Annotated in this window: 106 protein-coding genes, 1 tRNA gene and 3 pseudogenes (2 of these 110 running past the window's edge); 42 read left to right on the forward strand and 68 right to left on the reverse strand. The window is 45.7% G+C overall.

Annotation, left to right across the window (positions count from 1 at the left end; all coding sequences use genetic code 11):
* Positions 1-235: the 3' portion of an arginase family protein gene (locus BBC0122_RS12180; protein WP_077994159.1), read on the forward strand. Its footprint begins 635 nt before the window's first position; the window shows 235 of its 870 coding nt (coding positions 636-870); its start codon lies off the left edge, out of view; its stop codon occupies positions 233-235.
* 117 nt (positions 236-352) lie between these two features.
* Here BBC0122_RS12180 and BBC0122_RS12185 read toward each other — a convergent pair whose 3' ends face one another.
* The gene (locus BBC0122_RS12185) at positions 353-634 is read right to left on the reverse strand and encodes a BolA family protein (protein ID WP_077994714.1); all 282 of its coding nucleotides are present in this window, start codon (positions 632-634) and stop codon (positions 353-355) included.
* A gap of 139 nt (positions 635-773) precedes the next feature.
* On the opposite strand from BBC0122_RS12185, the gene BBC0122_RS12190 reads away from it, so the two are divergent.
* The 3 genes from BBC0122_RS12190 (at position 774) to cobT (ending at position 4,428) form a co-directional block, all read left to right on the forward strand.
* Complete coding sequence (locus tag BBC0122_RS12190; RefSeq protein WP_077994160.1) at positions 774-1,391, forward strand: J domain-containing protein; 618 nt, start codon at positions 774-776, stop codon at positions 1,389-1,391.
* Between the two features lie 168 nt (positions 1,392-1,559).
* A complete protein-coding gene (gene cobS, locus BBC0122_RS12195; RefSeq protein WP_077994163.1) occupies positions 1,560-2,546 on the forward strand; it encodes a cobaltochelatase subunit CobS in 987 nt (328 codons plus the stop codon).
* A 13-nt stretch (positions 2,547-2,559) separates the two neighbouring features.
* Entirely contained in the window at positions 2,560-4,428 is a 1,869-nt protein-coding gene (gene cobT, locus BBC0122_RS12200; protein ID WP_077994164.1) for a cobaltochelatase subunit CobT, read from the forward strand.
* Between the two features lie 616 nt (positions 4,429-5,044).
* Here cobT and BBC0122_RS12210 read toward each other — a convergent pair.
* Positions 5,045-5,695, reverse strand: coding sequence for a queuosine precursor transporter (locus tag BBC0122_RS12210; protein ID WP_077994167.1), 651 nt, complete (start codon positions 5,693-5,695; stop codon positions 5,045-5,047).
* Between the two features lie 76 nt (positions 5,696-5,771).
* Positions 5,772-6,065: a 50S ribosomal protein L28 gene (gene rpmB / locus BBC0122_RS12215; protein WP_077994169.1), complete on the reverse strand. Its 294-nt coding sequence runs from the start codon at positions 6,063-6,065 to the stop codon at positions 5,772-5,774.
* A gap of 210 nt (positions 6,066-6,275) precedes the next feature.
* On the opposite strand from rpmB, the gene BBC0122_RS12220 reads away from it, so the two are divergent.
* The 4 genes from BBC0122_RS12220 to BBC0122_RS12235 all read left to right on the forward strand — a co-directional run bounded on the left by BBC0122_RS12220 (position 6,276) and on the right by BBC0122_RS12235 (position 9,923).
* Positions 6,276-7,049 (forward strand): SURF1 family protein, encoded by a 774-nt coding sequence (locus BBC0122_RS12220; RefSeq protein WP_077994170.1) that lies wholly within the window; start codon positions 6,276-6,278, stop codon positions 7,047-7,049.
* Positions 7,042-7,929 carry an aromatic amino acid exporter YddG gene (gene yddG, locus BBC0122_RS12225; RefSeq protein WP_077994171.1) on the forward strand — a complete coding sequence of 296 codons (888 nt, stop codon included), beginning with the start codon at positions 7,042-7,044 and terminating at the stop codon, positions 7,927-7,929. Before BBC0122_RS12220 ends, yddG begins: the two co-directional genes overlap by 8 nt.
* 489 nt (positions 7,930-8,418) lie before the next feature.
* A complete protein-coding gene (locus BBC0122_RS12230; RefSeq protein ID WP_077994172.1) occupies positions 8,419-9,288 on the forward strand; it encodes a DMT family transporter in 870 nt (289 codons plus the stop codon).
* Positions 9,289-9,716: 428 nt separating this feature from the next.
* Entirely contained in the window at positions 9,717-9,923 is a 207-nt protein-coding gene (locus tag BBC0122_RS12235) for a hypothetical protein (protein ID WP_077994173.1), read from the forward strand.
* 170 nt (positions 9,924-10,093) lie between these two features.
* On the opposite strand, the gene BBC0122_RS12240 is transcribed toward BBC0122_RS12235, so the two are convergent.
* From BBC0122_RS12240 to htpX, 5 genes are all read right to left on the reverse strand, one after another.
* The gene (locus tag BBC0122_RS12240; RefSeq protein WP_077994175.1) at positions 10,094-10,237 is read right to left on the reverse strand and encodes a DUF1127 domain-containing protein; all 144 of its coding nucleotides are present in this window, start codon (positions 10,235-10,237) and stop codon (positions 10,094-10,096) included.
* Positions 10,238-11,055: 818 nt separating this feature from the next.
* The gene (gene purH / locus BBC0122_RS12245; protein ID WP_077994176.1) at positions 11,056-12,672 is read right to left on the reverse strand and encodes a bifunctional phosphoribosylaminoimidazolecarboxamide formyltransferase/IMP cyclohydrolase; all 1,617 of its coding nucleotides are present in this window, start codon (positions 12,670-12,672) and stop codon (positions 11,056-11,058) included.
* A 155-nt stretch (positions 12,673-12,827) separates the two neighbouring features.
* Entirely contained in the window at positions 12,828-14,465 is a 1,638-nt protein-coding gene (locus BBC0122_RS12250) for a heparinase II/III family protein (protein WP_077994716.1), read from the reverse strand.
* A 480-nt stretch (positions 14,466-14,945) separates the two neighbouring features.
* Positions 14,946-16,298 (reverse strand): RsmB/NOP family class I SAM-dependent RNA methyltransferase, encoded by a 1,353-nt coding sequence (locus BBC0122_RS12255; protein WP_418214887.1) that lies wholly within the window; start codon positions 16,296-16,298, stop codon positions 14,946-14,948.
* Positions 16,299-16,326: 28 nt separating this feature from the next.
* On the reverse strand, positions 16,327-17,283 hold the full coding sequence (gene htpX, locus BBC0122_RS12260) for a zinc metalloprotease HtpX (protein ID WP_077994177.1): 957 nt from the start codon (positions 17,281-17,283) through the stop codon (positions 16,327-16,329).
* An 82-nt stretch (positions 17,284-17,365) separates the two neighbouring features.
* On the opposite strand from htpX, the gene BBC0122_RS12265 reads away from it, so the two are divergent.
* On the forward strand, positions 17,366-17,578 hold the full coding sequence (locus tag BBC0122_RS12265) for a DUF1674 domain-containing protein (protein ID WP_077994178.1): 213 nt from the start codon (positions 17,366-17,368) through the stop codon (positions 17,576-17,578).
* A gap of 272 nt (positions 17,579-17,850) precedes the next feature.
* On the opposite strand, the gene BBC0122_RS12920 is transcribed toward BBC0122_RS12265, so the two are convergent.
* The 4 genes from BBC0122_RS12920 to ffh all read right to left on the reverse strand — a co-directional run bounded on the left by BBC0122_RS12920 (position 17,851) and on the right by ffh (position 20,469).
* Positions 17,851-18,207, reverse strand: a complete 357-nt coding sequence (locus BBC0122_RS12920; protein ID WP_149866706.1) for a hypothetical protein — start codon at positions 18,205-18,207, stop codon at positions 17,851-17,853.
* The gene (rpsP, locus tag BBC0122_RS12275; RefSeq protein ID WP_077994181.1) at positions 18,125-18,514 is read right to left on the reverse strand and encodes a 30S ribosomal protein S16; all 390 of its coding nucleotides are present in this window, start codon (positions 18,512-18,514) and stop codon (positions 18,125-18,127) included. The genes BBC0122_RS12920 and rpsP overlap by 83 nt, the downstream gene beginning before the upstream one ends.
* An 81-nt stretch (positions 18,515-18,595) precedes the next feature.
* Positions 18,596-18,901: a chorismate mutase gene (locus BBC0122_RS12280; RefSeq protein WP_077994720.1), complete on the reverse strand. Its 306-nt coding sequence runs from the start codon at positions 18,899-18,901 to the stop codon at positions 18,596-18,598.
* 23 nt (positions 18,902-18,924) lie between these two features.
* Positions 18,925-20,469 carry a signal recognition particle protein gene (gene ffh, locus BBC0122_RS12285; protein ID WP_077994182.1) on the reverse strand — a complete coding sequence of 515 codons (1,545 nt, stop codon included), beginning with the start codon at positions 20,467-20,469 and terminating at the stop codon, positions 18,925-18,927.
* A 319-nt stretch (positions 20,470-20,788) separates the two neighbouring features.
* Between ffh and BBC0122_RS12290 the strand changes: the two genes are divergently transcribed.
* Complete coding sequence (locus tag BBC0122_RS12290; protein WP_077994184.1) at positions 20,789-21,607, forward strand: lytic murein transglycosylase; 819 nt, start codon at positions 20,789-20,791, stop codon at positions 21,605-21,607.
* A 180-nt stretch (positions 21,608-21,787) separates the two neighbouring features.
* Here BBC0122_RS12290 and BBC0122_RS12295 read toward each other — a convergent pair whose 3' ends face one another.
* The 3 genes from BBC0122_RS12295 to BBC0122_RS12305 form a co-directional block, all read right to left on the reverse strand.
* Positions 21,788-22,429: a carbonic anhydrase gene (locus BBC0122_RS12295; RefSeq protein ID WP_077994185.1), complete on the reverse strand. Its 642-nt coding sequence runs from the start codon at positions 22,427-22,429 to the stop codon at positions 21,788-21,790.
* A 101-nt stretch (positions 22,430-22,530) separates the two neighbouring features.
* On the reverse strand, positions 22,531-23,406 hold the full coding sequence (pdxY, locus tag BBC0122_RS12300; protein ID WP_188318052.1) for a pyridoxal kinase: 876 nt from the start codon (positions 23,404-23,406) through the stop codon (positions 22,531-22,533).
* Positions 23,407-23,791: 385 nt separating this feature from the next.
* Complete coding sequence (locus tag BBC0122_RS12305) at positions 23,792-24,829, reverse strand: DUF2125 domain-containing protein (RefSeq protein ID WP_077994191.1); 1,038 nt, start codon at positions 24,827-24,829, stop codon at positions 23,792-23,794.
* Positions 24,830-24,970: 141 nt separating this feature from the next.
* On the opposite strand from BBC0122_RS12305, the gene BBC0122_RS12310 reads away from it, so the two are divergent.
* Complete coding sequence (locus BBC0122_RS12310; protein ID WP_077994195.1) at positions 24,971-25,489, forward strand: gamma-glutamylcyclotransferase; 519 nt, start codon at positions 24,971-24,973, stop codon at positions 25,487-25,489.
* Positions 25,490-25,537: 48 nt separating this feature from the next.
* On the opposite strand, the gene BBC0122_RS12315 is transcribed toward BBC0122_RS12310, so the two are convergent.
* The 5 genes from BBC0122_RS12315 to BBC0122_RS12335 form a co-directional block, all read right to left on the reverse strand.
* Positions 25,538-26,284, reverse strand: a complete 747-nt coding sequence (locus BBC0122_RS12315) for a glutamine amidotransferase (protein ID WP_077994197.1) — start codon at positions 26,282-26,284, stop codon at positions 25,538-25,540.
* 14 nt (positions 26,285-26,298) lie between these two features.
* The gene (locus BBC0122_RS12320) at positions 26,299-26,787 is read right to left on the reverse strand and encodes a tellurite resistance TerB family protein (protein WP_077994198.1); all 489 of its coding nucleotides are present in this window, start codon (positions 26,785-26,787) and stop codon (positions 26,299-26,301) included.
* Positions 26,788-27,040: 253 nt separating this feature from the next.
* Positions 27,041-28,606: a heme biosynthesis protein HemY gene (locus BBC0122_RS12325; RefSeq protein ID WP_077994204.1), complete on the reverse strand. Its 1,566-nt coding sequence runs from the start codon at positions 28,604-28,606 to the stop codon at positions 27,041-27,043.
* A 16-nt stretch (positions 28,607-28,622) separates the two neighbouring features.
* Positions 28,623-30,092, reverse strand: a complete 1,470-nt coding sequence (locus BBC0122_RS12330; RefSeq protein WP_077994205.1) for a COG4223 family protein — start codon at positions 30,090-30,092, stop codon at positions 28,623-28,625.
* A gap of 90 nt (positions 30,093-30,182) precedes the next feature.
* Positions 30,183-30,869, reverse strand: coding sequence for a uroporphyrinogen-III synthase (locus BBC0122_RS12335; protein WP_077994207.1), 687 nt, complete (start codon positions 30,867-30,869; stop codon positions 30,183-30,185).
* Positions 30,870-31,142: 273 nt separating this feature from the next.
* Here BBC0122_RS12335 and tsaD point away from each other — a divergent pair, with 273 nt between their 5' ends.
* From tsaD to BBC0122_RS12360, 5 genes are all read left to right on the forward strand, one after another.
* Positions 31,143-32,219, forward strand: a complete 1,077-nt coding sequence (gene tsaD, locus BBC0122_RS12340; protein WP_077994721.1) for a tRNA (adenosine(37)-N6)-threonylcarbamoyltransferase complex transferase subunit TsaD — start codon at positions 31,143-31,145, stop codon at positions 32,217-32,219.
* On the forward strand, positions 32,216-33,205 hold the full coding sequence (locus tag BBC0122_RS12345) for an NAD(P)H-dependent glycerol-3-phosphate dehydrogenase (RefSeq protein WP_077994208.1): 990 nt from the start codon (positions 32,216-32,218) through the stop codon (positions 33,203-33,205). The genes tsaD and BBC0122_RS12345 overlap by 4 nt, the downstream gene beginning before the upstream one ends.
* Positions 33,206-33,208: 3 nt before the next feature.
* On the forward strand, positions 33,209-33,499 hold the full coding sequence (locus BBC0122_RS12350) for a YciI-like protein (RefSeq protein ID WP_077994210.1): 291 nt from the start codon (positions 33,209-33,211) through the stop codon (positions 33,497-33,499).
* Positions 33,500-33,925, forward strand: coding sequence for an EVE domain-containing protein (locus BBC0122_RS12355; RefSeq protein ID WP_077994211.1), 426 nt, complete (start codon positions 33,500-33,502; stop codon positions 33,923-33,925).
* 75 nt (positions 33,926-34,000) lie between these two features.
* Positions 34,001-34,657 carry a class I SAM-dependent methyltransferase gene (locus tag BBC0122_RS12360; RefSeq protein WP_225868123.1) on the forward strand — a complete coding sequence of 219 codons (657 nt, stop codon included), beginning with the start codon at positions 34,001-34,003 and terminating at the stop codon, positions 34,655-34,657.
* A gap of 301 nt (positions 34,658-34,958) precedes the next feature.
* On the opposite strand, the gene BBC0122_RS12925 is transcribed toward BBC0122_RS12360, so the two are convergent.
* Positions 34,959-35,225: a hypothetical protein gene (locus tag BBC0122_RS12925; protein WP_149866707.1), complete on the reverse strand. Its 267-nt coding sequence runs from the start codon at positions 35,223-35,225 to the stop codon at positions 34,959-34,961.
* Positions 35,226-35,482: 257 nt separating this feature from the next.
* Here BBC0122_RS12925 and BBC0122_RS12370 point away from each other — a divergent pair, with 257 nt between their 5' ends.
* Positions 35,483-36,676 (forward strand): L,D-transpeptidase family protein, encoded by a 1,194-nt coding sequence (locus BBC0122_RS12370; protein WP_077994233.1) that lies wholly within the window; start codon positions 35,483-35,485, stop codon positions 36,674-36,676.
* On the forward strand, positions 36,669-36,905 hold the full coding sequence (locus tag BBC0122_RS13080; protein ID WP_188318053.1) for a sulfurtransferase TusA family protein: 237 nt from the start codon (positions 36,669-36,671) through the stop codon (positions 36,903-36,905). The genes BBC0122_RS12370 and BBC0122_RS13080 overlap by 8 nt, the downstream gene beginning before the upstream one ends.
* 483 nt (positions 36,906-37,388) lie before the next feature.
* Here the strand turns inward: BBC0122_RS13080 and BBC0122_RS12380 are convergent, their stop codons facing one another.
* Both BBC0122_RS12380 and BBC0122_RS12385 read right to left on the reverse strand, forming a co-directional pair.
* Positions 37,389-38,483, reverse strand: a complete 1,095-nt coding sequence (locus BBC0122_RS12380) for a CobW family GTP-binding protein (protein ID WP_077994239.1) — start codon at positions 38,481-38,483, stop codon at positions 37,389-37,391.
* A complete protein-coding gene (locus BBC0122_RS12385) occupies positions 38,480-39,565 on the reverse strand; it encodes a D-alanyl-D-alanine carboxypeptidase family protein (protein WP_077994723.1) in 1,086 nt (361 codons plus the stop codon). Before BBC0122_RS12385 ends, BBC0122_RS12380 begins: the two co-directional genes overlap by 4 nt.
* Before the next feature lie 378 nt (positions 39,566-39,943).
* On the opposite strand from BBC0122_RS12385, the gene BBC0122_RS12390 reads away from it, so the two are divergent.
* Complete coding sequence (locus tag BBC0122_RS12390; RefSeq protein WP_077994243.1) at positions 39,944-40,393, forward strand: universal stress protein; 450 nt, start codon at positions 39,944-39,946, stop codon at positions 40,391-40,393.
* 127 nt (positions 40,394-40,520) lie between these two features.
* Here BBC0122_RS12390 and BBC0122_RS12395 read toward each other — a convergent pair whose 3' ends face one another.
* From BBC0122_RS12395 to BBC0122_RS12425, 7 genes are all read right to left on the reverse strand, one after another.
* Positions 40,521-41,072 (reverse strand): biotin transporter BioY, encoded by a 552-nt coding sequence (locus BBC0122_RS12395; RefSeq protein WP_077994245.1) that lies wholly within the window; start codon positions 41,070-41,072, stop codon positions 40,521-40,523.
* A 12-nt stretch (positions 41,073-41,084) separates the two neighbouring features.
* Positions 41,085-41,705: an energy-coupling factor transporter transmembrane component T family protein gene (locus tag BBC0122_RS12400; protein WP_225868124.1), complete on the reverse strand. Its 621-nt coding sequence runs from the start codon at positions 41,703-41,705 to the stop codon at positions 41,085-41,087.
* Entirely contained in the window at positions 41,702-42,376 is a 675-nt protein-coding gene (locus BBC0122_RS12405) for an energy-coupling factor ABC transporter ATP-binding protein (protein ID WP_077994247.1), read from the reverse strand. Before BBC0122_RS12405 ends, BBC0122_RS12400 begins: the two co-directional genes overlap by 4 nt.
* Positions 42,377-42,436: 60 nt before the next feature.
* Positions 42,437-43,243: a lysophospholipid acyltransferase family protein gene (locus tag BBC0122_RS12410; protein WP_077994249.1), complete on the reverse strand. Its 807-nt coding sequence runs from the start codon at positions 43,241-43,243 to the stop codon at positions 42,437-42,439.
* Between the two features lie 123 nt (positions 43,244-43,366).
* On the reverse strand, positions 43,367-44,662 hold the full coding sequence (locus tag BBC0122_RS12415) for a c-type cytochrome (RefSeq protein WP_077994250.1): 1,296 nt from the start codon (positions 44,660-44,662) through the stop codon (positions 43,367-43,369).
* Between the two features lie 12 nt (positions 44,663-44,674).
* A complete protein-coding gene (locus tag BBC0122_RS12420) occupies positions 44,675-46,444 on the reverse strand; it encodes a GMC family oxidoreductase (protein WP_077994260.1) in 1,770 nt (589 codons plus the stop codon).
* Positions 46,445-46,447: 3 nt separating this feature from the next.
* On the reverse strand, positions 46,448-47,164 hold the full coding sequence (locus tag BBC0122_RS12425) for a gluconate 2-dehydrogenase subunit 3 family protein (RefSeq protein ID WP_077994262.1): 717 nt from the start codon (positions 47,162-47,164) through the stop codon (positions 46,448-46,450).
* Positions 47,165-47,398: 234 nt separating this feature from the next.
* Between BBC0122_RS12425 and BBC0122_RS12430 the strand changes: the two genes are divergently transcribed.
* A complete protein-coding gene (locus BBC0122_RS12430; protein WP_149866708.1) occupies positions 47,399-47,758 on the forward strand; it encodes a hypothetical protein in 360 nt (119 codons plus the stop codon).
* A complete protein-coding gene (gene thiD / locus BBC0122_RS12435; RefSeq protein WP_149866709.1) occupies positions 47,742-48,587 on the forward strand; it encodes a bifunctional hydroxymethylpyrimidine kinase/phosphomethylpyrimidine kinase in 846 nt (281 codons plus the stop codon). The genes BBC0122_RS12430 and thiD overlap by 17 nt, the downstream gene beginning before the upstream one ends.
* A gap of 4 nt (positions 48,588-48,591) precedes the next feature.
* Here the strand turns inward: thiD and BBC0122_RS12440 are convergent, their stop codons facing one another.
* Entirely contained in the window at positions 48,592-49,647 is a 1,056-nt protein-coding gene (locus BBC0122_RS12440; protein WP_077994269.1) for a GlxA family transcriptional regulator, read from the reverse strand.
* A 61-nt stretch (positions 49,648-49,708) separates the two neighbouring features.
* Between BBC0122_RS12440 and BBC0122_RS12445 the strand changes: the two genes are divergently transcribed.
* A complete protein-coding gene (locus BBC0122_RS12445; RefSeq protein ID WP_077994271.1) occupies positions 49,709-50,386 on the forward strand; it encodes a DJ-1/PfpI family protein in 678 nt (225 codons plus the stop codon).
* Between the two features lie 167 nt (positions 50,387-50,553).
* On the opposite strand, the gene BBC0122_RS12450 is transcribed toward BBC0122_RS12445, so the two are convergent.
* The 9 genes and pseudogenes from BBC0122_RS12450 to BBC0122_RS12485 all read right to left on the reverse strand — a co-directional run bounded on the left by BBC0122_RS12450 (position 50,554) and on the right by BBC0122_RS12485 (position 63,449).
* Positions 50,554-52,056: a DASS family sodium-coupled anion symporter gene (locus BBC0122_RS12450; protein ID WP_077994272.1), complete on the reverse strand. Its 1,503-nt coding sequence runs from the start codon at positions 52,054-52,056 to the stop codon at positions 50,554-50,556.
* A gap of 461 nt (positions 52,057-52,517) precedes the next feature.
* A pseudogene (locus BBC0122_RS13235) lies at positions 52,518-53,497 on the reverse strand (type I restriction endonuclease subunit R, EcoR124 family).
* Between the two features lie 84 nt (positions 53,498-53,581).
* Positions 53,582-55,650: pseudogene (locus BBC0122_RS13240) on the reverse strand (type I restriction endonuclease subunit R); the annotation flags it as partial.
* 24 nt (positions 55,651-55,674) lie between these two features.
* On the reverse strand, positions 55,675-56,817 hold the full coding sequence (locus tag BBC0122_RS12460) for a restriction endonuclease subunit S (RefSeq protein WP_077994274.1): 1,143 nt from the start codon (positions 56,815-56,817) through the stop codon (positions 55,675-55,677).
* Complete coding sequence (locus BBC0122_RS12465) at positions 56,814-58,358, reverse strand: type I restriction-modification system subunit M (protein WP_077994278.1); 1,545 nt, start codon at positions 58,356-58,358, stop codon at positions 56,814-56,816. Before BBC0122_RS12465 ends, BBC0122_RS12460 begins: the two co-directional genes overlap by 4 nt.
* A gap of 67 nt (positions 58,359-58,425) precedes the next feature.
* Positions 58,426-60,513, reverse strand: a complete 2,088-nt coding sequence (locus BBC0122_RS12470; RefSeq protein ID WP_077994280.1) for a DUF262 and DUF1524 domain-containing protein — start codon at positions 60,511-60,513, stop codon at positions 58,426-58,428.
* 338 nt (positions 60,514-60,851) lie between these two features.
* Positions 60,852-61,556, reverse strand: coding sequence for an acetolactate decarboxylase (gene budA, locus BBC0122_RS12475; RefSeq protein ID WP_077994284.1), 705 nt, complete (start codon positions 61,554-61,556; stop codon positions 60,852-60,854).
* 224 nt (positions 61,557-61,780) lie between these two features.
* Entirely contained in the window at positions 61,781-62,686 is a 906-nt protein-coding gene (locus BBC0122_RS12480) for an Abi family protein (protein WP_077994286.1), read from the reverse strand.
* Positions 62,687-63,374: 688 nt separating this feature from the next.
* Positions 63,375-63,449: transfer RNA gene (locus BBC0122_RS12485), tRNA-Gly, on the reverse strand.
* Between the two features lie 181 nt (positions 63,450-63,630).
* Here BBC0122_RS12485 and BBC0122_RS12490 point away from each other — a divergent pair.
* The 4 genes from BBC0122_RS12490 to holA are packed head-to-tail and all read left to right on the forward strand — an operon-like array spanning position 63,631 to position 67,372.
* Complete coding sequence (locus BBC0122_RS12490) at positions 63,631-64,590, forward strand: ABC transporter substrate-binding protein (RefSeq protein WP_077994288.1); 960 nt, start codon at positions 63,631-63,633, stop codon at positions 64,588-64,590.
* A 59-nt stretch (positions 64,591-64,649) separates the two neighbouring features.
* On the forward strand, positions 64,650-65,546 hold the full coding sequence (locus tag BBC0122_RS12495; RefSeq protein WP_077994289.1) for an ABC transporter permease: 897 nt from the start codon (positions 64,650-64,652) through the stop codon (positions 65,544-65,546).
* Positions 65,539-66,333: an ABC transporter ATP-binding protein gene (locus tag BBC0122_RS12500; protein ID WP_075869455.1), complete on the forward strand. Its 795-nt coding sequence runs from the start codon at positions 65,539-65,541 to the stop codon at positions 66,331-66,333. The genes BBC0122_RS12495 and BBC0122_RS12500 overlap by 8 nt, the downstream gene beginning before the upstream one ends.
* Before the next feature lies 1 nt (position 66,334).
* Positions 66,335-67,372, forward strand: coding sequence for a DNA polymerase III subunit delta (holA, locus tag BBC0122_RS12505; protein WP_077994291.1), 1,038 nt, complete (start codon positions 66,335-66,337; stop codon positions 67,370-67,372).
* Between the two features lie 22 nt (positions 67,373-67,394).
* Here holA and BBC0122_RS12510 read toward each other — a convergent pair whose 3' ends face one another.
* Complete coding sequence (locus BBC0122_RS12510) at positions 67,395-68,243, reverse strand: D-amino-acid transaminase (RefSeq protein WP_077994292.1); 849 nt, start codon at positions 68,241-68,243, stop codon at positions 67,395-67,397.
* A gap of 238 nt (positions 68,244-68,481) precedes the next feature.
* On the opposite strand from BBC0122_RS12510, the gene BBC0122_RS12515 reads away from it, so the two are divergent.
* The 5 genes from BBC0122_RS12515 to modC all read left to right on the forward strand — a co-directional run bounded on the left by BBC0122_RS12515 (position 68,482) and on the right by modC (position 72,889).
* A complete protein-coding gene (locus BBC0122_RS12515) occupies positions 68,482-69,426 on the forward strand; it encodes a 2-hydroxyacid dehydrogenase (RefSeq protein WP_077994293.1) in 945 nt (314 codons plus the stop codon).
* 132 nt (positions 69,427-69,558) lie between these two features.
* Positions 69,559-70,350 (forward strand): TOBE domain-containing protein, encoded by a 792-nt coding sequence (locus BBC0122_RS12520; RefSeq protein ID WP_077994294.1) that lies wholly within the window; start codon positions 69,559-69,561, stop codon positions 70,348-70,350.
* A 9-nt stretch (positions 70,351-70,359) separates the two neighbouring features.
* Positions 70,360-71,109, forward strand: a complete 750-nt coding sequence (gene modA, locus BBC0122_RS12525) for a molybdate ABC transporter substrate-binding protein (protein ID WP_077994295.1) — start codon at positions 70,360-70,362, stop codon at positions 71,107-71,109.
* Between the two features lie 5 nt (positions 71,110-71,114).
* The gene (gene modB / locus BBC0122_RS12530; RefSeq protein ID WP_077973323.1) at positions 71,115-71,801 is read left to right on the forward strand and encodes a molybdate ABC transporter permease subunit; all 687 of its coding nucleotides are present in this window, start codon (positions 71,115-71,117) and stop codon (positions 71,799-71,801) included.
* Positions 71,798-72,889 (forward strand): molybdenum ABC transporter ATP-binding protein, encoded by a 1,092-nt coding sequence (gene modC / locus BBC0122_RS12535; protein ID WP_077994296.1) that lies wholly within the window; start codon positions 71,798-71,800, stop codon positions 72,887-72,889. The genes modB and modC overlap by 4 nt, the downstream gene beginning before the upstream one ends.
* Here the strand turns inward: modC and BBC0122_RS12540 are convergent.
* Genes BBC0122_RS12540 through metX form a run of 3 tightly spaced genes read right to left on the reverse strand, consistent with a single transcriptional unit; the run spans position 72,852 to position 75,657 of the window.
* On the reverse strand, positions 72,852-73,847 hold the full coding sequence (locus tag BBC0122_RS12540) for a phosphotransferase enzyme family protein (protein WP_077994297.1): 996 nt from the start codon (positions 73,845-73,847) through the stop codon (positions 72,852-72,854). The two genes, modC and BBC0122_RS12540, sit on opposite strands and share 38 nt — an antisense overlap.
* Positions 73,844-74,476, reverse strand: coding sequence for a methionine biosynthesis protein MetW (gene metW, locus BBC0122_RS12545; RefSeq protein WP_077994298.1), 633 nt, complete (start codon positions 74,474-74,476; stop codon positions 73,844-73,846). The genes BBC0122_RS12540 and metW overlap by 4 nt, the downstream gene beginning before the upstream one ends.
* The gene (metX, locus tag BBC0122_RS12550; RefSeq protein WP_077994299.1) at positions 74,473-75,657 is read right to left on the reverse strand and encodes a homoserine O-acetyltransferase MetX; all 1,185 of its coding nucleotides are present in this window, start codon (positions 75,655-75,657) and stop codon (positions 74,473-74,475) included. The genes metW and metX overlap by 4 nt, the downstream gene beginning before the upstream one ends.
* 133 nt (positions 75,658-75,790) lie before the next feature.
* Here metX and hisC point away from each other — a divergent pair, with 133 nt between their 5' ends.
* Positions 75,791-76,891 (forward strand): histidinol-phosphate transaminase, encoded by a 1,101-nt coding sequence (gene hisC / locus BBC0122_RS12555; protein WP_077994300.1) that lies wholly within the window; start codon positions 75,791-75,793, stop codon positions 76,889-76,891.
* A 9-nt stretch (positions 76,892-76,900) separates the two neighbouring features.
* A complete protein-coding gene (locus BBC0122_RS12560) occupies positions 76,901-77,845 on the forward strand; it encodes a prephenate/arogenate dehydrogenase family protein (RefSeq protein WP_077994301.1) in 945 nt (314 codons plus the stop codon).
* A 246-nt stretch (positions 77,846-78,091) separates the two neighbouring features.
* Here the strand turns inward: BBC0122_RS12560 and mnhG are convergent, their stop codons facing one another.
* From mnhG to BBC0122_RS12595, 7 genes are all read right to left on the reverse strand, one after another.
* The gene (mnhG, locus tag BBC0122_RS12565; protein ID WP_077994302.1) at positions 78,092-78,508 is read right to left on the reverse strand and encodes a monovalent cation/H(+) antiporter subunit G; all 417 of its coding nucleotides are present in this window, start codon (positions 78,506-78,508) and stop codon (positions 78,092-78,094) included.
* Complete coding sequence (locus BBC0122_RS12570; protein WP_077994303.1) at positions 78,505-78,786, reverse strand: K+/H+ antiporter subunit F; 282 nt, start codon at positions 78,784-78,786, stop codon at positions 78,505-78,507. The genes mnhG and BBC0122_RS12570 overlap by 4 nt, the downstream gene beginning before the upstream one ends.
* A complete protein-coding gene (locus BBC0122_RS12575) occupies positions 78,783-79,274 on the reverse strand; it encodes a Na+/H+ antiporter subunit E (RefSeq protein WP_077994305.1) in 492 nt (163 codons plus the stop codon). Before BBC0122_RS12575 ends, BBC0122_RS12570 begins: the two co-directional genes overlap by 4 nt.
* Complete coding sequence (locus BBC0122_RS12580; RefSeq protein WP_418214874.1) at positions 79,271-80,950, reverse strand: monovalent cation/H+ antiporter subunit D; 1,680 nt, start codon at positions 80,948-80,950, stop codon at positions 79,271-79,273. The genes BBC0122_RS12575 and BBC0122_RS12580 overlap by 4 nt, the downstream gene beginning before the upstream one ends.
* Positions 80,947-81,288: a Na+/H+ antiporter subunit C gene (locus BBC0122_RS12585; protein ID WP_077994306.1), complete on the reverse strand. Its 342-nt coding sequence runs from the start codon at positions 81,286-81,288 to the stop codon at positions 80,947-80,949. The genes BBC0122_RS12580 and BBC0122_RS12585 overlap by 4 nt, the downstream gene beginning before the upstream one ends.
* Positions 81,288-84,209, reverse strand: a complete 2,922-nt coding sequence (locus tag BBC0122_RS12590; RefSeq protein ID WP_077994307.1) for a monovalent cation/H+ antiporter subunit A — start codon at positions 84,207-84,209, stop codon at positions 81,288-81,290. Before BBC0122_RS12590 ends, BBC0122_RS12585 begins: the two co-directional genes overlap by 1 nt.
* Positions 84,210-84,424: 215 nt before the next feature.
* The gene (locus BBC0122_RS12595) at positions 84,425-84,883 is read right to left on the reverse strand and encodes a BA14K family protein (protein ID WP_077994309.1); all 459 of its coding nucleotides are present in this window, start codon (positions 84,881-84,883) and stop codon (positions 84,425-84,427) included.
* A 176-nt stretch (positions 84,884-85,059) separates the two neighbouring features.
* Here BBC0122_RS12595 and BBC0122_RS12600 point away from each other — a divergent pair, with 176 nt between their 5' ends.
* From BBC0122_RS12600 to BBC0122_RS12610, 3 genes are read left to right on the forward strand one after another with little or no spacing between them, the layout of a single operon-like run.
* Entirely contained in the window at positions 85,060-86,157 is a 1,098-nt protein-coding gene (locus BBC0122_RS12600; protein WP_077994310.1) for a carboxynorspermidine decarboxylase, read from the forward strand.
* 56 nt (positions 86,158-86,213) lie between these two features.
* Positions 86,214-87,452, forward strand: a complete 1,239-nt coding sequence (locus tag BBC0122_RS12605; RefSeq protein WP_077994311.1) for a saccharopine dehydrogenase family protein — start codon at positions 86,214-86,216, stop codon at positions 87,450-87,452.
* 40 nt (positions 87,453-87,492) lie between these two features.
* On the forward strand, positions 87,493-88,617 hold the full coding sequence (locus BBC0122_RS12610) for a TraB/GumN family protein (RefSeq protein WP_077994317.1): 1,125 nt from the start codon (positions 87,493-87,495) through the stop codon (positions 88,615-88,617).
* 393 nt (positions 88,618-89,010) lie between these two features.
* Here the strand turns inward: BBC0122_RS12610 and lpdA are convergent, their stop codons facing one another.
* The 10 genes from lpdA to BBC0122_RS12660 form a co-directional block, all read right to left on the reverse strand.
* Complete coding sequence (gene lpdA / locus BBC0122_RS12615; protein ID WP_077994320.1) at positions 89,011-90,417, reverse strand: dihydrolipoyl dehydrogenase; 1,407 nt, start codon at positions 90,415-90,417, stop codon at positions 89,011-89,013.
* Positions 90,418-90,463: 46 nt separating this feature from the next.
* Positions 90,464-91,102: a LysE family translocator gene (locus tag BBC0122_RS12620; protein ID WP_077994322.1), complete on the reverse strand. Its 639-nt coding sequence runs from the start codon at positions 91,100-91,102 to the stop codon at positions 90,464-90,466.
* A gap of 3 nt (positions 91,103-91,105) precedes the next feature.
* Positions 91,106-91,501, reverse strand: a complete 396-nt coding sequence (locus BBC0122_RS12625) for an MAPEG family protein (protein WP_077994324.1) — start codon at positions 91,499-91,501, stop codon at positions 91,106-91,108.
* Positions 91,502-91,517: 16 nt separating this feature from the next.
* Entirely contained in the window at positions 91,518-92,738 is a 1,221-nt protein-coding gene (odhB, locus tag BBC0122_RS12630; protein WP_077994325.1) for a 2-oxoglutarate dehydrogenase complex dihydrolipoyllysine-residue succinyltransferase, read from the reverse strand.
* Positions 92,739-92,771: 33 nt separating this feature from the next.
* The gene (locus BBC0122_RS12635; RefSeq protein WP_077994326.1) at positions 92,772-95,768 is read right to left on the reverse strand and encodes a 2-oxoglutarate dehydrogenase E1 component; all 2,997 of its coding nucleotides are present in this window, start codon (positions 95,766-95,768) and stop codon (positions 92,772-92,774) included.
* Between the two features lie 133 nt (positions 95,769-95,901).
* Positions 95,902-96,804: a succinate--CoA ligase subunit alpha gene (sucD, locus tag BBC0122_RS12640; protein WP_077994329.1), complete on the reverse strand. Its 903-nt coding sequence runs from the start codon at positions 96,802-96,804 to the stop codon at positions 95,902-95,904.
* Between the two features lie 4 nt (positions 96,805-96,808).
* Entirely contained in the window at positions 96,809-98,005 is a 1,197-nt protein-coding gene (sucC, locus tag BBC0122_RS12645; RefSeq protein WP_077994331.1) for an ADP-forming succinate--CoA ligase subunit beta, read from the reverse strand.
* Between the two features lie 93 nt (positions 98,006-98,098).
* Positions 98,099-99,061: a malate dehydrogenase gene (gene mdh, locus BBC0122_RS12650; RefSeq protein WP_077994333.1), complete on the reverse strand. Its 963-nt coding sequence runs from the start codon at positions 99,059-99,061 to the stop codon at positions 98,099-98,101.
* Positions 99,062-99,395: 334 nt separating this feature from the next.
* Complete coding sequence (gene zapE / locus BBC0122_RS12655) at positions 99,396-100,538, reverse strand: cell division protein ZapE (RefSeq protein WP_077994337.1); 1,143 nt, start codon at positions 100,536-100,538, stop codon at positions 99,396-99,398.
* Between the two features lie 60 nt (positions 100,539-100,598).
* Complete coding sequence (locus BBC0122_RS12660; RefSeq protein WP_077994338.1) at positions 100,599-101,141, reverse strand: AprI/Inh family metalloprotease inhibitor; 543 nt, start codon at positions 101,139-101,141, stop codon at positions 100,599-100,601.
* Between the two features lie 500 nt (positions 101,142-101,641).
* Between BBC0122_RS12660 and dapF the strand changes: the two genes are divergently transcribed.
* From dapF to BBC0122_RS12690, 6 genes and pseudogenes are all read left to right on the forward strand, one after another.
* Entirely contained in the window at positions 101,642-102,487 is an 846-nt protein-coding gene (dapF, locus tag BBC0122_RS12665) for a diaminopimelate epimerase (protein ID WP_077994728.1), read from the forward strand.
* Entirely contained in the window at positions 102,487-103,770 is a 1,284-nt protein-coding gene (gene mtaB, locus BBC0122_RS12670; RefSeq protein WP_077994339.1) for a tRNA (N(6)-L-threonylcarbamoyladenosine(37)-C(2))-methylthiotransferase MtaB, read from the forward strand. Before dapF ends, mtaB begins: the two co-directional genes overlap by 1 nt.
* 432 nt (positions 103,771-104,202) lie before the next feature.
* Positions 104,203-105,132, forward strand: a pseudogene (gene ftsY, locus BBC0122_RS12675) (signal recognition particle-docking protein FtsY); the annotation flags it as partial.
* Positions 105,129-105,803, forward strand: a complete 675-nt coding sequence (locus BBC0122_RS12680; RefSeq protein ID WP_077994341.1) for a septation protein A — start codon at positions 105,129-105,131, stop codon at positions 105,801-105,803. The pseudogene ftsY and the gene BBC0122_RS12680, both read left to right, overlap by 4 nt.
* 34 nt (positions 105,804-105,837) lie before the next feature.
* Entirely contained in the window at positions 105,838-106,599 is a 762-nt protein-coding gene (gene gloB / locus BBC0122_RS12685) for a hydroxyacylglutathione hydrolase (protein WP_077994729.1), read from the forward strand.
* A complete protein-coding gene (locus BBC0122_RS12690) occupies positions 106,600-107,085 on the forward strand; it encodes a hypothetical protein (RefSeq protein WP_077994342.1) in 486 nt (161 codons plus the stop codon).
* Between the two features lie 507 nt (positions 107,086-107,592).
* On the opposite strand, the gene BBC0122_RS12695 is transcribed toward BBC0122_RS12690, so the two are convergent.
* The 7 genes from BBC0122_RS12695 to hemJ all read right to left on the reverse strand — a co-directional run.
* On the reverse strand, positions 107,593-108,468 hold the full coding sequence (locus BBC0122_RS12695; RefSeq protein WP_077994343.1) for a ParB/RepB/Spo0J family partition protein: 876 nt from the start codon (positions 108,466-108,468) through the stop codon (positions 107,593-107,595).
* Positions 108,469-108,503: 35 nt separating this feature from the next.
* Positions 108,504-109,298, reverse strand: a complete 795-nt coding sequence (locus tag BBC0122_RS12700) for a ParA family protein (RefSeq protein ID WP_077994345.1) — start codon at positions 109,296-109,298, stop codon at positions 108,504-108,506.
* A gap of 5 nt (positions 109,299-109,303) precedes the next feature.
* Positions 109,304-109,951, reverse strand: coding sequence for a 16S rRNA (guanine(527)-N(7))-methyltransferase RsmG (rsmG, locus tag BBC0122_RS12705; protein ID WP_077994351.1), 648 nt, complete (start codon positions 109,949-109,951; stop codon positions 109,304-109,306).
* Positions 109,951-111,822 (reverse strand): tRNA uridine-5-carboxymethylaminomethyl(34) synthesis enzyme MnmG, encoded by a 1,872-nt coding sequence (mnmG, locus tag BBC0122_RS12710; RefSeq protein WP_077994352.1) that lies wholly within the window; start codon positions 111,820-111,822, stop codon positions 109,951-109,953. Before mnmG ends, rsmG begins: the two co-directional genes overlap by 1 nt.
* Before the next feature lie 230 nt (positions 111,823-112,052).
* The gene (gene mnmE, locus BBC0122_RS12715) at positions 112,053-113,360 is read right to left on the reverse strand and encodes a tRNA uridine-5-carboxymethylaminomethyl(34) synthesis GTPase MnmE (protein WP_077994353.1); all 1,308 of its coding nucleotides are present in this window, start codon (positions 113,358-113,360) and stop codon (positions 112,053-112,055) included.
* A gap of 363 nt (positions 113,361-113,723) precedes the next feature.
* Positions 113,724-114,989: a transcription termination factor Rho gene (gene rho / locus BBC0122_RS12720; protein WP_077994731.1), complete on the reverse strand. Its 1,266-nt coding sequence runs from the start codon at positions 114,987-114,989 to the stop codon at positions 113,724-113,726.
* A 141-nt stretch (positions 114,990-115,130) separates the two neighbouring features.
* Positions 115,131-115,343: the 3' end of a protoporphyrinogen oxidase HemJ gene (gene hemJ / locus BBC0122_RS12725; protein WP_077994354.1), read on the reverse strand. It continues 333 nt past the right edge of the window; 213 of the gene's 546 nt are visible here — the last part of the coding sequence; its start codon lies off the right edge, out of view; it ends in the stop codon at positions 115,131-115,133.

Raw genomic sequence — 115,343 nt, forward strand, 5'->3', positions numbered from 1 at the left:
TGTCCTCGATTTTCATCTTTTTCATGCATTATTGATGGCCGAACCGGGTGTAAGTGCCGATAAATATGCCGGCATTGCCGAAGGTCGTTTGACAATGGATGACGTTATCAAGCTTGTAAATGATGTTAATGAAGCGACCACAATTGTCGGTATCGGAATTGCCGAACACCTGCCGTGGGATGCGCTTCATCTTAAAAATATGCTCGCCGGATTACCGCTTGTAAACGGAAACTGATTTTGTCTTCGGAGCGGAATATCGTTCAGAGACCTGAAAACCCGCCCTGTCCTTTTGAACCGGACGGTTTTCGGGTTTTATGATTTTTGCAATAAAAACGAACGATCATTTTTTCTTTTATTCGGCCTTGGCTTCGATTGCCAAAGCATGAATGCCACTTTCGAGTTCATGCTTGAGAACGTGGTTTATTGCACGGTGGATGTCGACACGTTTCATGCCTTTGAAAGCTTTAGCGGTAATTTTGACACGAAAATGCGTTTCACCAGTGCCATCAAAGCTGCGGCCATCATCATGCTGATGGCCAGCGTGGAGGTGACTTTCATTAATAATTTCAATAGCGGACGGAGAAAACGCAGCTTGTAGCTTTTTCTCGATTGTTTCCGCGACTGTGCTGGACATTTTCTTTTTTAATCCCATATGTGAGCAGTAAGTTTGAGCCGATTCTGCAATTTTGCGAAACCGGTTATAAACATGTGGGAACAAAAATCCCGAAAGTCAATTCTTGTCAAACATGTATGTTTTACATTAAGTCGGAAACATGACGACCACATCGAAATTATTTGACTCTATCCGCATCAGTTCCAACAGAAAAAAGAAAGTGGAACCTGAGGTTCCACAATGTCAGTGGGAAGGATGCACCAAACCCGGCACACATCGCGCACCGGCAGGGCGCGATCACGAGGGACAATATCTTCATTTCTGTCTTGAACATGTGCGCGAATATAACAAGAATTTCAATTACTTCACCGGTTTGAAGGACGATGAGATTGCGAAATTCCAGAAAGATGCCCTGACCGGCCACCGCCCGACATGGAAATCCGGTGTGAATGCTGCGGCCGCCAAGCCTGCGGCCGATTTTTCCCGCATCCGTTCGGGATCTGCTGCCTATCAGAACCGGGTCAATGACCCGCTCCATATGTTTAGCCAGCAGAGTCGGGCAGCTTCTGCACCCCGAAAACTGAAAACTCTTGAAGCACGCGCTTTCATGACATTGGGGCTTGAAGCCAATGCGACGAGCCGTGACATCAAGGCCAAGTATAAAGCGCTCGTAAAACTTCATCATCCTGATGCAAATGGTGGTGACAGATCTTCGGAAGATCGTTTGCGTGAAGTATTGCAGGCATACAATCTTTTAAAAAATGCGGGTTTTTGCTGACGCTAATTTGAAGACGAAAAGACAATTCTTTTCGATAGATCATTGAAATTCTTGTCCATTAGTCTGATAAGAGAGGGAAGCTTATAGCTCTTCAAAAGAAAACAGATTATAGACGTAGAGTGCGTTAATATTTAATTCGGACAGCGGTTTATCCCGTATGGAGGCATGATGACAAAGGATGATCTGGGTATTGATAATGTGCCGGATATAACGGTTTCGGCACGTGAACTTTTCGGTATTGATACCGATATGCAAGTTCCTGCATTCAGCGAGACAGATCCCAATGTACCTGAACTTGATCCGGATTATCTATTTGATCGGGAAACCACTTTGGCGATTCTCGCCGGTTTTGCCTTCAATCGTCGTGTTATGGTTTCCGGTTATCACGGTACCGGAAAATCCACCCATATCGAGCAAATTGCTGCGCGGTTGAACTGGCCTTGTATCCGTGTCAATCTTGACAGTCATGTCAGTCGTATCGACCTTGTCGGTAAAGATGCAATTGTGATTAAAGACGGAATGCAGGTAACCGAATTTCAGGACGGGATCCTGCCATGGGCCTATCAGCGGAATGTTGCACTGGTTTTTGACGAATATGATGCCGGTCGTCCTGACGTGATGTTCGTTATCCAGCGCGTACTTGAATCATCGGGTCGTCTGACATTGCTTGACCAAAGCCGCGTTATTTCGCCACATCCGGCTTTCCGCCTGTTTGCCACCGCAAACACGATCGGTCTGGGTGATACAACCGGCCTTTACCATGGAACCCAGCAAATCAATCAGGCGCAAATGGACCGCTGGTCGATTGTAACAACTTTGAACTATTTGCCGCATGACAATGAAGTCAACATTGTTCTGGCAAAGGCTAAAAGCTTCCGCACCGAGGAAGGCCGCGAAACTGTTTCCCAAATGGTGCATGTCGCGGATATGACGAGACAGGCTTTTATCAATGGCGATCTTTCGACAGTCATGAGCCCGCGTACCGTTATTACATGGGCTGAAAACACCGAAATTTTCAAAGATCTGGGATTTGCATTCCGCCTTACATTCTTAAACAAGTGCGACGAGTTGGAACGCCCGATTGTTGCCGAATTCTATCAACGGGCTTTTGGCAAGGAATTGCCGGAATCACTCGCAAATTCGGTTCTGTCATAAGGAAAACAGCTTTATGACCGCAAAATCAGGAGACAATATACGCGAACGGCCTTCCGGACTGATTGACAGTGAACCCTTCAAACGGGCAACCACTGTTTGTATGCGTGCTGTCTCCGGCGATCATGAGCTTGAAGTCGCATTTGGTGATGATCGCCCGTCAATTGTCGGCGGTCATGCCAGACTTCCCGACATACCGCGCCATCCGACTTTCAACGATTTTGCTGTTACCCGTGGTCTGGCCGATTCCATGGCGCTGCGTCAGGCCTGGCATGATAGCGAAATCCATTCCAATCTCGCGCCGCAAGTTCCTGAAGCGCGTGCGATATATGATGCAGTCGAGCAAGCCCGTGTCGAAGCAATCGGCACATTGGCTATGGAAGGCATGGCGGAAAATCTTGGTGCCATGCTTGCCGACAAATATAAAAGAGCAAATTATCAGGCAATCACCACAAAGGAAGAAGCACCGCTTGAAGAAGCGCTTGCACTTGTTGTTCGTGAAAAAATTACCGGCCGCAAACCACCTGAAGAAGCCGGTCCCGTCGTTGATTTATGGCGCGACTGGATTGAGGAAAAAGCCGGAAAAGATCTCGATGATTTGGCAAAAAATGTCAATGACCAAGACAAGTTCGCTCGTATTGTCAGAAGCATGTTGGCCTCTATGCAGCTTGCCGACAACCTCGAAGATAACGAAACGGATAGCGAAGGCGAGAGCGAAGACGAAAATAACGAACCTCAGGAAAACGAGGACGGAGAATCAAAAGAACAGGAAGGTTCCGACAAGACAGAAAGCGAACCTTCTGATGACGTTGACGAAAATGCCGAAGACGGAGACATGGAAGCTTCTGATTCGGCCGATGATGATGGCAGCGATTCCGAAGAAATAGATACCGAACAAACACCCGGCCAGACAAAACGCCCGCAGCCGCCATTTTCCGATATGGATCAACTCGGAGATTATAAAGTCTATACGCGAGAATTTGACGAGGAAGTTGAAGCTTCAGAACTCTGCGATATGGACGAGCTTACAAAATTACGTGCATTTCTTGATAAACAGCTCACCAATTTGCAAGGCGCTGTTGGCAAACTGGCCAACCGTTTGCAACGGCGTTTAATGGCACAACAGAACAGATCATGGAATTTCGATCTTGAAGAAGGCTATCTTGATTCGGCAAGGCTGCCACGCGTTGTCATTGATCCGACACAGCCACTTTCTTTCAAACAAGAACGTGATACCGATTTTCGCGATACGGTTGTTTCGCTGGTCATTGATAATTCCGGTTCGATGAGAGGCCGTCCGATCACGGTTGCGGCAACATGTGTCGATATTCTGGCAAGAACATTGGAACGTTGCGGTGTCAAAGTCGAAATTCTGGGCTTTACGACAAAAGCCTGGAAAGGTGGCCAATCACGCGAAAAGTGGCTTGCCAACGGAAAACCTGCCAATCCGGGTCGGCTTAACGATCTCCGCCATATTATTTACAAAAGTGCCGATACGCCTTGGCGGCGCGCCAAACGCAATCTCGGTTTGATGATGCGCGAGGGACTGCTTAAAGAAAATATTGATGGCGAAGCCTTGATATGGGCTCACCAACGGTTACTTGGCCGGCGTGAATATCGGCGCATTCTGATGATGATTTCCGACGGTGCACCCGTTGACGATTCTACGCTTTCCGTCAATCCCGGTAATTATCTGGAAAAACACCTTCGCGCCGTTATTGACGAAATCGAAACACACTCTCCGGTCGAACTCATTGCAATCGGCATTGGCCATGATGTCACCCGCTATTACCAGCGCGCCGTTACAATTGTCGATGCAGAAGAACTTGCCGGTGCCATGACCGAACAATTGGCAAGCCTGTTTGATGATAAAAAAACCGACTGACGAGATAATAAACCGTCATTTATGAAAGTGCCGATTATAAGAAAATTGATCTTTGAAAGAAAATCCGGAACTGTTCTATCAATTCGTTTAAAATATAATGACTTTGTTGCTTGAACTTGATTAGTTTTGATTCGTTTTTTATTTTATTTATTTAGTCTATTAAACGCTTTACCCGATTTTAAAATTATATTTCAATCGTATTATACATGTCTATATTATCATAACTGATAATTCTATATTCAATATTGTTGAAATCTCATTGTATTTTTTATTCTAATGATACGATTTTTATCTGGATAATATGAGCGCTTATGAGTGAAGCTTGAAGATATGCTTATCTTGGTCATTTGCGCCCGTCATGTTTTGCGAACGGGAAAAAATTTCCTTCTGACAATCACGGCAATGTATTGCTTAAATGCGGCAATGTATTGCTTAAATGTAGCGATTGTCAGAAAGAGCAAATAAACACCCCAACGCCTGCCCGACATGATTGCAGGCATAATCGTTGTTAAAGAAGCCGGCGTTGAAAAACAAAACCGGCTTTGTTGAATGCAGCGGGGTAAAAAAGCGAATAATTATAAGATAATATGGAGATTGGAAATAAATAGACCGTTCCTCAGACAGCCTGATCGCCCTTTTCTTGACTTTTGCCATGATAAATATCCGGCATAAATATTGCCAAAATCGCTCCATAGGGCAAAAGCATGAAAACGCCCATAAACAATTTCACGCCGAAATCACCACACGATAATGAAAGCCAAACCGGCACTTCAAGCCCCAAAAGATTTGTCATGGTGGGAATGGAGCTATCGCTATAACCGGTGAGTTTGTCGATAAACGAAAAATGGCTGGAAAAAGCGACAGCGAAAAACCATACGGTATCAAGTGCCGAACCGGTTATCGCAGCCGCAAGCGGTGCAATCCACCATGTTTTACGCCGTAAAGGATTGAATACCAGAATATCCAATAATTGGGCAAACAAAAATGCTGTACCGGATGCGATCGCCAATCGCGGACTGGCCAGAATCCACGAAACCACAAGCCCGGCAACAAAACCGGCATAAACAATGCGCCTTGCGGCATGGGGGCCGTAACGCCGATTTGTAAGGTCGTTGATAAGAAAAGCGAACGGATAGGTAAATGCGCCATAGGTCAGAAGGTGTTCCAATCCGAACCAATGAAACGGATATTGCACCAAAACGTTGGACGCCGTCACCGCGACGCACATTGCAAAAACTGCAAAAATAAGATGCCGGGTCTTTTTCATTTTTTTAACCTGGGTGATGGAACCAGAAAAAAGGGCCGAAGACCGGCCCTCAAGACGAATCGTTTATCGAAAAGAATCAGGCTGCGTTTTCAGCGAGTTTCTTTTCAATCTGGCGCTTCAACAAGCGTGCCCGTTGCGACAATTCTTTGTCACCGGACTTCAAAAGAAATGCATCAAGACCACCACGATGTTCGACAGAGCGCAAAGCATTTGCCGAAATACGCAAACGATAGCTTTGTTCAAGCGCATCGGAGATCAGAGTAACATTGCAGAGATTTGGCAAAAAACGGCGACGCGATTTGTTATTGGCGTGGCTGACATTATTGCCATATTGGACTGATTTTCCAGTCAATTCGCAGGCGCGGGACATAGATTTCACCTTTAAATTCTAATACAGAAGCAATCAATAAGCGTGCTAAAAATCCAATGAACACGCGCATGGATCGGCTTCCCAAAAATTGGTAAGTTGCGTTTCTATAGGGGGCTTAGGCAAAAAGGTCAAGAGTTTTCGTGTGCGGTCAGAAGGTTAAAACGTAAGAAATCTGTTTTTTTAGCCGCAAGCTATGATAAAAGAAATATTATGATGAGTGAAGCTAAAACAGATCCCAAGCCAGCGCATGGCCGTTCCCCGATATTTTTGGGAATTTTCGGTTTTTTATGCCTGTTCTTTTTTTGCGCTTTTTGTTCGTTGGGTGTCTGGCAAGTCGAGCGACTTGGCTGGAAAGAAAATCTGATTAAAAATGCAAATGAACGTGTCCATCTCGCACCGGTTCCGGCACCTGCTAAAAGCGAGTGGAGCAAGGTGAGTTACGACAAAGACGAATATCGCCCCGTCACCCTCAAAGGGCATTTTTTAAATGATAAAGAAGTTCTGATAACGGCTGTTGCAGACGAGACAACCGGTTATTGGGTTCTCACTCCGATGCAAACAGAAGACGGAGCGATCACATTTATCAATCGGGGATTTGTGCCGATGGATAAACGCGACCAGAAAACACGGGCAGCCGGACTTGTCGAAGGTGAAACAACGGTTACCGGTCTTTTGCGTATGAGTGAAGGGGGCGGTTTTTTCCCTCGTAAAAATAATCCCGATAGTAATTTGTGGTATACACGGCAATTGCCTGCTATGGCTAAAAAAGTCGGGCTTGTTGATGTTGCCCCTTATTTCATTGATGCTGACAGAACGCCGAATATAGGTGGATTACCGATCGGTGGTTTAACTATTGTGAGCTTCCCGAATAACCACTTGAGCTATGCAATTACCTGGTTTACTTTGGCCGCCGGCGTATTTGCTGCATCTATATTTTTAATCATTTCCGAAAGACGGCGTCGACGCGGAATTATCTATGAATAAAGCAACAGGAATAGGTTTTCTGGCAATCCTTATGTGGTCGCTATTGGCGACTTTAACGGCATTTTCCGGAAAAGTTCCTTCGCTCCTGTTAACGTCTATGACTTTCCTCATTGGCACGCTTCCGGGCGTAGTGATCTGGATTAAACATCCTGAAACACTCAAAGATCTGAAACAGCCGCTCATTGTGTGGGTTGTGGGCATTGGCGGCCTCTTCGGCTACCACTTCCTTTATTTCACAGCGTTAAGAAATGCCCCGCCTGTTGATGCCGCCCTTATCAATTATTTGTGGCCGTTATTCATCGTTCTCGGTTCCGCACTGATGCCGGGGGAAAAATTGCGCTGGTTCCACGTTCTTGGCGCTTTGTTGGGTTTTTCCGGAATGGTGCTGGTTATCGCCGGTAAAGGCGGATTTGTGATTGATGAAAAAAACAGCTTTGGCTATCTCGTTGCATTGGGCAGTGCTTTTGCATGGGCGGCCTATTCACTTCTTTCCCGCCGATTGGCAAAAGTGCCCACAACTGTTGTCGCAGCGTTTTGCCTTGTAACATCTATTCTTGCATTTCTGTGCCACTTTATTTTTTCCGAACCTTTCATTCTGCCTGAAAACGGCGGACAATGGCTATCGGTTTTATTGCTTGGTCTTTTTCCCGTCGGGCTTGCTTTTTACTGTTGGGATTTCGGTGTTAAACGTGGCAATATCCAGCTTTTGGGTGTCGCCAGTTATAGTGCCCCACTGCTTTCTACCCTTATTATGGTGGCAACCGGTCTTGCAGAACCGTCATGGCGGCTACTGGCAGCATGTCTTCTCATTACAGGCGGTGCTGTTCTCGCTTCCAAAAATCTGATCTTTAAACCAAAACCAGAAGCCGTCCGCGAATAAATAACCGGATACGTTCACCGGCATTTCTTCATCGGCTTGCCGGTAAATTCACTATTTTCACGTGCATCTTCACGAGCGACAGAGCAAAGGCCTGTTGTCCAACTGCTTTAAAAACGAACTATTGTTTGAACAATGCAAGCTTGACTTTAAGAATTGTTGAATTGATGTGGCTGTTAGCAAAAGACTGAAAAAACAGTTTGATTGCCTGGTGTTTCAGCCTTGGTTCACCCCGCCAAATGATATTGATAACTATTTTCTTGTTCCGGAAGCTAATCGTCACCGTCTTGAAGAAATATCAAACGGTTTTATTTAAGCAATAAAATGTTTTGGTTCGCCTGTCTTTTTTTCGTTCTTTTATCATATGGTATTTTTTAAAGGCGCGAAAAAAGGCTTGAGAAAGCAAAATAAATTTATGGCGATGGGCTGAAACTTGCCGTCACATATCTACCGACAATCAAAATCAGGTAAAAGCGGGTTGAAAGGTCAAAAATGTTCTACGGGGTTTTCCTTTCATTTGCTTCTTACGCCGCCTATGCCGTGAGCGATGCGTGTGTCAAATTTATTGATGGCGCATTGCCACCTTATGAAACGGCATTTTTCGGAGCTTTAATCAGCATCATTGTCATTCCATTTTTGAAAAACCGTGACAATAAATGGATAGACATTATCCGCTCGCAGAACTGGCCAATGTGGTTTTTACGGACAGTTTCCGGTGCTTTCGGAGTTATCGGCAGCGTTACTGCTTTTACACATCTCTCAATGGCAGAAGCCTTCACATTGATATTCTTGCAGCCCCTCTTTGTCAGCATTCTTTCTATGGTATTTTTAAAAGAAGCCATCGGATGGCGGCGTTGGTCGGCCATCATCATCGGCTTTATCGGTGTGCTTGTCGTTTTGCGACCGGGTTTCCGTGAACTTAATATCGGACATGTTGGGGCTGTTTTTGCCGGTTTGAGCGGCGCTATTTCTATCATTATTGTACGTCATATGGGCGGTCGCGAAAAACGCATTACACTTTATTCAAGTGGCATTATCGGTTCGATTATTATTTGCGGTTTGTTGAGTTTACCCGGCTATGTCGAACCGCATGGTTTTGAATGGCTCTATCTTTCCGGTTACGGGTTACTTGCAGCTCTTGGTGCACTTTTTCTTATGGCGGCTGCGCGCCGCGTTCCCGCAATTGCTATTGCCACCCCGCAATATAGCCAGATGATCTGGGCGATATTGTTCGGTTATTTCATTTTCAACGATCATCTTGACCTCCCGATGGCCGTTGGCATTATCCTTATCATGGCCTCAAGCCTTTTAACTTTTATGCGCGAAAAGCATCACCGGAACCAAACCACACCACAGAAATAATGAAATTCCCCCTCCCTCGCGTTTTAAGAATTCTTCGCTTGAAAAGAACAGCTCAAGTTGAAAATGCCGAAAATCGAAAGAACGCGCGATATTAAAATAACTGCCTAACCGGCGGAATTGCCGGTTTGTGTTTTTGAAGAAAATTTCTGGCAGTTTTTGGCATTATCGCCAGCGAGAGATCGGAGTGCCAATCTCATAAAAGGAAAGATTTTCCCGCAAAGTCCGAGCGGAAAAACCTCGCGAGCTTTTAGCGTGCGATAATTCAAAACCACTGGATACGGGAATGAAGCAGATTTTTGCCCACATCGCAAAATAAGCGTTTCGATCAAGGAAACGAAATAACAAACGCTTGGCTTACGGGCGGAGGCAGCAGACGTTGCAAAAGAAAACCTCAAGGGAAGGAAATAAAGGGAAGGAAATAAAAACGCGTGGCTCGCGGGAGGGGGCTGCAGACGTTGCAAAGAGGTAAGCCCCAAGGGAAGGAAATAAAAACGCTTGGCTTACGGGAGGGGGCAGCAGACGTTACAAAAGGAAAGCCTCAAGGAAACGAAATAAAAACGCTTGCCTCGCGAGAGGCGGCAGCAGACGTTGAAAAAGAAAAGCCTCAAGAGGAGGAAATAAAAGGAATAAAATAAAAACGCTTGGCTCGCGGGAGGGGGCAGCAGACGTTGCAAAAAGGTAAGCCCAAGGGAAGGAAATAAAAACGCCTGCTGCGGGAGGGGGCAGCAGACGTTACAAAAGGAAAGCCTCAAGGGAAGGAAAGGCTTTCCACCCAGAGCCTGAGGGGAAAAGGCTCTGCGAGCTTTTAGCGCGCTGTACGGCGAGCGATTGCCGCGATCTCTGAACGGGTAATACCGAGATCATTCAATTCATGAGTAGAAAGGCGGCTCAATTCATTATAAGTTGTACGATAACGGCGCCATTTATTAAAACTACGAAGAAGATTCATGACACTCACCTGATTGAATATATTATGTTGGAATTTGTTGAGGCGTATATAGACTTGACCCCCCGCATTGAGGAGTGACAAGATTGCATAGCTGCTGTGCAGCGATTAAGCATTTTGTATATTTTTTAGTCACAATTCATTAAGAATTGGCGATATTTCGCCTCATTTCGTAACATTTGGCCTTATTCAGGAAATAAAACGATATTTTTCGCCATAATTTTTGTGAAAAATCGCGTGGAAATTGTTTTGAAATGATGCAAATTTCAAATTTGAAAGAAAGAAATTCTATTTACCTTTAAAAACAACTTGCAGGATAAGGTTATTTTCTAACACAACTCTTAAATCATGGTTAATTTTTCGTTTAGCGCAACCCGCTTCACGGAGATGAAATATATTGTTGGCGGGGGCAAATAATTTTTTGGCAAGCGCTATTGTTTATTCCCGCTATTCTTTGCTGTCGCGATACTGTCTCAGCCAGAAAAATTCTTATCTGTTTCAATCAATTGCGGCATGTCTATTGCAATTATCCCTTAAGGATTTCCAATGCCATACGCTTCATAGACACCACGCTATTCGAGAAAAGTGTTCAATCTCGTAAAAATCTCCGCTAGATCTATCGAAACAAAGCTCGGCCGGTTTTAAAAATATTTTAGCCCGAACAATCACTATTCTTCTCCGGCGCTTCCATTTTGAAGCTTGCTCAACGTGTCTTCCAATCAATTCCCGCAAGTATCGGAAACTGTAGTAGTATTAAAAAAAGCTGCCGGAATTGATCCAGCAGCTTTTCCTTGTATGAAATCTTTGTTCTTTCCATCCATTCAGTGACGGAAATGGCGCATACCGGTAAAGACCATTGCGATATTGTTTTCGTCGGCTGCTGCAATCACTTCATCATCGCGGATAGAACCGCCAGGCTGGATGACCGCTGTCGCGCCCGCTTCCACCGCTGACAACAACCCATCGGCAAACGGGAAGAAAGCGTCGGATGCGACAACCGAACCTTTGGTCAAAGGCTCGCTAATACCGGCGATTTTAGCTGCATCCAGCGCTTTATGAGCGGCTATACGGGCTGAGTCCACGCGGCTCATCTGACCGGCACCGATACCGACTGTTGCATTATCCTTCACATAGACAATGGCATTCGATTTCACGTGTTTGGCAACCTGAAATGCAAATTTGAGATCACGCATTTCCGCTTCGGTCGGTTGGCGTTTTGTAACCACTTTCAAATCGAGATCGTCAATCACACCATTATCACGCGTCTGAACCAACATGCCGCCCGATACGGTTCTCATTGTCAAACCGGGAGCGCGCGGGTCAGGCAGACCACCGGTAATCAGAAGACGCAGATTTTTCTTCCTGGCAATGATTTCGCGAGCCGTTTCTGTAGCGTCCGGTGCGATAATAACTTCGGTAAAAATTTTGGTAATTTCGGTGGCGCAATCTTCGTCAAGCGGACGGTTCAGCGCAATAATACCACCGAAAGCCGAAACAGAATCGCAAGCCAAAGCTTTAAGATAGGCTTCTTTCAACGTTTTGCCTTTGGCAACCCCGCAAGGATTTGCATGTTTGATAATGGCGACCGCTGCAGTCTTTTCCGGATCGAATTCGGCAACGGTTTCAAAGGCTGCGTCCGTATCATTGATATTATTATAGGAAAGCTGTTTTCCCTGTAAAACCTGTGCGGTTGATACACCGAAACGCTTTTCACCGGTCAGATAAAAACCCGCTTTTTGATGCGGATTTTCGCCATAGCGCATAATCGTTTCAAGTTCGCCGCCAATTGCGCGCCATTTCGGCGTATCAATTTCAAGTGCCTCGGCAAACCAGTTCGATATTGCTGCATCATATGAAGCTGTACGGGCAAAAGCACGGGCAGCCAGCATGCGACGGAAGGAAAGCTTCAGACTGCCTTCATTTTTATCAAGTTCGGCCAATACCAGATTATAATCATCCGCATCTGTCACAACTGTAACATAAGCGTGGTTCTTTGCAGCGGCACGAATCATTGCCGGGCCGCCAATGTCGATATTTTCGACAATGGTTTCATTATCGGCACCGGAAAGTCTTGTTTCCTCGAACGGATAAAGATTGACAGCAACAAGATCAATGCCGACAATTCCGTGTTTTTTCATTGCGGCCTGATGTTCCGGATCATCACGGATTGCAAGTATGCCTCCATGAATTGCCGGATGCAGAGTTTTGACCCGACCATCCATAATTTCCGGAAAACCGGTAACTTCGGAGACATCTTTGACAGGCAAACCGGCTTCAGCCAGAGCCTTTGCAGTACCGCCTGTCGAAATAAGCTCGACGCCATATTCATGAAGGCGCGTTGCAAAGTCGATAAGGCCGGTTTTATCCGATACGGAAATAAGAGCCCGACGCACCCGAAGCAAATCGGGCGCGGGAATGTGTTTCGATGTCACAGTCATAGCATTGTTCCTGAAATTTACGCAGAAGAAATAACCTTAACTGCCATAGCACAGGAAGTTGAAAAAAACACTCTATGAAAAGAAAAGTGAACGGTTTTGACTTGAAACTTTTAGATAAGCTCTTTTCAAAATACCTTCATTTCCAGCTCAATTACTTAGCTTGCTCCGGTAATACGTGTAAAACGCCAACGGATTTTTTCGGTGAGAACCGGCCGAAAATTCAAGACAATCTGACGTGTTCTTCTTGGACCGCTCGGATCTGCAAAGTCGATTGAATCTTCAAGCTGTATATCGGCATCGGGAGAAATAAAATTCCACGCATCTCCCTTCAAAACTTCCAGACGCAAGCTGTTACCATCATGGCTCACCTCGACATGGGGATGAAGATGGAACCGCACCGCTACATTGTCACGACCATCGCTTTTGATGGATTTTCCGGCAGGTGCGAAAAAGGAGTCATAGCCGTCGATAATATTGCCATTGGATGTAAGCAGCAATCCACGCTCGTGAATCATATTGAATGATGCGAGATAGCCGTTATGACTTGCAACAAAACCGACACGGTCCGGTTCTTCAACGCGTTTGATATTGACAATTGTCGGGCCGCTTATGAGTGCGGCGCGGCTATTGCCTTTGCGCTTATGGAATTTACCGGAAGATGTATCGTTCAGTGTTGCCGTCGAATGGGCTGCGGTTGCCCGCGCCATCAAAGCATAATCGTCCGGTCCATAGGGGTCGATTCCCGCATTGATAATGAAACGGTCGGCACCTGAGGACATTTCAAAGGAAAGGCAACCTGCGGCCGCTTGATAGGAAACCTGACGCGGTGGAATTGTTCCGGTATCGGCAATGATGGTTGTATTATTCGCGTAAAGTCTCTGATAGCCGGAATAAGGCGCATGTGAAAAAGGCATACCGGCTGTCTCGTCAAGTTTCAAAACAACTGCCAACCTTTCCGGCAAAACCGGCCCCACTCCGTTAAAATGGGCAAGCGTCTGATCCTGATGAACAAAAAACCGCAAAGCCGGTAACATGCGTTCAACCGAATCAACCAATATTCTGGGTGCAGTCTCTTTGCTATGGGCATAAAGGTGACGCAATGCGATAAGATCGGTCAACAGGGAAAGCAATGTTGCGGGATTGCGCGAAATATGCCCACCATCCGGCAAGATTTGCCGCGCCAAAGACCGCGCAAGCTGCATCTGGGAAGCCTTTTTCATGGAAGGTGATACAGGCAAAGAAACAGAAGCAAAACATAAAGCGATAGCGGCTTGGAGACGGTTTTCATCCTCATCCATATTGCGGATAGCCGTTCTTAGAAACCGTGCATGAAAGCCTAACGCACGCAAAAACCGGCGCTCGAAATTTTCATTTGCGCCATCAAGCAACATTCGTGCATGGCAAAGCCATGAAATCAGCCTGCGCGCTGCAACATCAGGGCGCCATGCCAAACCTTTGACATGTTTTCCGGATTGTTCAAGCCAGTCGTTAAGCAAGGAACGGGCATGGGCATTGGCAAGCGGCGTACGCGCTGCATCAAGATGCCGGAGCCAACTGAAATCGTTAAGCGCTGCTTCCCAAGCAGGCGTTGGTGGCTCGACCGCAAAAGGTGAAATTGAACCGGTTTGCACAATCCTTCCGGCAAGCGCAAAACGGCCATGATAGAATTCATGCGCCATTTCCGGATCGGCCAAATGAAGATCGACAGGTTCAGCCAGAATACGTTGCGGACGAAAACCGGAAAACCGCCAGCGAAATAACGGTCCGACACACACACGCCGCAACAAACGCATCGCAGCATAAAGCGCTGGCGATGTTTTATATTGCTGATCGATTGTGGTGGCCACGATAGGAACTCCATGAAAATGAACTTGAACCTATTTTCATGGATTAAGGTGAATGATTGGTTAATTTTGGTAAAAAACCCGCAATAGAACATCAAGATCAAATGAAGTGGTTGTCATCCATTATACCGGCAAAAAAGGCTTAAAGCTTGATAATGTGCTGGGGCATAAACCGCTATAGTGGCGCTTGAACTTTTAACTTTTTAAAATGCGTTCGGGCTTTTATTTTTAAAACCAAACTTAAATATTCTGCCAATTTTATGCGTCCCGCCTTGAAATATCGGCGTTAAAAATTCCGGATGCTGCCCATCAGCCATTTAAAATTCGCAAAACAAGCATTCAAAAAACTGAAGGTTTCAGTGCCCCTTTTCTCTTTTGTCAGGACAAAGCGGCATGAAAATTGAAAATAATAGCGAGGTTACGAAAGGCTTAAGCAATACGTTTGAATCTCGCTGCAAAAAAGCCGTCCATGCCCGATAATAATGGCGTTTCCCCTTCAAGATCGGCGGGAGTGGTGCGTAAAACACCGTTTGGCAAAAGCTCTTTTCTTCCCCCCACTTCTTCATCACGGATTGGTACGAGCGTGATATCATTGCGGCTTGAAAGAACTTTATCAACAAGCTCTTCGCCCTCCTGTCTTGCAATCGAACAATTTGCAAAGACAATCAAGCCGCCAATTTTGACAAGCGAAATGGAAGCGACAAGAAGTTCAAGCTGTAATTTTGCAAGTTTTTCAACGTCACTAATATCTTTTGTCCATAAAATATCAGGGTGTCTTCTGATTGTTCCGGTCGACGAACAGGGCGCATCAAGCAAAACAGCATCAAAAAGTTCTTCAGGTTTGAAATCTTTAAGGTTGCCCGCCCATGTTGCAACCTTCAAATCGAGCCGTTCCATATTATGTTGTAAACGCTTCAGGCGGTTTGCCGAAAGATCGATTGCCGTTACATGGGCGCCCTGAACGGCAAGCTCTGCCGTTTTTCCGCCCGGTGCTGCACATAAATCTGCTACAGCTTTATCTTTAATATTGCCGAGCAAGCGGGCGGGAAGAGAGGCGGCCACATCTTGCACCCACCATTCCCCTTGTTGATAGCCTTCAAGATCGCTTACCGCCCCTTCGACATGTTCAAGCCGGACTGTGCCATTGAAGAGAACATGACCACCGAGTTTTTCCGCCCATATTTCAGGGTTGCTTTTGACTGAAATATCGATTGGTGGTTCAATTGCCTGTGCGGCCAAAATTTTTGCTGCCTTTTCACGACCATAGGCTTCGATCAACATGTGAGAAAACCATGCCGGAATATTTTCCGTTGCCGAACTTTGCGCCCGTTCCTTATCGGCATTGCGGGCAAGTTTTCGCAAAATTGCATTGACAAGGCCTGAAAAACGTTGATTGCGCGGGTCGCTTTTGGCGGCAGTAACGGCAAGATCAATGGCCGCATGGTCGGGAACATCAAGATAGAGCACTTGCGCTGCCGCCACATGGAGAAGATGTTTTAACGACAGGGCATTTTGCGGCAAAGGCCGATCAAGATAACGCTCAACTATTCTTTCAATATCAGCACGATGGCGAAGGGCTGCCCCCAAAATAGCGCGCACCAGCATACGATCACGCATTTCAAGTGCCAAATATTGGGGATGCCCGTGCTCGTTATCGGTGAGGCCATCAAGCGATGTCTTTTTGTCAATCACTGCCGAAAGAAGACGGGCTGCTGCCAGCCTTGCCGGAAGGCCCGGAACAGGCACGGCGGATTTTCTTTCGGACAAACCGGAATGATGTATTTTATGTTTATTTGCCAATATCGACTCGTTATGACCATGGACCTTTCGGCGTGTTATTGCGCATCCATGACGGACGTTCAACAGTGCGGCGCATATTTTCCCATGGCGAACCGCTTGTTGTCGTAATATTCATTTCCTCGGCCTGTTTACGCAAAGCTTTTATGCGGTTTTCCGTTGAAGGATGGGTCGAAAAAAGACTATCCGCCCCGCTGCCATTCAAAGGATTGATGATAAACAGATGTGCTGTTGCAGGATTATGTTCTGCTTCCTCATTGGGAACATCTGCAACACCACGGGCAATTTTGTTCAAGGCCGAGGCAAGCCATAGCGGATTTCCACATATTTGGCCGCCGCGTTTATCGGCCGCATATTCGCGTGTTCTGCTGATCGCCATTTGCACAAGCATGGCAGCAAAAGGTGCCACGAACATCGCAATAATTGTACCGATAATACCGGATGAATTGGAGTTACCATTGGAATCGCGGTTACTGCTGCCGAAAAACAACGCAAAATTGCCAAGCATCGAAATGGCTCCGGCAATCGAAGCGGTTATTGTCATTGTCAGCGTATCATGGTTTTGTACATGTGACAGCTCGTGCGCCATAACACCGGCCAGTTCTTCCGGACTAAGCGCATTCAACAGGCCGGTTGTGGCAGCAACAGAGGCATGTTCGGGATTGCGTCCGGTTGCAAAAGCATTGGGCTGCGCGTTATCAATCACAAAGACTTTCGGTTGGGGAAGACCGACTTTTTTGGCAAGGTCGCTCACAATCCGGTAATATTGGGGGGCGCTCCGCTCATCGACCTGATGCGCGCCATACATACTCAAAACCATTTTATCCGAATTCCAATAGGAAAACAGATTCATTCCGGCTGAAATGAGAAATGCGATCACTGCACCATTACTGCCGCCAATGAGGTAGCCGACGCCCATCAATAGTGCCGTCATGAAAGCAAGAAGCATGGCGGTACGCATAAAATTCATTGTCAAAAACTCCGATATAAAGCATATTTGCCCTATATGATGGTGAATATTTCCGTTTTCTTCAATGGAAGACCTATGAAAAATGACAGACAAACAAAAAGAACAAAATATAGAAAATAAAAATCCCGAAAAAAAAGAACTTCCCCCTGCAGCACAAAGAGCACTGAAAGAAGCCGAGGAACGGCGTAAAAAAGCCAAGAAAACCGATGCGCCGAAGGAAATCGGCGGTCGTGGCGGAAATGATCCTTCACGCTATGGCGATTGGGAAATAAAGGGAAGGGCTATCGACTTCTGATTTTTGAAAGCTCATTCAAATAAATCCGGTTTTTAAAAATTTAATTCCGGATTTTTTGTGTATTATTATTTTTATATTATTCCGTCTAAATTGTTAAACCGGTTTTTTCTTATATATTTTTTTGTTTTTATTTTGGACTTGCCAATTTTTATAACAAATCGAATGTTCGAGAAAGCGATTTATACAGCGCGCTTCCCTGTTTTTATTTCCATATTTTAACGACAAATACGCAAAGCTTTATATCAGCCTTTAATCAATAGACGCCGGAATGTTTAAAAAAGCTCATAGCCGGAATCGGTGAAAAGCCCGTAAATGAGAAAGTTTAAACTGCCTAATTGATAAATTGCCGCGCTGCCGGTGCGATTATTCATGCTGCAACGCTTCACAACATCAATATAGGGCCTTTGATAAAAATAACGAATGCAAAAAATTCTGTGCGCCGTTGATGGTTCACGCAAAATTCCAACAAAAACGGGCATCAAGTGCCCGTTTTTTTGACTTTTTTCAAGACTTGCCGGAAGTCTTAAAAGCTTTAATTTTAAAAGTTTATTCTGTCGGCTGGGCTGCTGCTTCAGCAGGAGCAGCTGCGGCAGCTTTGGCTTCTTCTTCAGCCTGTTTGGCGGCAGCAATACGTTCCTGAGCTTTTTTGCCGGGCTGTGCTTTATTCGGATTGTTGCGGGGCTTGCGCTTGAAAAGACCGGCAGCATCAAGAAAACGTGCAACACGATCTGTCGGCAAAGCACCGTGACCCAGCCAATATTGGATGCGCTCGTTATCTATCTTTACGCGATCATTCTCGTCGGCAAGCATCGGATTCCAGAAACCGACACGTTCGATAAACCGGCCATCACGCGGGCTGCGGATATCGGCGATAACGATATGGTAGTAAGGGCGCTTTTTTGAACCTGCGCGTGACAGACGAATTTTCAACGACATGTTTTATCTCCTATTGTCGGTTTTGGCTTTTGACCAATCGGGTTGCCGCCGGTCTTTTCGTGTTCCGGCAGAAATGTTTCCTTATTTTGAATGCAGTTTCAAAGCCGTCGCTTCGTGGTGACGAATGACTTCCTTGACGATGAAATTTAAAAATTTTTCCGCAAAATCGGGATCAAGATGGCTTTCTTCAGCAAGCTTGCGCAAACGCTCGACCTGCCGTTTTTCGCGTGATGGATCGGCGGGCGGAAGGCCATATTTTGCCTTTAATACTCCGACAGCTTTGGTGCAGCGGAACCGTTCGGCAAGAATATGCACAAGTGCGGCATCAAAATTGTCGATTGATTCACGAAGTTGCACAAGCTCTTCAGGAATTTTTGTATCACTCATAATCTTCAACGTTTCTTCGTTTTTCAATGCTTTTTCGGCAGGCCGGGAAGACCTGGGAATTTCGTTCCGCTTGACGGCAGTCCGGGTAATGTCCCGCCACCAAGACCGGGAAGTTTGTTTCCAAGGCCTGCACTTTCAGTCTGTTTCTGAATTTTTTCCAATTGCTTGGGATCCATTGACGAAAGATCGGGAAGGCCACCACCCAAACCGCCAAATCCCAATTTGGCGCCAATGCCGCCCATCATCTTCTGCATCAGACCACCTTTGCCTTTGCCGCCCATCATTTTCATCATGTCGGCCATCTGACGATGCATTTTGAGAAGTTTGTTGATGTCAGCCGCATTGGTACCCGACCCTTTGGCAATGCGTTGCTTGCGGCTATGTTTCAAAAGATCGGGATTGGCACGTTCTTCTTTGGTCATGGAAGAAATAATGGCCAATTGGCGGTTAAAAAGATTGTCGTCAAGACCGGCAGCGGCAATCTGGTCTTTCATTTTTCCGATGCCCGGCATCATGCCGAGAATGCCGCCCATGCCACCCAATTTCTTCATTTGCTTGAGCTGTTCGGCCAAATCGCTCAGGTCGAATTTGCCCTTCTGCATTTTTTTGGCAAGTGCAGCGGCTTTTTCCTGATCTATCGTTTCGGCAGCTTTTTCAACGAGCGAAACAATGTCGCCCATGCCCAGAATACGATCGGCAATGCGGCGCGGATGGAATTCTTCCAGCGCTTCCATTTTTTCGCCGGTTGCAATAGCCTTGATCGGCTTGCCGGTTACAGCGCGCATTGAAAGGGCAGCACCACCACGCCCGTCTCCATCCATACGTGTCAATATGATACCGGTAATGCCCACACGCTCGTCAAATGAACGGGCAAGGTTGACAGCATCCTGACCGGTCAAACTATCGGCAACAAGCAAGATTTCATGTGGTGCGGATTTGGCCTTGATGTCGGCCATTTCGACCATAAGCGGCTCGTCGATATGGGTGCGACCGGCCGTGTCGAGAATAACAACATCCTGACCGCCAAGTTTGGCAGCCTGAACAGCACGGGCAGCTATTTCGACAGGTGTCTGTCCGGCAATAATCGGCAATGTCGGCACATGAATCTGTTCACCGAGCTGGCGCAATTGTTCCTGCGCCGCCGGACGGCGCGTATCAAGAGAAGCCATCAAGACTTTCTTGTTCTGTTTTTCAGTGAGGCGTTTGGCAATTTTTGCCGAAGTTGTGGTTTTACCTGAACCTTGCAGGCCGACCATCATGATAACAACCGGTGAAGGTGCATTGAGGTCTATGGAAATGCCTTCCGTGCCAAGCATTTCCACCAACTCGTCATGAACGAGTTTGACAACCATTTGCCCCGGTTTGATTGATTTGAGCAAATTGGCACCAACCGCCTTTTCACGCACACGGTCGGTAAAGGAGCGTACAACATCAAGTGCAACATCGGCTTCAATCAGCGCACGACGGACCTCACGCAGAGCGGTTGCAACATCCTGCTCCGACAAGCTTCCACGCCCTGTCAGATTGTTCAGAATAGTGCCCAGACGTTCCTGTAAGGAATCAAACATTGTCTACCTCTTTAATAAGCCAACAAACCCGAACCAAACAAAACACCCACCCGAGGGCGCATCGCGCTGTCGGATGTTGACCTCCGGGATCTCTTTATACCGTTACGGGTCCCGGTCGGTGGCTCCAAGTCTGATAAGCTTGTCGCAGATTTAAAGCGTCTTAAAACAGCAAAAGGAGCATCTTGTCAAGGTTTAAGCATATTGTATTTGATAAAGTGTAATCCCACTTGGTTTCAGAACCAACTTGTTATAAGCGGTAAAGTACATTTTACCTTACACAAAAGTCAGGTTTTAAGAAGGAACAGCTCTAATGTCTCGAATGTTTTGTAAAAGAGCGATAAAGGCCGGTTTTATCGGCTTGGCATTTGCCGCAACCACAGGAGTTGCCGTCGCGGCTCCGAAATGCGGAAACACTTCGGCCGGTTTTGAAAACTGGGTAGAGGCAACCAAACAGGAAGCAGCCGCAAACGGAATCGGCAAACAGGGCATAGCCGCGTTGAACAATGTGCATTATGCGCAGGCGACCATCAATGCAGACCGTGGCCAGAAAAGTTTCAAACTGAGCCTTGACCAGTTCATGAAAAAACGCGGCTCGTCAACCATTGTTGCCCGTGGCAGAGTGATGAAAAAGCAGAATGCGGCACTGTTTGACCGGCTTGAGAAAAAATACGGTGTTGCATCCGGTCCGGTGATTGCCATTTGGGGAATGGAAACGAGCTTCGGTTCCTATATGGGTAAACAACATACGTTGTCCGCCGTTGCAACATTGGCTTATGATTGTCGGCGCAGCGCATTTTTTACCGACCAACTCTATGCCGCTTTAAAGCTGATTGACCGCGGAGATTTCGACCCGAATTCTATCGGTGCGATGCATGGCGAAATCGGACAAACCCAATTTTTGCCGAAAAATGTTCTGCTTTATGGCGCCGATGGTGATGGCAACGGTCACATTGACATGATTAACTCGAAAGCCGACGCACTTGCTTCGACATTCAATTTCTTGCGTAACCATGGTTGGAAACCGGGACAGGGCTATCAACCGGGAGAACCCAATTTCGCCGCCATTCAGGGTTGGAATGATGCAAGCGTTTACCAGCAGTCAATTGCCATTATGGGTAAACAGATAGACGGCAATTGATGAAGCGCCTTGCCGTTTCATGGCAAATGGTATTTTTCCATTCCGCTATCCGGCAATAACTATAAAGTGGCGATAAAAGTCATATTTGTTAAAGTCTTGAAAGCCTGCCAATCCGGCGGGCTTTTTCTATAAAACTTTTGTTCGACAACGCGACCGGTTTGAAACGGACTGCCGCAAAGATTATTCTTCTGCCCTGATAAAATCACCGGTACGCCTGTCCATAATCCATAATTCGCCTGTCGCAATATCGAACCACGCTCCATGAAGGGCAAGCTTTCCCTGATCTTCCCGTCGTTTTATCCATGGGAACGTACGCAGATTATTGATTGAATAGCGGATGGAAATCCGCTCAAGTGCGGTTTGACGTTCACCCGATGTCATCAATGTATTGGTTGCAACCGCTTCGGCAGCCGGTGTCAATAGCCCCATCCATTTACCGATAAAATCGACCGTTGAAAGGGGTGCTCCATCAAGGTCAAGTGCATTGCGTATGCCGCCACAACGCGCGTGGCCAAGTACAACAATGTTTTTGACTTTTAAAGACTGGACAGCAAATTCCAGTGCCGCCGAAGTTGCATGATATTCCTTGTCAGGGTGAAATGGCGGCACGAGATTGGCAACATTACGCATAACAAATATTTCACCCGGATCGGTATCAAAAACAGTTTCCGGTGCAGCTCGCGAATCGCAGCAGGCTATGACCATGGTCTCGGGCTTTTGCCCTTCATAAGCCAATTGTTTATAGCGCTCGCGCTCATGAGTAAAACGGCTTTTCATAAATATATGATAGCCGTTTAAAAGCTTTTCAGGGAAATCCATCATCAATCAATCAGTCATTTGGCAATCATTTGGCAATCACTGGGCAATCACTGGGCAATCACTTCACTTAACAATCACTGGGCAGCTTTCGCTGTTCCCGCCTTTTATTTGTTTTTTGCCACTTCTGCCGTATCTTTGAGATAGCGCAACGTAACGCGCTCGGCGAGTGTGCCAAGCCGGTGCAACCCGCTTTCAAGCATCAATTCGTAACCATTGTTCCTCGTTGTTTCCATGAGCATGGTATAAACAGAAGCAGTGGCAAAACGGAGAGCATCTTCTTCATTGTCACCATCAAGAATACGGGCAAGGAAAAGTGCCGCTGTGAGATCACCAAGCCCGTTAACCGGATCCTTCACCAACGGGTGTTCGGCAAGCAGGATGGATTTATCGGTCACAAGCAGATTGCCGGTGGCGTTTTTTAAAAGTGGCCATGCAGAAGTAACAAGAGTTGTCTTGCAACCCGTTTTTCGTGCAGCTTCAATAATCTCGTGATTGGTATCAAGTTTTTTCGACACAATCCATTCAAGTTCCGACCGGTTGGGTTTCAGAATATCGGCAAGCGGCAACAGTTTTTCGACAGTTTCTTTGGCGATGTCTTCCCCGACATAAAGCCCGCCTTCGTCCCCCAGAACCGGATCACAAAAATAGACAAGATGCGGATTTTTCTGTTTGAGCGTTTTGATAAGATCGGCGGTAATCTCGATCTGTTCGGCACTTCCGAAATAGCCGGTCATGACTGCTGCAATTTCACCCACCCATTTCGAGCGGATAATATCATCCGCCCAGGCTTTGAAATCGGCTACCGGAACGATCAGCCGGTGGGAAGGACCATGGCGCGGCTGCCATGTCATGCTGACTGTCAACATATCCCAAACAGCATATCCCATTTGTTCGAGAGCATTGACGCTCACACGTGTGCCGACCGAACCGCGAATGACATGACTTGAAATAACAAGAACAGATTTTCCAGAATTGCTCATCAACAATGCCTTTTTCATAAAACAAGCTTTTATTTAAAACCTGTTTCACTTTGCCACAAGTGAGAAATTGGTGACAATCGGCAGCAAAGTTCCAGCAATCAAATGGCGGAACAGGAATGGGCGGAAACGGAATAGTCGGAAACGGAATAGTCGGGAAATCTATAATAGCGCCATTTGGAAATTATCGTCGCTTTAAGTTCCTGAAATTACATATGACCATTTTATAAAGATCATTTTTTTGAAATATAAATTTATAAAAATTTTATACAAAATTCCAATATCATTATTTTATAAAATAAAAAACTTCATATAGCTCCAAAAAGCTATTTATATATTTTAATGATTGAATTTATTTCAAATCGGATATTAAAAATTGTTTCGGTAATTATATCGGATCAATGTGTCCAATTTTAAAAAAGGCCAATCGCACTTCACCGTTTTTCACTGATAGTTGCAGAACCGGATCGCCCTTATCATTCTTTGGCATAGCGCTTAAAGCGAAAAAGATTGTTTTGAGATTGTCGAATTGTGAAGGAAATGTTGAACGGGCCGTTTGCATGAGCTTGTTCTGGTCACTTATTGCAATGTCGAATTTTGCATTGAGGTAACCTTCCTCGTTAAAGGAAAATGGTCCCGAAACAGTTAACGCCCCGCCGGTTGCAAAACGCACTGTCGACGATTTCAAAAAACCTTTGTGACCGCGTAGTCGCTCGATCGGAATATCGTGGTTTTCGTCACTTGTAAAAAGGGATGAAGCTTCATCGAGTGTCCATTGAATATCACCACTCATTTCCGGTACCGTCGTATTTTCATGCGGAACAGTCAAGGGCAACTGCAAATCGACAAATGTCAATCTGGCATCAAGATTGCTATTCAAACCATGAGCATCAAAACGCAGAAATTTTCCTGTCGTTCTGTCTTGTAGCTGGTCGGCATCTGTTCTGGTTCCAATTTCTATGTCATCAGTCCGTAAACTGACAGCATCGGGGATATGATGGCTCATATCTGTTTCAATTTTCATATCACTCCACTTGGCAGAAAGTGGAACAAGGCCCGGAAATTCGAGAGATATTGGGGAATTTAGCGACAATTCCAGCCAGCGGGGTGCATAAACCGGAGCACCGGTAATTATTTTCCCGCCGGAAAAAGCAAATCCTTTGACCAATTGCTGCAAATTGACTGTGTCGCAGGAAACGCCGATTCTGAGCGGATAGCCGGTTTTATGCATATTTTCACATATCGCAACAAAGCCGTTTTCATTATAGCTTGCCAATTGTCCGGAAACTTTTTCCTCGACCTTTGCTGCCAGAAAATACCAGAGAATCGAATAGAGAACGACAATCAGGACAATGGAAAAAATACCCCGTTTCAAATATCTGTGCTTGAGTGATTTACGGTGAGACACAAAGTCGGAGGAGGTCATCTTTCGGTTTTCTCGCAATTTCCATCAATGCCGGTTCGCCGATCATAGAGAATAACAACTTATATCTCCATAGACATTTATGCTTTTTTTAGTGCATATATCGATGTCTATAATGGTGCATGGAATAAGGATCGGCAGCAAATGCACGACTTTTGGGTATTCGGTTATGGTTCTTTGATGTGGAATCCGGGTTTTACCTATGATTTTATGTCGCCTGCCCGCCTTTATGGCTACCACCGCTCTTTATGTATCTATTCCAACCATTATCGCGGAACAGTAGAAAATCCCGGCCTTGTTTTAGGACTTGATCGCGGTGGGTGTTGCGACGGGCTGGCTTTCCACGTTCCGGTAGAGGATACCAAAAAAACCTACGATTATCTGATTGAACGTGAACAGGTAAACAGTGTCTATATCGAAAAGATGAAGCCGATCTATTTGAAAGACGGTCGCGTTGTCAACGGGCTGTTCTTTGTCGCCGATCAATCACATGAGCAATATGCAAAAAAGCTTGATCCGGAAAATATGGCACTCATCATTCGCAAAAGTCACGGGCTTGCCGGTTCCAACGTTGATTACGTGGTTAATACTGCGGCAAGTTTGAGAAAAATGGGCATTCCCGACAAGTCTCTGGAAAAGCTTGCAAAACTTCTTCAGGATTGACGAAATCCAATAATCGACAACCTTTAAAGCCGCTTCGGAAATTACCGGTCAGGATTGGATGGTTTTTTCCGGCTTGCCGAATATCTTGACAAGTGCCTGTTCGATCCAGCGGCGCAAAGCAGGGTCATAGACAAAACGCCCTTCCAGTTGCGATTTTGCACATTGGGCGCCCTTCAACTCCAAACGTTCCGCACCATGCACCACCCAACGCTGCATCATTGCACGTGTCAATTCGGAATGGAATTGCAACCCCCACGCATTTTCACCATAGCGGAAGGCTTGTGTGGGATAAGTGTTGCCCTTGGCCAGAAGTTCGGCACTCTGCGGCAAATCGTAAATGCCTTCGCTATGGAAATGATAAACCATTTTCGGCCAATCCATAACACTTTTGCCCCTTCCGGTTGCTTCGATCGGATACCACCCGATCTCCACCTCGCCATCGCTACGCGGTTTGACCACCCCGCCAAGATTTCTGGCAAGCAATTGCGCCCCAAGGCAAATACCGAGAAACGGTTTATTTTCTTTAAGGGCTACCGAAATCCAGTCCATCTCGCGATTGATAAAAGGCTCATTATCATTGGCACTCATCGGGCCGCCAAAAATAATGGCTCCGGCATAATCTTCCAATGTTGCAGGCAGACAATCCCCTAACACCGGACGATAAATGCTGAGTTCAAACCCGTTTCGTTGCAAGATTTGCCCGATCCGGCCTGTGGTTGAAGAGGCCTGATGTAACACTACCGCTATTTTTTGCTTTTTTTCTTTCGGGTAGAAATTTTCTTCTGCCACTGACATTTTAATAAAACGACCTATTCATTCTCTATGGGGGCTTCCGGTTTTTCGGTAAGTTGTTTTCTTTTCCCCGCCATTTTTTTCAATTCCAGACGATCCTTGCGGTCAACCCCGATCATTTCGGCAATTCGCCAGATCAGTGTGTCTTCCAATTCATAAATATAACCATCGGCATATGCAATTTCCCATAGCAATCCTATAAATTTGATACATTCCTGACGCGTAAGGTGGCGTTTCAATGTCGAGGTAAATTGGAATATATCAAGACTGTCACGATTGGCTGCTTTTCCTGCTTCGATCAATGCCTTCAATTCGGATCCGGCAAGCGCGAACTCATGGGAAATAATATCATAAAGAACTTTTTTCTCTACACCCTGTTCCTGACCATCCGCATCGACAACGTGAAAAGCAAGGGCGACCGCCGCAACGCGTGGATCATCATCGCCAAACACGTGATTGGTATTTGCAAGCGATTGTAAAAAATCTGTCAGATGCTTTAATATCAATCCCTGCCCTCGCCTTTTCGGAATAGGTTGATGTGGCACGCAGCCATTCAACGAGAAAATACAAAACGTTCGACTTTATTCTCTATCCGGATTCTTTATCCCGTTTTAGATTTTTCATCCGGTTTTAGGTTTTTCATCCGGTTTTAGATTTTTTATCCGGTTTGAAACCCGATATTTTTTCAATCGTCCCAACAGGAAACCATCTGCAACCGGTTTTCAAACTTTTGGCCGATTTTTGGTAATTTTTCAAACCTTATTTCTTATGAACACCAGGATCATCGACATTGATGCGCGTAACATCGACAGGTGTCTCCGGTTTTGACGGGTCAACAGCATCGACAATCATTATCGGTTTTGTGTGGAATGCTTGCGTTCCTTCCCCTTCATGGTTTCCGATTTTTTCCGATCCGATTTTCGCTTCCGCTTTGAGCGCTCCGCTCTTTCCGGTATTGGATGCTTTTTTTGCCTCCTTCGGCGATTGTTCAATGGCAGGAGGTATAACTTCATCCGGATTTAAAGTCAGTCCCGGATTGCGTGAAGGGGCTTGCCACCGGAAAACATCCAATTTGCCGCTGATCGGTGAAACCGGTTGCCATTTTTCAAAGATTTTGCCATCCGCCATCCAAACCGGATCATGGTCGGCGCGCACCGCCAAAGATAACCATTGACGTACCCGCCCCTGATCGCCGCTTTGCGCTTCTTCAATATCGGCAAGCAACAGATAGGCACTCTCGCGAGGAGCAATTTTTAACGCTTTTTCCGCCTGATCGCGCGCAAGCTGCAATTCTCCCGCATCAAAAGCCGATCGAGCAACAATATAGAACGATTCATAGGCTTGCGGATTTTTTTGGAAAAGTGTTCTGGATTTTTTCAAGCGGTCGACAGCACGTTCTTCGCCATCGAGATAAAGGCTTGCCAAATCACCATGGGGCGAGGTTTTCCATAAATTTTCTATGAGCCTGTCAGCTTTGCCGATTTCATGTTGGCGATAGAGTATATCGGCAGCGACCAATGTTGCCGGAACAAATGACGGTTCGAGCTTTTGGGCTTTCAATGCTGTTTTACGCGCATCGTCGGGATAATATTCAAACATATCCTTTGCCTGACCGGTCAAAAGGACAACACGTTTATGCGTCAGTTTTTTATCTGCCCGTTTCGAGCGCGGCAGCGATTTCACCTCGCGGTCAAACAGCGCAATGGCTTTATCCCATGCCCCTTCCGAGCATAACCGGTCGAGCATTGCCTGATTGGCCCATGTAACCGAAGGAGCAACGAGACTTGCTTTTTCTGCATATTGACCGGCCGCTTCATAAGCGCCCGATCTCATGGCTTCACGATAAAGCCCGTAAAACCCCGCAAGTTTCGTTTTCGGAGACTTGCTCATTTCCTCGTAAATGCGAAGTGCATTGGGAACATCGTTTTCTGCAAGCAAGGTTCTTGCTTCCAGAAGTTTTACCAGAGGTTCGTTGTCGCTATCGAGATAACGGGCAACCCGTTTGTTCATCTGTTTTGCAGTGTCAATATCACCGGATAGAATTGCCAACAGCCCGTTCGACAATGCGTCACGACCTTTTTTCTGCCGTTGTTCTGCGAAATGACGCGAAAGCCTATGGGGTGCAGAAAAGATAGATTTCAGGAGCCAGAGCAACAACAAGACAATGACCACAAGCAGAACAAAGGCAATCACGGCTGTCAGAACCGACACTGTTACCCGGCTTGAACCAAAATCCATCACCAGATCTCCGGGATTGTTTGCAATCCACGCAAATCCGGCACCAAGAATTGCTACCACAAGAACATAAAAGAGTACGCGAACCATTTTTCTGAATACTCCTCTAATTCAAATCTTGTGCTTTGGAAGGAGACATAAGCTTGCTTAAAATCTCCGATAAAACCGCATCGGCATCACGCCGCATTTTCAATTTTGTTATAAAATCCGATGAAACATCCTTGGCATTTTGGGGCAAATTCTGCCACTCGCTCAAAGCACGTTCATTATCGCCTTTTTTAATTGCGACTTCCATTCTTGCAGCAATTGCCGGTGCATTTTCTCCCTCTACATTTCCGACCGGACGGGAAGCAACCAGACCTTTTGCACTTGCCCATAATTTTTGACCGAAACCTGCGTCACTTGCAGGTTGATTTTCAGTTCGGGCAATTTCATCGGCAACATGGGCAAATTCTTGCGAAAGTTCGGCCTGATTGGGAACACCCTTATCGGCATATTGTTCGAGGTTATCGAGCGAAGTCAAATCGGGCGCAAGATTTTTGAGCATATCAAGCTCGGCTGCATAGGAACCACCGCGATCAATCGCATTTTTAAGTGCATTGGCCGCTGTTATCGACGCAATGTCCTTCCCCTGAACAGGGTTCTTGAATTCGCTTTTTACCGCTTCGATCTCATTCTTCAAATGATCTATATCTTCGGCATTTTTATGAGCCAAATCCAAAGCCTCACCGGATTTTTCCGATATTGCGGAGACTGATTGCAACCGGTTTTGAATATCATCAAATTTCTTTGTCAAAACTCCGGCGGCCTGAGGATTGGCGTTATCACTTCCCAATGAGTTGACAATATTGTTCAATGTTTCAACATTGTCGATAACGCCCGACAATTGCTCGCCCATTGCGTTGGTTTTGCTATCGAGTTCGCCAACAGAAGAAACAACTTTATCAAGTGCTTCGCGGTCTTCGGAAGAAAGTTCGGCGGTAATTGCAGCACCATCTGTCGCATTCTGTTTGAGACTTGAAATCCGGTTTTCAAGTTCAGCCAATCTGGTTTGTGTGGAATTATCCTGACGGGAAAAGGCCGGCAACAAACCGCTCCATTGCAACCCCGCTCCAAGAACGAGGGCAATAACACCACCGGCAACACCTGAAGCAAAATGGCTGAAACCGCCTGTTTTTGCACCGGTGGATTTTTGTTGTCTCGAAGCTGTCGAAGCGCCATTGTTTTTTTCATCGGCACGAGAGGTCTGGTCACTTGCCATTTTTACCTCGTTTTTTTCTCTGTTGGTCACTGGAGTGGTTTTTCTATTGGCGGAGGTTTCCGCACTATATGTGGCAGATGTTTTTGTTTCGGCTTTTGCGACCGATGATGATTTCGCTACAGCAGTTTTCCCGTTTTTCCCCGAAGCTTCCGCCATCGAATTTTTATTGTTTTCATCAAAAGCGACAGGCTCGGCTTCCGGAATACCGTTCTTTCCCGAGTGAATGGCCTTTTCTGCGTGAAGATCGACAACCGGCGGCTTACGGGTTTTCCCCGAATGCCGGGATTTGGCCTTTGGTTTTTGAGGCTCTGCCATTGCTCCTCGCTTTCCTTGTTTAATCTCTCGCCAGAATATGGGCGTGAGATGAAAGAATGGTTTAAATCACCTGAAAATATTGAAAATAGTTTAAGCCAATATTGCCTTCAAGCCTTCTAACATCGCTTTCTCGTTCGGTTCATATGCTATAATCGGTGCATTCAAAAATGTTTTCGGAATAGCATTTGCTATACGCATCGAAAGACATAAAAGTACCGTTGATTGATTAATATAGCCGCCAATTTGTTCAAGACCAGAAGCTGCCATCGCCGAATAGAGCATAACGGCCTCGATTTTTTGCGGAATCTTACGTTTTTGTTTTTCATCAAGCCTTATCGGTACTGTATCATAAATTTCGATCAGCTTTAAAAATTTGTATTTCTGCCGCAAATGGTCTTCAAGATCGGGTCTGCGCACATGGCCGGCAAGATAAAGAAGATGATCGGTCGAGGCTCTTTCTATTCGATGACCAAGAGTTTGTGCATCAGGTGCAACAACCGCAATATTGGTGAAACCTGCTTTTTTGGCCGCTTCTGCCGTTTGTTCCCCGACAAGATAGAGAGGTTTTTGGCGAATTTGGTCCAATAAATCCCTTTTCGCATATAAAAATGCCGATTCACTTGTGGCAATAACAGCATCACATGAAACCTCGCAACGGGTGGCAGGTAACGCGATGGTTTTTGATAAAGGCAAAACATAGGGAAAGAAATTCAAACGACGCAAATGTTCGGCGGTTCGCGTTGCACCGGGTTCAGGACGCGTCACCAGAATGACCATAAAGGAAAACTCCATTTCTTAAAAAAGCCGAAAGATAAATCCGGATTTATCTTTTTGCTTTATAACATGGCAAATTCTATTCGATAGAACTGGTTATTTGATAGAACCGGTTTTAAAATCGTTGTTTTCATGATAGCCAAAAAAGCTAAAACTGACAATTGATTGTCCTGATAACAACTTTGCTAACGATCTTGGTGACAGACAAGATTACGTTCAAAACCATAATGGAAAATATCTTTGAAACGGCTTTCGGAAAGGTGCTTGAGGCGCAAAATGCGTGTTTTAGGAATTGAAACGAGTTGTGATGAAACGGCGGCCGCTATTGTCGAACGTGACGAAGGTGACAAAGCACATATATTGAGCAATATCGTTTGGAGCCAGATTGAAGACCACATTCCTTATGGTGGTGTTGTTCCGGAAATTGCCGCACGCGCGCATGTCGAAATTCTTGACGGGCTTGTCAAACGTGCCCTTGAGGAAGCAAACACCGGACTTCAGGATATTGATGCCATTGCCGCAACAGGTGGCCCCGGACTTATCGGCGGATTGATTGTCGGTTTGATGACGGCAAAAGCACTGGCTCTTGCTGCAAACAAGCCCTTTATTGCAGTCAATCATCTGGAAGGCCATGCGCTGACTGCAAAACTTACCAATAATCTTGACTATCCCTATCTTCTGCTTCTTGTTTCAGGTGGTCACACACAGGTTATTCTGGTCAAAGGATTGGGTGATTATCAACGCCTTGGCACAACTATTGACGATGCATTGGGGGAAGCTTTCGATAAAACCGCAAAGCTTCTTGGCCTTCCTTATCCCGGTGGACCGATTATCGAAAAACTGGCCGCTCAGGGCGATAATCAAAGAATAGAACTGCCAAGACCGTTAAAGGGTGAAAAACGGCTCGATTTTTCATTTTCCGGTCTTAAAACTGCGGTACGACAAATTGCTCTGGAAATGGCACCTTTAAGCGACAAAGATATTGCCGATATTGCAGCCTGTTTTGAACTTGCTGTGACCGATACACTAAGCGACCGTGTCGAACGTTCACTTGCCGTTTTCAAAAACGAATATCCTGATAAAGAGGCTTCTCTTGTGGTTGCCGGTGGCGTTGCATCGAACAAAGATATAAGAAATTGTTTGCAACAATTGTGCGACGCGCACGGGTTCAGATTTATCGCACCACCAATCGGCCTTTGCACCGACAATGCGGCCATGATTGCCTATGCAGGGCTACAACATTTTATTCACGGCGACTATTCATCCTTCGATATTGCCCCGCGTTCGCGCTGGCCACTTGATGAACAGTCATCGCCATTGATCGGTGCCGGACGACGGGGAGCCAAAGCGTGACCAAAACTTCCAAAAAAATCGCCGTGATGGGAAGTGGCGCATGGGGGACAGCGCTTGCTGTTCTGTCTCGTAATCTGGGGCACAATGTCTCGCTTTACGGGCGCAATCCCGAAACCGTCGAAAAAATTAACAGCCAGCACATCAACCCCTATTATCTTCCGGATGTGGTTTTACCCTCCGGCATTTCTGCGACAACAGATGCAGGAAGTGCACTCTCTTCTGCCGATCTTGTCCTTGCGGTTATTCCGGCACAGGTTTTTGCCTCTGCCTTGGCCGGTTTTGCCCGCTTCATTCCCGAAAAGACACCGGTTGTTCTGTGCGCCAAAGGCATAGAACAAAAAACCGGACGTTTTATGTCCGACATTGTCGAGAATATTTTGCCCGATCACAGTTTAGCTGTTCTTTCCGGCCCCAGTTTTGCCGAAGATGTCGCCCGTGGTTTACCGACGGCGGTAACCATTGCTGCAAAAAATATCAACCTTTCCCGCGAGATTGCCAATGTATTTTCGGGACCGGTTTTCCGTTGTTATGCGAGTGATGATATTATGGGCGTAGAAATTGGCGGATCGTTGAAAAATGTTCTTGCTATTGCTGCCGGTGCGGCTGCGGGGCGAGGTTTGGGAGCAAGTGCACAAGCCGCTCTTGTAACCCGCGGTTTTGCCGAGTTGCGCCGTATCGGAAAGGTTATGGGCGCGAAAGCCGAAACCATGACAGGGCTTTCGGTATTGGGCGATCTTATCCTCACCTGTTCATCGTCGAAGTCGCGTAATTTTTCTTATGGTTTTGCACTTGGACAAGGGAAATCGACAGATGGTTTGAAACTGGCGGAAGGCGTTGCTACCGCACCCGGTGCTGCCGATTTATGCAAAAGAAAAAATATCGTTGCACCGGTTATTGATGCTGTCGCCAACCTGCTTGACAGACGTATCACCATCGATCAGGCTGTTACCGCACTTATAACTCGCCCATTGAAATCGGAGGATTAGACAATGCTTTACGCCGTTATCTGCAATGACAAAAAAGACCATTTGCATATTCGTCTTGAAATACGCCCGAAGCATCTCGAATATTTGAAAAGCCTTGGCAAAACTCTCAAATTTGCCGGTCCGTTTCTTGATGCTGATGAAAAACCCGATGGCACTTTGGTTGTTGTGGAGGCAAAATCACCGGAAGAAGCAAAAAGTCTTGCCGAAAACGACCCTTATGCAAAAGCCGGTCTCTTCAGTGATATGAAAATCCGTCCGTGGCGCTGGAGTGTCAATAATCCCGAGGAAGCTTAAATGGCTTATTGGTTATTCAAATCCGAGCCATTCAAATGGTCGTGGGACATGCAAAAAAATAAAGGCGCCGAAGGAGAACAGTGGGACGGTGTGCGCAACTATCAGGCACGCAACAATATGCGTGCCATGAAACTTGGTGACAAAGGCTTTTTTTACCACTCCAATGAAGGGCTGGAAATCGTTGGCATTGTCGAAGTTTGTAAAACCGCCCACCACGATTCGACCACCGATGATCCGCGTTGGGAATGTGTCGATATTCGCGCTGTTTGCGACATGCCGAAACCCGTTACTTTGAAAGCTGTCAAAGCCAATCCGAAACTTGCCAATATGTCTTTGGTGACATCCATGCGCCTTTCGGTGCAGCCGGTACGCGAAGATGAATGGTTGGAAGTCTGTAAAATGGGAGGGCTTTTACCGGCACCTTGACAATTCCTTAGCTGAATTGCCCTTGGTCGAATTGCCCTTAGTCAAATTGCCCCCGGCCGGATCGGTTTTGCCACTGTGATAAACAAAGAAACATTTATCCTTGAAAACACTTCACCACTCCCCTGTCTCAATATACCGGCGATAAAACTGTATCAGGCCGATGAAATCCACGACCTCTGGCATATGACAGAAGCGGAAATAGGAAAAATCGGCTTGGATCCACCCTTTTGGGCTTTTCCATGGGCAGGCGGCGAAGCTTTGGCACTCTATATTCTGGAAAACCCGGAAACAGTAAGGGGGAAAAAAGTGCTCGATTTCGCGTCCGGTTCGGGGCTTGTCGGCATTGCTGCGAAAAAAGCGGGAGCTTCTCTGGTTCTTGCCAATGATATTGATGCTTTTGCATGTGAGGCTATCCGGCTTAATGCCCGCCTCAATCATGTATCAATCGAAATCGACAATAACAATCTTGTCAAAAATGGTAGCCACTTTCAAAACTCTTTCGATGTTATCCTCGCAGGTGATGTTTTTTATGACAAAACAATGAGCGAAACGGTTATAAGCTGGCTAAAACTCTTTGACAGATCAAAAACCGCCATATTCATTGGCGATCCTGCACGCGCCTATCTACCGGTCGAATGGATGGAAGCAAAAACATCTTTCAAGCTACATGTTTCAAAAGCAATAGAAGATAACAGTTTCAAGCATGTAACAATCTGGCAAATGAAACCGTAAAAAATAAAACGGTTTTTTGAAAATCCGGTTCAAACAAACGGGTTTCCCGTGAAACCATGCCTGTTCAAGCAATAGACGGGAAAAAACGACATTCTTCTGATTGGCAAACTTATAACTTCACCAATTTTAAAATTCGCAATTTTTACCCCTTAGAAGTCGTTCCTCAAATCACTATATTATTGATATAGGCAATAATCTTATCTGACCGGCTTTAAGCCGGATCGGGGGTTTTATCTGACCGGCTTCAAGCTGTGTCGAGGGGTTTATCTGACCGGCTTTAAATAAAAGCCGGATTGAAAGATTAAAAGAGCTGGCAAGAGGAAGCCGGTATATGGCTCCTCGAAGAAGGTAGAAGAACAGATATGTGGTTGATGCGCATTATCCGGGCAGTTCTCTCACTGGCAATTGCCTTCATTGTTGTGATTGTGGTGGTAAATAATGCCAGCAGCCGGGTGGCTGATAATATGGCAAAATTTTCTGTTCCATTTGCTGTCATGGACGACCACAATTTCAGGAAAAATCCCGAAAAACCGGCCACCGCTTCAACGGGTTCATATGTCCCGACCATAATTGAATAGCCGTTCAAAACTTGAAAAGATCGGATAAGAAACCGCGGCCGCGAAAACAATAATATTGAAAAAACGGCGGTAAACCGGATTGTTATATTCTCGTGGCTATAGAAATGCGGGCTTTTTAGGGGATGTTTAATTTTTTTGGTGTTATGTTATAGTAAACACAACTGGTCAGGTTTCATCTTTCAAATGGATGAAATCACCTCGATTGAATCTGGTATTGGTGAGGACCTGCTCATCCGGAGCTTTATGAATGAAATTTAGAACTGCGCTTCTTGCTTCTTTCTTTCTTACAGCGACTTTTCTGAGTGGTTGCCAGGAATCATCGAACTTGCCGCAAATCGGTAAAGCGACACAAGAATTACCGAAAAAGCTGCAAGACAAGATGGTTGCCAAGAATATGGAAAAATATTCGCCTATCGTTGTGCGGGTTTTCAAGGAAGAAAGCGTCGTCGAGATATGGAAGCAGACACGCACCGGAAAATATGACCTGATTTCCACCTATAACATATGCAAATGGTCGGGAAAACTTGGACCTAAATATATGGAAGGAGACCGGCAGGCTCCTGAAGGTTTCTATACAATCCGCCCAAGCCAGATGAATCCGAATTCAAACTATTATCTGGCTTTCAATATCGGCTTTCCGAACGCGTACGATCAGGTCAACGGTCGCACCGGCCAACATTTGATGGTTCATGGGGCATGTTCGTCATCCGGCTGCTATTCGATGAGCGATGAAAATATTGCTCAGATTTACGCATTCGGGCGTGACTCGTTCAAAGGTGGACAACGTGAATTCCAGCTTCAAGCTTTTCCATTCCGCATGACTGCCGAAAACATGGCTCGTTACCGCAATGATCCGAATTATAAATTCTGGACAATGCTGAAAGAAGGCTATGACATTTTTGAAGTCACAAAACGCCCGCCGAAGGTTGATGTCTGTGAAAAACGCTATGTTTTCAATCGTAATACCGATGGCAAGGCTTTGACACCGGCAGGCGTATGTCCGGTTGCAACACCCGATGCAGCATTGCAGACGGCTTTTGCATCATATCAAAAGAAATATGATGATGCATTTTCATCTGCCCGCGAAAAGAAAATGAAAGCACCGGCACCGACAATTCAAGGTGTGGAAGAAGCTTCTCTGGTTGCCGATTGGAGCCGTAAACGTGCTTCCGGTGTACAAGTATCGCGCGAGCCACCGTCACTGACGCCGGCATCGAAAGAAACACCTGACGCGCCGGATATAGCAAAGGAAAATGCCGTTGCGTCAAAAGCTGCTGTTTCCAATGAAAAGACAGCAAGCACAGTTGTACCGGCACAAAAACCTGAAGTCGCTGGCCAGTCGCTTGCCGAAGAGGAAGCACAAAATTCCGGTGCGCCGGTTACTCCGGCGGCAGGCGAACCACAAACAAAGAAATCGCTCTGGAAATTATTTGGTGGTTGAAAAAAGTTTTATATATGATTTATGCGGGCTGAAATGCCCGCTTGTTCTTTTGAAGGCAAGAAAAAAGCGGCGTTTACTCCCCGATAATATAACGCTTGTCATATTAAGCGATGACCCGTTGGCACCTTTGGACATTGCCAATTATTGCCAACATAATAATTATGATTTTAAAAAACGTCTGGAAAATCACATTCATCATCTTTTTATCATTCCACGACAGAACACTTGAAAAAGCGGCCGGCACGTAAATCGGCTTTTCCGGCATAATCCTTTAAATTACTCAGTTATGAGAAGATCAATTCTATTTTTAAATTTTATTTATATTCAAAAGTTTATCCATTCAAAATATTTGAATAAGTCATCATATAATTAAACAATTCAATTTCTAATTGCTTATCACGATATTCATGAAAATGATTGCTTAATTAGAATTTTTTAAATTAGGAATTTCAATATTTAATTGATTTTATGTTTATTTTAAAGAATCTTATTTAATAAGATTGTTTTCAGGTTTCTCTATTTGTTACCGATGTTTTCGGCTTATTTTAACTTATTGTTTGAAATGCCGTTTCCGGTTGCAAAAAATTTTGTTGGGCTATTTAACCCGTATTTCACTTGGAATTTTACCCGCAGCCGTAAATCATTCAAACCGGAAAGGAATGAATTTTACGGCCAAAACAAAATGGTATTTGTGCAGATAATTTTCTTCACTTTAAAATTTGAAGCCCGGTATTGCGAGCGGATTATCTGTTATTGCTGCCCGATCAGCCTTATCAAGCACAGGTTTGCCCAAAAAAGCGTCGAACATTTCCCGCACTGTGGTTTCATCCACCCCGTCGGTAATCACAACAAGCCGCGTTTCATGACGGCCTTCCGGCCATGCGGATAACCGAACTGGCGGATGGAACAATGTCTGGACACCATGGATGACAACCGGACGTGACGGGTCTTCCTCCAGCTCGACAATGCCTTTCATACGCAACATTTTTGGCCCGTGATTGGCGCGCAAAAGATCTATAAAAGCTTCCAGCGCAAAATAGGGAATAGGTTTGTCGTGGGTGAGAGAAAAAGCATGAATCGTATCGGAATGGCGATTGACATCATGATGGTGATGATGGTGATCGTGATCGTCTTCCTTACCAAGCCAGTTTCTTATATCCGGCACTTTCTTGTTCAAATCGAAAACGCCGATATTGACGAGTGCCGAAGGCGGGCAATGGGCAGCATCGGAATAAAGAATTTCGGCCATGGGATTAAGTTTGCCAAGCTCGCTCATCAATGGCTCGAGAGCTTTTTTGTCTTCAACAAGATCGGTTTTGGTGAGAACAATCCGATCAGCCAATGCAACCTGATTGCGTGCTTCTTTATGCCTTGCCAGAGTTTCCAATCCGTTTATCGCATCAACAGCGGTGATAACCCCGTCTATGACAAATGCCTGAACCATTGCCGGATGGCCTAACAAAGCTTGCAGAATGGGTGCGGGATCGGCAAGGCCTGTTGTTTCGATAACAACATGGTTCAAGCGTTTGATACGCCCTGTTTGAAGCCTGTCGACAAGACTTGCAAGACTATCGACAAGCTGACCACGCATTGTACAACAAAGACAACCATTGGATAATTCGATAACGCCGTCATCGGCTTGTTCGACAAGAAGGTTATCAATTCCAACCTCGCCAAATTCGTTGACAATAACGGCTGTATCGGTGAGCATCGGGTCTTTCAAAACGCGATTAAGCAAAGTGGTTTTGCCCGCCCCTAAAAAACCGGTAAAAATTGTAACAGCGATACGGTTCATCGAATTCGTCATTGTGCATCCATTGATTGGGGACGAGGTGTCGGAACAGGAATTTTCCACGCCGGTATTTCACCCGGTTTTGCAGGCGCCGGTGCCGAAATCAGCCGAACCTGCATGGGTGTAACATCAAGTGGCCGTGCTGAAATATAGGGAGAATCGAAAACCACTTTCCCCTTTTCATCACGATGCTGCATGCGTGCTTTCCACGCATCATCATTGCAAATCCTGTCTTTAATATCGCTAATTTGCGTTAGTTTCGTTCCATAAGGCTGCAAAGTTGCAAGCGTTGTTTGTGACGAGCCTTGGCTCGAAAAACCGTCGTTCAAAAGTTTGGCGGCGAGCGCTTCACGCTGGTCGATACGATCAGCACCGAGAACTACCGCGATAATTGTGCGTTTGTTGCGGGTGGCAGATGCGACAAGATTAAATCCGGACGCACATATAAAACCGGTTTTCATGCCATCGGCACCGGAAAAACGGCCGATCAGATTGTTTGAATTCTGTTCGACTTTTCGCCCGCCGCCAAAATCAATCGCGGGAATAGAAAAATAATGGGCATATTGGGGAAATTCCCGACGGATCTGTACTGCAAGAACGGCAAGATCACGGGCGGTTGAATAATTGTCGGGATTGGGAAGGCCGTTGGCATTGGCAAAATGTGTTCCGAACATGCCGAGCCTTTGGGCTTCTTCATTCATGCGTACAACAAAAGCCTGTTCGGAGCCGCCAACTGTCTCGGCAATCGCTGTTGCGAGATCATTGGTGGATTTTACCAAGGTGATTGACAAGGCTGTATCAAGGTCAAGAACGGAACCCGGTTTATATCCCGAATGGCTGGGTGGAAGCTTTGCGGCTGCCATGCTTATCGTTACTCTTGTTTCAGGCGTAACCTCGCCATTATGGAGTGCCCGAAAAGTGACATAGGCAGTCATCATCTTTGTCAAGGAAGCAGGATACCAACGGTCGAATGCTTCATTATGGGCAAGAATACGACCGCTTGCGACATCCACCGATATATAAGGGTTGGCATGGGCAACAGCCAAACTTATAAAAAACATTATAAAAAGGACGGGTAGACCCGTTATTTTACACATATTGTAAGATCCGGATTGGTTTTCGGATCCTGATTGGACTTTTGTTTTCATTAGCGATTCTCTTGAAACCGGCTTTTGACCGGAAAAATAGATCTTATCATTTTCAGATGAAGCTTATTAATCCTATAGCTCATAAAATTCAAAACCGCATAAAAATATGGCGATTGGCACGTAAATTGATGCGAATTTACCGGATATAGCCGCCTTCAAGAGCGGCTTAGCTGTGAACAAATGTTTTTTCCTGCCCCGATATGGAAGCGCGAATAAAATATAGTATACTTCGGACAAGTTTAGCTTTAAAATTATTGAAGCGGAGCGAGATAATTCTTATTTGCGTGGTAGGGCATAAGTCCGAATAGAAGAGGGAAGGAAATAAATATGTATGAACGTATTCTTGTGGCAACGGATGGTTCGGAACTTGCTGGCCGTGGCGTTGATGCAGCCGTCGAACTTGCAAAGAAAACCGGCGGTGAACTTTTCGTTGTGACAGTAACAAGTCTGATGCCGTCTTACGGCATTGTCGTCGGCGCAGAATGGGCTTCCAGCCCCGGTGCTTTTGACGAATTCCGTAAAGAGATGGAAGATGGTGCACGCAAGATTCTTGAAGGTGCACTCAATAAGGCTGAAAAACAGGGCGTTAAAGCAAAAGGCGTTCATGCAGAAAACCAGCTTGCTGCTGCCGGCATTGTCGACGCGGCAAACGAACATAATGCCGATCTTATTATCATTGCCTCGCATGGGCGTCGCGGTGTTAACCGGCTCATTCTCGGCAGTCAGGCTTCGGAAGTTCTGGCCATGAGTGAACGTCCGGTTATGGTCATTAAATAATCATTTCATTCAACGAACTGTTAAAAGCGGGCTTTATGCCCGCTTTTTTTATGAAACACACATTTTTCTATTAATTTTTTCCGTTATTTTTTCTGTGAATTTTGCTTTTGTCTATTCAGCCTGCTTTTTATTTATTTGCCCCCATTAAATCCGGCAAAGCTTTGCGCAGACGGGTTGCAATCAAATAGGCCAGAATAATCTTTACCATGTCGCCAGGCACAAAGATAAGGTCACCTAAAAAAGCTTTGGAAAAATCAAGCCCGCTCATCATGGTGAGCCAGACAACGCCAAACAAATGATCGATACAAAAAACTCCCGCCATCATAATCAATATCTGTTTGGCGGGTGTCAGTTGTTTGCGAAAAACATGAAAGAAATAGCCGATAAAGGCCGCAGTAAACGGAAAACTGATAAGATAACCGCTTGTGGGCGCAAAAAATACACCTATGCCACCACGCCCGCCGGATAGAAGCGGGAGTCCTGCTGCAACCAATACAAGAAATAAAAGACAGGCTGCAAAGCCTTTTTTTGCCCCCAAAACCGCACCGGAAAGGATAATTCCTAACAGTTGCGCAGTAATGGGAACAGGAATAACGGGAACCGGAATGGCCGGTAAAAATCCTAAAATTGCAATAAAGGCCGCAAAAAGCGCAACCGCAACAATATCACGAATAGACATTCTCTCCCCCGCTCAATTTTTCCCGTTTTTATTGTTCACATCTTCATCAAAACAACGCGCCTCGATTGCGGCTGCCACATCGGCTTGAACCTTCAAGCTTCTTATCAGAACCGGCATAATGACCGCAAACACATTATTTTCCAACCCTCGTGCTTTTTGTGCTTCGCGTACATCTTTGGCAATATCCGAAAAGATTGCAATAAATCGTAAAGTGAGCGACAGCCCTAACGAGATTTTCGCAGGATTTACGCCAAAGAAGCGCGTAAATGAAAATAATTTCTCGAAACAGGCCATCATTTTTGAAAATGGCGTTGTCAATGTTACGAGTGTGGCAAGCAGTAACAGACTTGAAAGTCGTATGATGACGAGTGCAGCACTTGCCAAATTGTTTGAAAAATATTGAACAATGAAGAGTGCAACAAGAAACCATAAAATTTTCTTTAGCTCGAAAACCGGCTGCAAAAGCGGAAAACCTGCCAGTAAAAAAAGACACCAGATGAAAATGAGAGAACAAACCGCCAATAAAAGTGATGGTAGATAAAACAGCCCGATACTGCAAAAAAAAACGATAGCAAGTTTCAACCCGGCCGGGAGCCGATGAATAAATGTCGTCCCGTAACTCGGATCAATCATGCCATCGCCTCCTCGTAATAGCTAATTGACTTTTCCGGTATATCGTCATGGACAACTCTACCATGGTCGATGACAATAACCCGATCGAAGTTTTTGAGCATATCAAGATCGTGCGAAACGACGATAACTTGCTGGGAAAGACCGAAAATTGTTTCTGTCATTTTTCGTTTGTTGGAAAGATCAAGCTGGGTAGTGGGTTCGTCGAAAACAATGATTTCCGGTTCCATGACGATAACACCGCAAAGTGCAACCAATTGCCTTTGTCCACCACTCAAACTTTGCACAGATTGTAGCCGCGCCGCCTGCAGGTTGAAGCGGTCAAGCACATAATCGATCCGTCTCGCGATTTCGGCTTTTTCAACACCGATATTTTTCAAACCGAATGCAAGGTCTTCTTCAACCACCGGCATGACAATCTGGTTATCGGGATTTTGAAAGACAAACCCCACTTTGCGACGGATGTCTTTGCCATATTTGCGACTGTCGAGTGAATCGACCAGCACTTCACCCGATGTTGGTAATCGCAAACCGTTGAGCAATCGCACAAACGTACTTTTGCCCGAACCATTGGCACCAATAATAGCAATCCGCTTCTCGGAAAGTTTCAAATTCAAATGATCGAGTATCTTCTGGCCGCCCGCCTCGACACAAACATTTTTAAGTTCAATCATGTCAGTGGAATACCCCGATTAATGAAGAATTTTCTGTCGATCCGACCAATAGTTCAAGCGCTAGTCGCGGGTTGGTCCGGTCCAGTCAACGCCCAACTCTTTCAGCCTTTTGACCGCTGTCGGCGGCATAGCAGGCGGGTTCGGATCAAGCGCGGCCTTCACGAGCAGTTCGTCACACGCACTTTCGGTGTCTTTTATCAGACGCGGCAAAAATTCGCGTTTATTAAGGTTGGCTTCAATAGGTGGCAATACGCGCACACGAATTTTACCCGGATAACGGCGGAAATTGCCGCGTGGCCAATAAAGCCCGGCATTGTGGGCAATGGGCACAACCGGCAAACCGAGTTCATTATAAATAGCAACAATACCGGGTTTATAGGCGGGTTCTGCTCCCGGTTGACGGCGCGTACCTTCCGGAAAAATCAGAATCTGGCGACCTTCTGCCGCTTTTTCTTTGGCGCCGGTGAGAACCGCCTTCATGGCTTTCAAAGGTGAACCGCGATCAATGGGAATAATGCCGGTTTTCAACATGTACCAGCCGAAGATCGGTATCCATGTCAATTCACGCTTCATAATGAGCGAGGGGTCGTCAAGAAAAGGAACGAGGCCGAACGTCTCCCATGCCGATTGGTGTTTTGGTGCAATGATGTAGGCACCTTTTGGCAGGTTTTCGAGGCCTTCGATTTCAAAATCCGTTCCGGCAATATGTTTTTGAAGAAATAAATTTACCCGCGCCCATGTTTTGGGAACAATCCATGCTTTTTTGCGCGGAAGAAAAAAGTAGAACGGCGCATAAAGAATCATCTGGACAAAAGTTGTCACATAGAATGCTGCCGTAAACAGGATTGACCGGATTGCAAGAACCATAATGTTTCCATTTCAAGCTATTCAAATCAATCTTGCTTATAGAGCAAAATCTTTCGAGAAAACACCTCAATAAAAAACGGCCCGTAGGCCGTTTTCAAATTTGTTTGCAATTTTCACACTTTATTATTTCGTGCGAACCTTGGCGACATCCGCGGCTGTGACTGCCGGAGCATCATTGGTCCAGCTCGAACGCAAGAAAGTAGCAAGTGCTGCAACTTCGTCGTCATTCATACGCCAGCCAAAGCCCGGCATTGCAAGATCGGCAGGGCGTTTTTCAGTCGACGGCATACGAGAACCGTTAACGATCACGCGTAACAATCCGCTTGCATCCTTTGCATTGACGATTTTTGCACCATCGAGCTCGGGGAAGACACCTTTTGCACCTTTACCGTTTACAAAGTGACAAGCATTGCAATTGTCCATGTAAAGGCGGGCACCAAGTGCCATATCCGGTTTGGCTTCAGTCAACATATCTGTTGTCTTTTTCGGATCACGTACCTGTTTTGATGCGTCACCTGGAAGTGCAATATGTTTGAGATAGGCAACAATCGAATCAAGATCGTCTTCGGTTGCAAATTGCATTGATTCTTCGACAACGAGCGTCATCGGACCGACAACAGCCGAATGACTGTTACGCCCTGTCTGCAAATAGGCCTTCAAATCATCTGCTGTCCAATTTGCAACAGATGAATTCGGGCTACGCAAATTCGGCCCATAGAAACCGTCAATCGTTTCACCGGTCAGGAATTTGTTGCTGTCGCTATTCGTTCCCGATTGGCGGAACATGGAATCACGCGGTGTATGGCAAGCACCACAGTGGCCCAAGCTTTCGACAAGATAGGCACCGCGATCAAGTTTCGCATCGTTGAAGCGTGGCTCGAAACCACCTTTGCCGGAAATCGCAAAGAAGTTCCAAAGCCGGATTCCCCAACGCTGGTTGAACGGAAATGACAGATTGGTTTCTTTGACTTTGGCACTAACCGGTTTCACTTCATGCATGAAATAATCATAAAGTGCAACAATGTCGGGCTCGCTGATCTTGCGATAGTTTTCGTAAGGCATTGCCGGATAAAGAAGCTCGCCATTTTTGCCAATACCGTCACGCAAAGCATCACGGAACTGGTCAAGTGTCATATTCTTTATACCGTTTTCATCCGGTGTGATGTTGGATGAATAGATAATGCCGAACGGACTTTTGACTTCACGACCACCTGCATAAGGTTGGCCACCGGGTGCGGTGTGGCAGGCTGCACAATCGGCCATTCTGGCAAGATATTCACCCCGTCCCTGCTCCGGTTTGAAGTCCGGAGAAAGAGCTTCTGTCGGGCCTGTTCGTTTGATTGGCACAAACATGATTGCCAGAATGACAATAATTGCAAGGATTACCAATCCAATAATAATTTGTATTAAACGTTTCATCGGATGTTTCTCCTATGCCAAAGGCCGCGGGTTTTTGAGGTAATCGGATTTGATATTTTCAAGCATCCAATAGGTCAAAGCGCCGAGCGTTCCTGTAGGATTATGCTGGATATTCTGCGGGAAAGCATTGGCACCCGGAATAAACAGATTGTGGTAATCCCAGTGTTGGAGATAACGGTTCAATGCCGAACGTTTGCGATCTGTACCCATAATCGCACCGCCCACAGTGTGGGTTGTTTGATAAATGCGGGTATCATATTGCTGGCCTTCTTTCATCGCCGGATTTTGACGATATTTATCAGGACCGATTGCCTCGGCAATCTTGTTGATCTTGTCTGTGATGAATTGCGACATCCTGATTTCATTATTGTGCCAGTTGAATGTCATACGCATCAACGGACGGCCGAATTTATCTTTATAAGTCGGGTCAAGATCAAGATAGGCATCACGATAGGACATAACCGAACCGTGTTGGCTGATCGACATGGCATGCCCATACCAATCGCCAATAGCCTTTTTCCATTCTGCACCCCATGCCGGTGTGCCACCCGGCAACGGCATATTGCGAATTGGCTGGCCGTTGGTCTGGCCTGACGAAATACGGCTGCCACCGATAAAGCCTTCTTTTGCCATATCGATCTGGTTGAAGCTGTAATCATCAAGATAGGAACCGTTACAACCGGTACCAACAAATGGATTGAATACCTTATCCTTGAAGAACAATGTGCCACCGCCAATAGCAGTCTGGTAGGCATAGTTACGGCCGATAACGCCTTCACCGGTATTGGGGTCATAAGGTTGACCGAGGCCGGAGAGCAACAACAGGTGAACATTGTTAATCATGAAACCGCCAAGAATAACGAGATCGGCTGGCTGGAAGAATTCTTCATTCTTTTCATTGACATAAGTAACACCGGTTACAGTCTTGCCATCTGCGGATTTTTCAATACGCAAGACTTCCGACTTAACTCTGTATTCAAAATTCTTATAGCGCTTCAAAGCAGCCAGAACACTGACTTGCGGTGAAGCTTTTGAATAATTGAGGCAGCCATAACGTTCGCAGAAACCGCAATAGTTACAAGGCCCCATCTGCATACCATAAGGGTTGGTATAAGCCTCGGAAGCGATAGCCGACGGGCAAGGGAACGGATGAAGGCCGATTTTCTTTGCACCTTCTGCAAAGAGCCGCCCGTTATAAGTATAAGGCAAAGCCGGCATAGGATAAGGATTCTTGCGCGGGCCTTCAAAAGGATCGCCACCTTCCTGGATTTTACCGTTCAGATTGCCGGCAGTACCCGAAACGCCTGCGACCTTTTCAAACATATCGAAATGTTTTTCCAGTTCGTCATAGCTAACGCCCCAGTCCTGAATTGTCATATCTTCAGGAATAATATTGCCGAAGGTTTCCTCGATATAGGAACGGGCTCTGAGTTCTTCCGGCTGTGCACGCCATGTCATGCCGTTCCAGTGGATACCTGCCCCGCCAACACCGATACCGGGAAGAAAAGAACCCAATTGGCGATAGGGGAGAGCAACCTGATCCAGTCCTCTGCGAATCGTTACCGTATGATCGCGCGGACGGACAGCAGTGCCGAGACGGACACCATATTTCAATTCGTCAGCCGGTTTTGGATAAGCAAAACTCGGAACTGTATCGCGGTCTTCACCGCGTTCCAGTGCGACAATTTCCAGACCTTCTTTTGCAAGTTCGATGCCGCTGATTGCACCGGTCCATCCGAGGCCGATAATGACAACGTCTTTCTTCTTCATTGTTTGTGTCATGATTTAAGCCCTTTGACCTGAGAGTGAAACGGGCCCGAGTTTGTAAGGAACATTATCCTTTTCGACCCATTCGAGGAAGCTTGCACGTGCACCGGGGAACCCGATGTAAACCCATGCAGCCATGTCATAATTGCCACCATATTGGGGATCTGCAAAATAACCTTCCTTGGTGTTTTGCAACAGGAACGAGAAGAAATCACCGGAACGCAATTCGGCAATTTCGACTTCATCCTTTTCGACACGCTTTAAAGCTTCATCCTGTTTTTCAGCGGGAAGCTCTGCAAAAATTGCACCATATTGGGCTTTGCACCATTCATTGATCTTCGGAATGGCAATACGATAGGCTTCGGCAGGTGAAGGTTCTGCCTGATAGCCTGTGTAACGGGGCGCATCACGATTGAAAGGCGCTTGTCTATACCAGTGGTCACCTTGCCCCCAAGGATCAGCCAATTGTTTGTCAATGAAAACCGGAACACGTGCTTCCAAAGCACCCGGTCCTTTCCCGTCTGACGGGATAATTCGGGCAGTAGCGGCCATCACAAAGGCCCACTCTTCAGCGTTGAAAAACGACCGCTGATAGTTTTGTAAAGGAACTGGCCCTTGTGGCTGTGCCATTACATGACGGGCCGATAGTGCAGCGGCAGCACATGCTGCTGCCCCCAGTAGAAGCCCACGTCTTGTAATGGACAGGTTGGTTTCGTTCAAATTTTTTCGTGTCATAAATACCTCCACGAGCGAATTACAGTGCCCTCGTTACACGAATTATCGTGATATTTAAGCAACAAGAGTGTGAGCTCCGGAAAAGTGATAAACCTTCAGCTGGTTGTCACATTTTTTGTCATTTTCTATTTTTCCGTTATCGTTTATGTTCGGAAAAAATGTAAAACAGGAATTGCGGTAAAACGGAACTTCATGAAAATCTTGGCCTTTAGCGCTTTTTGGCTGGTGTTTTGGTTGTCCTTCTCATTTGCTGGCGAGCTGCCTGACGGGCCGGAGGGGCGCTATTGCGGTTTTGTCTATAATGCCGGTTATCTGGTTCGCTCCGAAGTTGTGATCGGGAAAACGAAAGACGGTCGCCTGATCGGCAAAATGACTTATCGCGACGGTGACGAGGTAACGGAAGGAACGATTGAGGAAGTCATAAAAAAGCAGGGCCGTGAACGGACAGTCAAATGGAATGATAAATATGGCACGGGACTTGCTATTTTAAAATTTGATGAAAAATTTGATGAATTTGAAGGCCTTTGGGGCACAGATTTAAACATTCCCCAATATGAGTGGACAGGAAAACGCTGCAATGACGTCACCAGTTAAGAAAAACGGAACCGTGATTCCCCGCATTCTTTCAATTGCCGGAACCGACCCTTCCGGAGGCGCGGGAATGCATGCCGATATCAAAACCTTTTCGGCCATGAAAACTTACGCCATGAGTGTTGTCACAGCCGTTGTCGCACAAAATACGCAAGGTGTCCGGGCGTTCAAAGCCATGGATGCCGATTTTGTAGCCGACCAGATTGATGCTGTTTTTGAAGACATCAAAGTGGATGCGGTAAAAATCGGCATGGTAGCCAATGCCGCAATTGCCGAAGTTATTGCAGATAAGCTCATGCATTATGGCGCAAGCAATATTGTTCTTGATCCTGTCATGGTGGCAAAAAGCGGTGACTTGTTGCTTGAAAACGATGCCATAGAAATTATTCGCAATGTGCTTGTTCCGATGTCTGCCATTATCACCCCCAATCTGCCCGAAGCTGCCGTGCTTCTCAAAACAAAACCGGAATGGTCACTTGAAGAAATGAGGAAGTGTGCGCCCGATATTCTGGAGCTTCAATGCCGTTCTGTCCTCCTTAAAGGCGGGCATCTCAAAACCCCGACAAGCCCCGATATTTTTTGTGACCGCCACGGTGTTATCGAACTTGAAGCTCCACGCATTGCAACAAAAAATGATCATGGCACAGGTTGCACGATTTCGGCAGCCATTGCCGCTTTATTACCAACGACACCACTGGTTGATTCGGTCCGTTTTGCCAAACGCTATCTGACCGGTGCACTTGCCGCTTCTAATAAACTCGAAGTCGGGCATGGGCATGGGCCTGTTCACCATTTTTACGAATTATGGCAAGACGGGATGATCGGCGATTGAACCGTCATTCGTCCGGAAGTCGTGAAAACCGGTCGCGATAATTTTGCGGTGAAACATGAAGGTGCCGTTGAAAAACCCGTCTTAAAGTTTCTTCACTACCAAAACCACATTGGCGGGCTGTCTTTTTTATCGACCAGTTCTGTTCAAGATATTGTCTTGCCGCTTCAAGCCGGAAAAGCTCTATGGCTTTGGCCGGCGATGACCCCGTATCACGGGTATAAAGGCGGGAAAAATTCCGTTCGCTCATACCACATTTTTCGGCAAGCATAGCGACCGACAAGGGACGGGAGAGATTTTTCATAATCCATTGATTGAGGAGATTGAATCGTTCGTCCTCGCAATAAAAATCGAGAAGTTCGCTGAACTGGCTTTGACCGCCCGGACGACGCAGATAAACAACCAAGTGACGGGCAACGGATTTTGCCAGATTGAACCCCAAATCTTCTTCCACCATTGCCAAAGCCATATCTACACCGGAGGTGATTCCGGCAGATGTCCAGATCTTTCCGTTGCGAATAAAAATTGCCTCGTTTGTCCATAGAACCGATGGATAATCCCTCCGGAATTCGTCTATCCTGCTCCAATGCGTTGTCGCTTTTTTTCCGTCAAGTAGCCCAAGTTTTGCCAATGCCAGAGAGCCGCTACAGACCGATGCTGTGCGCCGCGTTTTCCGGTTCATCATATCAAGCCATTGAAGTATCGCTTTGTTTCCGGCAAAGCGGTTGATGCCGCGACCACCGCTGATGATAAGCGTATCAAGCTGATCGGGAGCCAAGGACAAAGGTTCAACTGCCAATTCGAGACCACTTGTCGTTTTAATCTTGTCATTTTCGGCAATTGTCAAAAGCCGGTAGGGCTTCACGTCACCTTCATAAAGATCGTTGGCACTCGAAAAAACCTGCATTGGCCCCGTAATGTCAAGCAATTGCGCGTCATCAAAGCAGACAATAGCAACAGTTTTTGGTGCAATAGTTTTTGGCGCAATGCTTGCCGGTCCAATAGTTGTCGAAAAATCGATCGAACATTTCTTACTTGGCTTAAATTGTGGGGACTTTGTCATAACTGCCAATTTAACGTGCTCTATAGTTTTTTAAAACATATTTTTAAAAAAGGGATCGCCTATGACTATAAAAGCCGGATTTTTTATTTTTGACGAAATGCAACTTCTGGACTTTGCCGCGCCCTATGATGAATTTTGTTCAACTCCTGAAATAGAAGTTTCTCTCATCGGAGAAAGCTTGAAGCCAATTACAACGACGAGCGGATTATCCTTTGCGCCCGATCATGACATCAGCACAATCCTTCCACTTGATGTCCTGTGCATTCCCGGAGGAAATGGCGTCAATCAATTTTTGAACAACGAACCGGTTCTCGAGTTTTTCCGTCAAGAAGCAAAAGAGACCCGCTTTCTCACATCGGTTTGCACCGGTTCGCTTATTCTGGGTGCAAGCGGCCTGCTCAAAGGTCGCAAAGCCACAACCCACTGGAGCGCCATGGAATTTCTACCGATTTTCGGAGCCATTCCTGTTGAGGAACGTGTGGTTGTTGACGGTCACATCATAACCGCCGGCGGAATCACTGCAGGCATTGATTTCGGCTTGGTCATCATCGCAAAACTTCTAGGCCAGGAAACGGCCAAAAAAACGCAATTGCTCATGCAATATGACCCCGAACCGCCATTTGATTGTGGAACACCTGAGAAAGCCCCGAAGGCATTGGTAGAACAACTTCAACGGGAAAATAGTACTGACGAACGGAAAAAAATTATCCGTAAATGGCAGGAAAAACACGGATTCTGACGAGCTATTGCTCGCCACAATTTCCGATAGCCGTGAAATTGATGTTTCCGGAAATATTCTGGTCAAAAAAAATGCCGGTATAAACCGGCATTTCAAGCATAATTGAAACTCTCCGCTGTTTTTTAACAGATCGGAGGAAACCATCGATAAACGATGGTTTCAGAGGCTTACCAATAGCCCAATATTTTCCACCAGATTCCGCCAATAATTGCGAAGACCAGAAGATTGACGACGCTCATCACAAAGCCCACGCCCCACCAGCGGCCGAGACTGACATAGCCGGAACCGAAGATGATCGGCGATGTACCGGTGGCATAGTGGGTCAAGCACATCATGATTGCCGAAGCAGCAGCCATCAGCAACATAAAGAGATTGACATAATCAGCGGGAATGAGGTGAACACCAACCATCAGGAAAGCCAGCATCATCGCGCTGATATGGGCTGTCGTACTTGCAAACACGTAGTGTGTATACATGAATGTCAGGATCAATATAGCCATAGCCACAGGCCAACTCATTCCACTTGATTCGATAGCGAAACGAAGACCGTCAGAGAACCAGGCAATAACGCCAAGTTTGTTAAGCTGGCCGGCAAGCATAACCAGCGCACCGAACCAGATAAGTGTATCCCATGCGCTTTTTTCCTTCAGCACATCATCCCAGGTCAGTGTTCCGCACAAAAGCAGGATAACAAGACCGACAAATGCGACTGCTGTCGGATCAACCGCAAAGGACGGGCCGAACAATGCAGCCGGAAGACCTGCCCACAACAGAAGCATAATAATGAATGTGAGCAACATAATAATTTCCGGAGCTTTGACTTTACCCAATTTCTGCAACTCGTCATGGGCAAAAGTGACGGCATTCGGAGTGACTTTCAGTTCTGGCGGAGAAATCAGATAAATGACAAAGGGCATAATCAACATGGCAACAATGCCCGGTACCAACATGCAAAGTGCCCAGGTGCTCCATGAAAGCGTGAAACCTTGATGGGTTGCTTCGGCAATATAATTGACAACCAGCGGATTTGGTGCGGTCGCTGTAATAAACATTGCCGAGCTGATCGGATTTGCATGATAATTGACAAGAGCAAGATAAGTGCCGACTTTGCCTTGCGTTCCTTTCTGGGGAACAGAATCATAGGCAAGGGCAATCGAGCGCATGATCGGGTGGATAATACCGCCGCAGCGTGCTGTATTGCTGGGGGTAAAAGGAGCAAGCAATAATTCGCAAAGTGCAAGTCCGTATCCGATACCGATCGTCCGTTTACCGAGAAGACGGATGAAATAATAGCCAATCCGCGCACCCAAACCTGTTTTAATCAGGCCGCGCGAAACAATGACCGAAATAACAATGAGCCATATAAGTGCATTATCCATCGAGCCAAGCGCATCGGCAACAGCTTTCGGAGAGGTTGGTGATGTCACCTTGGACAACATGACCACGGCAATCGTAATCATCGACATGACGCCAAGAGGCATAACCTTGAGAATGATGCCAAGAATAGCTGCCACAAAAATGGCTACAAAATGCCAAGCTTCTGCGGTCAAACCGGCAGGCTTCGGCGACATGTATAAAGCCCAGTAAATGAGCACACAAATAATACCGGGAATAATACGAAAAGGTACATATTCCGATAGTTTCTGGTTTAATTTGCTTAGGGATTGCATCAATATAATCCTTTATGAAGGCTTCTCCAGTAAGGGGTTTATATAGAAGGTTTCAGTTTATAGACCAGTCAAAAGAAGCCTTGGTCTCATGAAACATCCACATCTTAATATCACTTTGAATGAAACTGGCAATAATATGATTTTTCTTGCCACATTATCCAGATTTGAAACGCACGGCTTATCATTCAAATGATGGAAATAGAATCCTGAGGACGATCATCCAACGAATAAAATCCACGATATTCGCTTTCGCTATGCGATCATTTGCAGGTTTGTTTTGCGATTGATCTATCGGCTTATTATGCATTGGCCGTAGTTTACCCATTTTTCACTTCAGAAATGTTTGATTTGCATAATTTTTTAAAAAATACAGCCCTCACGGAAATTCGTTTGTTTGAAAAGGTGACCGCGAACCAACCAGACTTTTGTCGATGTCATGTCTTTGATCGGATATACGGTCTTCAAATTTTTCCGCCAATGCCTTTGAACTTTTCGACAAAAGCGGAAATTCTATCAAAAACTGTTTTCTTTTTTGACGCATATTGCGGATTAAGCGGACTCATTCTTGGAAGAGCCTCACTCAAGTCAGTGCCGTTTTCATTGGCAAATTCGTGCTTTAAAGAGGTCGCCAAATAGCGTTTTGCGGCATCCTCCCGCAAATTTTCGGAAGCAATCAGTTCTTCGGCTTCCCGTGCCTGTTCTTTTGTGCAAATTGATAGAACTCGTCGATAATGCTTGATTTATCGGGAATTTTATCGAAATCGACGTGATTGATAAAATCGACAATCAGGCTTTCTTTGGCTCTGCTTCCCACGCTTGAGCGGATCAACCGGCGTCCCTCTTCAACAATCGTCGCCTTATCCTTGTTTTTTCTGGTCTCTTCAAAAATAAGTTCGAGAATATAATCAAGGTTGATTTCTTGCGATTTCAACAAATCGACTTCAAAGACGACGTCTTCCCATATATCGGGTATATCGTCCGGCTTTTCACCATCTCTTTCTCGACGAAGCCAATCGCGAATATCGTTGTAGGTTGACCGGTAATCTTGCAAGAGACGAATGTCAGGAACGTCAATCTCTTGCAGTTCTTTCAATTTTTCATCATCAATCTGATATTTTGCTTGTAAAGCGGCAACATCTTCAGGGTTTTCAATGTCTATTTTTTTAAGTTCATGAAGACAGGTAAACTCGTCGTAATTTCGCAATATATTTTCAATGCGCAAATATTCGCCAAAGAGTTTGACAAAGTCCTTTTTGTCTTTTTCCGTATGAATTGCAGTCGGGTTGGGAAACCGGCTCACGAGTTCGTTGACAATCTCGATGTAGCCACGGTGCCGCTCGCCTGTAAGCTCGTCCGTATAGCCCCTGATATAATCCTCGAAACGCCGCTCAAGAGCGATAGCTCCAATGTCGTCATGATTTTTTTGACCAAAAAGTTTCAAGGCGTCGATTGTCGGCTGTTCAAGATCACGAAAGGTTATAATATTGCCGAATGTTTTGGTTGCATTATAAATGCGATTTGTGCGCGAATAGGCCTGAATAAGGCCATGATAGCGAAGATTTTTATCAACAAACAAAGTATTCAATTGTGGTGCATCAAAGCCGGTCAAAAACATGCCGACAACAATCAGAAGATCAACTTCCTGTTTTTTACCCTTAAAGACAGATCACGATAATAATTCTGGAAGCCTTCACTATCGACACTGAACTTGCATTTAAAATATTCGTTATAATCGTTGATCGCTGCTGTTAGAAATTCTTTATCCGACTGTTGAAGCTGTGAGGGATCAAAGCTCTCGTCGGCAATTTCGCCTTTAGCATCGGGTAGTTTTTCGCAAAGTGCATCTTGTTCGCCATTGGCTGCAAAAGAAAAAATCGTTGCAATTTTCAAACTGTGATCGCAGTCTTTTTGCAAGGCTTTCAGGCAATTATAGTAAGCTTTGGCAGCCTCTACGCTTGAAACCGCAAACATAGCATTAAAACCTTTGCCATTTGGTACATTGCGGTGTGTTTTGATAGAAAAATTGTCGAGAATATAACGCGAAATTTCTTTAATCCGATTGGGGTGTAGCAATGCGTCGCTGGTTTCCGCAGCCGAGAGCTTTTCAATGTCCTGTTCACTTTCCACTTTGTTGAAAAGCGGGCGCACATTGTTATAATCAACCTTGAATTTTAAAACCTTTTCATCACGAATAGCATCGGTGATAACATAGCTGTGCAATAATTTGCCGAAAACGCTTTCGGTCGTTTGGGCGCCTAGAGCATTTTTTTCAAAAATTGGAGTTCCCGTAAAACCGAACTGATAAAACTGCTTGAACTTCTTGTTAATGTTCTTTTGTGCTTCCCCGAATTGCGATCGATGCGCTTCATCAAAAATGAAAACGACCTGCTTGTTATAGATTGACAAATCATCTTCACTTTTTATCAGATTGTTGAGTTTCTGAATGGTCGTAACGATGATTTTATTATCATTATTCTCGACATTATACTTCAATCCGGCCGTGTTGTTGGATCCAATAACGCTATCGCGCGAAAAACGCCGGTATTCTTTCATCGTTTGATAATCAAGGTCCTTGCGGTCGACCACAAAGAGAACCTTGTCAATAAAATCGAGCTCGGTCGCCATAAGCGCTGTTTTAAAACTGGTCAGCGTTTTTCCCGAACCTGTTGTATGCCAGATATAACCGCCGCCTTCTGTACTGTGCCACTTTTTAGCGTTATGGGCGGATTTGAGTTTCCATAAAATACGTTCTGTTGCGGCAATCTGATAGGGGCGCATAATCAACAGCGTATTTTCCACGTCAAAAATCGAATAATTTATAAGAATATTGAGCAACGTGTTCCTTGAAAGAAATGTAGCTGTAAAATCTTTCAAATCGGATATAATTGTATTGTCCGAACGCGCCCAATTCATTGTGAAATCGAAGCTATTTTTGTCGCGTTTGGTGGTATTGGCAAAATAACGTGTGTTCGTACCGTTAGAAATGACAAATATCTGCAAAAACTTGAAAAGCGAATTATCTTTATTGAAGCTTTCTTTTGTATAACGATGAATCTGGTTGAATGCTTCACGTATGGCAACGCCACGCTTTTTAAGTTCCACCTGAACCAATGGCAAGCCGTTGACCAGAATGGTTACATCATAACGGTTGGCAAAGGTACCCTCTTGTTCAAACTGGTTGATAACCTGAAGCTGATTGCGAAAAATATTCTTCTTATCAATGAGATAAATATTTTTTATTTCGCCATTATCGAAAGTAAAATCATAAATATGATTGTTCTGGATTTTGCGGGTTTTATCTATAATCGTATCACTTGGGCGATCAAGATATTCGGTTAAAAACCTCTGCCATTCACTATTGGAAAAATGGACGGAATTCAATTTTTCCAATTGCTCGCGCAAATTTACAAGTAATGCTTCGTGTGAGGTGAGCTTAGGCAAATATTCATAGCCTTGCGATGACAGGTCTTTTATAAGCTCATTTTCAAGATCGGCTTCAGTCTGGTAGGTAGCACCTGTTTGATCTATGGTGTCGTAACGATCAAGCACAATAAAACTATTAGTTTCGGCAATCGGTTTTGTTTCAACAGCCATTTTTCCCCGCCTTATGCAGTTAATTTATAGGTTCGTCGGACTTTGTTTTATTGCATCATTTCCCGGTTTAGGAAAATTCAATAACTGGTCGCGATAATATTCATATTGTTTATTTCGCAATTCAATTTCTTTAGGTAGTCCTTCAGAAATATAATTTGTTAAATTATCAAATCTATCAAGAATAGACACGACGCGTTTTTGCGTTTTAATATTAACTATCGGTAATAATGTTTTTTTCGCATCTGACCAATGACGTTTGTAATTTCCTTTTTTATTATAAAAATTCAGAAATGCAAAATAAACATACTTTGCTAAATCGCGTTTTGGTCTCAGAATTTTCAGTCCATCTGCACCTTGAGCGAAAGAAAAATCTACATATTTAATATATTCGGTATGATCTCCGAAAATCACATATTCATCCTCAGGTATAGCAGCATCGGCATTATCGGTGTAACCGGCAATAAAATTTTCTCCCTGGTCAACAATTGGAATATTTCCAGATAATTTATATTTTCCCCGCGGTATTTTTAGAGGAGGTGTTACCGTAGTGATAATTTCTTCAACTGTTTTCCATTCAACTTCGTCATCAGAAAAAGTAAGTAATTTATCACGATAATAGTTGTATTGTTTTTTACGTTGATTAAGCTCTGAGGTGAGCTCTGCGGTATGAGCCGTAAACGCATCCAATATCCGAACAATTTCCTTTTGAATCGATAATGGAGGTATAGGAACTGGAAATTTATCTGTATCCTGAATTGAAATCTGTGGCATTTGCATTTTATTGCCCAGATGTTGAAAGTATGTCTCTTTCGTCTTCATATAATAATAGATATATTTTATACATATGCCTTTATCTTCTGAATGATAAGACCAAAGCTCATTTTTATGGGAAAAAGGCTTATTGTAATAATCAAACTCAATAAATCCTCGCGATTTTACAATTATGGAAGGATATATATTGATATCTTTTTCAGGTATATCATTAAAATTAACTAAAGCGTATGTTTTTCCTCCTCCAAATATTTTTAAAGGCCCATAAGATTTGTGAAGTTCCTTCATTTTTCCTGCGGTTATTGATGTACCCGTTGTCCGTTTTAACCGTTCTCCGAGTCGTATCCATTTGACCTCGGCGCCTTTGAGCAGCTTTTCTATGATTGATTGGCTCATGCTTCTATCTCCGCAACAATCTGGTCGATTTCAGCGCGAAGTTTGTTGATTTTTTCGACCGTTTCCTTGAGTTCAGCATTGAGTTTTTGAATGTTGATTTTTTCAGTCTTGTCTTCCTGTTCCACATAAGAGCTTACAGAAAGGTTATAATTGTTTTCCTTGATCGCTTCATAAGAAACCATCTTCATTTTATAATCGACATCTTGCTTATCAGCGAAAAGCTTCAAGATTTCGGCAATATTGTCTTCTGTCAGAATATTATTATTGGTTTCTTTTTTGAAAATATCACCGGCATCTATAAAGGCCGTTTCAGTATGCCGCTTATTTTTTGCCAGAATTAAAATATTAACCGCGATGCTGGTGCCGAAAAACAGATTGGGAGCCAGAGCAATAACGGTATCGACATAGTTGTTATCAACCAGATATTGGCGAATTTTTTGTTCGGCCCCGCCACGATAAAAAATGCCGGGAAAGCAGACAATTGCCGCGCGCCCTTTGGGAGAAAGATAGCTTAATGCATGGAGAACAAAAGCAAAATCTGCCTTCGACTTCGGTGGCAATACACCGGCAGGGGCAAAACGCTCGTCATTGATAAGGGTTGGATCATCGCTGCCAATCCAGTGAACCGAATAGGGCGGATTGGAAACAATCGCGTCAAACGGTTTGTCATTATTATGTTTCGGATCCAATAATGTGTCGCCCAAAGCAATGTCGAATTTGTCATAATTGACATTGTGCAAAAACATATTCATACGAGCGAGGTTATAGGTGGTATGGTTGATTTCCTGACCGAAAAATCCTTCTTCAATGATGTGTTCGTCAAATTGCTTCTTTGCCTGTAGCAACAAAGATCCTGAACCGGCTGCCGGGTCATATATTTTATTGACATGGTCCTGACCATATAAGGCAAGTTGGGCAATAAGTTTCGACACGCTTTGCGGTGTAAAAAATTCGCCACCGGATTTACCGGCATTGGCAGCGTAATTGGAAATCAGATATTCATAAGCATCGCCAAACAGATCTATGTGATTATCCTGAAAATCTCCAAGATCAAATTCCGCTACCCCCTTTAGCACCTTGGCCAAGGTTTTGTTTTTATCCTGAACAGAATTTCCCAATCTGTTGCTGGTTGTATCAAAATCGGCAAAAAGGCCTTTAATATCCGGCTCGGACTTATGCCCATTTGCGGAATTTTCAATAGCATCAAATATTTGTCTTAATTCAATATTGAGCTCGTCATTCTGGTCGGCCGTTGCAACGACATTTTCAAACAATTGACTGGGAGCGATAAAATAACCTTTTTCCGTGATTGCAAGAATACGCGTTTCGTCAGGAATGTCTTTATCTGCGATTTTTGCATAATTGATAGTTTCATCGTCTGCTTGAATGTAGTCGCAAAAATTCTCACTCATAAAACGATAAAACAATGTGCCCAGCACATATTGCTTGAAATCCCAGCCATCGACCGAACCACGCACATCATTGGCGATTTGCCAGATTTGGCGGTGCAATGCTTGACGCTGTTGTTGGCTCTCGGACATTTCACGACTTCCCTTAAAAACTATTTCATTTTATCTAGCGCAAAGCAAACGGGGTTAACAAGCCGGTTCAAATTCCACTGTCATCGCCCAATTGCTTTTCAAGTGCCTGACGGGCAAGGCCAACCATATAAGGAAGCTGATCCAGCGACCTGAATTTGACTTCAACAGAACCGTTTCCCCAATGGTGAAGATGCGAAATATCACGGCAAAGGCCACGCGGATCATCGAGCTCGTTTATCTCGATATTGAGATTTAACGTTAATTGTTTTGATTGCGGCACAACATCAACGAAATTCGTTTCCGCTTTATAGGCGATATAGAGTTTCAAGAATTCCTCTCGCACATTGTCATCAAGATTAAGTATTTCTTTGCGGAAGGCCTCGAACAATTCTCGTGTAATGCCGCTTTGTAAAAACGCATGATCGGCAATTGTATATGATTTCAAAACCGGTTTTTCCGGTTTGAAACGTTCAAGTGATTCTTCAGATATATCCGGTGCACGCCAGATATTGACTGCCTGATCGGCAAGGTTTTTCGCCCGCGCTATGATTGTTTTTTCTGTCCATTCCGTAAGCTTACCAAGCCCTTTATTGAGATGGAGCGGGCTTTCGGCAAATCCGCCTCGCATCGTGCGTTTGTCTTCAAATGACCGGTTGCCATATTCGGAATTATATCCTGTTAGTGTCAAATTACCGGCCGTATGCAACCATGCTTCCTGAACACGTTGCCAATCTTCCCCGAGCATTTTTTGCCAATCGTTCGGCAATGGCGTTGATTGCGGCATAATATGTTCGATTGTGTAATCATTAACAGCGACCCGCTCTTTACGACCAAAGTTTTCAAACCGGCGCAACCAGTAAGACCGACTGCGGAAATGATAAAGATCACGGTGCTGGAAATTTTCTTTAAACTCTTCATTTGTCGGAAAACGCCTATAAGACGTCATCAAACTGAAGGCCGCTTTCACACTTTCGAGATAATCACTTTTATCAATATCACGATAAAGCGTTGCAAAGGTTTTATTCAACGAATTGGTCGGAATCGAACAAATTGCCCTTTGGAACACATAGGCTTCCACCAGACGGACAATTTCGAGAAAATCACCTTTTTCAAGGGTGCCATTGGCATAATCTGCATAAACCGGCAGCAAAAAAGGATATGCGACGTCAACTTTAAGTTCGCTCAAATCAAAAAAAGCTTGTGCCAGCTCTTTATCATTTTCCCCTTCAAGAGCCATTGCGCAATAATAGCGGGCAAAGCGCAACATATCATCAACAATGTTCTCGATTGTTTTAATATTGTCAGTGCGTGCAAACTGCTTGAAGCCGGCATAAACTTCATCCAGCCGCGGAATTGAGCCGGTTTTGACTGTGAGATAATGTCGCATAAAACTGTTGAATTCTGTGTCATAGGCCTCTTGCCCGAAAAGTTTTTCCATCGGTTGCCAATAGGCACGATAAAGCCGCGTCTGTTGATCCGGCTCCAGTCCCATAAGAAAAAAATTCCGGATAAGGTCTGCCTGCGTCAATTGCAGACCTGTCGAATTCATACTTTCAAAAATGAGTTGCGGATTATCTTGCCCTCTGGCAAGGGCCACATAAACAATAAGAAGTTTTGCAATTCCCCGGCATAGAAGCTTTAATTCCTGTTCATTGAGCCTGGCAAGTTGAGTTTGGAAATCATGGTAGTTTGCCAAAATACGTTCCGACTCTGCTGCCGGCAAAGGCGTGTCATTAACAAGCGCCAACAATGTATCGCGGTCGGTTTCGGTTAAAAGAAGACGGTTATGCCGATCTCCGTCCTCATATTCATTGACAAGGTAATAATTGAATATCTTACGAGCCGAAAAACCGTCATAAGGTTCTCTTGTTCCAACGGTTTTGGCAAGTGCCAATAAAAGCAATGTCAAAGTGGTTATTCTTTGCTGACCGTCAATCACAAGTAATGGCGCATTATGAGCATCATTATTGGCGATATAGACAACTGTTCCAAGAAAATGGCCTGCATTGTCATTTGCTCTACCGGCGCGCAAAATATCATGCCACAATTGTTCGCATTGTGTTGATGTCCACGAATATTTGCGTTGATAAATCGGAATGATAAATTGGCGGGCATCTTCCAAAAATTTGAGAAGATTAACGTTGCCAGCATCCATTTTCTGTTCTCCCCGGTAGTCTTTCCGGCTTAAACGAAATGGAACTTTTTGTCTATGTTTTAACAGTTTTGGACAAAAATTAAATCACAGATAGCCGCATCGTCGCAAATATAAATTGCGCGTTTTCCGATAACGGATTGAACCCGTCAATGACGGCTAACCGGATGACCGGCAATGAGCCCGATTGATAACCTTATGCTTCAGACAAACTGTTTTAATGAAAAGTGATCCGGATCAAGAGCATATTAGATAAGCCAATTTCATCCGGATCATGCACCTCTTCCGGCTATAAAAGGCTTTCCCGATTTTTGTCCTCACGGCATCACTCTATAAAACACTCAATTTTCAACTTTTTTGATAATTTTATCCATATCGGCAATTTTCAGATCATGGTCGAGATAGGCTCTCTTGTCTGATAGCTCGATATCCAACCCGTATTTCACCTCATATGCCAAAGTGCCTTGTTCAATTGAAAAATCAATGACATGCCCGCCCGATGTTTTGCTTTTATCAATGAAATGAAGATGAAAACCGGCAACCGAAATGTTCTGGAAAAATTCAGGAGTCCAGAATCCGATCAGTTCTCCTTCGACATCTTCGACATCCTCAACAATTTGATGTTCTGCAACTTCCAATGCATTCTTGAAGCGTTGCTGAAGCTCTCTCGGCCTTCTCACTTTCAAATGGTCGAATTTGCCTTCCAATTTCAGCGCCAGAAACACATTGTCAAACTTCAGATGTCTGGATAATTCCTGATATAAAGTAGCTTTCGATATCTGTGAAATTTCAAAACTTGCTTCAGGCTCGAAAGTCGTAATCTGGGCAAAAGGCATTTTTTCGTTATCATCCATTATGCGCAATGGCTTATTGCCCTTGGCATCAAGAAAATGACAACAATCTATGATGACTTCCCCTGTCAAACCGTCAGAACAGCCCAAGCCGAAATGGCCATGCTTTTTTATCTCCGATATGGGAAATAAACCTTCAAAAACGCCTCCCATCAGGGCATTGATTCCGGAAAATTGCGTAATTTTTTTGGTCATTATGTGTTTTTCCTGTTTAGAACAGCAAACCCGATTTCTCGCGGCTGATTGCGTTTTTTTAAAGAGAACTGTTTTCTACATAGCAACCACATTCATAAGTTCAATAACAGGTTGTTTTGATAGTTGCAAAGATCTTGAGGATGAGCATTGATATTCCCGACAAAGTCACATGCTTTTGGACAATAACCAATGTTATTTTTATGGTGTTACACGGCTCACAGATGTTACATATCAATTTTCCAAATTGGAAATGTTTTCCAATCATCAGGAAAGCCCATAGGTTTTAGATCAACATTTGATCGGCCAAGTAATTCATATAACTTGTTTTTCCATTGTGTATTAGGATCAGTTATTTTTAATAGGTAATTTATAATACATAATGTATTGTAAATGTTTTTTAAATTTTTACTATTCATTGAAATATTCAAATAATCAGGATAATTAGGTATTGTCATGGTGACGGTAAATATTTTATTCCATAATCTACCATGATGAGCACATATATTCCTTATATAGGCGAGATGGTGAATTATAGATACAAACACTTTTTCATCTAATTTAAAATTTTCAGCAATTAATTGCCTATCTTTCCGGAACTTCAAATTCGCAATCCATTTTGACAATTGCCCTAAAGATATTACTTCGGCAGTCATCCAGATTGGAGGCTCCGTTGGGTCACCATATTTATTTTTATAATGTTCAATAAATGTATCCTTTGATCTCTTTATTTCATTAATCAATAATGAACAAGCTTCATCATAGTGAGTAGGCTTTGCATAAAGATTTCGGTCTAAATAACCATGCGCTCCATACGTAGTGGCTAAATAATAAGCCCATGAAGCACGTACTGAAACTTCAATACGCTCGACAGCATCCATTATTAAAAGACGTAATTCTCTATCAAAAACATATAAATCGACAACATCCTCAAAAGAAGTTCCTTCCTTAAAAGCATGCTCATCAGGAACATCGCATTTTATCTCGAAAGGTAACCAGTATGCACGCAATCTATAATAACTTATATGTTTTAGATAATGCACGGCTCGATCATAGTCATGAATCAACATGCCACGCTTTTTTAAGAGTATTATTTGTTCATCTATACTTATTGGCGGTTTTATAAATTTCATAAATACTGCTTAAACTATTTTTTAAGTTTATAAAAGCAAAAAACCCGCCTGGGTGCGCAGTTCAATGACGAATCATTGTCCGAGGCGTGGCGGGTCTTATTAAGGATATATATGGATTATTGCCTAACAAAAATCAATACGAAACTGTGGATATTTAATGTTCCTTTGTGCATAACGATGTTTTTATGAATTTTATCGCTTGACTCTTTAATAAATAGTATTGAGCGAAATTTCATCTAAGGTTGTCATTATCATTCTATAAAATATAGATTTTTCATTGTGATAACACAAAATACATAATTCTTTTTGCGATCACACACCTGCGCCGCTTCCAATTTCAGATATGAACTTCACGTCTGCATTGAATCAATGGAAAGGGTGATTCTGTTTGTCCGCTTTTTGTATGGCGTTCATTCAGTATCGCAGTGGTACTTTTCCAATATGCCACCCCATACAGATGGCGTAGGCAACAGAATGATGCACAAAGAAAATTCAAAGACAACATAGACGGAGCCGCAGTCGCCTGGATAGCCATTTCTCGTATTGCTTTCTGTTTATAATCGCGACAACTGGTCAAACAAAATGGCTTATTTTAATTCATTTGGTTCCGAATTGGTTTGGCGTGATTTTACATAAACAAAAAGCGCCTTACGGCGCTTGTCTAATTCTTGATTCTCTCAAGATTTATTGGAGCGGGCGATGGGATTCGAACCCACGACCCCAACCTTGGCAAGGTTGTGCTCTACCCCTGAGCTACACCCGCTCACAAACCGGAAGCGCTTCGCTTCGGTCGTGCCTATATGACCCAACCTTGCGACGATTGCAACATAAAAAATAAAATTCTTTCAATATTCGTTTTTCATGCTTTAAAAATCGTTGAAAATATTGATTTCCGGCCATGGCTCCAATAAAGCTTTTAAGAGGTTTTAGAGGGAGAAGTGATTATGCGTCGTTTGGTTCTGGCAGCCGCAGCTATTCTGGCATTGGGAAATTTTTCATTCGCAGCCGATAAAGTGAAAGTCGATATTACGCAGATTGTTGCCCATCCGGCTTTGGATGCCGTGCGCAAAGGCGTAGAGGATGTCCTCGCACAACAGGGCTACAAGAATGGGGAAAATCTTGTTCTCAACTTCCAGTCAGCACAGGGAAACATTTCCACAGCAACCCAGATTGCCCGCCAATTTGTTGGCGACAAGCCGGATGTGATTGTGACCATTTCAACGCCGTCGGCACAAACCATGCTCGCAGCAACCAAGAATATACCGATTGTTTTTGCGGCTGTTTCAGACCCCGTTGAAGCAAAGCTCGTACCGGATATGAAAAACCCCGGTGGAAACGTCACCGGCATATGCGACCGCTCGCCGGTTGAAGAACATATAAAACTCTTGAAAGAAATCAAACCCGATTTAAAAAAACTCGGCTACCTTTATAATGCTGCCGAGGCCAATTCGGTTTCGACCCTGAATGTTTTGAAAAAGCTCGCAGAAGAAGACGGCATAGAGGTTATCCCCTCGGCTGCACCGAAATCATCCGACGTGCAGGCAGCAACCCGCGCCCTTATCGGCAAAGTCGATATGATTTATGTACCGACAGACAATACAATTATCTCGGTGCTTGAAGGGGCAACAAAAGTAGCAGCCGAATCAAAAACACCGCTTTTTACGGCTGATCCGAGTTCGATTGGACGTGGCGCCTTTGCAGCCCAGGGAATCGATTATTATGATTCGGGGCTTGAGGCGGGTAAACTCGTTGGCCGCATTTTAAAAGGTGAAAAGCCCGCAGACATCGCTGTTGTCATACCGGACGGAAAAAATGTGGCGATTGACCTTCAAGCTGCAGAAAAAATGGGGGTTGTGATTCCCCAACCGGTACTTGATCGGGCTGCAAAAATTATCAACAAATAAGGTATCCTGACGGTGGAATTTTTCGATACTGACATAATTGCAAGCGGGGCAATTGCCTCATGAGTATGTTTGCCTTTACCGGTGCTGTCGAGCTCGGGCTTGTTTATGCATTTGTCGCTATCGGAGTCTATTTATCGTTCCGGATTCTCGATTTTCCGGATTTGACGGTAGACGGTTCGTTTCTGTTAGGCTCGACCGTCTGCGGTGTTATGATTCTATGCGGTTTTAATCCGTGGTTTGCCATGTTTTCGGCTTTGATTGCTGGAATGATTGCCGGACTTGTTACCGCACTTTTGAATTTGAAGTTCGGCATTCTGAACCTCCTTGCATCCATATTGACGATGTCGGCGCTCTACACCATCAATCTTCGCATTATGGGAATTATGGGGGTATCGAATGTCAATCTGGGTTTGGCAGATACCGCGCTCACACCGTTTTATAATCTGTTCGGATTGCCGGATATGATTATCCGCCCGCTTTTTGTTGGCATACTTGTCATCATTGTTGCTTTTCTTGTCTGGCGTTTTCTGGAAAGTGAAGTCGGCCTTGCCATGCGGGCAACCGGAACGAATCAGCGTATGGCGAAAGCTCAAGGAATCAAAACCGCACTTCTCATCTATGCCGGTATGGGATTATCCAACGCTCTGGTTGCTCTTGGCGGGTCGCTTTATATCCAGACCGCTATCGCCACCGACATAACGGGAGGTGCAGGAACCATTGTGTTCGGGCTTGCTGCCGTTATTATCGGCGAGACATTGTTTAGAACCCGAAATCTTTTACTGATTATTTTGAGCTGCATTGTCGGTTCCGTCCTTTATCGCGTTGCTGTGCAATTTGCATTTGAAGGCAGCAGCCTTGGCATTGATACATCGACAGACTTGCAGCTTATTACCGCTTTGATTGTGGTATTGACTCTTGTTTTGCCGCATTATCTGGGGGCAAAAAAGCATGATTGAACTGCAACATATCGGCGTAACATTCAAAGCCGGAACGCCCTTGGAAAAACAGGCGCTTATCGATCTCAACCTAAAAATCGAGCGTGGCAGCTTTGTAACTATTATCGGCTCGAATGGTGCTGGCAAATCGACCATGCTTGGGGTTCTAGCCGGAGATATTTTGCCCAATGAAGGCAAAGTCATTATCAACAATATTGATGTTTCAAGAAAATCGACAGCCGAACGGGCAGGCATGATCGCACGGGTTTTTCAGGATCCGCTAGCGGGCAGCTGCGGGTCACTCACTATTGAAGAAAATCTTGCCCTTGCCGCCCGTCGCGGGAAAAGGCGGGGGTTGCGTTCGGCTTTGACAAAAGAAAACCGCGAAATATTCCGCGCCCGAATCGCCGCTCTCGGTCTTGGCCTTGAAGACCGCATCCAGAACCGGATGGACAGTCTTTCGGGCGGGCAACGTCAGGCTTTGGCGTTAATTATGGCCACCTTGTCGGATGCCGATGTTTTGTTGCTTGACGAACACACAGCCGCACTTGATCCGGGAATGGCCGAATTTGTCATGAAGCTTACAGAAAAAGTTATCAAGGAAAATAATCTGACCACTTTGATGGTTACCCATTCTATGCGGCAGGCACTTGATTATGGTGATCGTACCTTTATGCTGCATGGTGGAAAGGTGATACTTGATGTGCACGAAGAAGAACGCAAAGGTCTTGATGTGAGCGACCTTGTCGGCATGTTCCAGAAGGTCAGGGGTGAAGCGCTCGACGATGACAAGCTGCTGATGGATTAACATGGCGCAGAAAAAAGCTCATGAGGTTGACGGTTTCCTTTCACGTTTACAAGCGCAATACCCCATTGTTCTCATTTACGGTCCCGATAAGGGGCTTGTTTCCGAACGGGCGTCGAAATTTGCCAAGCTCACCGGCGTCAAACTTGATGACCCGTTTTCCAATATCCGGCTTGAAGCGGCCGATCTTGAACGCGACCCTACGCGCCTTCTTGACGAAGCCCATACGGTTTCGCTGTTTGGCGGAAAGCGGCTCATCTCGATAAAAAACGCCGGCAATGGACGAAATCTCACCGAAGTCATCAAAAAACTTGCAAAAACCGGCCTTGAAAATGTTTATCTGATGATAGAAGCCGGAGACCTTAAAAAAGGTGCCGGTTTGCGCTCGGCTGTGGAAACGGCAGCGTCAGCCATGGCGCTTCCCTGTTATGCCGATGATGCACGCTCGCTTGAAGGGCTGATCGACGAGGTTCTTGGTGAATATCACCTTGCTATTTCGCTTGAAGCAAGAAAATGGCTCAAAGAAAGTCTGGGGGGTGACCGGCTTATCTCGCGCAGTGAATTGGACAAGCTTTGCCTTTACGCAATGGGTAAAGACGAGATTACACTTGATGATGTAAAAGCTGCCGTCAGCGATGTAAGCGGCCTCACTTATGATGAAATGATTGATGCTGTGCTCATTGGTGATCTCGTCGGCTTCAACAACCGTTTCGACCGTCAGGTTGCAACCGGTAACGCACTTTTTTTGATATTAAGCGCAGCCGAGAGACAATTCCAGCAATTGCAACTTTTGCGCCAGCAAGTGGAAGTCGAGGGAAAGACGCCCTCCTCGGCCATTGCTTCGGCGCGTCCGCCTATTTTCTTTCGCCGACAAAAGATCATGGAACAGGCACTCACCCGCTGGACATTGCAGCGGATTGCGGAAGCCATGGAACGGCTACAAAAAGCTGTTCTTGAAAGCAGGCAAAATGCGGCTCTTGCCGAACCGGTTATCCGGCAGGCACTTCTGGCGCTTGCTGTTCAATCAAAGCGCCAGAACTAGATTCCGGTTTTAAACAAAAGCTCTAACTGCGCTTGACGTGTTCGATATAAAGTTCGCGTAAGCGCATTGTTACTTTTCCGGGCTTACCATCGCCAATTTTACGCCCGTCAACACTCAAAACAGGAGCGGCAAAATTGGTTGTCGAGGTAATCAGCGCTTCACTGGCGGCATAGGTTTCTTCCAATGTAAAGAGCCGTTCTTCGACATTAATGCCGTTTTTGCGCGCAAGTTCGAGAATCGTACCGCGGGTAATACCGGGCAAAATGGAGTGATCCAACTGACGGGTGACAAGTGTTCCCTGACGATCGACAATGAAGAAATTGGACGAGGTTGCTTCGGTCAGATAGCCATCTTCGACATAAACAGCATCATCAACACCCTCGGCATGGGCGTGGGTCTTGGTCAATGACGAATAAAGAAGCTGCGTTGTCTTGATGTCGCGGCGGCACCAGCGACCTTCTTTCACCGATATCATTTTCAACTGCGGCATTTTATCGAGATTTTTGACAATGCCTGTCTGGGTGAACATGAAAAGGCAGGGCTTCAATTCGCTATTGTCATAAACAAAATTACGATCACCGGCGCCACGCGAAACCTGAAGATAGACAGTGCCGTTTTCAAGACCGTTTCGCTTGATAAGCTCGCGATGAATATCGAGAAATTCGTCTCTATCCACGTTGAATTCTATCTCCAGCGCTTTCAGAGAATTTTTAAGCCTTTTGATATGTCCGTCAAAGTCGAGAAACTTTCCGTCAAGAAAAGAGGTGACTTCATAAACGGAATCGGCAAACATGACAGACCTGTCAAAAATCGAAATCCGGGCATTTGTTTCATCAAACCAATCGCCGTTGACATAAACGGTGCGTGTCATCGTATTTTAACCTCTTCAACATCATTCACCAGTGGAAAAGATTTATCCTGCCGGAGAGAATCCGGCTATTCCGGTTTTAGAAAACAGAAGTCTTCCATTCTTTCCGGACGATCATTTTCCACGTTTAAAAATCACTATGGAATTTTGGCTGAACTTAAGGCAGATTTGACAGAGCAGCAATAGCCGAGATGTCGCGGCCAATCATTTCATGCCGCTTTTTTCATGAGGAAAATATCCGATGGCAGAACCGATCGCTTTTGTCAGCCGTAGTGCACAAACCGAAAGGGATAACTGGTTAAAAGTTCTTTCCGAAAATTTGGGCGACGAAAAGATTATAGATTTCAACGATTTGAAACCGGACGATTATGGCGCAATCGAACTTGCCATTGTTGCAAACCCCGATCCCGACCAATTGAAAAAACTCAAAAATCTGAAATGGATACAAAGCCTGTGGGCAGGTGTCGAACGGATGGTGAAGGAATTACCCGAAAACGCGCCACCGATTGTCCGGCTTATTGATCCCGCTTTGACCGAAGCCATGGCCGAAGCTGTTCTTGCGTGGACGCTTTATTTAACCCGCGATATGCCGCGCTATCATCGCCAACAACAAAAACGGCTCTGGCAACCACATAGCTATAAGCCCGCCTCACAATGGAAAATCGGCCTTCTTGGTTTAGGTCAATTGGGAAAAGCTGCGGCGAAATTGCTGACACTTACCGGATTTCAGGTAAACGGCTGGTCAAAGAGCCAAAAAACACTTGATAATGTCACATGTTCGAGTGGAAGCACCGGTTTTATGCGACTGATTGAAACAAGTGATATTGTCGTTCTGCTTATACCGCTCACCAATGAAACAACAGGGCTTCTCGGAAAAAACGAATTTGCCCATATGAAAAAGGGAGCAAGCCTTATCAATTTTTCCAGAGGGCCTGTTATTGATACAGATGCTCTTGTTGACGCTCTTAATAAACATGAGCTCGATCATGCGGTTCTTGACGTTTTCGATCAGGAACCTTTGCCGCCCGATTCGCCCTTATGGCAAAATGAAAATATAACCGTGCTTCCCCATATTTCGGCTCCTACAAACAAAGAAAGTGCCGCAAAAATTGTGGCAAAAAATATAGCTCATTGGCGAAAAACCGGAAACTTGCCGCCCGTCGTCAACCGGATGCGCGGCTATTAATCGGCCACTCAAATAGTTGTTCGATAAAACACCATAAAACCCACCAAAACCGGCTTTAGAAAAATTGGTGCGGAAACCTTGCTTTCGTCATGAACGTTATATAGTTAATCTATATAACAGAATGGTGTATCTATGTCGGTCAAAGCAACCTTATCTTTCACAGAAGATCATATCGGCTCGGTCGGTCGGGAGCGTATCAAGCTTCTTGAGGCTGTCGGCCGTGAAGGTTCGATTTCTGCCGCCGCCCGTTCTGTCGGGCTTAGTTACAAAGCGGCATGGGATGGCATTAGCGCCATGCAAAACCTCGTTGCAAAACCGCTCTTGAAAAAGAACATCGGCGGGAAAAATGGTGGTGGTGCTACCCTGACACCGGAAGCGCTAAAACTCATCGAAACTTTTCACCATCTTGAAACCGGACTTGCCACAATGATGAAGCAAGCCTCCGATAATCTGTCGGAAATAGGTCTGAGTTCGACAGGGCTTTTACAAGGTTTCATGATGAGAACCTCGGCGCGCAATGTTTTATCAGGCCACATTTTATCCATCAAAAGTGCACCGCCAGCCGCATTTGTAACCATCGGTATTTCCCGAAAAATCGAAATCAAAGCCGAAATTACCGAAAAAAGTGTCGAACGGCTCGGACTTGTCAATGGGCGGCAGGTTGCAGCTCTTATCAAAGCACCCTTTGTGAGGGTCGTACCTTTTGAAGACAAGGAAGATTTTTCTGAACAAAACCGGATTCCGGGAATTTTAGAGTCGATAACGATTGGCAAAAAAAGTGTCGAGCTTAACGTTGAAATTGGTGAAGACAAAACATTAATTGCAACAACCCGACCGGACGACCCCGCACTTAAAGGACTTACGGCCAATCAACCTGTTCTTGCGCTTATCAAGGCTGAAAACATCATTATTGCAACATGTTAGGAGAAGGCAATGAAATCCAAACTCGCTTTATCGATAGGTCTGTTGCTGGCAAGTGTAACCTTTGCCCATGCCGGTGAAACCGTTGTTGCGGTGGCTGCCAATTTTACCGAACCCGTCAAGGAAATTGCCGAACAATTCAAAGAAAAGACCGGACACACGGCAACACTTTCATTCGGTGCCACCGGTAATTTCTATACACAGATAAAGAATGGTGCTCCTTTCGAGGTATTTCTTGCAGCCGATACCGAAAGGCCGACCAAGGCCGTTGAAGAAGGCTATGGTGTCAAAGGAACAGAATTTACCTATGCAATCGGCACATTGGTGCTGTGGAGTGCAAAAGATGACCTTGTAAAGGGTCCTGAAACTTTGACGGATAGCAAAATCACCCACATTTCCTTCTGCAATCCTGATGCTGCCCCTTATGGCAAGGCGGCTGTCGAAACCATGGATGCGCTCAAAGTTCACGACAAAATCAAGGACAAACTTGTCGAAGGACAAAACATTTCGCAAGCCTACCAGTTTGTCAAAACCGGAAATGCCGAAATCGGCTTTGTCGCTCTTTCGCAGATTATCAATGAAAAAGGCGGCTCGAAATGGGTTGTTCCTCAAACCGACTATAACCCGATCCGTCAGGATGCCGTGCTTTTGAAAACCGGTGAAAATAACGAAGCGGCAAAGGCTTTTGTAAGCTTCCTCAAAGGTCCGGAAGCAGCAACCATTATCAAAAAATATGGCTACGCCCTGCCGGAAACAAAGTAGCAAGCATGATGCTTCTTTCCAATGAGACATGGACCGCGATCAAGCTTACGGCCGAATTGGCGACGGTAACCACATTTTTTCTGATGGCTATCGGAACGCCGATTGCTTTGTGGCTGTCGCGATCCAAAACTTATGGAAAAGAAATCGTCGCGTCCATTATCTCCATACCTTTGGTTTTGCCGCCAACAGTTCTGGGCTTTTATCTTCTGGTATTTCTGGGGCCTAATGGACCGGGTGGCTTTATTGCACCATGGTTCGGCATGGATAAATTTGCCTTCACTTTTGAAGGGCTGGTCATCGGCTCGGTCATTTATTCCATGCCTTTTGTTGTTCAACCCATCCGCAATTCATTCGAGGCTATGGGAAAGCGGCCGATGGAAGTCGCAGCAACGTTGCGTGCGTCGCCATGGAAAGCATTCTGGAAAGTAGCGCTTCCGATTGCTAGCCCCGGTTTTATGACTGCCGCTGTTTTGGGTTTTGCCCATACAGTGGGCGAATTCGGTGTTGTGCAGATGATTGGTGGAAACCTTCCCGGCAAGACGGCCGTGATCTCGACCACTATTATGAGCTATGTCGAAGCCGGTCAGATGCATGAAGCCAATGTTCTATCAATCATTATGGTTATCTTTTCATTCTGCATCATTCTTACTGTTTCACTCTTGCAAAAATTCATGCAGGCGCGAACATTATGAGTGAAACCATTTCTGTCGATCTTAAAGGGACACTGGGCAATTTTTCGCTCGATTGTTCATTTCATGCCCCGCTTCGCGGTGTCATTGCGCTTTACGGCCCTTCCGGATGCGGGAAAACTTCTGTTTTGCGCGGCATTGCCGGACTTAACCGGTTTTCAGGAAAAGTCGAGATCGGCAATGAATGTTGGCAAGATGAAACCGGTTTCGTTCCTGTTTATAAACGTCCCCTCGGCTATGTTTTTCAGGAAGCCAGTTTGTTTCCGCATTTGTCTGTCAGAAAGAACCTTACCTTTGCTATGGCGAAAGGCGAAAACAATCTCTCGCCGACATTCGATGAAGTGGTGGAATTTTTGAATATTGCCCACCTTATCGATCGTGCGCCGCACAATCTCTCCGGTGGTGAACGTCAACGCGTGGCAATCGGCCGCGCACTCTTGTCGCATCCCAAGATTCTCCTTATGGATGAACCGCTATCGGCACTCGACAAACGGTCGAGAGATGAAATCCTTCCCTTTCTGATTGGTCTGCGTGACCGTCTTTCAATGCCGATCATTTATATCACCCATGATATTTATGAAGTCGAACGGTTGGCCGACACATTGGTTTTGATGGATAGTGGCAAAGTTATTGCCTCCGGCAGTTTGAGAGAAATCGAAGCAAATCCTGATCTGCCGCTTGCCAATACTCGCGAAGCTGCTGTCAACCTTGACGGCTATGTCAAATCCTATAACGAAAATACCGGCCTTGTCGAAGTGGATGTACCGGGTGGCACATTCATTGCCCCGTCCGCACCTTTAGTAGGGGGGAAAAAAATGCGCATTCGCATTGCTGCCAATGATGTGAGCCTTGCTGTCGAAAAACCGCTGAAAAGCTCGATCCTCAATGTGATGCCGGCGCGCATTCTGACAATGCGGGAACAGGGGCATTTTGAGGTTCTGGTCAAACTGGAATTGGGTGGCAATGGAGAGGGAGCGCATTTTCTTTCACGCCTCACACGCCATTCATGGCAAATATTAGGGCTTAAAGAAGGAATGGACGTTTATGCCCAGATTAAAGGCGTTGCCCTGATCGACCAGCAAGAGGGCTAACTTTTCCAAGATAGATTCGCGCAAGTTCAACCGTGCCTTTCAAAAAGGTTTTGCGAAGTTTTTCGGCTGTTGGTGTTTGATTGTGCGTTTCAAGCCATGCTGTCAATTGCAAACGGCGCATCATGACGAGATGGACAATCATATCTGCCATTTCCCGGTTTACCGGCATCACTTCTCCATAGCCTTGAAGCCATGCACTGATATAGCTTGGCACAAATGGGCTATCTTCAATAAAACTCAAAGAATTGGCAAGATCCAGTCCGAACCATGAAAAGCCGCAATCATCAAAATCGATTGCGGCAAGGTTTTCGCCATCAATCAACAGATTTGCAAGCCGCAAATCGCCATGGATAAGACCGTAATGGGCTTTATCTTTCGGAAAAGTTGAAGAAAAATATTTGAGCGTCTCATCGCAATTTTCAAGAATTTCACGGTCAGCGGGTTGAAGATTTTCGGCCTTTCGCCAATCTCCCCAGATCGCATTCGGGCCGATCATTGTTTCATAAGTCCAATGTTTACGAATGAATCTTTCCGGCCTTACCCAATTTATGGATTGCCGATGCAATTTGGCGGAAATTTTACCAAGTTCAAAAAACCGGCGCACAAGTCTGTCATCCGCCTGCGGTTCATGCCCGCTTATAAAAGAAAAACAGGCAAGCCTGAAAATACCCGCTTCGACAAACAATTGACCAAAACGGGAAACGAAAAGATGTGGAACTGTCACAATGCCGGATTGCTCGATTGCCTGAAGCCAAAGGAGTTCGGATAAAATTTCATCATTTTGATGATAGGAAGGCCGATAAATCCGTATAATTCTCGTCTCGTTCCCGAAAGTCACCCGAAAAGTCGCATTTTCCGATATGGTAAGAAGGTCGATGCGGGCGCTATCGGGAATATCCCAACAAGCAAGATGATCCCTTACCAAAGTCGGAAGATCGTTTTCGGCTTTCATCATCATCTATGTAACAGAAACACTGCCTGCTGCCCGAACAAATTCCAGGCTCCCAAAGGCAATTTGCGTTTGACGGGTTTTCCCTGCCGGTTCAACACCACCGCTTCTTCTATTTTTGCCCCTATTTCATTGACCAGATCGACAAAATCCTCAATCGTACAGAAATGGATATTCGGCGTATCGTACCAGCTATAGGGAAGCTCTTTGGTAACCGGCATACGACCGAGAAAAAGCAGATGTGCGCGGGCGCGCCAATAACCGAAATTCGGAATCGAGACAACGGCTCTCTCGCCAATGCGTAAAAGTTGTTCAAGCACAGCTTTCGGATTGCGCGTTGCCTGCAAGGTTTGTGACAGGACAACATAGTCAAAGCCGGAATCAGGATAATAGATAAGATCGCTATCGGCATCACCCTGAATGACCGAGAGACCTTTAAGCAAACATTGGTCAACACCCTGTTGCGACAATTCGACACCGCGCCCATCAACATTGCGCCGTGTTTGCAACAGATAAAGCAGACTACCATCGCCGCAACCGACATCGAGAACACGCGCCCCCGGCCTGATAAAATTGGCGATTACTTCAAAATCGGTACGGGATTTTAGCGCGGACAATAATTCTTCATCCTCGTTCATGCCGTCAATCCCCTCTGTTCTGCAGCCGCTGTCAGGAAACTGTGAATGGCAGAAAACATTACCGGTTCATCAAGCAGAAAAGCATCATGGCCTTTGTCGGTTTTGATTTCAACGAATGAAACCCGCGCTCCGGCAGCGTTGAGTGCGTGCACAAAGGTACGGCATTGTGCGGTGGTAAACAGCCAATCACTGGAAAACGAAGCAACAAAAAATCGCCCGCGCGAGCCCTTGAAAGCGTCTGCCAGATGGCCGCCATATTCGGCTTCAAGATCGAAATAATCCATCGCACGCGTCAAATAAAGATAGCTATTGGCATCAAAGCGCTCGACAAATGTCATCCCCTGATGACGCAAATAGCTTTCAATCTGGAAATCGGCATCAAAACCGAATGTTATCTGATCTCTATTTTGTAAATTCCGCCCGAATTTACGATGGAGTGCCGCTTCCGAAAGATAGGTAACATGGGCTGTCATTCTGGCAACAGCCAAACCTTTTGTCGGGCGTTTTCCCGCTTCGAGATACCGCCCGCCCAACCAGTTGGGATCGGCCATAACGGCTTGTCTGCCAATTTCATCAAAAGCGATATTTTGAGCCGAATGGCGCGCGCCGGTTGCAAGAATGACAGATGAAAACACTTTTTCCTTATAGGCTGCAGCCCATTGCAATGCCTGCATTCCGCCCATAGAACCACCAACCACACAAAACAATGTCTTGATTCCCAGTTTTTCGACAAGCATTGCCTGCGCGCGCACCATATCGCCTATCGTGATGACAGGAAAATCGAGTGCATAGGGTTTTCCTGTTTTCGGATTTTTCGATGCCGGACCGGTCGAGCCGAGGCACCCCCCTAACACATTGGAACAGATTACATAATAGCGATCGGTATCAATAATTTTACCAGGCCCCACCAATATATCCCACCAACCGGGCTTTCCGGTTACCGGATGGGTATTGGCAACATGTTGGTCGCCGGTCAGGGCATGGCAGATCAAAATGGCGTTGCTTTTGTCTTCATTCAATGTGCCATAGTCCTGATAGGCAATCTGGAAAGGCGATAAAACAACGCCGCTATCAAGCTGTAGCGGCTCGTCTTGCCCGAACAGCGCTACTTTACTGTCAGGAAAATCGGCTTGGGAATTTTTCGCGCCGGAAGATTTTCCGGACGATTTTATTTGTGTCATGTCGGTTGCACCGTCTTGAAAGAAAAAGAATAGCTAGTCGCCTCCTCTGACAAATGTCAAGAATTTCTCTCGACTTCCGATGAAAGCAAGGGTATTTCCTAAAATATTAAACTACCAGACCGGATAAATATCGATGAAAAAAGATGTTCTTGTTGACCGTCCACAGCCTAGAAAAGGTATTCTGGATATTGCAGCTTACGTTCCCGGTTCAAGCGAGACCGAAAATACAAGAAAAGTTTTCAAACTTTCTTCCAATGAGTCGCCGCTTGGCCCCTGTCCTGCAGCGATTGATGCTTATCGTCAGGCCGCAGCACATCTTGAACTCTATCCGGATGGTTCGGCCACACCCCTTCTTGAAGCCATTTCCGAAGTGACAGGGCTTGCAAGAAGCAATTTGATGGCGGGAAACGGTTCGGATGATTTGTTAGGTCTTTTATCCAATACCTATCTTACAGCCGGTGATGAAGGAATCATGACCGAACACGGCTTTAGCGTTTACGAGATACAAATCAGAGGGACCGGCGCAAAACCTGTTATTGTGAAAGAAAAAGACTGCCGTATTGATATTGACGCTATTCTTGCCGCAGTAACAGAAAGAACAAAAATCGTATTTATCGCCAATCCCGGTAATCCGACGGGCACTTATCTGACAGCAACCGAGGTCAAAAGACTTCATGCGGGGCTGCCCAAAAATGTGCTTTTAGTTCTTGACGGTGCCTATGCCGAATTTGTTACCGAGGATGATTACGATACCGGCGTCGAACTTGTTTCGGCCAATGAAAATGTTGTCATGACGCGCACATTTTCCAAAATCTATGGACTTGCCGGTTTGCGTGTGGGGTGGATGTATGCGCCTCTTCATGTCATTGATGCGGTCAACCGTATTCGCGGAGCTTTCAATGTCAGTGTTCCGGCACAGGCTGCTGCAAGTGTTGCTTTTCGTGACCGTGCCTATATCCAGAATGCGATAGCCTATAATTCAAAATGGCGTTCCTGGCTCACACATGAAATCGAGGCTTTGGGGCTCAAGGTTACGCCTTCTGTCACCAATTTTCTGCTCATCCATTTTCCGGCAGACAAGGAAAAATCGGCTGCTCTGGCTGATGATTATCTGAAATCCAACGGGTATATTTTGCGCCGCGTAACCGGATACGGATTTCCGAACGCGTTGCGCCTTTCCATTGGATCCGAAGAAGCAAATCGCGGCGTTGTCGCTACATTGAAAAATTTTTGAAGTAGAAAAATGTCTGAAGTGAAATTTAAAAAAATCGCCCTTATCGGTATCGGCCTTATCGGCTCTTCTCTTGCCCGTGTTATCCGTGAAAAAAAATTGGCCGATCATATTGCCATTTCCACCCGCACAGGCACAACGCTTGAACGGGCACGTGAACTCAAACTGGGTGACAGCTATACCACCGACAATGGCAAAGCGGTTGAAGATGCCGATCTCGTTATTGTTTCGGTGCCGGTCGGTTCATCCGGTCAGGTTGCAAAAGAAATTGCACCACATCTAAAACCCGGTGCCATTGTTACCGATGTCGGTTCTACCAAAGCATCGGTTATTCGCCAGATGAAACCGGAACTGCCCGATAATGTTATTTTTATCCCCGGTCACCCCATTGCCGGTACGGAATTTTCGGGTCCCGATGCCGGTTTTGCCGACCTTTTCATCAATCGCTGGTGCATTTTGACACCGCTTCCTAACACGGATGAAAAAGCAGTTGCCAAATTGACCGAATTCTGGGAAGCCTGTGGTGCAAAAGTTGACAGAATGGACCCCGAACACCACGATCTGGTTCTGGCAATCACATCGCATCTGCCACATCTTATTGCCTATAACATTGTCGGCACTGCAAGCGACCTTGAAAAAGTCACCAATTCCGAAGTTATTGCCTATTCGGCCTCCGGTTTTCGCGATTTTACCCGTCTTGCCTCTTCCGACCCGACAATGTGGCGCGACATCTGCCTGAACAATAAAGACGCTATCATTGAAATGCTCGGACGTTTCAGTGAAGACCTTGCTTCGCTCCAACGCGCAATCCGCTGGGGAGATGGGCAGGCTCTGTTTGACCTTTTCACGCGTACACGTGCCGTAAGACGCGGCATTATTGATGCGGGACAGGAAGTCGATGCACCCGATTTTGGTCGTCAGGTTGCCCGCAAACACCCCGAAGATCTGAAAAAATAATCCGTTTTGAAAAGGGAGCGCATTTGAACAGAACCAGATGCGCTTCTTTGCATCCTTTTCTATAATTCGATTTTCTATTGTCCGGATATAGGATTGCGGCTTTTCCGGCGATAGAATTGAAGGGCATGTGGCGCAAAACATTCGCCGGTTTTTTTTTAAGCCACAATCAGGTAGTCACATTATCAATCATGCGGGATAATTGCTTCGGCATTTGCCCGAACAATACATGACTGCACGTTTCACAATTTACTTGAAATCATCAAGGCTCGGCGTTTTTTCGAGAAGCTCTTGCGGTGTCGGCAAACTATCGTCGATCTTTTGATAGCGCATTGTTTCCGGCAATTCGGTTGAATTGGAGGATTGATCGCGCTGCATGGCTGCCCGCGATAACAACATGAGTGTGACAGGTGTTGTTACGATAATAAATATGGCAAGCAATATAGAATGGGAAATGAGTTTGTGACCGCTTACCGTTGAATAGATGATCGAGGCAATGATAATGCCGCTGACACCCCAGCTTGTTCCAAGCGTTGGCATATGTAAACGTTCATAAAAGCTTTTTGCACGATTAAGACCGATGGCGCCGATCAATGTCAGCCCTGAGCCTAAAAGCAGGAAAAACACAATGACAATAGAAAGCCAAAGAGGAAAGTCTTCAATCATTCGATCACTTCCCCGCGCATCAGAAATTTCGCCAAAGCCGAACTTGAAACAAATCCCAAAAGGCCGATAACCAATGCGGAATCGAAATAGATTGTCGTTCCGGTACGCATGCCGAAGGTGACAAATAACATCAATGTCGCTGTGTAGAGTGCATCAAGCCCCAAAATTCTGTCCTGTGCACGGGGACCGCGTGCAAGCCGTATGAACGACAATATCATCGCTAGTCCCAGAAACAGTTGCGAAATATTGATGCCCCAATAAAGAATAACAATACTCATTGGAATATCTCCAGAAGCAGACTTTCATAACGGTTTTTAATGAAATCTCTCCAATAATTTTCATCATCCATATCAAAATCGAGGATATGGACAAGAAGACTGCTTTCCTTGCTGTGATAGGCTATCCAGGCAGTCCCCGGCGTTGCCGTCATAATACAGGATAAAACAGCCAGTCCCGTGCGATTTTTGAGTGCCAGCGGAACCGTTATAAAGCCTGATTTTTTCCGTTTTGTTCCGTTAAAAAGCACATAGAGGGCAACATCATAATTCGATTTCACAATATCCAGCGTAACACGGAAAAACAGCTTTATAACAGAACTCCAATGATGGATGTGCACCTTCTGCGGTTTTAAAAGCCGCATTAAAAACCCGCCCGCAATGCCAACGACAATACCGATGACGCCCTGCCCCAAGGTAAAGCCGTTCAAAATCATCCACATGAGAAGAAGCGACAAAGTCAACAATGGATAGGGGATTATGCGTGTCATTCCATACCCCTTTCAACTTCAACATTATTGATAAGTCCCGCCGTTATTTCTTCTGACGAGATCCGGCTTGCTGTGACTGTTTTTTGTGGCAAAACACTGCCGATATAATTTTGCGGATGATGCAATTCTCTGGCAGTCTGTCCCATATAATCGGCGACCGGACCGGCAGCAATGGTCAATAGAAGACACAAGCCGAGCAAACCAGCAACGGGAGCGAATTCTATCACTTGTACGCGTGGCACTTTACCTTCAATCGATGCCCAGAAAGTGCGGATACCGGTTCTCGTCATGGCAATGAGTGCGGCAAAACCGGAAAAAATGAGAAGAGCAACAAAAGTCCAATCCCGCGCGCTGGGTTGGTAACCATCGCCATTCAGCCCGTCCGGATTGAAAACACCGGTAATCATCATGAATTTTGCGACAAACCCCGAAAATGGCGGCATACCGATAATGAGAATGGCCGTTATGCCGAAACATGCTCCCAAAATTGCAAGCGTTGCCGGAAGATAAGTGCCAACTTCATCCTCTTCATCTTCCTCGTCTTCGCCGTAAACTTCCATTGTTACCGCAAGAACATTGGCTGCTGTGTCCTGAGTGCGTTCGACAAGCTCGACGAGGAGAAAAAATGCTGCAAGAGACAAAGTGGAGGAGACAATATAAAAAAGCGCACCAGCGGTAAGCGAAGCATTGCCGGTTCCAATAGCGGCAAGCAGTGTTCCCGACGACACCAGAACGCTATAAGAAGCAAGCCTTCCCAGAGCCTGACTTGCAAGCACCCCGATAAAGCCGAATATCAAGGTTGCAAGGCCGCCATAAAACAATATGTCATTGCCAAAACCGCTTAAAGTTCCGCCATTAGTTCCGAAAACCAGTAATGTAAGGCGCAAAACAACGTAAATGCCGACCTTGCTTAAAATAGCAAATGTTGCTCCAACCGGTGCCGCCGCAGAACTATAAGTCGGTGTCAGCCAGAAGTTGAGTGGCCACATGCCGGCTTTGACCAGAAAGGCGATTCCGAGAATTGCCGCGCCGGACTCGAAAATAATACGATCGGCCGATTTGAGAGTTTGGAGTTTCAAGGCAAGATCGGCCATATTCAATGTTCCGCAAACACCGTAAATGAGTGCTGCGCCAATCAGAAAAAACGAAGAGGCAATAAGATTGACCACCACATAATGCATACCGGCGCGCACCCTTGCCTGCCCGCTACCGTGAAGGGCAAGCCCATAGGATGCTGTCAACATAACTTCAAAGAAAACAAAGAGATTGAACAGGTCTCCGGTCAGGAAAGCGCCGTTTACACCGGCAATCATGAATTGCATGAGAGAATGGAAGTGTGGACCGGCTTTATGCCAATGGGCAGCCGAAAATACCAATGAAGCCGCCCCAAGAATGCTTGCCAGAAAAACCATCGCCGCACTTAACCGGTCGAGCACCAGAACTATTCCGAAAGGCGCTTGCCAATTTCCGAGGTTATAAACTTCTGCTTCAGGTGAAAAATCAATAGCGCGCCCGATCAACCCGACAGAAACAAGAATGAGAAGTCCTATCGACGAAAGGCTTATCCATAATTTGAGTTTGCGGCGTCTTTCATCATAAAAAAGGAGAAGTGCCGCAGTCGCAATAGGAAGGAGGATGGGCAGAATTACGAGATGTTGGAGAAAATTTTCAATCATTTATTTTCCCTTCCATCAACATGGTCCGAACCGGTTAGACCGCGTGAAACCAGCAGAATAACGAGAAATAATGCGGTTGTCGCAAAACCGATCACAATGGCTGTAAGAACCAGCGCTTGCGGTATCGGATCGGCATAATTTGCCGGATTGACAGGATTGGATGGGTCAACAATCGGTGCTGCGTTCGAGCGGGGACGCGCCATCGAAAAAATAAACAGATTAACCGCATAGGAAATAAGTGAAAGGCCTAGAATGACCTGATAGGTTCTTGGCCGCAAAACGAGCCAGATTCCCGAACCGGCAAGTACACCGATACCTAAAGAGAGAACAATTTCCATCAGCGTTCCTCCTCTTTACGGATTGTGCGTTTACCGACACGATAATGCCGGATTGATTGGTGGGCTATTGCGATGAGCATCAGCACAGTTGCACCGACCACCAGTGAAAAGACACCGAGATCGAATGCCATAGCACTGGCTGTCGGCATTTTTCCGATAAACGGAATCTTCGTATATTGAAAATAGGAGGTAAGAAACGGGTAGCCGAAAAACCACGAACCGACACCTGTTACCAATGCCAGAAGAATACCGAACCCGATCCAGCGCAGCGGTAAAACTGTCAGATGACTTTCCACCCACCGCGTTCCGGATGCCACATATTGCAAAATAAATCCGATAGCCATGGTGACACCGCCAGCAAAACCGCCACCCGGCAAATCGTGCCCGCGCATGAACAAATAGACGGCAAAGGCCATAATGACCGGAAACAGCCAATGCATGATAATGCGCGGAATAACAAGATAATCGGAAACTGTGTCTCCGACCTCGCGATCGGGTCTTGCCTCGTCAAAAGCTGACTGAACCCGTTGTTGTGTCGGTGCCTCGATACTTTCAACGGCCGGACGGAAGCGACGCAGCAGGGCAAAAACGGTGAGCGCCACAATACCAAGCACCGTTATTTCGCCCATCGTATCAAAGCCGCGAAAATCCACGAGAAGCACATTGACGACATTGCGCCCACCGGCATCCGCATAGGAACGGGTGAGGAAAAAGTCGGAAATTGTTGCGCCCTGCGGGCGCGTCATCACACAATAGGAAAGCCACGCAAGCCCGCCCCCGCCTGCAACAGCGATAAGGAAGTCGCGGCCTCTTCGCAACCAAGGTCTAAAACCATCCGGTATAGGGGCAGGAGCCTGCAAGCGTTTGGGCAACCATCTAAGCCCCAAAAGCAGAAGAACTGTTGTGACAACTTCCACAACCAGTTGTGTCAATGCAAGATCGGGGGCGGAAAGCCACAAGAATGTGGCACAGGTCATAAGCCCCGTGACACCCAGAAGTATCAACGAAGCGAAGCGGTGGAATTTTGCCTGCCATGCAACCAATATTGCGCAAACACCACCGATTAACCAGATAATTAAAAATGGCAGATCAAGCGGGAAAAGCGGCAATGCACCCGCATCAATCCATTGATTTCCGGCAATCAACAACAAGAGCGCAACGATTGGCGCAAGGATAATCCAGCGCACTTCAACTTGCAGGCGACGGGTAGAAAGAAAAGCTTCCGCCGAACGCGCCCATTTCCATGATATTGTCACCAATACGCGTTCAAAAATACGCTGCCCTTTCAAATGTCTGAAAAATGGCGGGCCACCTTCACAGGATTTCAGATATTTGCGCGTGAGAATATAAAGTATGAGCCCGCCTATTAACGCAATGAGGCTCATGACAAGCGGCGTATTGAAACCATGCCAGAGAGCGAGATCATAATGTGGCGTTTCTGCCCCCAATACCGAATGGACGGCTGTTCCCAAAATGCCCCCGATTGCAAATTCCGGAAATATGCCGATGAAAAGGCATAAAAACACCAATAATTCGATAGGAAAACGCATGAAATGCGGTGGTTCATGTGGAGTTTTTGGCAAATCATGCGGTTTTCCGCCAAAAAACACCCCATGAATAAAACGCACCGAATAGGTAACACTCAATAATCCTGCCAGCGTTGCAAGATAGGGTGTACTCTTGTCGAGCCAGGATTCCAGATGGACTTCAACCGCTTCGGCAAAAAACATTTCCTTCGATATGAAGCCATTGAGAAGCGGCACACCTGCCATGGCAGCGCTTGCAACCAGCGCCAGCGTTCCGGTAAACGGCATATAGCGGAAAAGCCCCGATAATTTGCGCATATCGCGGGTTCCCGTTTCGTGGTCGATAATGCCCGCAGCCATAAATAACGATGCCTTGAAGATGGCATGGTTGACGGTATGAAAAATTGCTGCAACGCAAGCAAGCGGGCTTGCAAGACTTAAAAGCGTGGTTATCAACCCCAGATGACTGATCGTCGAATAGGCAAGCAGACCTTTAAGGTCTTGTTGGAACATCGCAAAATAGGCACCGATCAAAAGCGTAATCAAACCGCAAAGGCCGATAATCCAGAACCATGCTTCTGTTCCCGCCAGTACCGGCCAGAACCGCACCATAAGAAACACACCGGCTTTGACCATTGTTGCCGAATGAAGATAGGCAGAAACCGGCGTTGGCGCGGCCATTGCATTAGGAAGCCAGAAATGGAACGGAAATTGCGCGCTTTTTGTCAATGCTCCGAGAAGCACACAGACAAGTGCCGGAATATAAAGCGGACTTGCCTTGATGAGTGACCCCGACTTCAACACCACATCGAGATCATAGCTGCCGACAATGTGACCGATAATCAACATCCCGACAAGAAGCGCAAAGCCGCCAAACCCTGTCACCGTCAGGGCCATGCGTGCGCCGTCACGCGCACTTGCATTATGATACCAGTAGCCGATCAAAAGAAACGAGAAAATACTGGTGAGTTCCCAGAAGATAACGAGGAGAACAATGTTGCCCGACAATACCATTCCGAGCATCGACCCCATAAAGGCAAGCAGGAATGAAAAAAACCGCGGCACGGGATCGGCCGGATTCATATAATAACGGGCATAGACAACAACGAGCAGGCCGATACCCGTTATAAGAACCGAAAACAACCAGGAAAAACCATCCATCCGCAAGGTGAAATTCAACCCCCATTGCGGCAACCAGACAATATCCAATCTTATAACATTGTCGGCTGAAATGGCCGGATAAAGCATAATGGTACAAAACAGTGCCATCAGCGCGATTGCACCGACAAACCATGCTTCATTGTTTTTTGCTGTAGAACGAAAAAAACCGATAATGGCACTACCGACAAAGGGAAGTATTACCAGCAATATCAAGATTGCTTCCCGTGTTGTCATTATCTATAAACCATCCTCTTTTTCGGGGCCTCGTTTCTATATAGGTCACCGGAAATGAATCGGCATCACCTGAGTTTTATATTGGATGGTTTCAAGCATATAACGCAAGCCTTTTCAAAAGCTTGAACGAGAAAAATTTGTCGTTTTTTTTAAATTTCTTCATTTCACCGGAATGGGGAGTTTATAAAGTCCGATTTCCATCAACCGGACGATTTTCATTTCGGGCTGTAATAACGCGATACACATTGTTTTCGCGGGCCGTCAAAAGGCTGGTAACTGTTGTCGGAACTTGTATAGGACTTATATTTTGACGAGCAAAAATCGACATGGTTTTTGATAAGCCATGGCTTGTCATCTTCTTTTTTGGATTTTTGTGGCGTTTTTTTAAGTTTTACATTGCTACTATCGGCATGTGCTCCGGGCTCAAATGCTGCTTCCGGATACCACCAGCCATCTGTATGTTTTTTATAACCGGTACGGTGATGGCGATAGCCTTTGAAACCGTTCAATTCGCCACGGCTCTGGCTGGTTACGGCTGCAGGTTCGGTTGTTCTGGAGTTTTGTGCAACTGCAATGTTTCCATCAAAGTCGGCCGCCAATGTGGAAAAAACTGTAACCAATCCGACCAATGGCAGTCCAACAAAAAAGCAAAAAGATTTATTGATTTTAGGCATTAAGAATCCTTCCCAGAACGACACATGAGGACTATAGCAGACATCAAATCGAGAAAACTGCACTCTTTTTTGCTATAGTTAATGAAGAACATATTTGCGCTTATAGAAATGTGTTTCTATATGTGTTCGAGGCTTTGAAAGCCATCATACAAAACCGGCCATTACAGGATTGAAAAATGCTTCAAACGCCTTACTACCTTGTCGACAAATCGAAGTTGCTGCGCAATATGGAAAAAATTGCGCGCCTTCGTGATTTGTCGGGTGCAAAATCGCTTTTGGCGTTGAAATGTTTTGCAACATGGGGCGTTTTCGATTTTATGGCGCAATATATGGATGGCACCACATCGTCATCTCTTTATGAACTGCGTTTGGGAAAAGAAGAATTCGGTAAAGAAACCCATGCCTATTCCGTCGCTTGGGCCGATTACGAGATTGATGAAGCAATCACTTATGCCGATACAATCATATTCAATTCCATCAACCAGCTTCACAGATTTGCAAAAAAATCCGAAAATATCGAAAGGGGCTTGCGATTAAATCCGGGGGTCAGTTGTTCCGGCTTCGACCTTGCCGATCCTGCCCGTCCTTTCAGTCGTCTTGGCGAGACAAGTTATGAAAAGATCGAAGCGGTTTTGCCGCTCGTAAACGGTTTCATGATTCATTATAATTGCGAGAATGGCGACTTTTCGTTATTTGACCGGATGCTTTCCGATATAGAACAGAAATTCGGCCAACTTTTTCATCACGTGCAATGGATCAGCCTTGGCGGCGGTATCTATTTTACCGGCAAAGATTACCCGCTTGAAGCTTTTGCCGACAGGCTCAAGCGTTTTTCGGATAAATATGGCGTAACGGTTTATCTTGAACCGGGAGAAGCGGCTATTACCAACAGTGCAACACTCGAAGTTACCGTTCTCGACACCATGCATAATGGCAAAGATCTCGCGATTGTTGACAGTTCCATCGAAGCCCATATGCTTGACCTTCTTGTTTATCGGGAAAAAGCAAAAATTTCGCCAAATCAGGGGGCGCATGAAATTATGATTTGTGGCAAATCATGCCTCGCGGGCGATATTTTCGGAACGTTCCGTTTTCCTGAAAAGCTGAAAATCGGCGATCATTTGTCGATAGAAGATGCAGCCGGTTATACAATGGTGAAAAAAAACTGGTTCAACGGTCTTAATATGCCCGCTATTGCGATAAAAGAATTGGATGGAACCATTCGTCTTCAACGAGAATTCGGCTATAAGGATTACCGTGACAGCCTTTCTTGAAAAAGGCTCCAGCTTAAACAAAGGTTTTAAAACAAGATTTAGGAGATAAACCGGGAATGAAAAAGAATATCCTGATTATTGGCGCAGGTGGGGTAGCTCAGGTGGTTGCTCATAAATGTGCTCAACATAACGATATTCTCGGTGATCTTCATATCGCATCACGAACATTGCAAAAATGCGAGTCGATCATTGCATCTGTAAAAGAGAAAAAATCCATGAAGGTGAAAGGTGTGTTTGAAACACACCACCTTGATGCAATGGATATAAAATCGACAGCAGACCTTATTCGCAAAACAAAAAGTCAAATTGTTATCAATGTCGGCTCGGCTTTTCTCAATATGTCGGTTTTGTCGGCCTGTATTGAAACCGGTGCAGCCTATATTGATACCGCCATTCACGAGGACCCGCTAAAAATATGCGAGACACCCCCTTGGTACGCCAATTATGAGTGGCCGCGCCGCGAAGAATGTGAAGCCCGTAAAGTAACGGCCATTCTCGGAGCAGGATTCGATCCCGGTGTGGTCAATGCTTATGCAGCGCTTGCCCATCACGACTATTTCGATAAAATCAGCGATATTGACATTATTGACATCAATGCCGGTAGTCACGGGCGCTGGTTTGCCACCAATTTCGATCCGGAAATCAACTTCCGCGAATTTACCGGTCAGGTCTGGTCGTGGCAAGACAGCAAGTGGGTTTCAAACAAAATGTTTGAAATCGGTCATGAATGGGATTTGCCGGTTGTCGGCAGGCGCAATACCTATATGACCGGTCATGACGAAATCCATTCTTTGTCAAAGAATCTTGATGTGCCGAATATCCGATTCTGGATGGGTTTCGGTGAACGCTACATCACCGTGTTCAATGTGTTGAAAAATCTTGGGCTTCTATCCGAACAGCCGATAAAAACGGCTGAAGGTCTGGAAGTTGTGCCACTCAAAGTGGTCAAAGCGGTTTTACCGGATCCGTCTTCGCTCGCACCCGATTATACCGGCAAGACCTGTATTGGCGACCTTATCAAGGGTGAAAAAGACGGCAAAGAGCGTGAACTGTTCATCTATAATATTGCCGACCACAAAGAAGCCTATCTTGAAACAGGCTCACAAGCTATTTCCTACACAGCCGGTGTTCCGGCCGTTGCAGCAGCCATATTGGTTGCACTTGGTGATTGGGATGTAAAAACCATGGCCAATGTGGAAGAATTGCCACCGAAACCATTTTTGAAGAAGCTTGATGAAATGGGGCTACCTACCCGAATCCGCGAAGGAAAAGAAGATAAAAAGCTTGATTTATAGCTTTAATGACTGACACGAGCTGATAAACCGGAAGGCTGTGATGGAAAAGAAAAGCCGAATAAATTTCAGGATGATCGCAAGATTTTCGAGACGTTTTGCTTTTCTTTTTGCTTTTTTTGCCGGCACTTTTTGCTTTTCTTCACCGGCATCAAGCAGTGAAGAGACAGCGTCACAACCAAAACTTTTTGAAAAATTTTTACCGAAGGCGCTGCTTGAGCAAAAAAAACATGAAGAGCCGCCTGTCTGCTCCGGTGAGGATTTAACCGAAAAATTTTCAAAAGAGGAAAACCGGAAATTTCTGAACCGTGCCAAAAAAATAAAAAATGGCAATGCGCGATTCTGGAAGGTTGAAAAGAAAGGAACGAGACCGTCCTATCTTTTCGGCACAATGCATGTTAGCGATCCGGCCATTGTCAATCTTGCTCCGTCGGTCAAAACCGCGCTCGAAAATGCAGATCGTGTCGCCCTCGAACTGAGCGAGGCGGCGGATGATAATGGTAAAGCCATGGCAACAAAGCTTGCGGCCTCGCCCGATTTTCTTACGCCTAAAAAAGGCGAGAGTTTCAAGGACGGGCTTTCGAGGGAAGAATTCCAAAAGCTTAAGACCACATTTGAAACCCACGGCCTACCTTTTCAGCTTATTGCCAATAACAAGCCATGGTTCATCTGGATGACATTGAGCCTTCCGGCCTGTGAAGCACGTCGAGAAGCCTATGGATACCATGCACTTGATGTAGAAATCGGGCAAAACGCCAAAAAACTTGGAAAACCGGTTCTCGGCCTTGAAACAGTTGATGAACAATTATCGGCGATTGAAAAATTACCGTTGAGTTTTCAGGCAAACTCGATCGAAGACTACCTCGATAATCCCAAGTTTTACGCCAATTTGTTTTATACCGAAATGCAACTTTATAAACAAAGTCGCATTGGCGAAATATTGGCTCTTGATACCATGTTCAAAACGACGGTCAGCGAAAAAGATCAGGACATTTTTAAAGATATTTTAATGACTAAACGCAATCTACGCATGTCTGAACGCGCACTTCCTTTGATTGAACAAGGAAACAGCTTCATAGCGGTCGGTGCGGCGCATATGGTTGACGATAGTGGCCTTGTCGAACAATTACGCAAACATGGCTATCAGGTTAGCCCGATAAAACTTTGACAATAAAAAAACAATATATCGGCAGAAGGTTTTCTTTTGTCGCGACCCTATTTACTCTCTAAGATAGGCTCTTCAAGATCAGAAATAGCGCCCTCACCCTGTTGTTTGCGACAGGTAACGGATAACAGCTTTTTCCGTTTATCCGGTTTGGTCACTTTTATTAAATCAACAATAGCTTCTTTAACCGACAAAGCTCAAAGCAAAGTTTTGCCATCGCATTCATCAATACGAATAATATTGACGTATTTTCGTGATTGAACCCCGATTGTCAGAGAAAATTGCCGCTTCTCTTCCAACCTGACCTGAAAATTCCGGAGTGACCTTATCAATCCGGTTTGATTACAATAAAAAGGCCACCCGAAGGCGGCCTTTTTGAAAGATATGTCAATTCGCTTACATATTGATCGGTTTTGAAAAAGCAGCCAATGCAGCTTCTTTCACAGCTTCCGACATTGTCGGGTGAGCATGGCAGGTCCGTGCCAGATCTTCCGACGAACCGCCAAATTCCATCAAAACAGCAATTTCGTGAATCATTTCACCGGCACCGAAGCCGAGAATATGGCCGCCCAGAACCTTGTCGGTCTTGGCACAAGCAAGGATTTTTACAAATCCGTCAGTCTTCAACATAGCGCGGGCACGACCATTGGCCGAGAAGGGGAACTTGCCAACGCGATATTCAATACCGGCTGCTTTGAGTTCTTCTTCGGTTTTACCAACAGATGCGACTTCCGGCTCGGTATAAACGACACTCGGAATGACATCATAATTGACATGGCCTTTTTGACCGGCAAGAATTTCAGCCAGAGCAACGCCTTCATCTTCCGCTTTATGGGCAAGCATCGGACCTTTGACAACATCGCCAATCGCGTAAATTCCGGCAATATTCGTTTGCCAATGTGAATCGATATTCACCCGACCACGTTCGTCCAGTGTTACACCGGCTTCTTTCAGACCAAGCCCTTCCGTGTAAGGACGACGACCGGTTGCAACGAGAACAATGTCGGCCTCAAGAGTTTCAGCCGAACCACCCTTGACCGGTTCAAAGGTAACTTTTGCGCCGGATGCGGTTTTTTCAACGCCGGTTACTTTTGCGCCGAGTTTATATTCGATGCCCTGTTTTTCCATGAGTTTCTGGAACTGTTTGGAAACTTCACCATCCATCGGCCCCAAAACCTTATCGAGGAATTCGACAACCGTTACCTTTGCACCAAGCCGGCTCCAGACCGAACCAAGTTCGGAACCGATCACACCGGCGCCAACAACAACCATGTGCTGGGGCACTTTGGCAAGCGACAAAGCACCGGTTGAGGAAACGATAACTTTTTCGTCAATATCGATCTTCAGCCCCGGAATACCGGCAACGTCGGAACCTGTTGCGATGATGATATTTTTGGTTTCGAGAGTCTGCTTCGAGCCATCCTTGGCGGCAACTTCGACTTTGCCTGCCCCAAGAATTTTGGCCGTGCCGTAAATGGTGTCAATCTTGTTTTTCTTCATCAAAAAAGCGACACCGCTTGTGTTGCCATCAACGGTTTTCTGCTTGTGAGCCATCATGCCAGCAAGGTCGAGTTTGGGTTTGGAAACCGAAACCCCAAGAGCCTCGAAGCCATGTTGAGCCGAGGCAAAAATTTCTGAAGCATAGAGCAAAGCTTTGGAAGGAATACAGCCGACATTGAGACATGTACCGCCCAATGTATCGCGCTTTTCAACGATTGCTGTTTTTAGTCCGAGTTGCGCAGCCTTGATTGCTGCAACATAGCCACCGGGACCTGCTCCAATTACGACAACATCATAAGACATTCTTTTTCCTTTCGTTACGGCCGCTGAGACCTGAATTTTCTAAAACTTACGAGGCTTTCTGAAACATAAGCCTGATACTGAATGCGATGAAAACTGCTCCGCAAAGGCGATCAATCCATTTGGCGGCGCGTTGATATAATGAGCGAATGGCAGGGGTCGTCATAAAAATGCCAACCAAAACGAACCATCCAATAAGAAGTGCCGACATCGATAAACCATAGCCGAACTTGACGGCCATAGGCGTTACCGGTGCGACAAATGTCGAAAAAATCGAAAGAAAGAAAAACACTGCTTTCGGATTAAGAGCATTAACGGTAAATCCGGCAAAAAATGCTTTTTTCAAACTCTGCCGTGTTTTCCTACTTTTTCCATTTTCATTTTCTCCACCAGCAACACCACGCGAGGTGATGCTTTTAATGCCGATATAGAGAAGATAGAGAACACCGAGCCATTTAACGACATTAAACAGAATAAGGGATTTCGAGATGAGCAACCCAAGTCCCAGAATTGTGTAACTCACGTGAAAAAGCAAAGCCGCACCAATGCCGAAAGCGGTTGCAAAAGCAGCCTTCCGCCCATGAACCAGCGATTGGCGCAAAATCAATGCAAAATCGGCACCCGGTGTTATTGCCGCAATTGCGAATACCGCCATCAATGTTGACCATTCGACCAGATAAGGAGCCATCAATCATCTCCAGAAAGCAGCGACAAGCATGATGACCAATCCGAAAATGGAAATTAGCCAGACAATGCTACGAATATAGGGGATGCCCGAAAGGTAAAGCGGAATATAGATAATCCTTGCTAATACCCATATAGATCCACCGGCCACGGTCAACATGATGTTATTGGGTGCAAAATCACCAAGCAACATCAATGCCAGAAATGCCGGATAAGTTTCACGGAAATTGGCGCTGGCACGCATTGCCCGACCGGCATAAACAGATTTCGGTGTTTCTCCGCCATCTCTTGGTCCGGCGTTCCAGCTTCGCCCCAATTCACGTGTTGTGAGAAAAGCTTGCAAAAAAATATGCACCAACAACAATATGACACTTATGGCCAATAATGCTGCTGGTGCATTCATTTGCGACTATCCCTTTTTAAAGATCGAGAACAAGACGTTCCGGATCTTCAAGGCATTCTTTAACGCGAACGAGGAATGTAACAGCTTCCTGACCATCAACGATACGGTGGTCATAAGAAAGAGCAAGATACATCATCGGACGGGCAACAACTTCACCATTGACGACGACAGCACGTTCCTTGATGGCATGCATACCAAGAATACCCGATTGAGGTGCATTCAGGATAGGTGTGGACATCAATGAACCATAAACGCCACCGTTGGTGATGGTGAATGTGCCACCTTGCATATCGGCGACAGCAAGCTTGCCATCACGTGCCAGACGACCGAGGCGACCGATTTCTTTTTCGATTCCTGCGATTGAAAGCTGGTCTGCGTCACGGACAACCGGAACGACAAGGCCTTTGGCTGTACCAACGGCAATACCGGCATTAACATAATTTTTGTAAATAATGTCGGTACCATCAATTTCGGCATTAACAGCAGGAACTTCTTTCAAAGCATGGCAAACAGCCTTGGTGAAGAAGCCCATGAAGCCGAGCTTGACGCCATGTTTCTTCTCGAACATTTCCTTGTAACGTTTACGCAAGTCCATAACAGCCGTCATATCCACTTCGTTGAAAGTGGTGAGCATTGCCATGGTATTTTGTGCGTCTTTCAAACGACGGGCGATTGTTTGGCGCAATTTTGTCATGCGGACGCGTTCTTCACGTGCAGCATCTTGCGGCTGGGAAGCCGCGCGCGGTGCTGCAACCGGAGCAGCCGACGAAATGCCTTTCGCAAGTGCATCAAGAACATCACCTTTGAGAACCTGTCCACGCTTGCCCGAACCGTCAACCTGACCGGCCGACAGATTGTTTTCAGCCATGAGCTTGGCTGCTGAAGGAGCTGGCTGCATCGAGCCGGAAGCGGCTGCCGGTGCACTTGCTGCCGGTTGTGGTGCAGGAGCACTCGGAGCCGGTTGTGCAGCTTTCGGCTGCGGAGCAACATTGCCGGCAGCACCGGCTTCAATTGCGCCTAGAAGCGCACCAACTTCGACATTGTCACCTTCTTTGGCAGTGATTTCTGTCAGTTTTCCGGCGACAGGCGAGGGAACCTCGACTGTCACTTTATCAGTTTCAAGTTCAACCAGCGGCTCGTCCATAGCGACAGCATCGCCAACCTTTTTGAACCATTTCCCAATGGTTGCTTCAGTAACGGACTCGCCCAGAGTAGGAACACGGATTTCATTAGCCATAATTTTTTTCCATACGTCAGAGTGATTTGAGAATTAAGCCAACGCGTCTTCAAGGAACGCGGCAAGCTGTTGAAGATGTTGCGACATGAGCCCTGTTGCCGGCGAAGCGCTTGCGGGACGACCGGCATAGCGGGCGCGCGGATATTTCGCACCGATATGAGCCAGTACCCATTCAAGATACGGTTCGATAAACGACCAGGCACCCATATTTTTCGGCTCTTCCTGACACCAGACGATTTCCGCCTGCAAGAAGCGGGAAAGCACAGTAATCAAGGCTTTTGCCGGGAACGGGTAGAGCTGTTCGACGCGCAACAGATAGACATCGTCAATGCCGCGTTTTTCGCGCTCTTCGTAAAGGTCGTAGTAAACCTTGCCAGAGCAGAGAACGACGCGACGGATCTTGTTATCCTTCTGCAACTTGATTGCCTGATCCTTGAGCTGTTGGGCGTCATCAAGCAACAAGCGATGGAACGTTGTATCGGCTCCCATATCGCTCAACGAAGAAATAGCGCGTTTATGACGCAACAAGGATTTCGGTGTCATCAGGATCAGCGGTTTGCGGAAATCGCGTTTGATCTGACGGCGCAAGATGTGGAAGTAATTTGCCGGTGTCGTACAATTGGCAACCTGCATATTATCTTCTGCACAAAGTTGCAGATAACGTTCAAGACGGGCTGAAGAGTGTTCAGGTCCCTGACCTTCAAATCCATGTGGCAACAGGCAAACAAGGCCGCTCATACGCAACCATTTGCGTTCGCCAGACGAGATGAACTGGTCGAAAAGAACCTGTGCACCATTGGCAAAGTCACCAAATTGGGCTTCCCACAAATTCAAGCCGAGAGGTTGCGCCAGTGAATATCCATATTCAAATCCCAATACACCTTCTTCCGAAAGCATCGAGTTGACAGGTTCATAAATGGCCTGACCCTTTTTGAGATTATTCAACGGAATATAACGGTTTTCGTTTTCCTGATCGTAAAGAACAGAATGACGCTGGCTGAATGTACCACGTTCGACATCCTCACCGGAAAGACGAACCGGAGCACCTTCGATTACGAGCGAACCGAAAGCCAGAGCTTCACCGGTTGCCCAATCGATTCCTTCACCTGTTTCAAACATTTTTGCACGGTTATCAAGGAAGCGCTTAATGGTCTTGTGAACATGGAAATCGGCAGGAATGTCAACCAGACGTTCACCAATTTCTTTCAGTGTCTTGATCGGCACACCGGTTGCACCGCGACGTTGATCGTCGGCATTGTCGGCGGCTTTCAAGCCTGTCCATGTGCCATCAAGCCAATCGGCCTTGTTGGGCTTATAGGAAGTGGCTGCTTCAAATTCCTGTTCAAGTTTGTCGTGCCACTCGCGCTTTTGCTGGTCGAGTTCTTCGGCTTTGATAAGGCCTTCTTTTTCCAGCTTCTCGCCGTAAAGTTCCAAAGTGGTTTTATGACCACGAATGGCTTTATACATCAATGGCTGTGTGAAGGATGGTTCATCACCTTCATTGTGACCGAACCGGCGATAGCAGAACATGTCGATAACAACCGGTTTATGGAAAATCATGCGGAATTCTGTTGCAACCTTGGCAACATAAACAACAGCTTCCGGATCATCGCCATTGACGTGGAAAATCGGCGCATCGATCATTTTGGCAATATCTGACGGATAAGGCGTCGAGCGACCAAAACGCGGATTGGTGGTAAAGCCGATCTGGTTATTGATGATGAAGTGGATAGAACCGGCAACACGGAAACCTTTCAGCCCCGAAAGACCCAATGTTTCCTGAATAACGCCTTGCCCTGCAAAAGCCGCATCACCATGGATAAGAACCGGCATGACTTTCGCCCGTTCACTGAGCGGAACAAGATCACTGCGGCTCGGACCGGCGAGCAAATCCTGTTTTGCACGGGTTTTGCCGATAACAACAGGGTCGACAATTTCGAGGTGTGACGGGTTGGCAAGAAGTGACAAATGCACCTTGTTGCCATCGAACTCGCGATCGGAAGAAGTACCCAAGTGGTATTTCACATCGCCCGAACCTTCAACATCATCAGGCTTATAAGAGCCACCCTTGAATTCATGGAAGATTGCGCGATGGGGCTTGGAGAGCACCTGCGAGAGAACGTTAAGACGCCCGCGGTGAGCCATGCCGAAAACGATTTCTTCAACACCAAGAGCACCACCGCGCTTGATGATCTGTTCAAGAGCCGGAATAAGCGATTCACCGCCATCAAGACCGAAACGTTTGGTCCCTTTATATTTTGTATCCAGAAACTTTTCAAAACCCTCGGCTTCGACGAGCTTATGGACAATCGCCTTTTTGCCTTCAGGCGTGAACGATACCCAATTGTTCGGGCCTTCGATCCGTTCCTGAATCCAGCTTTTTTCTGCCGGATCGGAAATATGCATGAATTCGACACCGATTGTATTGCAATAGGTGTTCTTCAATATTTCCAGCATTTGTGGAATGGTCGCATATTCAAGACCGAGAACATTATCGATAAATATTTTGCGATCATAGTCAGCCGTTGTGAAACCATAGGTCTCAGGCGACAATTCGTTATAATCTTCCGGTGCTTCACGCAATTGTAGCGGATCGAGTTTCGCATGGAGATGGCCGCGCATACGATAGGCGCGGATCATCATTATTGCGCGCACTGAATCGCGTGTAGCCTGAATAATATCGGCATCACTGACAGCCGAGCCGCCTTTTTTGGCTGCTTCTGCTGCTTTGCCTTTGAGCTTGTCGCCCATGTGTTTTTCAACAGCCGACCAATCGCCGTCAAGAGCCGATACCAGCTCGCCTTCCGGTTTTACCGGCCAATTGTCACGCTGCCAGGATGCGCCTTCAGCATTTTTGAGCACATCTTCCTTGTTATCTTTCAAATTTTCAAAAAACTCGCGCCATTGCGGATCAACGCTTGCGGGGTTTTTCTCATACTCGGCATAAAGCTGATCTATATAGTCAGCATTGCCACCATATAAAAACGAAGTTTGTTCAAAAAGATCGTTTGTCTGGTCCTGCCTTGCCATATATTCTGCCGGAACGCCTGTTCCGTCTCCTTGATATCCGTGGGAGTACCCTACGAATTGGTGTTGAAGAAGCATTTGCTTCTGTTAAAAATTCAAGCCACCCGAACCGGCCGTCCGAGTGGCTTTTTTGTAATTAGCCTTTAAGAACCTCTACGAGAGTCTTGCCGATTTGTGCGGGCGACGGGGAAACCCGAATACCGGCTGCTTCCATAGCAGCGATCTTGTCTTCGGCTCCACCTTTGCCACCCGATATGACCGCACCGGCATGACCCATTGTGCGGCCTTTCGGTGCTGTACGACCGGCGATAAAACCGACAACCGGTTTCTTGCGCCCTTTCTTGGCTTCATCAATCAGGAATTGGGAAGCGTCTTCCTCGGCAGAACCACCAATTTCACCGATCATAACAATCGACTTGGTTTCGTCATCTGCAAGGAACATCTCCAGCACATCAATGAATTCTGTGCCTTTGACCGGATCGCCACCAATACCGACGGCTGTTGTTTGGCCGAGACCCTCAACCGTTGTCTGGTAAACAGCTTCATAGGTCAAAGTTCCGGAGCGCGATACAACACCGACCGAACCTTTTTTGAAGATCGATCCCGGCATAATGCCGATCTTGCATTCATCGGGTGTGAGAACACCGGGGCAGTTCGGGCCGATAAGGCGGGACTTCGATTTTCTCAATTTCGCCTTGACCTTGACCATATCGAGAACCGGAATACCTTCCGTGATACAAACAATAAGGCCTATTTCGGCATCAATTGCTTCCATAATTGCAGCAGCAGCACCTGCCGGCGGAACATAAATGACAGATGCATCGGCACCGGTCTTGTCCTTGCCTTCGGCAACTGTTGCAAAAATCGGCAATTCCTCGCCATTGGAACCGTGCCAGGTTTCGCCACCCTTTTTCGGGTTAACGCCACCAACCATTTTGGTTCCATGATAGGCAAGTGCCTGTTCGGTGTGGAACGTACCGGTTTTACCGGTCAAACCCTGCACGAGAACTTTTGTATCCTTGTTGATAAGAATCGACATGACTTCAAGCTCCCTTCACGGCTGCAACAATTTTCTTGGCGGCATCATCAAGATCATCCGCCGAGATGACATTCAGACCACTCTCGTTGATAAGAGCTTTACCCTTATCGACATTTGTACCTTCAAGACGGACAACGAGAGGAACCTTCAAACCGACTTCCTTGACCGCAGCCAGAACACCTTCGGCAATAACATCACAACGCATGATGCCACCGAAAATATTCACCAAGATGCCCTTCACATGGGGATCGGCTGTAATAATCTTGAAAGCGGCAGTTACGCGTTCTTTGGAAGCACCGCCACCAACATCAAGAAAGTTTGCCGGCTCGCCGCCATAAAGCTTGATGATATCCATCGTTGCCATAGCAAGACCGGCACCGTTGACCATGCAACCGATATTGCCATCAAGAGCAATATAGGCAAGATCATGTTTGGAAGCTTCGATTTCCTTCGGATCTTCTTCGGAAGTGTCGCGCAACTCGACAATATCGGGATGACGGAAAAGTGCGTTATTGTCGAACGATACTTTTGAATCCAGCAACCGCAAATGGCCGTTTTTCATGACGATCAGCGGGTTGACTTCAAGAAGGCTCATGTCTTTTTCGACAAAAGCTTTGTAAAGAATCGGAAAGAGCTTCAATCCGTCTTCACGAGCAACGCCATCAAGCTTCAGTGCATCGCAAAGTTTTGCGCTGTCTTCAGCAGTAACGCCCTTGTCCGGATCAATCGGAAGGGTGAGGATTTTTTCCGGTGTATCATGTGCAACGGTCTCGATATCCATGCCGCCTTCTGTCGAAACGACGAAAGCGATCTCTCCGACTGTACGGTCGACGAGAATTGACAGATAAAGTTCGCGTTCAATATCGGCACCATCTTCAATATAAAGACGATTTACCTGTTTTCCGGCCGGACCCGTCTGCTTGGTGACAAGTGTTTTGCCAAGCATTTCCTTGACATTGGCAACAACTTCTTCAACCGATTTTGCAAGACGGACGCCACCTTTAGCATCGGGACCAAGTTCTTTAAACTTACCCTTGCCGCGGCCACCAGCATGGATCTGGCTTTTAACGACATAAAGCGGTCCGGGCAATTTTTTTGCCCATTCCTCTGCCTGCTCTACAGAATAGACAGCAACACCGTTTGCAATCGGTGCGCCATATTCATGAAGCAGACGCTTGGCCTGATATTCATGGATATTCATTCATTTTTCCTTTTCTATTATGGGCCGAAAGTCCGGTCCCGGAAAATCGGTATATCCGACTTATGTGAATGAAAAAGTGGGGCAATCCCCCACTTATTTCAAGTTTGGTGCAAGTTTTAAGCAAGCTTCACAAAGTCCATGAACAGCATGGACAGATTTATCGAAAGCTTCTTTTTCTTTCTTATCAAGTTCAATTTCGATAACGCGTTCGACACCACCAGCGCCCAGAACAACAGGAACACCGACATATGTGTCTTTAACGCCGTACTGGCCGGAAAGATGCGCAGCAACCGGTACAACACGCTTTTTATCTTTCAAATAAGCTTCTGCCATCGAAACGGCCGATGCTGCCGGAGCATAATAAGCAGAACCGGTTTTCAACAAACCGACAATTTCTGCACCGCCATCGCGGGTACGTTGAATAATTTTTTCAAGCTTTGCCTCGGTTGTCCAACCCATTTTGACAAGATCAGGCAAAGGAATACCGGCAACTGTCGAATAACGGGCAAGCGGTACCATTGAATCGCCGTGACCGCCCAGAACAAATGCCGTTACATCATCAACCGAAACTTTGAATTCTTCAGCGAGGAAATAGCGGAAACGTGCGGAATCGAGAACTCCGGCCATGCCGACAACCTTGTTTGCCGGAAGACCTGAAAATTTTTGCAAAGCCCAAACCATTGCATCAAGCGGGTTGGTGATGCAGATAACAAATGCGTTGGGAGCGTATTTTTTAATTCCGGCGCCAACCTGTTCCATAACTTTGAGGTTGATGCCAAGAAGATCATCACGGCTCATTCCGGGCTTACGGGGAACACCTGCTGTCACAATAATAACATCGGCTCCCTCGATAGCTGCATAGCTATTGGCGCCGGTGTATTTGGCGTCGAAACCTTCAACCGGTGAAGATTCGGCAATATCAAGACCTTTTCCCTGTGGTACACCTTCGGCAATATCGAACAAGACAACGTCGCCAAGTTCTTTGAGACCTATCAAGTGTGCCAATGTGCCCCCGATCATACCTGAACCGATGAGAGCTATTTTATTGCGTGCCATTCTGGTTTCTTCCCTAAAAAATTGTCGGAATTGTAAAGCAGATTTGCTCCTCTCCGACGTGATACAAACGCCCCTCATTTTTACCTGGCTCGAAAGACCGGATAGAAAGTCGGGTTTGTTAAAACTCCCGTATAGATTTTGTCACGTCGATACGCCGCTTCAAGATCTACACCTCTATCGTCGATAGGCTGAATCGTGGAAAATTACAATAGAATTATCGAAATCCAATAAATTCAAACGGTTATATTGAATTCACTTTACGTAAACGTCAATTTTTCTTCACTTTTGTGCGTCAAATCGACACAATTTACACGTGTTGGGCGATTTTTTCGCATTATTTGACCTGTTTTTCACTCCAATTGGCCAAATATTCCTCGCTTTGCATTTCAAAAAGACGTGATGCAGTACGTTCAAACTCGAATGTTTCGGTCGTCTGGTTCTTTCCCTGATAGAGTTTATCGGGAGTTGCCGCCGCCGAAATAAACAAACGGATATGACGATCATAAAGCGTATCAATCAACAAAATGAAACGTTTTGTCTCGTTCCGGTGCTCGTCATCCATAATCGGCACATTGTCAACGAAAAAAGTATCGTAACGGCTTGATAAAGCAAGATAATCAGCAGCAGCCAAGGGAACGGAGCAAAGATCTATATAATCGAAGCGGGCAGCATTATTTACAACGCGCGGCACGTGAACCGGATGACCGCGAACATCGACAATTTCCGGTTTTGCTATGTGCCCTTGTTCAATGAGTGCCCATGCTGCATCCATCTTTTCCTGTGCGACATGGCCGAGCGGTGTAATATAAACCGGCTTTCGATCAGCTTTTTCCAACCGGTAATCTGTATCGGCATCAAGATTGAAAACCTCGACATTTTCTTCGAGAATCTTGATGAAAGGCAAAAATAATTGCCGGTTGAGACCGTTTTTATAAAGATTTTCGGGTGCAACATTGGAAGTGGCAACAAGCGTTACACCGTCCTTGAATAAAGCGGTAAACAGCCTTGAAAGCACCATTGCATCGGCAATATCGGTAACGGTAAACTCGTCAAAACAAAGGACTTTCGCTTCTTTGGCGAGGCTTGAAGCAACCGGAGGAATAGGGTCGTTCTGTTTGGTTTCGCCACGTGTCAATGCCTGTCGGTGACGGTTTATCCGATCATGCACATCTGCCATAAAATCATTGAAATGGGCGCGCCTCTTGTCGCCATCGGGCAGGCAGGAAAAAAACAAATCCATAAGCATGGTTTTGCCACGACCGACTTCGCCGTAAACATAGAGGCCATGCACACCTGAATGATTGTCTTTATGTTTGCCAAAAAGCCAGCCGAGCGGCGAACTTTTTTGCGATACACGCTTGACAGAAAGCTCGTCAAGAAGACGGTCAAAATGGGAAATCAAGGCAATCTGTGCTTCATCACGGCTGATTTCACCGTTTTCAACCAAAGCATCATAGCGCTCACGCATCGATCCCATTAACAAGCCCCTCCTTGTATCAAAAAATTGAAGAGGCCTTATGGCCTCTCCGAAAACTGTTTAACGACTCAAGATAACGGCTTGACCGTTTACCGTATTTCCCTCGAACCGGCTTGGTCCGGCAGAATAAAGTGTTGCGACAGGACTACCTGCACCATCATAGAAATTCAGTTGCTTTCCGCTTACCGCCCATGACGCAACCTTGGTGAAGGCTTCAGGACAATGCAACGGTCCGGCGCGATAGCCTTGACCATATTTGGTCTGTGGTGTTGCAATCTGGCAATTCAGCCCGCCAACCGACGCCTTCCATACACCGGCAATGGCTCCAGGCGTTAAATCGGAAGCGTTTGCAGGTGGTTGAAGACTGGCTACATCGGTTTGCGACTGCGGGATACTGCTACTTACGCTATTATTAGGCGCTGACGGAAAATTATCCGGCGGCGGCAACTCCGATTGACTGACACCGCCCGAACTTGCCGGTCCCGGCATAACGACTTGCGGTGGCTCACCACCGCCATTGTTGCCGAATCGCGAATTCGCACAACCGGCAAGCATTGTTGCCATAACTGTCAACACCAGAAGTGAATTCTTCGAGACTGTCATATTCCTACTTTCTTCAATCGCATGATTGCGCAGTAAAATCCGTACAAAGGAAAGGCATGATGGTTAAATTTTATTTAAAGACTATACATAGCAAAAAAGTATCAGAAAAAAAGAAAAACATCCGCTTCTCTTCATGATTCACAAAGAAAGCGGACAATGAACGGGACTTTCATACGATGAGAAAAATAACCAGTATTGATAGGATTTTTATAACATATTGTTTTTATTATACTTTTTTAAAACTTATTCATTCCGGAAAGCTGTTTACCTTAAATCGAGAAATTACCGGAAAGAGCAATAAAATATGGCCGCAAACCGGCTTTTAACACAGACAACCGCAATCATTTTCAAAATCCGGTCAATATTTTAGACATTTCCGGGTTTTATATTCTCCGGGTTTTATATATCTCCGGTCTATTCCGACTGTAAAAAGTGCTTGTGCTGGAATTTTTTGGATTTTCAGCCATATTATCGTAATAAATATCAGGTAGATGGCAAATATGATCCCTTTTGAAAAAATGAATGGTCTTGGCAACGAGATAATTGTTGCCGATATGCGCGAGGCCAAAACAGACATTACGCCGGAGGCAGCGATTGCTCTTTCTAAAAAACGCGATACGGCGTTCGACCAGATAATGGCAGTCCACAAGCCGACAAAATCCGGTGGTGATTATCACATTGTGATATGGAACTCGGATGGATCCAAGGCTCAGGCCTGTGGAAATGGTACACGTTGCGTCGTTGAATGGCTCTATAACCAAAATCTGGGTGATGATTTCAAACTGGACACGGCTGCCGGCATTGTCAGGGCAAAGCGTCGTGAAAACGGTTTGGTATCGGTCGATATGGGGATTCCCCATCTTGAATGGCAGGAAATACCTGTGTCACACGCTATCGACGACACAAATCATGCTTCTATCGGTCGCGGGCCGCTTCATGATGCCTCGCTTGTTTCTATGGGAAACCCGCATGCAATTTTCTTTGTTGGCGATGATATCGAGAACATTGCTCTTGATAAATTCGGTCCCGAACTTGAACATGACCCGTTTTTCCCCGAACGCTGCAATATTTCAATTGCCCATGTCACATCGCCCACTTCTTTGACTTTGCGGACATGGGAAAGGGGAGCAGGCCTTACACGCGCTTGTGGCACGGCTTCTTGTGCCGCAACTGTTGCCGCATCAAGACGTGCGCTCACAAAACGGCATGTAACGGTAACCTTACCGGGTGGAAAACTCGATATTTTATGGGATAAAGACAACCATATCATCATGACGGGACCAACGGAATTCGAGTTTAGCGGAGAGTTCGATCCGGTTTCGGGTGAATATCAAAGGATTTCGTAATGGCAACTGAAATTGTCACCTTCGGCTGTCGGCTGAATGCATTTGAATCAGAAGTCATGCGCAAAGAAAGTGCTGAAGCCGGCCTTGATAAGCTGGAAAACGGCGCTTTCATCTTCAATACATGTGCTGTCACGGCTGAAGCCGTCCGTCAGGCAAAACAGGCAATTCGCAAAGCAAGGCGTGAAAACCCGCTTGCACGTATCATTGTGACAGGCTGTGCTGCCCAAACTCTGGGGCAGGATTTTGCCGATATGGATGAAGTTGATCTGGTTTTGGGGAATGAAGAAAAACTGCATGCCCATTCCTATCGTCAGCTCCCTGATTTCGGTGTCAATAATTACGAAAAACTCAAAGTCAACGACATTATGGACGTGAAAGAAAATGCGCCCCATATGGTTGACTCGATCGAAGGTCATTCGCGCGCTTTCGTGCAAGTGCAAAACGGTTGCGATCATCGCTGCACTTTCTGCATTATTCCCTATGGAAGGGGGCCATCACGCTCGGTTCCAATGGGTGCAGTTGTCGAACAGATAAAACGCCTTAACGGAAACGGTTATCAGGAAGTTGTTCTCACCGGTGTCGATCTTACCAGCTATGGACCTGATCTTCCCGGAAAGGCAACGCTTGGAAAACTTGTCGGTTCGATTTTGCGAAACGTTCCCGATCTTGCGCGTTTGCGCCTCTCTTCAATAGATTCGGTAGAAGTCGATGATGAATTGATGGAATTACTGGCTTATGAACCACGGTTAATGCCGCATTTGCACCTTTCACTTCAGGCTGGCGACAATATGATTTTGAAACGGATGAAAAGGCGTCATTTACGCGATCAATCAATCCGGTTTTGCAATGATTTACGCGACAGACGCCCCGAAATGGTTTATGGCGCCGATCTTATCGCCGGTTTTCCGACCGAAACCGATGCAATGTTTGAAAATACACTGGCACTTGTTGATGATTGTAAACTGACACATCTTCATGTCTTTCCCTATAGCCCGCGGGAAGGCACACCGGCTGCCCGTATGCCACAGGTTGATCGGCATATTATCAAACTGAGAGCGGAAAAACTGCGGCAAAAGGGGCAAAAAGCCTATAACGACCATCTCAAGCATTTACAAAACACCGAACACATGATTCTTGTCGAACATGATGGAATCGGCCGTACGGAGGATTTCACACTGACCAAAATCGACGGTGCAATTGCCGGAACCATCGTTAAAGGCCACATTGTCGGCCAGGATGGTGACAAGCTTATTGCCAAGCTCGACGAACGTAACGCTGCCTGACCGGGGATTTTTATGGCTAAAGGTTTATTTAAAAAAGTTTTTTCTTTTGGCTCGAACCCGAAAACGGATTCAGACAACGATGTGACAAAAGATGCGGCAACACCCGCTTTGTCACCCTTTGAAGCCTATAAGGCAGCTCAGGCAAAAAAACAGAGCGAAGCCAAAAACACCGAAAACAAAAAACCGGTCGAAACGAAAAAAGAACGGCCGGATATTCCGTCGGAAGATAAAGAACCCGATTTAACCGAAAAGAAAAAGGCAGAAAATCAACCGGCAAAAAAACCGATAATTCCGGAAGCGGAGTTTGTCGGTTCACAAAGGGTAGAGACAACCGAGGCCGGAACCAACCTTCCTGCTCGCAACACCGTAACAATTACCGACAAGGTAACAAGCAACGAAAACAAGGTCAGCAAACCGGATTTGCCCCTCCATGAACCCAAAAAAATGTCATGGTTTGAACGGTTGAAAACCGGTTTGGCCCGTTCATCCCGCCAACTTGGTGATTCGATCAGTTCCATCTTTACCAAGCGCAAGCTTGACGAAGCGACATTGCAAGATCTCGAAGATGTACTCATTCAGGCCGATCTTGGTCTTGAAACTGCTCTCCGTATTACCGATACTCTCGCATCAAGCCGTTACGGTAAAGATATATCAACCGACGAAGTACGCACGATCATGAGTGACGAGATCAAGAAAGTACTTGAACCGGTTGCCCGCCCGCTTGAACTGGACTTGAGCCATAAGCCGCATGTTATATTGGTTGTCGGTGTGAATGGAACGGGAAAAACCACAACAATCGGAAAATTGGCGGCCAAGCTTACCGCCGGCGGATTAAAGGTGATGCTCGCGGCTGGTGATACTTTTCGTGCGGCTGCTATCGAACAACTCCATATCTGGGGAGACCGTGTCAATGCACCGGTTGTTTCAACCAAACTCGGTGCCGATGCGGCAAGCCTTGCTTATGACGCTTATGAAAAAGCCAAAGCTGCCGGAAGTGATGTTCTTATCATTGACACGGCAGGACGGTTGCAGAATAAAACCGAACTGATGGACGAGCTTGCCAAGATTGTGCGTGTTTTAAGCAAGCATGATCCGGATGCGCCCCACACTGTTTTGCAAACACTTGATGCGACAACCGGCCAGAATGCGCTGAACCAGGTGGAAATATTCCGCAACATTGCCGGTGTGAACGGCCTTGTCATGACAAAACTTGACGGAACAGCGCGCGGCGGCATTCTTGTTGCAATAGCGGCAAAATACAAGTTGCCGGTATATTTTATCGGGGTAGGAGAGGGCATTGATGACCTCGAACCCTTTGCAGCTTCGGACTTTGCCGAAGCAATAGCAGGAAAACACGAATGACCAATTCACTTTTTGAACCCGATCCGGAAGATACCAAAGCGGTGAAAGAGCTTCATATGTCACCGGCGCTCAAACTCGTTCTCGAAATGGGGCCACTGGTGGTGTTTTTCTTTGCCAACTACAAAGGCGAATGGCTTATCAAACATGTCGGCCTGTTTCAGGGATTTGAAAAACCGATTTTTCCTGCCACGGCGATTTTCATGGTTGCCATTGTTATCGCACTCGTCGCCTCGTGGATTATTGCACGAAAACTCCCGATCATGCCGCTTATTTCCGGTGTGTTTGTATTGATTTTCGGGGCTTTAACGCTTTGGCTCCATAATGATACATTCATCAAGATGAAGCCGACAATTATCAACACACTGTTCGGCCTTATCCTGTTCGGTGGTCTCGCTTTCAATAAATCGCTTCTCGGCTATGTGCTCGACTCTGCCTTTCAACTTGATGATGAAGGTTGGAAAATTCTCACCCGTCGTTGGGCATGGTTTTTTATTTTTCTTGCCGTTTTGAACGAATTGGTATGGCGAAATTTCAGCAATGATTTCTGGACGACATTCAAGGTCTTCGGTGTCATGCCTATCACCATTATTTTTATGATTGCACAAATGCCGATTGTTATGAAACATGCAACCTCGCCAATAGGTGTGAAACAGACAAAGCTCGATGAATAGGTCGGGAATTTCAAAAACCGATGGGATTGAAACAATGGAAATTACACAGTTCATCTGCCGCAGTGATAATTTCGGAGTGCTGCTTCATGACGAGGCAAGCGGACTGACTGCGGCTATTGATGCGCCGGACGCAAAGACAATCCGTGAAACGCTTGACCGGAAAGGTTACAAGCTTGATGTCCTTTTCATAACCCATCATCATATGGATCACATCGAAGGAATTACCGCACTTAAAGCCGTTTATGGTACGAAAATCATCGGGCCGGAACGTGAAGCCGACAAAATTGGTGGACTTGATGAAGCGGTCAATGAACAATCAGGCTGCAAATTCGCAAAATTCGATGTCAAAGTTCTTGAAACTCCCGGTCATACGCTTGGCTCCGTCTGCTATTATTTTCCTCATGACAAACTGGTTTTTACCGGTGATACGTTGTTTTCTCTGGGCTGCGGGCGACTGTTTGAAGGAACAGCCGAGATGATGTTTTCTTCGCTTGAAAAGCTCAAAGCTCTTCCCGACGATACAAAGCTTTATTGCGGGCATGAATATACCAAAGAAAATGCACGGTTTGCACGTTCGGTCGATCCCGATAATGTTGCGCTCATCAATCGCGCTGCTGCTGTTGACCGGCTTATCGCTGTCGGGGAAACCTCGCTCCCAAGCTCGATCAAAAGCGAGAAAGCGGCAAATCCCTTTTTACGCTGTAATGACCCCGATATACGCAAAACATTGAAGATGGAAAATGCTTCGGATGTCGCTGTTTTTGCTGAATTAAGAAAACGCAAGGATCATTTCTGAATGTTTATCAAGCGATTTGTGATTGCCCTTTGTTTGATTGTTTTTCCGGTTGCCGCTTTTGGCGAAGATGTGCCAAAGCAGAATGACAAGCAAAGCGAATTCTATCTCTCTCCGACGGGTAATCCTAAGATTGTAGCGGAATATCCTTTGAATGAAGCTTTTCTGGCTAAGATGGAAAATGTCCAGAAGGAAATGTCGGAGTCCACGATCAGGCTTTCGGAATCCGAAACCGGAAATGACGGTAGTATTGACGGGCTCGTTAAAACCATTTCAAAAGATGAGCGCGTCATGAACATTTTGAAAAAAAATGCGCTTGAACCAAAAGATTATGTTGTCGGTTATCTGGCATTACAAGCAAGCCTGGCTGCTGCATCCTCGCTTGAAGATCAGGACGCAATATTTGACGACAGCACAACAGTTTCAAAGGAAAATCTCGAATTCGGAAAACAATTTGCCGACCGCATTCGTAAAGTTCTCGAACAATAGAATTTTATTGCCGACTGTCAAATCCGGACTACTTTGAATAGCGTAAGATTTGATTAATTTTTTCCTGTGCTTTTTCGTAACGCGATCAGTTAAACACCGGACTTGTATAAAAAAAACATCGTATTCGTAGATAAATGTAATAGTTCATTAAATTATAAATATTTAAACATAAACAATACTTGTAAAAATATAAACAGTCACGTTCGGAAAAATATTTTTTATTATCTTATAGGAGACTATTATATAATTTTCCGTGAATATATTTTGGCTCTTGTTCGATGTTCTTTTCAGGTCATTTTTTTACGCTCGGGACAAACCGGATGTCATTTTCATAAACAAAGTTACAAAGAATTTTCACATGGGTAAGAGCAACTTTGCGGAGCTTCCGGAGTGAAAAAGACATCGCCACAGACGAAAATACATGCCGTTACACAAACTTCAAAGCCGGATAACGTCAAGCGTCACCTCTCCCGTTCAATCGGGGTACGAGATTGACTACAACCCGCCCTAGTTCTGTAAACGCCTGCAAATGTCATCAAGCTGCTCCAACGAGGAATAATGGATTTTTACATCCCCGCCTTTTTTCCCGTGTTTGATGGCAACTTTCATGCCTATGACATCGGCAAGCAGTTTTTCAAGCGACTTGGTGTCGGCATCCTTTTCGCTCGGTGTACGTCTTTTTGCCTTTGCGGTTGATTGTCCATTTGCCAGAGCTTCGGCCTGACGCACAGACAAGCCATCACGGATAATTTTTTCGGCAAGTGCCAAAGGGTCATCGACTGTTATCAGACAGCGCGCGTGGCCTGCCGACAATTGGCCATCATTGATGAATTGTTGCACCTTGGCCGGAAGTTTCAATAATCTCAATGTGTTGGCAACATGGCTGCGACTTTTGCCGATCACTTGTGCAAGATCGGCTTGTGTATAATCATGTTCATCAATCAGTTGTTGGTAACCCATGCCTTCTTCCAACGGATTGAGATCGGTTCTTTGGACATTTTCGATAATGGCAAGTTCCAAAGCCGTACGATCATCGACATCGCGGATAATAACCGGTATTTCAGTGAGATTTGCGCGCTGGGCAGCACGCCAGCGACGCTCACCGGCGATCAATTCAAACCGGTTCGGATGGTCGGGCGAGGGACGAACAACAACCGGCTGAACCACGCCATGTTCACGGATAGATTGGGCGAGATCGTCAAGCTCGGTTTCGGTAAAGTGTCGCCGCGGATTTTGCGGATTACGGGAAATAAATTCGATAGGAACCTGGCGTTCCGACGATGTTTTCGGAGCTGTGGCAGGTTTATCAATACCAAGATCAACATCGCCGATAAGAGCAGCAAGACCACGTCCAAGCCGTTTTTTCGATTGATCGTCACTCATCTTTATTTCCTTGATTATTCAATAGGTTAAAAAATTCAAGCGGCGCGCAATTGGCGTTCGCGTTGGATGACTTCGGAAGCAAGTTGCAAATAGGCCTGACTGCCCGCACATTTCAAATCATAAAGTAAAGCCGGTTTACCGAATGAAGGAGCCTCCGACACGCGAACATTGCGTGGTATGACAGTTTGATAAACTTTGTCTCCCATAAAGGAGCGTACGTCCTCTACAACCTGATTGGAAAGATTGTTACGGCCGTCATACATAGTGAGCACAATACCCTGTATTTCCAGCGCAGGATTAAGGGAACTGCGAACCTGTTTTACCGTTTCCAATAATTGGCTTAAGCCTTCAAGTGCCAAAAATTCGCATTGCAGAGGCACAAGAACGGAATCGGCTGCCCCCATTGCATTAAGTGTCAAAAGGTTGAGGGAAGGGGGGCAATCAATCAGAATATAAGAAAACTTCTCCGTCACCATAGGATTTTTTCGCAAAGCTTTTTGTAGCCGCTGTATCCGGTCATTTGCCGGTGCAATTTCCATTTCGATTCCAAGAAGATCGAGTGTCGAAGGCACAACATAAAGGTTTGGCACTTCTGTTTCCAAAGCCGCGTCATTGACCGATGCACCTGAAACAATAACATCATAAGAAGATAGCGGGCGCCTGTTACGATCTATTCCCAGTCCGGTGCTGGCGTTCCCCTGCGGGTCTATATCCATAACCAATACAGTCTCGCCGATGGCCGCAAGCGCAGTAGCAAGGTTGATAGCTGTTGTTGTTTTGCCAACCCCGCCTTTCTGATTTGCAATGGCGATAATACGTGTGTCGCTCATTTCTCTCACCCCTTACGTGAATCGATCTTGCTAATTTCGAGAATAACAGACTGCTTATCAATCTTGCTTTGATGAACTTTAAAATCGAATGTCCAGTTTTTCTCTGCTTCGGCTATTTCCTTCTTATAATCACGGCCCTTCTGGAATAGGGCGGTTGCGCCTTGCTCGAACCAGGGTTGTGTCAACTCAAAAAGTTTTTCGAGCGATGCCAAGGCACGTGACGTGATAATTTCCGGCTTGTTAATGTGGATGTAACTGGTTTCAATGCGGCATGTATGAACTGTAGCAGGCAAATTGAATTCGGCGCTGACACTTCTTAAAAATGCAGCTTTTTTGCTATTGCTTTCGACGAGATCAATATGAAAACCGCTTTGGTCTTTTAAAAGAATGGCTATGACAATTCCGGGAAAACCGCCACCGGAACCAATATCACACCAGTTTTTTGCGTGTGGCTTAAATCCGGCGACTTGTGCGCTATCAAGAATGTGCCGTTTCCAGAGATCGGGCAAAGTCGCATTTGCAATCAGATTGATATGGGATTGCCACTTTTTAACCGCCTCCTCGAATGCCATCAAAGTTTCTGCTGTTTCACGTGAAACCGAAGGTACAATTTGCAGCAATGATTGATATTTTTCTTCTACCCATTCAGTCATCAGGCGCTTCTCCGGTTTTCGCGGTGTAACCGCTGGATATGGGTAATAATAAGAGACAGAGCTGCCGGTGTCATGCCGTCAATTTTTTGTGCCTCGGCGATTGATTGAGGCGCGCGCTGACGGATTTTTCCTTTCAGTTCATTGGACAGACCGGAAATCACATCAATGTCGAGTTCTGCCGGAATACGGAGTTGTTCATCGCGCTGAAGATTGGCAATGTCTTGTGCCTGACGATCAAGATAAACCGCATATTGCGCCTCAATTTCCAATGTTTCAGCCGTTTTTTTATCAATCTGGTTGAGCGATGGCCAAATTTCACTCAAACGCGAGAGTGACATTTCCGGATAGGAAAGCAAATCATAAACATTCCGGCGAATTCCGTCGTGTTTTATTTGCAATCCTTTTTCTGTCGCTTCATTTGGCGTGATAAATACCGATTGACACAGATGACGGGCTTTATCCAGTAAATCCTGTTTATGTTGAAAACTCTTCTGTCTCAGCGAGCCGACAATTCCCCATTTTAATCCCGATGGTGTCAGCCTCTCATCGGCATTATCCGCTCTTAGAGACAAACGGAATTCGGCGCGAGAAGTAAACATACGATAGGGTTCACTGACGCCACGCGTAATCAAATCATCAACCATAACACCGATATAGGCCGTTGACCGGCTAATCGTTACCTGATCTGTGCCCGAAGCTCTGTTTGCAGCATTCAATCCTGCAAGTAAACCTTGTGCTCCTGCCTCTTCATAACCTGTCGTTCCATTGATCTGACCGGCCAGAAACAGGCCTGGAAGTGCTTTTAATTCCAATGTTGCATAAAGTTGGCGCGGGTCGACAAAATCATATTCGATTGCATAGCCCGGTTGCAAAACCTTCGCGTGTTCCAACCCTTCAATGGTTTTGATAAAATCGAGTTGAACCTCTTCCGGCAGAGATGTGGATATACCGTTCGGATAGACCGTATCGTCATCCAGTCCTTCCGGTTCAAGAAATATCTGGTGTCCGTCACGCTCTCCGAATTTTACAATTTTATCTTCAATCGAAGGGCAATATCTCGGACCTATACCTCTGATAGCGCCCGAATACATCGCCGAACGATGAATATTATCTTTTATGATCTGGTGGGTTTTATGATTGGTCCTCGTAACAGCACAGTCAATTTGCGGTTGACAAATTGTATCGGTCAAAAACGAGAACGGTACGGGATCCTCGTCAGCACTCTGCTTTGGAAGATTGTCCCAATCTATTGTCTTTTTACTCAAGCGTGAAGGAGTGCCGGTTTTCAACCGTCCCAAACGGATACCATATTGTCCCAGATGTTCTCCCAGAAGATTACTGGGTTCTTCACCCATTCTTCCGGCAGGCCATGTTTTTTCACCTATATGGATAAGGCCACGCAAAAATGTACCCGTTGTCAAGACAACCGCACCTGCATCAACTGGTCCACAGGTTTTACATACGACACCCGCGACGGTGTCATTTTTCACAATAAGATCAATGACTTCATCTTCTATAACCGTGAGATTGGGCTGTTCCGAAATCAACGTCTGCATAGCTTTTTTATAGAGCTTGCGGTCTGCCTGCGTTCGTGGCCCCCTGACCGCCGGGCCTTTTCTCCGGTTAAGCAAACGAAATTGTATTCCGGCTTCATCGGCAGCACGCCCCATCAACCCGTCAAGTGCATCAATTTCTCTCACGAGATGGCCTTTTCCGAGGCCACCAATTGCCGGATTACATGACATCGTTCCGATGGAAGCAAAATGGTAGGTTATGAGCGCCGTTTTTGCACCGGTACGTGCAGCAGCAGAAGCAGCTTCACAACCGGCGTGTCCGCCCCCGACAACAATTACATCAAATTTATCAGCCAATTTTATACAAACACCGTTAAAGTTTTAACGTTTCACGTGAAACAAAGAACCAAACCTTATTGCGGAATATTAGTGTGCTTTGCAACGTGCACGAATTATCTCACTTGTCTAACACATGGAATGTTTCACGTGAATCATTATTTTTAAAGATTGAACATTTTATTTTTAAAATGTTTCACGTGAATCACTGTTTTTCAGCGGAAAAAATAAATCGCACTCTCTTATTCAAATCATTTACCAATACAGAATTGCGAGAAAATAACATCCAATATGTCTTCAACATCTATGTCTCCGGTAATTCGACCAAGCGAATCGGCAGCGAGTCGTAAATGTTCTGCTCTCAACGATAAATCGCGATTGGAATGTTGAACTGCATTGTCTATCTCGGAGACAGCAATCTTCAGCAATGCTAATTGCCTTTTTCTCGCGGTAACCACTTCACCTACATCATATGAAAATTTTGAACAGAAAGATGCAATAGCTTTTACAAAGGCATCAAACCCTTCCCCCGTTCTCGTTGAAAACTGGATTGGCCATTGTCTTATTGAACCGTTCGCCAAATCGCTTTTATTTCCGATATGCCAGATTTCCGCATCGGTTTCGGGGAGCTCTATCGGAACCGGATGTGCCAAATCATCAACAAGCAGTACGAGATCTGCGTCTTTCACTCGATCATAGGCGACCTCGATACCGAGTTTTTCAACCTTGTTATCGGTTTCTCGCAAGCCGGCTGTATCAGTCATCAAAACCGGATAGCCATCAATCACAATACGCGTCTCCAAAGCATCGCGTGTTGTGCCGGCTTCATCTGTTACAATGGCAAGATTAAAACCGGCTAACTTATTGATAATACTCGATTTTCCAGCATTCGGAGCACCAGCAATGACAATTTTTATCCCGTCGCGCATTGATGCAACACGTTCGCTTTTTATGATAAAATCCGAGATCGACCGGCTTAAATTTTGTAAATGATCCCAAACAATATCGCTCACAGAACCCGGTACATCTTCCTCGTCGGAAAAATCAAGCTCAGCTTCGATCATGGCACGCGCTTTGATAAGATCGCTCCGCCATTGTCGATAAAGTGTCGCAAGTTCGCCACTTGCGCCCATGATGGCAAGCCGCCTCTGGCTTTCGGTTTCTGCTTCAATGAGATCGGCCAGTCCCTCGGCTTCCGTCAAATCAAGCTTGCCGTTAAAAAATGCCCGTCTTGAAAATTCACCGGGTTCGGCCAATCGACATGAATCGAACTTTGCAAGTTCATTCAAAAACCGGTCTATAACAGCCTTTCCACCATGAAGATGAAATTCGGCACAATCTTCACCGGTAAAACTGTGTGGTGAGGGAAAAAACACCGTTAAAGCACTATCGACAAAGTCACCATCTTGAGCTACAAGCTTGCCATAACTCATGACACGGGGCGCCGGAATTTTGCCAAGCAATGTTTGAACAATGGATTTTGTCATTTTTCCTGAAACGCGGATTACGGCTACTCCGGAGGGAAGTTTTCCGCTTGATAGAGCAAAAATAGTATCCATAGTCGTTATCCTCGTTGCGGAATGTGCTTTACAATCTCGCCCGCTTCATTTTGAACGGACAAAAGTTCTACAATTCAACAAATGTTCTATAAGCCATTTGAAACAGAAGAGACCATTCATTTTTTAGCAAAACTCCTTCGAGATTCGCTTGAAGCTGTTGTTCGGCCAAATCAAAAATAAAAAACCGTCCGAAAAAAAATTCCGGACGGAAAAACTGTTACGTCTATTTTTTGAAAAACACCTGTCAGACATTATCCCCGGATATTATCCGGAGTGTAAAGTTGCCGACTGAGTATCACCCGATCAGGTGTGTTCAAATTTGCTATTTCCGAATTAGCTATTTCCAAGTCAGGTATTTCCAAATCAGGTATTCATCGAATCGAAAAATTCCGCATTGGTTTTTGTCTGCTTCAATTTATCAATCAAAAATTCGATTGCATCGGTTGTGCCCATTGGAGCGAGAATACGACGCAAAACAAATATTTTTTGCAGATCCTGACGGGAAACCAACAAATCTTCCTTGCGGGTTCCGGATTTCAAAATATCCATTGCCGGGAAAATTCGCTTATCGGCTACTTTCCGGTCAAGCACGATTTCCGAGTTACCGGTTCCCTTGAATTCTTCAAAAATAACTTCATCCATACGGCTTCCGGTATCTATCAAAGCCGTTGCAATAATTGTGAGCGAACCGCCTTCTTCAATATTGCGGGCTGCACCAAAAAAGCGCTTGGGGCGTTGTAAAGCGTTAGCATCAACACCACCGGTCAAGACCTTTCCTGATGAAGGAACAACCGTATTATAGGCACGACCAAGACGGGTGATCGAATCAAGGAGAATGACCACATCGCGCCCCTGTTCAACAAGGCGCTTTGCTTTTTCAATGACCATCTCGGCAACCTGAACGTGACGGGATGCGGGTTCGTCAAATGTTGAAGAAACAACTTCGCCTTTGACCGAACGTTGCATATCGGTCACTTCTTCCGGACGTTCATCAATGAGCAACACAATCAGAAAACATTCCGGATGATTGGCTGTGATTGAATGGGCAATGTTTTGCAGAAGAACTGTTTTACCGGTTCTTGGAGGTGCAACAATCAGTGCACGCTGCCCTTTACCCAAAGGCGAGATAAGATCAATGACCCTTGCCGACATATCCTTGTTTGTCGGGTCATTCAATTCCATTTTCAACCTCTCGTTCGGATAGAGAGGTGTCAAATTGTCAAAATGGATTTTATGGCGGATTTTTTCCGGATCTTCAAAATTGATCGTATTGATTTTTAACAGAGCAAAATAACGCTCGCCTTCTTTGGGGCTGCGTATCGGTCCTTCAACAGTGTCGCCGGTTTTTAATGAAAACCGCCTGATTTGCGAAGGGGAAAGATAAATATCATCAGGACCTGGAAGATAATTGGCATCGGCCGAGCGTAAAAACCCGAAACCGTCGAGCAAAACTTCCAGAACACCTTCACCGATAATTTCAACATCCTGAAGGGCAAGCTTTTTCAAAATGGCAAACATCAATTCCTGTTTGCGCATTAACGAAGCATTTTCGACTTCCAGCGTTTCGGCAAAAGCGACAAGCTCGACCGGAGTCTTACTTTTCAGCTCTTGTAGTTTCATCTGTTGAATATTCTGCATCCAATATAAACTCTTATAATTGTGGAAATATTATTTTCCTTTGAAAAGTATCTTGTTAAGAAACTATGGAAAATAAAAAAGGAGGGTAGCTCCATCTAATGCCCTTGTGTGAAGAAATCAAGAAAATTTCATTCAAAACGGTTTCACAATCACAGCAATCACAGCAATAATCATCAAAACAGTGGGAACTTCATTCAAAATACGCCAGGTTTTTTCAGAAAAATTGTTTCTATCTTCGGCAAAATGGCGAACACCACGTGATAACAACCCGTGATAGCCCGATAAAATAACGACAGCAAGAAGTTTGAGATGAAGCCAACCGCCTTGAAACTCATAAACTTTCCA

Origin of the sequence: Ditibartonella choladocola, from assembly GCF_002007565.1 — a bacterium.
Taxonomy (GTDB): Bacteria; Pseudomonadota; Alphaproteobacteria; order Rhizobiales; family Rhizobiaceae; genus Bartonella; species Bartonella choladocola.

Excerpts from the sequence above, each read along its gene's own strand:
- BBC0122_RS12355 (WP_077994211.1), top strand. The coding sequence starts at position 33,500 with ATGGCTTATTGGTTATTCAAATCCGAGCCATTCAAATGGTCGTGGGAC.
- cobS (WP_077994163.1), top strand. The coding sequence starts at position 1,560 with ATGACAAAGGATGATCTGGGTATTGATAATGTGCCGGATATAACGGTT.
- BBC0122_RS12250 (WP_077994716.1), bottom strand. The coding sequence starts at position 14,465 with ATGCGTTTGTTGCGGCGTGTGTGTGTCGGACCGTTATTTCGCTGGCGG.
- BBC0122_RS12700 (WP_077994345.1), bottom strand. The coding sequence starts at position 109,298 with ATGAGCGACACACGTATTATCGCCATTGCAAATCAGAAAGGCGGGGTT.
- BBC0122_RS12220 (WP_077994170.1), top strand. The coding sequence starts at position 6,276 with ATGATGAGTGAAGCTAAAACAGATCCCAAGCCAGCGCATGGCCGTTCC.
- BBC0122_RS12620 (WP_077994322.1), bottom strand. The coding sequence starts at position 91,102 with ATGGCTCCTTATCTGGTCGAATGGTCAACATTGATGGCGGTATTCGCA.
- budA (WP_077994284.1), bottom strand. The coding sequence starts at position 61,556 with ATGACCAAAAAAATTACGCAATTTTCCGGAATCAATGCCCTGATGGGA.
- BBC0122_RS12265 (WP_077994178.1), top strand. The coding sequence starts at position 17,366 with ATGACAGACAAACAAAAAGAACAAAATATAGAAAATAAAAATCCCGAA.
- lpdA (WP_077994320.1), bottom strand. The coding sequence starts at position 90,417 with ATGTCTTATGATGTTGTCGTAATTGGAGCAGGTCCCGGTGGCTATGTT.
- BBC0122_RS12460 (WP_077994274.1), bottom strand. The coding sequence starts at position 56,817 with ATGAGCCAATCAATCATAGAAAAGCTGCTCAAAGGCGCCGAGGTCAAA.
- BBC0122_RS12350 (WP_077994210.1), top strand. The coding sequence starts at position 33,209 with ATGCTTTACGCCGTTATCTGCAATGACAAAAAAGACCATTTGCATATT.
- BBC0122_RS12560 (WP_077994301.1), top strand. The coding sequence starts at position 76,901 with ATGTCTGAAGTGAAATTTAAAAAAATCGCCCTTATCGGTATCGGCCTT.
- BBC0122_RS12380 (WP_077994239.1), bottom strand. The coding sequence starts at position 38,483 with ATGACGAATTCGATGAACCGTATCGCTGTTACAATTTTTACCGGTTTT.
- BBC0122_RS12925 (WP_149866707.1), bottom strand. The coding sequence starts at position 35,225 with ATGGTCGGGACATATGAACCCGTTGAAGCGGTGGCCGGTTTTTCGGGA.
- modC (WP_077994296.1), top strand. The coding sequence starts at position 71,798 with ATGAGTGAAACCATTTCTGTCGATCTTAAAGGGACACTGGGCAATTTT.
- BBC0122_RS12660 (WP_077994338.1), bottom strand. The coding sequence starts at position 101,141 with ATGACAGTCTCGAAGAATTCACTTCTGGTGTTGACAGTTATGGCAACA.
- odhB (WP_077994325.1), bottom strand. The coding sequence starts at position 92,738 with ATGGCTAATGAAATCCGTGTTCCTACTCTGGGCGAGTCCGTTACTGAA.
- BBC0122_RS12310 (WP_077994195.1), top strand. The coding sequence starts at position 24,971 with ATGCACGACTTTTGGGTATTCGGTTATGGTTCTTTGATGTGGAATCCG.
- ffh (WP_077994182.1), bottom strand. The coding sequence starts at position 20,469 with ATGTTTGATTCCTTACAGGAACGTCTGGGCACTATTCTGAACAATCTG.
- BBC0122_RS12445 (WP_077994271.1), top strand. The coding sequence starts at position 49,709 with ATGACTATAAAAGCCGGATTTTTTATTTTTGACGAAATGCAACTTCTG.
- BBC0122_RS12185 (WP_077994714.1), bottom strand. The coding sequence starts at position 634 with ATGTCCAGCACAGTCGCGGAAACAATCGAGAAAAAGCTACAAGCTGCG.
- pdxY (WP_188318052.1), bottom strand. The coding sequence starts at position 23,406 with ATGAGCAATTCTGGAAAATCTGTTCTTGTTATTTCAAGTCATGTCATT.
- BBC0122_RS12600 (WP_077994310.1), top strand. The coding sequence starts at position 85,060 with ATGCTTCAAACGCCTTACTACCTTGTCGACAAATCGAAGTTGCTGCGC.
- BBC0122_RS12480 (WP_077994286.1), bottom strand. The coding sequence starts at position 62,686 with ATGAAATTTATAAAACCGCCAATAAGTATAGATGAACAAATAATACTC.
- BBC0122_RS12680 (WP_077994341.1), top strand. The coding sequence starts at position 105,129 with ATGACCAATTCACTTTTTGAACCCGATCCGGAAGATACCAAAGCGGTG.
- htpX (WP_077994177.1), bottom strand. The coding sequence starts at position 17,283 with ATGAATTTTATGCGTACCGCCATGCTTCTTGCTTTCATGACGGCACTA.
- BBC0122_RS12490 (WP_077994288.1), top strand. The coding sequence starts at position 63,631 with ATGCGTCGTTTGGTTCTGGCAGCCGCAGCTATTCTGGCATTGGGAAAT.
- thiD (WP_149866709.1), top strand. The coding sequence starts at position 47,742 with ATGACGTCACCAGTTAAGAAAAACGGAACCGTGATTCCCCGCATTCTT.
- BBC0122_RS12595 (WP_077994309.1), bottom strand. The coding sequence starts at position 84,883 with ATGCCTAAAATCAATAAATCTTTTTGCTTTTTTGTTGGACTGCCATTG.
- hisC (WP_077994300.1), top strand. The coding sequence starts at position 75,791 with ATGAAAAAAGATGTTCTTGTTGACCGTCCACAGCCTAGAAAAGGTATT.
- purH (WP_077994176.1), bottom strand. The coding sequence starts at position 12,672 with ATGACTGTGACATCGAAACACATTCCCGCGCCCGATTTGCTTCGGGTG.
- gloB (WP_077994729.1), top strand. The coding sequence starts at position 105,838 with ATGGAAATTACACAGTTCATCTGCCGCAGTGATAATTTCGGAGTGCTG.
- BBC0122_RS12500 (WP_075869455.1), top strand. The coding sequence starts at position 65,539 with ATGATTGAACTGCAACATATCGGCGTAACATTCAAAGCCGGAACGCCC.
- rpsP (WP_077994181.1), bottom strand. The coding sequence starts at position 18,514 with ATGTCGTTGAAAATTCGTCTGTCACGCGCAGGTTCAAAAAAGCGCCCT.
- BBC0122_RS12570 (WP_077994303.1), bottom strand. The coding sequence starts at position 78,786 with ATGAGTATTGTTATTCTTTATTGGGGCATCAATATTTCGCAACTGTTT.
- BBC0122_RS12410 (WP_077994249.1), bottom strand. The coding sequence starts at position 43,243 with ATGGTTCTTGCAATCCGGTCAATCCTGTTTACGGCAGCATTCTATGTG.
- BBC0122_RS12415 (WP_077994250.1), bottom strand. The coding sequence starts at position 44,662 with ATGAAACGTTTAATACAAATTATTATTGGATTGGTAATCCTTGCAATT.
- BBC0122_RS12405 (WP_077994247.1), bottom strand. The coding sequence starts at position 42,376 with ATGATTGAACTTAAAAATGTTTGTGTCGAGGCGGGCGGCCAGAAGATA.
- BBC0122_RS12420 (WP_077994260.1), bottom strand. The coding sequence starts at position 46,444 with ATGACACAAACAATGAAGAAGAAAGACGTTGTCATTATCGGCCTCGGA.
- sucD (WP_077994329.1), bottom strand. The coding sequence starts at position 96,804 with ATGTCGATTCTTATCAACAAGGATACAAAAGTTCTCGTGCAGGGTTTG.
- BBC0122_RS12515 (WP_077994293.1), top strand. The coding sequence starts at position 68,482 with ATGGCAGAACCGATCGCTTTTGTCAGCCGTAGTGCACAAACCGAAAGG.
- tsaD (WP_077994721.1), top strand. The coding sequence starts at position 31,143 with ATGCGTGTTTTAGGAATTGAAACGAGTTGTGATGAAACGGCGGCCGCT.
- BBC0122_RS12440 (WP_077994269.1), bottom strand. The coding sequence starts at position 49,647 with ATGACAAAGTCCCCACAATTTAAGCCAAGTAAGAAATGTTCGATCGAT.
- BBC0122_RS12635 (WP_077994326.1), bottom strand. The coding sequence starts at position 95,768 with ATGGCAAGGCAGGACCAGACAAACGATCTTTTTGAACAAACTTCGTTT.
- BBC0122_RS12425 (WP_077994262.1), bottom strand. The coding sequence starts at position 47,164 with ATGACACGAAAAAATTTGAACGAAACCAACCTGTCCATTACAAGACGT.
- BBC0122_RS12335 (WP_077994207.1), bottom strand. The coding sequence starts at position 30,869 with ATGGTCATTCTGGTGACGCGTCCTGAACCCGGTGCAACGCGAACCGCC.
- BBC0122_RS12520 (WP_077994294.1), top strand. The coding sequence starts at position 69,559 with ATGTCGGTCAAAGCAACCTTATCTTTCACAGAAGATCATATCGGCTCG.
- BBC0122_RS12390 (WP_077994243.1), top strand. The coding sequence starts at position 39,944 with ATGTATGAACGTATTCTTGTGGCAACGGATGGTTCGGAACTTGCTGGC.
- modB (WP_077973323.1), top strand. The coding sequence starts at position 71,115 with ATGATGCTTCTTTCCAATGAGACATGGACCGCGATCAAGCTTACGGCC.
- mnmE (WP_077994353.1), bottom strand. The coding sequence starts at position 113,360 with ATGGATACTATTTTTGCTCTATCAAGCGGAAAACTTCCCTCCGGAGTA.
- BBC0122_RS12585 (WP_077994306.1), bottom strand. The coding sequence starts at position 81,288 with ATGGAAATTGTTCTCTCTTTAGGTATCGGTGTACTTGCCGGTTCGGGA.
- BBC0122_RS12290 (WP_077994184.1), top strand. The coding sequence starts at position 20,789 with ATGTTTTGTAAAAGAGCGATAAAGGCCGGTTTTATCGGCTTGGCATTT.
- BBC0122_RS12495 (WP_077994289.1), top strand. The coding sequence starts at position 64,650 with ATGAGTATGTTTGCCTTTACCGGTGCTGTCGAGCTCGGGCTTGTTTAT.
- sucC (WP_077994331.1), bottom strand. The coding sequence starts at position 98,005 with ATGAATATCCATGAATATCAGGCCAAGCGTCTGCTTCATGAATATGGC.
- BBC0122_RS12230 (WP_077994172.1), top strand. The coding sequence starts at position 8,419 with ATGTTCTACGGGGTTTTCCTTTCATTTGCTTCTTACGCCGCCTATGCC.
- BBC0122_RS12395 (WP_077994245.1), bottom strand. The coding sequence starts at position 41,072 with ATGTCTATTCGTGATATTGTTGCGGTTGCGCTTTTTGCGGCCTTTATT.
- BBC0122_RS12590 (WP_077994307.1), bottom strand. The coding sequence starts at position 84,209 with ATGACAACACGGGAAGCAATCTTGATATTGCTGGTAATACTTCCCTTT.
- BBC0122_RS12315 (WP_077994197.1), bottom strand. The coding sequence starts at position 26,284 with ATGTCAGTGGCAGAAGAAAATTTCTACCCGAAAGAAAAAAAGCAAAAA.
- BBC0122_RS12690 (WP_077994342.1), top strand. The coding sequence starts at position 106,600 with ATGTTTATCAAGCGATTTGTGATTGCCCTTTGTTTGATTGTTTTTCCG.
- dapF (WP_077994728.1), top strand. The coding sequence starts at position 101,642 with ATGATCCCTTTTGAAAAAATGAATGGTCTTGGCAACGAGATAATTGTT.
- BBC0122_RS12325 (WP_077994204.1), bottom strand. The coding sequence starts at position 28,606 with ATGGTTCGCGTACTCTTTTATGTTCTTGTGGTAGCAATTCTTGGTGCC.
- BBC0122_RS12580 (WP_418214874.1), bottom strand. The coding sequence starts at position 80,950 with ATGATTGAAAATTTTCTCCAACATCTCGTAATTCTGCCCATCCTCCTT.
- BBC0122_RS12305 (WP_077994191.1), bottom strand. The coding sequence starts at position 24,829 with ATGACCTCCTCCGACTTTGTGTCTCACCGTAAATCACTCAAGCACAGA.
- BBC0122_RS12330 (WP_077994205.1), bottom strand. The coding sequence starts at position 30,092 with ATGGCAGAGCCTCAAAAACCAAAGGCCAAATCCCGGCATTCGGGGAAA.
- BBC0122_RS12280 (WP_077994720.1), bottom strand. The coding sequence starts at position 18,901 with ATGAGTGATACAAAAATTCCTGAAGAGCTTGTGCAACTTCGTGAATCA.
- BBC0122_RS12210 (WP_077994167.1), bottom strand. The coding sequence starts at position 5,695 with ATGAAAAAGACCCGGCATCTTATTTTTGCAGTTTTTGCAATGTGCGTC.
- BBC0122_RS12510 (WP_077994292.1), bottom strand. The coding sequence starts at position 68,243 with ATGACACGCACCGTTTATGTCAACGGCGATTGGTTTGATGAAACAAAT.
- mtaB (WP_077994339.1), top strand. The coding sequence starts at position 102,487 with ATGGCAACTGAAATTGTCACCTTCGGCTGTCGGCTGAATGCATTTGAA.
- modA (WP_077994295.1), top strand. The coding sequence starts at position 70,360 with ATGAAATCCAAACTCGCTTTATCGATAGGTCTGTTGCTGGCAAGTGTA.
- BBC0122_RS12370 (WP_077994233.1), top strand. The coding sequence starts at position 35,483 with ATGAAATTTAGAACTGCGCTTCTTGCTTCTTTCTTTCTTACAGCGACT.
- BBC0122_RS12470 (WP_077994280.1), bottom strand. The coding sequence starts at position 60,513 with ATGGATGCTGGCAACGTTAATCTTCTCAAATTTTTGGAAGATGCCCGC.
- rpmB (WP_077994169.1), bottom strand. The coding sequence starts at position 6,065 with ATGTCCCGCGCCTGCGAATTGACTGGAAAATCAGTCCAATATGGCAAT.
- zapE (WP_077994337.1), bottom strand. The coding sequence starts at position 100,538 with ATGGGATCGATGCGTGAGCGCTATGATGCTTTGGTTGAAAACGGTGAA.
- BBC0122_RS12190 (WP_077994160.1), top strand. The coding sequence starts at position 774 with ATGACGACCACATCGAAATTATTTGACTCTATCCGCATCAGTTCCAAC.
- yddG (WP_077994171.1), top strand. The coding sequence starts at position 7,042 with ATGAATAAAGCAACAGGAATAGGTTTTCTGGCAATCCTTATGTGGTCG.
- BBC0122_RS12400 (WP_225868124.1), bottom strand. The coding sequence starts at position 41,705 with ATGATTGATCCGAGTTACGGGACGACATTTATTCATCGGCTCCCGGCC.
- BBC0122_RS12695 (WP_077994343.1), bottom strand. The coding sequence starts at position 108,468 with ATGAGTGACGATCAATCGAAAAAACGGCTTGGACGTGGTCTTGCTGCT.
- BBC0122_RS12625 (WP_077994324.1), bottom strand. The coding sequence starts at position 91,501 with ATGAATGCACCAGCAGCATTATTGGCCATAAGTGTCATATTGTTGTTG.
- cobT (WP_077994164.1), top strand. The coding sequence starts at position 2,560 with ATGACCGCAAAATCAGGAGACAATATACGCGAACGGCCTTCCGGACTG.
- holA (WP_077994291.1), top strand. The coding sequence starts at position 66,335 with ATGGCGCAGAAAAAAGCTCATGAGGTTGACGGTTTCCTTTCACGTTTA.
- mdh (WP_077994333.1), bottom strand. The coding sequence starts at position 99,061 with ATGGCACGCAATAAAATAGCTCTCATCGGTTCAGGTATGATCGGGGGC.
- rsmG (WP_077994351.1), bottom strand. The coding sequence starts at position 109,951 with ATGACTGAATGGGTAGAAGAAAAATATCAATCATTGCTGCAAATTGTA.
- BBC0122_RS12240 (WP_077994175.1), bottom strand. The coding sequence starts at position 10,237 with ATGAATCTTCTTCGTAGTTTTAATAAATGGCGCCGTTATCGTACAACT.
- BBC0122_RS12450 (WP_077994272.1), bottom strand. The coding sequence starts at position 52,056 with ATGCAATCCCTAAGCAAATTAAACCAGAAACTATCGGAATATGTACCT.
- BBC0122_RS12465 (WP_077994278.1), bottom strand. The coding sequence starts at position 58,358 with ATGTCCGAGAGCCAACAACAGCGTCAAGCATTGCACCGCCAAATCTGG.
- metX (WP_077994299.1), bottom strand. The coding sequence starts at position 75,657 with ATGACACAAATAAAATCGTCCGGAAAATCTTCCGGCGCGAAAAATTCC.
- BBC0122_RS12540 (WP_077994297.1), bottom strand. The coding sequence starts at position 73,847 with ATGATGATGAAAGCCGAAAACGATCTTCCGACTTTGGTAAGGGATCAT.
- BBC0122_RS12610 (WP_077994317.1), top strand. The coding sequence starts at position 87,493 with ATGGAAAAGAAAAGCCGAATAAATTTCAGGATGATCGCAAGATTTTCG.
- BBC0122_RS12575 (WP_077994305.1), bottom strand. The coding sequence starts at position 79,274 with ATGACACGCATAATCCCCTATCCATTGTTGACTTTGTCGCTTCTTCTC.
- BBC0122_RS12605 (WP_077994311.1), top strand. The coding sequence starts at position 86,214 with ATGAAAAAGAATATCCTGATTATTGGCGCAGGTGGGGTAGCTCAGGTG.
- mnhG (WP_077994302.1), bottom strand. The coding sequence starts at position 78,508 with ATGATTGAAGACTTTCCTCTTTGGCTTTCTATTGTCATTGTGTTTTTC.
- BBC0122_RS12385 (WP_077994723.1), bottom strand. The coding sequence starts at position 39,565 with ATGTGTAAAATAACGGGTCTACCCGTCCTTTTTATAATGTTTTTTATA.
- BBC0122_RS12295 (WP_077994185.1), bottom strand. The coding sequence starts at position 22,429 with ATGATGGATTTCCCTGAAAAGCTTTTAAACGGCTATCATATATTTATG.
- metW (WP_077994298.1), bottom strand. The coding sequence starts at position 74,476 with ATGAACGAGGATGAAGAATTATTGTCCGCGCTAAAATCCCGTACCGAT.